116 protein-coding genes (2 of these 116 only partly in view) are annotated in these 111,922 nt (G+C 63.3%); 66 read left to right on the top strand and 50 right to left on the bottom strand.

Annotation, left to right across the window (positions count from 1 at the left end; all coding sequences use genetic code 11):
* The 25 genes from nuoK to N5B55_RS09640 all read left to right on the top strand — a co-directional run.
* Positions 1-33, top strand: partial view of an NADH-quinone oxidoreductase subunit NuoK gene (gene nuoK / locus N5B55_RS09760; protein WP_004630788.1) — the final stretch only. 279 nt of this gene lie to the left of the window's left edge; 33 of the gene's 312 nt are visible here — the last part of the coding sequence; its start codon lies beyond the left edge, outside the window; the stop codon is at positions 31-33.
* Between the two features lie 30 nt (positions 34-63).
* The gene (gene nuoL, locus N5B55_RS09755) at positions 64-2,124 is read left to right on the top strand and encodes an NADH-quinone oxidoreductase subunit L (protein WP_304538034.1); all 2,061 of its coding nucleotides are present in this window, start codon (positions 64-66) and stop codon (positions 2,122-2,124) included.
* Positions 2,125-2,136: 12 nt separating this feature from the next.
* A complete protein-coding gene (locus N5B55_RS09750; RefSeq protein WP_004630785.1) occupies positions 2,137-3,603 on the top strand; it encodes an NADH-quinone oxidoreductase subunit M in 1,467 nt (488 codons plus the stop codon).
* A 16-nt stretch (positions 3,604-3,619) separates the two neighbouring features.
* Complete coding sequence (gene nuoN / locus N5B55_RS09745) at positions 3,620-5,095, top strand: NADH-quinone oxidoreductase subunit NuoN (RefSeq protein ID WP_009241055.1); 1,476 nt, start codon at positions 3,620-3,622, stop codon at positions 5,093-5,095.
* A 13-nt stretch (positions 5,096-5,108) separates the two neighbouring features.
* A complete protein-coding gene (locus N5B55_RS09740) occupies positions 5,109-5,423 on the top strand; it encodes a DUF2818 family protein (RefSeq protein WP_304538033.1) in 315 nt (104 codons plus the stop codon).
* Between the two features lie 44 nt (positions 5,424-5,467).
* Entirely contained in the window at positions 5,468-6,079 is a 612-nt protein-coding gene (locus N5B55_RS09735; RefSeq protein WP_009241053.1) for an NUDIX domain-containing protein, read from the top strand.
* 137 nt (positions 6,080-6,216) lie between these two features.
* Positions 6,217-6,678: a DUF1178 family protein gene (locus N5B55_RS09730; protein WP_304538032.1), complete on the top strand. Its 462-nt coding sequence runs from the start codon at positions 6,217-6,219 to the stop codon at positions 6,676-6,678.
* An 84-nt stretch (positions 6,679-6,762) separates the two neighbouring features.
* A complete protein-coding gene (locus N5B55_RS09725) occupies positions 6,763-7,959 on the top strand; it encodes an acyl-CoA dehydrogenase family protein (protein ID WP_065858855.1) in 1,197 nt (398 codons plus the stop codon).
* A 35-nt stretch (positions 7,960-7,994) separates the two neighbouring features.
* Positions 7,995-9,125: an acyl-CoA dehydrogenase family protein gene (locus tag N5B55_RS09720; RefSeq protein WP_012762298.1), complete on the top strand. Its 1,131-nt coding sequence runs from the start codon at positions 7,995-7,997 to the stop codon at positions 9,123-9,125.
* A 56-nt stretch (positions 9,126-9,181) separates the two neighbouring features.
* Positions 9,182-9,667 (top strand): MaoC family dehydratase, encoded by a 486-nt coding sequence (locus N5B55_RS09715; protein ID WP_065858851.1) that lies wholly within the window; start codon positions 9,182-9,184, stop codon positions 9,665-9,667.
* Between the two features lie 37 nt (positions 9,668-9,704).
* Positions 9,705-10,184: a MaoC family dehydratase gene (locus N5B55_RS09710; RefSeq protein WP_065858849.1), complete on the top strand. Its 480-nt coding sequence runs from the start codon at positions 9,705-9,707 to the stop codon at positions 10,182-10,184.
* 264 nt (positions 10,185-10,448) lie between these two features.
* A complete protein-coding gene (gene urtA, locus N5B55_RS09705) occupies positions 10,449-11,705 on the top strand; it encodes an urea ABC transporter substrate-binding protein (protein ID WP_065858847.1) in 1,257 nt (418 codons plus the stop codon).
* Positions 11,706-11,805: 100 nt separating this feature from the next.
* Positions 11,806-13,437: an urea ABC transporter permease subunit UrtB gene (gene urtB / locus N5B55_RS09700; protein WP_304538031.1), complete on the top strand. Its 1,632-nt coding sequence runs from the start codon at positions 11,806-11,808 to the stop codon at positions 13,435-13,437.
* A 1-nt stretch (position 13,438) separates the two neighbouring features.
* A complete protein-coding gene (gene urtC / locus N5B55_RS09695) occupies positions 13,439-14,608 on the top strand; it encodes an urea ABC transporter permease subunit UrtC (protein WP_304538030.1) in 1,170 nt (389 codons plus the stop codon).
* Positions 14,605-15,456 carry an urea ABC transporter ATP-binding protein UrtD gene (gene urtD, locus N5B55_RS09690; RefSeq protein ID WP_012762292.1) on the top strand — a complete coding sequence of 284 codons (852 nt, stop codon included), beginning with the start codon at positions 14,605-14,607 and terminating at the stop codon, positions 15,454-15,456. The genes urtC and urtD overlap by 4 nt, the downstream gene beginning before the upstream one ends.
* 1 nt (position 15,457) lies before the next feature.
* Positions 15,458-16,150 carry an urea ABC transporter ATP-binding subunit UrtE gene (urtE, locus tag N5B55_RS09685; protein ID WP_304538029.1) on the top strand — a complete coding sequence of 231 codons (693 nt, stop codon included), beginning with the start codon at positions 15,458-15,460 and terminating at the stop codon, positions 16,148-16,150.
* 90 nt (positions 16,151-16,240) lie between these two features.
* Positions 16,241-17,128 carry an urease accessory protein UreD gene (locus tag N5B55_RS09680; protein WP_304538028.1) on the top strand — a complete coding sequence of 296 codons (888 nt, stop codon included), beginning with the start codon at positions 16,241-16,243 and terminating at the stop codon, positions 17,126-17,128.
* A gap of 79 nt (positions 17,129-17,207) precedes the next feature.
* Positions 17,208-17,510, top strand: a complete 303-nt coding sequence (locus tag N5B55_RS09675) for an urease subunit gamma (RefSeq protein ID WP_304538027.1) — start codon at positions 17,208-17,210, stop codon at positions 17,508-17,510.
* Between the two features lie 42 nt (positions 17,511-17,552).
* Positions 17,553-18,170, top strand: coding sequence for a HupE/UreJ family protein (locus N5B55_RS09670; RefSeq protein WP_304538026.1), 618 nt, complete (start codon positions 17,553-17,555; stop codon positions 18,168-18,170).
* A gap of 11 nt (positions 18,171-18,181) precedes the next feature.
* Positions 18,182-18,487 (top strand): urease subunit beta, encoded by a 306-nt coding sequence (locus tag N5B55_RS09665; RefSeq protein ID WP_004630755.1) that lies wholly within the window; start codon positions 18,182-18,184, stop codon positions 18,485-18,487.
* Between the two features lie 22 nt (positions 18,488-18,509).
* Positions 18,510-20,228 carry an urease subunit alpha gene (ureC, locus tag N5B55_RS09660; protein WP_304538025.1) on the top strand — a complete coding sequence of 573 codons (1,719 nt, stop codon included), beginning with the start codon at positions 18,510-18,512 and terminating at the stop codon, positions 20,226-20,228.
* Between the two features lie 673 nt (positions 20,229-20,901).
* On the top strand, positions 20,902-21,546 hold the full coding sequence (gene ureE, locus N5B55_RS09655; RefSeq protein WP_304538024.1) for an urease accessory protein UreE: 645 nt from the start codon (positions 20,902-20,904) through the stop codon (positions 21,544-21,546).
* Positions 21,539-22,228, top strand: coding sequence for an urease accessory protein UreF (locus tag N5B55_RS09650; RefSeq protein ID WP_304539781.1), 690 nt, complete (start codon positions 21,539-21,541; stop codon positions 22,226-22,228). Before ureE ends, N5B55_RS09650 begins: the two co-directional genes overlap by 8 nt.
* Positions 22,229-22,239: 11 nt before the next feature.
* Complete coding sequence (gene ureG, locus N5B55_RS09645) at positions 22,240-22,866, top strand: urease accessory protein UreG (protein WP_304538023.1); 627 nt, start codon at positions 22,240-22,242, stop codon at positions 22,864-22,866.
* 66 nt (positions 22,867-22,932) lie between these two features.
* Positions 22,933-23,262, top strand: a complete 330-nt coding sequence (locus tag N5B55_RS09640) for a hypothetical protein (RefSeq protein WP_304538022.1) — start codon at positions 22,933-22,935, stop codon at positions 23,260-23,262.
* A gap of 72 nt (positions 23,263-23,334) precedes the next feature.
* Here N5B55_RS09640 and N5B55_RS09635 read toward each other — a convergent pair whose 3' ends face one another.
* From N5B55_RS09635 to N5B55_RS09620, 4 genes are all read right to left on the bottom strand, one after another.
* Positions 23,335-23,994: a methyltransferase family protein gene (locus N5B55_RS09635; RefSeq protein ID WP_304538021.1), complete on the bottom strand. Its 660-nt coding sequence runs from the start codon at positions 23,992-23,994 to the stop codon at positions 23,335-23,337.
* Positions 23,995-24,122: 128 nt separating this feature from the next.
* Positions 24,123-24,815, bottom strand: a complete 693-nt coding sequence (locus N5B55_RS09630) for a glutathione S-transferase N-terminal domain-containing protein (protein WP_012762282.1) — start codon at positions 24,813-24,815, stop codon at positions 24,123-24,125.
* Positions 24,816-24,984: 169 nt separating this feature from the next.
* A complete protein-coding gene (locus N5B55_RS09625; RefSeq protein ID WP_065858826.1) occupies positions 24,985-26,244 on the bottom strand; it encodes an acyl-CoA dehydrogenase family protein in 1,260 nt (419 codons plus the stop codon).
* A gap of 81 nt (positions 26,245-26,325) precedes the next feature.
* Positions 26,326-26,763, bottom strand: coding sequence for a PaaI family thioesterase (locus N5B55_RS09620; protein ID WP_304539780.1), 438 nt, complete (start codon positions 26,761-26,763; stop codon positions 26,326-26,328).
* A 93-nt stretch (positions 26,764-26,856) separates the two neighbouring features.
* Here N5B55_RS09620 and N5B55_RS09615 point away from each other — a divergent pair, with 93 nt between their 5' ends.
* Positions 26,857-27,801: a LysR family transcriptional regulator gene (locus N5B55_RS09615; protein WP_065858822.1), complete on the top strand. Its 945-nt coding sequence runs from the start codon at positions 26,857-26,859 to the stop codon at positions 27,799-27,801.
* 140 nt (positions 27,802-27,941) lie between these two features.
* Positions 27,942-28,970, top strand: coding sequence for a transporter (locus N5B55_RS09610; protein ID WP_304538020.1), 1,029 nt, complete (start codon positions 27,942-27,944; stop codon positions 28,968-28,970).
* A gap of 6 nt (positions 28,971-28,976) precedes the next feature.
* On the opposite strand, the gene N5B55_RS09605 is transcribed toward N5B55_RS09610, so the two are convergent.
* Complete coding sequence (locus N5B55_RS09605; RefSeq protein ID WP_304538019.1) at positions 28,977-29,990, bottom strand: LysR family transcriptional regulator; 1,014 nt, start codon at positions 29,988-29,990, stop codon at positions 28,977-28,979.
* Between the two features lie 124 nt (positions 29,991-30,114).
* Here N5B55_RS09605 and N5B55_RS09600 point away from each other — a divergent pair, with 124 nt between their 5' ends.
* Complete coding sequence (locus tag N5B55_RS09600) at positions 30,115-30,819, top strand: SDR family oxidoreductase (protein ID WP_304538018.1); 705 nt, start codon at positions 30,115-30,117, stop codon at positions 30,817-30,819.
* On the top strand, positions 30,816-31,217 hold the full coding sequence (locus tag N5B55_RS09595; protein WP_154207104.1) for a glyoxalase: 402 nt from the start codon (positions 30,816-30,818) through the stop codon (positions 31,215-31,217). The genes N5B55_RS09600 and N5B55_RS09595 overlap by 4 nt, the downstream gene beginning before the upstream one ends.
* Before the next feature lie 13 nt (positions 31,218-31,230).
* On the opposite strand, the gene N5B55_RS09590 is transcribed toward N5B55_RS09595, so the two are convergent.
* Genes N5B55_RS09590 through N5B55_RS09575 form a run of 4 tightly spaced genes read right to left on the bottom strand, consistent with a single transcriptional unit; the run spans position 31,231 to position 35,503 of the window.
* Positions 31,231-32,319 (bottom strand): phosphotransferase, encoded by a 1,089-nt coding sequence (locus N5B55_RS09590; protein WP_012762275.1) that lies wholly within the window; start codon positions 32,317-32,319, stop codon positions 31,231-31,233.
* Between the two features lie 38 nt (positions 32,320-32,357).
* Entirely contained in the window at positions 32,358-33,092 is a 735-nt protein-coding gene (locus N5B55_RS09585; RefSeq protein WP_304538017.1) for a histidine phosphatase family protein, read from the bottom strand.
* 12 nt (positions 33,093-33,104) lie between these two features.
* The gene (locus N5B55_RS09580) at positions 33,105-33,884 is read right to left on the bottom strand and encodes an oxepin-CoA hydrolase, alternative type (protein WP_024972502.1); all 780 of its coding nucleotides are present in this window, start codon (positions 33,882-33,884) and stop codon (positions 33,105-33,107) included.
* A gap of 47 nt (positions 33,885-33,931) precedes the next feature.
* Positions 33,932-35,503 (bottom strand): 3-hydroxyacyl-CoA dehydrogenase, encoded by a 1,572-nt coding sequence (locus N5B55_RS09575; protein WP_304538016.1) that lies wholly within the window; start codon positions 35,501-35,503, stop codon positions 33,932-33,934.
* A 46-nt stretch (positions 35,504-35,549) separates the two neighbouring features.
* Here N5B55_RS09575 and N5B55_RS09570 point away from each other — a divergent pair, with 46 nt between their 5' ends.
* Complete coding sequence (locus N5B55_RS09570) at positions 35,550-36,203, top strand: glutathione S-transferase (RefSeq protein ID WP_154207099.1); 654 nt, start codon at positions 35,550-35,552, stop codon at positions 36,201-36,203.
* Positions 36,204-36,223: 20 nt separating this feature from the next.
* Here the strand turns inward: N5B55_RS09570 and N5B55_RS09565 are convergent, their stop codons facing one another.
* On the bottom strand, positions 36,224-37,396 hold the full coding sequence (locus N5B55_RS09565) for a pyridoxal phosphate-dependent aminotransferase (protein ID WP_304538015.1): 1,173 nt from the start codon (positions 37,394-37,396) through the stop codon (positions 36,224-36,226).
* Between the two features lie 12 nt (positions 37,397-37,408).
* On the bottom strand, positions 37,409-37,933 hold the full coding sequence (locus N5B55_RS09560) for a putative toxin-antitoxin system toxin component, PIN family (RefSeq protein ID WP_304538014.1): 525 nt from the start codon (positions 37,931-37,933) through the stop codon (positions 37,409-37,411).
* A gap of 37 nt (positions 37,934-37,970) precedes the next feature.
* Here N5B55_RS09560 and yaaA point away from each other — a divergent pair, with 37 nt between their 5' ends.
* Together yaaA and N5B55_RS09550 are read left to right on the top strand one after the other, a co-directional pair.
* On the top strand, positions 37,971-38,744 hold the full coding sequence (gene yaaA / locus N5B55_RS09555) for a peroxide stress protein YaaA (RefSeq protein WP_304538013.1): 774 nt from the start codon (positions 37,971-37,973) through the stop codon (positions 38,742-38,744).
* Between the two features lie 14 nt (positions 38,745-38,758).
* A complete protein-coding gene (locus tag N5B55_RS09550) occupies positions 38,759-39,904 on the top strand; it encodes a M14 family metallopeptidase (protein WP_304538012.1) in 1,146 nt (381 codons plus the stop codon).
* A gap of 40 nt (positions 39,905-39,944) precedes the next feature.
* Here the strand turns inward: N5B55_RS09550 and N5B55_RS09545 are convergent, their stop codons facing one another.
* The 10 genes from N5B55_RS09545 to N5B55_RS09500 all read right to left on the bottom strand — a co-directional run bounded on the left by N5B55_RS09545 (position 39,945) and on the right by N5B55_RS09500 (position 51,531).
* Positions 39,945-40,781, bottom strand: a complete 837-nt coding sequence (locus N5B55_RS09545; RefSeq protein WP_304538011.1) for a BspC domain-containing protein — start codon at positions 40,779-40,781, stop codon at positions 39,945-39,947.
* A gap of 158 nt (positions 40,782-40,939) precedes the next feature.
* Complete coding sequence (locus tag N5B55_RS09540; protein WP_304538010.1) at positions 40,940-42,538, bottom strand: ABC transporter substrate-binding protein; 1,599 nt, start codon at positions 42,536-42,538, stop codon at positions 40,940-40,942.
* Between the two features lie 162 nt (positions 42,539-42,700).
* Complete coding sequence (locus tag N5B55_RS09535) at positions 42,701-43,912, bottom strand: DUF2863 family protein (RefSeq protein WP_304538009.1); 1,212 nt, start codon at positions 43,910-43,912, stop codon at positions 42,701-42,703.
* Between the two features lie 97 nt (positions 43,913-44,009).
* Positions 44,010-44,291: a hypothetical protein gene (locus N5B55_RS09530; protein WP_065858798.1), complete on the bottom strand. Its 282-nt coding sequence runs from the start codon at positions 44,289-44,291 to the stop codon at positions 44,010-44,012.
* 211 nt (positions 44,292-44,502) lie between these two features.
* Positions 44,503-47,208, bottom strand: coding sequence for an aconitate hydratase AcnA (gene acnA, locus N5B55_RS09525; protein WP_178960367.1), 2,706 nt, complete (start codon positions 47,206-47,208; stop codon positions 44,503-44,505).
* Positions 47,209-47,285: 77 nt separating this feature from the next.
* Complete coding sequence (locus N5B55_RS09520) at positions 47,286-47,684, bottom strand: 2-methylcitrate dehydratase (protein ID WP_154207090.1); 399 nt, start codon at positions 47,682-47,684, stop codon at positions 47,286-47,288.
* A gap of 35 nt (positions 47,685-47,719) precedes the next feature.
* Entirely contained in the window at positions 47,720-48,262 is a 543-nt protein-coding gene (locus tag N5B55_RS09515; RefSeq protein ID WP_304538008.1) for a hypothetical protein, read from the bottom strand.
* A gap of 263 nt (positions 48,263-48,525) precedes the next feature.
* The gene (gene prpB / locus N5B55_RS09510; protein WP_304538007.1) at positions 48,526-49,422 is read right to left on the bottom strand and encodes a methylisocitrate lyase; all 897 of its coding nucleotides are present in this window, start codon (positions 49,420-49,422) and stop codon (positions 48,526-48,528) included.
* Between the two features lie 23 nt (positions 49,423-49,445).
* Positions 49,446-50,426 carry an HpcH/HpaI aldolase/citrate lyase family protein gene (locus tag N5B55_RS09505; RefSeq protein WP_178960364.1) on the bottom strand — a complete coding sequence of 327 codons (981 nt, stop codon included), beginning with the start codon at positions 50,424-50,426 and terminating at the stop codon, positions 49,446-49,448.
* A gap of 118 nt (positions 50,427-50,544) precedes the next feature.
* Complete coding sequence (locus N5B55_RS09500; protein WP_304538006.1) at positions 50,545-51,531, bottom strand: malate dehydrogenase; 987 nt, start codon at positions 51,529-51,531, stop codon at positions 50,545-50,547.
* A gap of 385 nt (positions 51,532-51,916) precedes the next feature.
* Here N5B55_RS09500 and N5B55_RS09495 point away from each other — a divergent pair, with 385 nt between their 5' ends.
* The 22 genes from N5B55_RS09495 (at position 51,917) to purF (ending at position 76,149) form a co-directional block, all read left to right on the top strand.
* A complete protein-coding gene (locus tag N5B55_RS09495; RefSeq protein WP_369812399.1) occupies positions 51,917-52,693 on the top strand; it encodes a GntR family transcriptional regulator in 777 nt (258 codons plus the stop codon).
* Between the two features lie 271 nt (positions 52,694-52,964).
* Positions 52,965-53,375 carry a succinate dehydrogenase, cytochrome b556 subunit gene (gene sdhC / locus N5B55_RS09490; RefSeq protein WP_065856641.1) on the top strand — a complete coding sequence of 137 codons (411 nt, stop codon included), beginning with the start codon at positions 52,965-52,967 and terminating at the stop codon, positions 53,373-53,375.
* Between the two features lie 10 nt (positions 53,376-53,385).
* Positions 53,386-53,751: a succinate dehydrogenase, hydrophobic membrane anchor protein gene (sdhD, locus tag N5B55_RS09485; protein WP_012762259.1), complete on the top strand. Its 366-nt coding sequence runs from the start codon at positions 53,386-53,388 to the stop codon at positions 53,749-53,751.
* Positions 53,752-53,754: 3 nt separating this feature from the next.
* Positions 53,755-55,533 (top strand): succinate dehydrogenase flavoprotein subunit, encoded by a 1,779-nt coding sequence (gene sdhA / locus N5B55_RS09480; RefSeq protein ID WP_065856639.1) that lies wholly within the window; start codon positions 53,755-53,757, stop codon positions 55,531-55,533.
* A gap of 22 nt (positions 55,534-55,555) precedes the next feature.
* Complete coding sequence (locus N5B55_RS09475; protein WP_009241007.1) at positions 55,556-56,257, top strand: succinate dehydrogenase iron-sulfur subunit; 702 nt, start codon at positions 55,556-55,558, stop codon at positions 56,255-56,257.
* A gap of 71 nt (positions 56,258-56,328) precedes the next feature.
* Positions 56,329-56,616: an FAD assembly factor SdhE gene (locus N5B55_RS09470; RefSeq protein ID WP_009241006.1), complete on the top strand. Its 288-nt coding sequence runs from the start codon at positions 56,329-56,331 to the stop codon at positions 56,614-56,616.
* A 122-nt stretch (positions 56,617-56,738) separates the two neighbouring features.
* Positions 56,739-58,040 (top strand): citrate synthase, encoded by a 1,302-nt coding sequence (gene gltA, locus N5B55_RS09465; RefSeq protein ID WP_065856637.1) that lies wholly within the window; start codon positions 56,739-56,741, stop codon positions 58,038-58,040.
* Positions 58,041-58,264: 224 nt separating this feature from the next.
* On the top strand, positions 58,265-59,674 hold the full coding sequence (gene leuC, locus N5B55_RS09460; protein ID WP_304538005.1) for a 3-isopropylmalate dehydratase large subunit: 1,410 nt from the start codon (positions 58,265-58,267) through the stop codon (positions 59,672-59,674).
* 23 nt (positions 59,675-59,697) lie between these two features.
* A complete protein-coding gene (gene leuD, locus N5B55_RS09455) occupies positions 59,698-60,348 on the top strand; it encodes a 3-isopropylmalate dehydratase small subunit (RefSeq protein WP_065856633.1) in 651 nt (216 codons plus the stop codon).
* A gap of 29 nt (positions 60,349-60,377) precedes the next feature.
* Complete coding sequence (gene leuB, locus N5B55_RS09450; protein WP_304538004.1) at positions 60,378-61,448, top strand: 3-isopropylmalate dehydrogenase; 1,071 nt, start codon at positions 60,378-60,380, stop codon at positions 61,446-61,448.
* A gap of 338 nt (positions 61,449-61,786) precedes the next feature.
* Complete coding sequence (asd, locus tag N5B55_RS09445; protein ID WP_154207085.1) at positions 61,787-62,890, top strand: aspartate-semialdehyde dehydrogenase; 1,104 nt, start codon at positions 61,787-61,789, stop codon at positions 62,888-62,890.
* A gap of 386 nt (positions 62,891-63,276) precedes the next feature.
* Positions 63,277-66,189, top strand: a complete 2,913-nt coding sequence (tapV, locus tag N5B55_RS09440; RefSeq protein WP_304538003.1) for a FimV/HubP family polar landmark-like protein TapV — start codon at positions 63,277-63,279, stop codon at positions 66,187-66,189.
* A gap of 83 nt (positions 66,190-66,272) precedes the next feature.
* Complete coding sequence (gene truA, locus N5B55_RS09435) at positions 66,273-67,097, top strand: tRNA pseudouridine(38-40) synthase TruA (RefSeq protein WP_304538002.1); 825 nt, start codon at positions 66,273-66,275, stop codon at positions 67,095-67,097.
* Between the two features lie 14 nt (positions 67,098-67,111).
* Positions 67,112-67,813 (top strand): phosphoribosylanthranilate isomerase, encoded by a 702-nt coding sequence (locus N5B55_RS09430; protein WP_154207204.1) that lies wholly within the window; start codon positions 67,112-67,114, stop codon positions 67,811-67,813.
* Between the two features lie 94 nt (positions 67,814-67,907).
* Positions 67,908-69,101, top strand: coding sequence for a tryptophan synthase subunit beta (trpB, locus tag N5B55_RS09425; protein ID WP_154207083.1), 1,194 nt, complete (start codon positions 67,908-67,910; stop codon positions 69,099-69,101).
* Between the two features lie 16 nt (positions 69,102-69,117).
* Positions 69,118-69,939: a DNA-methyltransferase gene (locus N5B55_RS09420; protein WP_178960359.1), complete on the top strand. Its 822-nt coding sequence runs from the start codon at positions 69,118-69,120 to the stop codon at positions 69,937-69,939.
* Between the two features lie 14 nt (positions 69,940-69,953).
* Complete coding sequence (trpA, locus tag N5B55_RS09415; protein ID WP_065856622.1) at positions 69,954-70,751, top strand: tryptophan synthase subunit alpha; 798 nt, start codon at positions 69,954-69,956, stop codon at positions 70,749-70,751.
* 30 nt (positions 70,752-70,781) lie between these two features.
* The gene (accD, locus tag N5B55_RS09410) at positions 70,782-71,654 is read left to right on the top strand and encodes an acetyl-CoA carboxylase, carboxyltransferase subunit beta (RefSeq protein ID WP_065856620.1); all 873 of its coding nucleotides are present in this window, start codon (positions 70,782-70,784) and stop codon (positions 71,652-71,654) included.
* Positions 71,655-71,747: 93 nt separating this feature from the next.
* Complete coding sequence (gene folC, locus N5B55_RS09405) at positions 71,748-73,046, top strand: bifunctional tetrahydrofolate synthase/dihydrofolate synthase (RefSeq protein ID WP_304538001.1); 1,299 nt, start codon at positions 71,748-71,750, stop codon at positions 73,044-73,046.
* 14 nt (positions 73,047-73,060) lie between these two features.
* Positions 73,061-73,927 (top strand): SPOR domain-containing protein, encoded by an 867-nt coding sequence (locus N5B55_RS09400; RefSeq protein WP_304538000.1) that lies wholly within the window; start codon positions 73,061-73,063, stop codon positions 73,925-73,927.
* Positions 73,928-74,017: 90 nt separating this feature from the next.
* Positions 74,018-74,515, top strand: a complete 498-nt coding sequence (locus tag N5B55_RS09395) for a CvpA family protein (RefSeq protein WP_012762249.1) — start codon at positions 74,018-74,020, stop codon at positions 74,513-74,515.
* Between the two features lie 98 nt (positions 74,516-74,613).
* Positions 74,614-76,149 carry an amidophosphoribosyltransferase gene (gene purF / locus N5B55_RS09390; protein ID WP_012762248.1) on the top strand — a complete coding sequence of 512 codons (1,536 nt, stop codon included), beginning with the start codon at positions 74,614-74,616 and terminating at the stop codon, positions 76,147-76,149.
* A 69-nt stretch (positions 76,150-76,218) separates the two neighbouring features.
* Here the strand turns inward: purF and N5B55_RS09385 are convergent, their stop codons facing one another.
* The 4 genes from N5B55_RS09385 to N5B55_RS09370 all read right to left on the bottom strand — a co-directional run bounded on the left by N5B55_RS09385 (position 76,219) and on the right by N5B55_RS09370 (position 78,917).
* Positions 76,219-77,040 carry an ABC transporter permease gene (locus N5B55_RS09385; RefSeq protein WP_009240992.1) on the bottom strand — a complete coding sequence of 274 codons (822 nt, stop codon included), beginning with the start codon at positions 77,038-77,040 and terminating at the stop codon, positions 76,219-76,221.
* A gap of 12 nt (positions 77,041-77,052) precedes the next feature.
* Positions 77,053-78,015: a nodulation factor ABC transporter ATP-binding protein NodI gene (nodI, locus tag N5B55_RS09380; RefSeq protein ID WP_304537999.1), complete on the bottom strand. Its 963-nt coding sequence runs from the start codon at positions 78,013-78,015 to the stop codon at positions 77,053-77,055.
* Between the two features lie 151 nt (positions 78,016-78,166).
* Positions 78,167-78,367 (bottom strand): glycine zipper 2TM domain-containing protein, encoded by a 201-nt coding sequence (locus N5B55_RS09375; protein WP_004634401.1) that lies wholly within the window; start codon positions 78,365-78,367, stop codon positions 78,167-78,169.
* A 139-nt stretch (positions 78,368-78,506) separates the two neighbouring features.
* Positions 78,507-78,917, bottom strand: a complete 411-nt coding sequence (locus N5B55_RS09370; RefSeq protein WP_009240990.1) for a PRC-barrel domain-containing protein — start codon at positions 78,915-78,917, stop codon at positions 78,507-78,509.
* Between the two features lie 190 nt (positions 78,918-79,107).
* Here N5B55_RS09370 and N5B55_RS09365 point away from each other — a divergent pair, with 190 nt between their 5' ends.
* The 5 genes from N5B55_RS09365 (at position 79,108) to N5B55_RS09345 (ending at position 81,855) form a co-directional block, all read left to right on the top strand.
* Positions 79,108-79,617, top strand: a complete 510-nt coding sequence (locus N5B55_RS09365) for a phasin family protein (RefSeq protein ID WP_304537998.1) — start codon at positions 79,108-79,110, stop codon at positions 79,615-79,617.
* A 261-nt stretch (positions 79,618-79,878) separates the two neighbouring features.
* Entirely contained in the window at positions 79,879-80,118 is a 240-nt protein-coding gene (locus tag N5B55_RS09360) for a hypothetical protein (RefSeq protein ID WP_065856609.1), read from the top strand.
* A 149-nt stretch (positions 80,119-80,267) separates the two neighbouring features.
* A complete protein-coding gene (locus tag N5B55_RS09355) occupies positions 80,268-80,603 on the top strand; it encodes a hypothetical protein (protein WP_304537997.1) in 336 nt (111 codons plus the stop codon).
* 243 nt (positions 80,604-80,846) lie between these two features.
* A complete protein-coding gene (locus N5B55_RS09350) occupies positions 80,847-81,134 on the top strand; it encodes a hypothetical protein (RefSeq protein ID WP_304537996.1) in 288 nt (95 codons plus the stop codon).
* Positions 81,135-81,441: 307 nt separating this feature from the next.
* Positions 81,442-81,855 carry a GlcG/HbpS family heme-binding protein gene (locus tag N5B55_RS09345; protein ID WP_009240985.1) on the top strand — a complete coding sequence of 138 codons (414 nt, stop codon included), beginning with the start codon at positions 81,442-81,444 and terminating at the stop codon, positions 81,853-81,855.
* Between the two features lie 194 nt (positions 81,856-82,049).
* Here the strand turns inward: N5B55_RS09345 and hemP are convergent, their stop codons facing one another.
* The 4 genes from hemP to N5B55_RS09325 all read right to left on the bottom strand — a co-directional run bounded on the left by hemP (position 82,050) and on the right by N5B55_RS09325 (position 84,424).
* Complete coding sequence (gene hemP, locus N5B55_RS09340; RefSeq protein WP_009240984.1) at positions 82,050-82,331, bottom strand: hemin uptake protein HemP; 282 nt, start codon at positions 82,329-82,331, stop codon at positions 82,050-82,052.
* A 238-nt stretch (positions 82,332-82,569) separates the two neighbouring features.
* Positions 82,570-82,980, bottom strand: coding sequence for an ExbD/TolR family protein (locus N5B55_RS09335; RefSeq protein ID WP_024975369.1), 411 nt, complete (start codon positions 82,978-82,980; stop codon positions 82,570-82,572).
* Between the two features lie 9 nt (positions 82,981-82,989).
* Positions 82,990-83,718 (bottom strand): MotA/TolQ/ExbB proton channel family protein, encoded by a 729-nt coding sequence (locus tag N5B55_RS09330; protein ID WP_154207075.1) that lies wholly within the window; start codon positions 83,716-83,718, stop codon positions 82,990-82,992.
* 49 nt (positions 83,719-83,767) lie between these two features.
* The gene (locus tag N5B55_RS09325) at positions 83,768-84,424 is read right to left on the bottom strand and encodes an energy transducer TonB (protein WP_304537995.1); all 657 of its coding nucleotides are present in this window, start codon (positions 84,422-84,424) and stop codon (positions 83,768-83,770) included.
* Positions 84,425-84,938: 514 nt separating this feature from the next.
* Here N5B55_RS09325 and N5B55_RS09320 point away from each other — a divergent pair.
* Entirely contained in the window at positions 84,939-87,257 is a 2,319-nt protein-coding gene (locus N5B55_RS09320; RefSeq protein ID WP_304537994.1) for an AAA family ATPase, read from the top strand.
* A gap of 82 nt (positions 87,258-87,339) precedes the next feature.
* Here the strand turns inward: N5B55_RS09320 and N5B55_RS09315 are convergent, their stop codons facing one another.
* Positions 87,340-87,681, bottom strand: a complete 342-nt coding sequence (locus tag N5B55_RS09315; protein WP_154207072.1) for a DHCW motif cupin fold protein — start codon at positions 87,679-87,681, stop codon at positions 87,340-87,342.
* Positions 87,682-88,050: 369 nt separating this feature from the next.
* On the opposite strand from N5B55_RS09315, the gene N5B55_RS09310 reads away from it, so the two are divergent.
* Positions 88,051-89,319 (top strand): dicarboxylate/amino acid:cation symporter, encoded by a 1,269-nt coding sequence (locus tag N5B55_RS09310; protein WP_012762231.1) that lies wholly within the window; start codon positions 88,051-88,053, stop codon positions 89,317-89,319.
* Between the two features lie 40 nt (positions 89,320-89,359).
* On the opposite strand, the gene murI is transcribed toward N5B55_RS09310, so the two are convergent.
* From murI to N5B55_RS09290, 4 genes are all read right to left on the bottom strand, one after another.
* Entirely contained in the window at positions 89,360-90,208 is an 849-nt protein-coding gene (murI, locus tag N5B55_RS09305) for a glutamate racemase (RefSeq protein WP_304537993.1), read from the bottom strand.
* 20 nt (positions 90,209-90,228) lie between these two features.
* Positions 90,229-91,764, bottom strand: coding sequence for a fumarate hydratase (locus N5B55_RS09300; protein ID WP_009240968.1), 1,536 nt, complete (start codon positions 91,762-91,764; stop codon positions 90,229-90,231).
* A 189-nt stretch (positions 91,765-91,953) separates the two neighbouring features.
* On the bottom strand, positions 91,954-92,493 hold the full coding sequence (locus N5B55_RS09295; protein WP_009240967.1) for a TIGR00645 family protein: 540 nt from the start codon (positions 92,491-92,493) through the stop codon (positions 91,954-91,956).
* An 88-nt stretch (positions 92,494-92,581) separates the two neighbouring features.
* Positions 92,582-93,541, bottom strand: coding sequence for a DMT family transporter (locus N5B55_RS09290; protein WP_304537992.1), 960 nt, complete (start codon positions 93,539-93,541; stop codon positions 92,582-92,584).
* A gap of 203 nt (positions 93,542-93,744) precedes the next feature.
* Here N5B55_RS09290 and acs point away from each other — a divergent pair, with 203 nt between their 5' ends.
* Together acs and N5B55_RS09280 are read left to right on the top strand one after the other, a co-directional pair.
* Entirely contained in the window at positions 93,745-95,727 is a 1,983-nt protein-coding gene (gene acs / locus N5B55_RS09285; protein ID WP_154207069.1) for an acetate--CoA ligase, read from the top strand.
* Positions 95,728-95,746: 19 nt separating this feature from the next.
* A complete protein-coding gene (locus N5B55_RS09280; protein ID WP_041668197.1) occupies positions 95,747-97,813 on the top strand; it encodes a sodium:solute symporter family protein in 2,067 nt (688 codons plus the stop codon).
* Positions 97,814-97,937: 124 nt separating this feature from the next.
* On the opposite strand, the gene N5B55_RS09275 is transcribed toward N5B55_RS09280, so the two are convergent.
* The 4 genes from N5B55_RS09275 to N5B55_RS09260 all read right to left on the bottom strand — a co-directional run bounded on the left by N5B55_RS09275 (position 97,938) and on the right by N5B55_RS09260 (position 104,242).
* A complete protein-coding gene (locus N5B55_RS09275; RefSeq protein WP_304537991.1) occupies positions 97,938-98,741 on the bottom strand; it encodes a bestrophin-like domain in 804 nt (267 codons plus the stop codon).
* A 4-nt stretch (positions 98,742-98,745) separates the two neighbouring features.
* Entirely contained in the window at positions 98,746-99,762 is a 1,017-nt protein-coding gene (locus tag N5B55_RS09270; protein ID WP_304537990.1) for a hypothetical protein, read from the bottom strand.
* 316 nt (positions 99,763-100,078) lie between these two features.
* Positions 100,079-101,641 carry a methyl-accepting chemotaxis protein gene (locus tag N5B55_RS09265; RefSeq protein ID WP_065856589.1) on the bottom strand — a complete coding sequence of 521 codons (1,563 nt, stop codon included), beginning with the start codon at positions 101,639-101,641 and terminating at the stop codon, positions 100,079-100,081.
* A 522-nt stretch (positions 101,642-102,163) separates the two neighbouring features.
* On the bottom strand, positions 102,164-104,242 hold the full coding sequence (locus tag N5B55_RS09260) for a CocE/NonD family hydrolase (RefSeq protein ID WP_304537989.1): 2,079 nt from the start codon (positions 104,240-104,242) through the stop codon (positions 102,164-102,166).
* A gap of 460 nt (positions 104,243-104,702) precedes the next feature.
* On the opposite strand from N5B55_RS09260, the gene N5B55_RS09255 reads away from it, so the two are divergent.
* Positions 104,703-104,984, top strand: coding sequence for a DUF7696 family protein (locus tag N5B55_RS09255; protein ID WP_178960343.1), 282 nt, complete (start codon positions 104,703-104,705; stop codon positions 104,982-104,984).
* Positions 104,985-105,286: 302 nt separating this feature from the next.
* Here the strand turns inward: N5B55_RS09255 and N5B55_RS09250 are convergent, their stop codons facing one another.
* The 12 genes from N5B55_RS09250 to N5B55_RS09195 all read right to left on the bottom strand — a co-directional run bounded on the left by N5B55_RS09250 (position 105,287) and on the right by N5B55_RS09195 (position 110,938).
* Entirely contained in the window at positions 105,287-105,502 is a 216-nt protein-coding gene (locus N5B55_RS09250) for a helix-turn-helix transcriptional regulator (RefSeq protein ID WP_304537988.1), read from the bottom strand.
* The gene (locus N5B55_RS09245; protein WP_304537987.1) at positions 105,499-108,204 is read right to left on the bottom strand and encodes a toprim domain-containing protein; all 2,706 of its coding nucleotides are present in this window, start codon (positions 108,202-108,204) and stop codon (positions 105,499-105,501) included. The genes N5B55_RS09250 and N5B55_RS09245 overlap by 4 nt, the downstream gene beginning before the upstream one ends.
* An 18-nt stretch (positions 108,205-108,222) precedes the next feature.
* Positions 108,223-108,429 (bottom strand): hypothetical protein, encoded by a 207-nt coding sequence (locus N5B55_RS09240; protein WP_304537986.1) that lies wholly within the window; start codon positions 108,427-108,429, stop codon positions 108,223-108,225.
* Positions 108,430-108,434: 5 nt separating this feature from the next.
* A complete protein-coding gene (locus N5B55_RS09235; RefSeq protein WP_304537985.1) occupies positions 108,435-108,641 on the bottom strand; it encodes a hypothetical protein in 207 nt (68 codons plus the stop codon).
* 20 nt (positions 108,642-108,661) lie between these two features.
* Positions 108,662-108,868, bottom strand: coding sequence for a hypothetical protein (locus tag N5B55_RS09230; protein WP_304537984.1), 207 nt, complete (start codon positions 108,866-108,868; stop codon positions 108,662-108,664).
* Positions 108,861-109,103 (bottom strand): hypothetical protein, encoded by a 243-nt coding sequence (locus tag N5B55_RS09225; protein ID WP_304537983.1) that lies wholly within the window; start codon positions 109,101-109,103, stop codon positions 108,861-108,863. Before N5B55_RS09225 ends, N5B55_RS09230 begins: the two co-directional genes overlap by 8 nt.
* The gene (locus N5B55_RS09220; RefSeq protein ID WP_304537982.1) at positions 109,103-109,339 is read right to left on the bottom strand and encodes a hypothetical protein; all 237 of its coding nucleotides are present in this window, start codon (positions 109,337-109,339) and stop codon (positions 109,103-109,105) included. Before N5B55_RS09220 ends, N5B55_RS09225 begins: the two co-directional genes overlap by 1 nt.
* Positions 109,336-109,500 carry a hypothetical protein gene (locus N5B55_RS09215; protein WP_304537981.1) on the bottom strand — a complete coding sequence of 55 codons (165 nt, stop codon included), beginning with the start codon at positions 109,498-109,500 and terminating at the stop codon, positions 109,336-109,338. Before N5B55_RS09215 ends, N5B55_RS09220 begins: the two co-directional genes overlap by 4 nt.
* Positions 109,501-109,510: 10 nt before the next feature.
* A complete protein-coding gene (locus N5B55_RS09210) occupies positions 109,511-110,056 on the bottom strand; it encodes a BRO-N domain-containing protein (protein WP_304537980.1) in 546 nt (181 codons plus the stop codon).
* 101 nt (positions 110,057-110,157) lie between these two features.
* On the bottom strand, positions 110,158-110,406 hold the full coding sequence (locus tag N5B55_RS09205) for an ogr/Delta-like zinc finger family protein (protein WP_304537979.1): 249 nt from the start codon (positions 110,404-110,406) through the stop codon (positions 110,158-110,160).
* A complete protein-coding gene (locus N5B55_RS09200; RefSeq protein WP_004631579.1) occupies positions 110,403-110,696 on the bottom strand; it encodes a hypothetical protein in 294 nt (97 codons plus the stop codon). The genes N5B55_RS09205 and N5B55_RS09200 overlap by 4 nt, the downstream gene beginning before the upstream one ends.
* Before the next feature lie 2 nt (positions 110,697-110,698).
* A complete protein-coding gene (locus N5B55_RS09195; protein ID WP_004631580.1) occupies positions 110,699-110,938 on the bottom strand; it encodes a hypothetical protein in 240 nt (79 codons plus the stop codon).
* 74 nt (positions 110,939-111,012) lie between these two features.
* On the opposite strand from N5B55_RS09195, the gene N5B55_RS09190 reads away from it, so the two are divergent.
* Complete coding sequence (locus N5B55_RS09190) at positions 111,013-111,456, top strand: helix-turn-helix domain-containing protein (protein WP_304537978.1); 444 nt, start codon at positions 111,013-111,015, stop codon at positions 111,454-111,456.
* Between the two features lie 25 nt (positions 111,457-111,481).
* On the top strand, positions 111,482-111,922 hold the 5' portion of the coding sequence (locus tag N5B55_RS09185) for a hypothetical protein (protein WP_178960332.1). It continues 288 nt past the right edge of the window; only the first 441 of its 729 coding nucleotides appear in the window; its start codon is at positions 111,482-111,484; its stop codon lies beyond the right edge, outside the window.

Below are 111,922 nucleotides of genomic sequence, written 5' to 3'. Positions count from 1 at the left end.
AACGTCGACGATCTGGACAGCCTGAAGGGCTGACCTCCGCATCCCACCTATAAGAAGCGTTCCATGGCTACCACGCTCAATCCCAACCTGCTGCTGGCGATCCCGCTCGCGCCGCTGGCCGGCGCGGCGATCGCCGGGCTGTTCGGCACCAAGTTCTTTGGTGAGAAGATCGGCCGCACGGCATCCCACAGCGTCACCATCCTCGGTGTTGCGATCGCCTTCATTCTGTCTGCGCTGACGCTGTCTGACGTCATCAATGGCGCCGGCTACAACGGCACCGTTTATGAATGGATGACCGTTGGCACGCTCAAGATGGAAGTCGGTTTCCTCATCGATTCGCTGACGGCGATGATGATGTGCGTGGTGACTTTCGTCTCGCTCATGGTGCACATCTACACCATCGGCTACATGGCGGAAGACGACGGCTACAACCGTTTCTTCGCATACATCTCGCTGTTTACGTTCTCGATGTTGATGCTCGTGATGAGCAACAACTTCCTGCAACTGTTCTTCGGCTGGGAAGCCGTGGGCCTGGTGTCGTACCTGCTGATCGGTTTCTGGTTCAAGCGCCCGACGGCCATCTACGCCAACATGAAGGCGTTCCTGGTCAACCGCGTGGGTGACTTTGGTTTCGTTCTCGGCATCGGCCTGTTGCTCGCCTACAGCGGCAGCCTCAGCTATGCCGACGTGTTCGCCGCCCGCGACAACCTGGCCACGATCGGCTTCCCGGGTTCCGATTGGCACATGCTGACGGTCGCCTGTATCTGCCTGTTTATCGGTGCGATGGGTAAATCGGCCCAGTTCCCCCTGCACGTGTGGCTGCCGGACTCGATGGAAGGCCCGACCCCGATTTCTGCACTGATTCACGCGGCCACCATGGTGACCGCCGGTATCTTCATGGTCGCGCGCATGTCGCCGCTGTTCGAGCTGTCGGATACCGCGCTGTCGTTCGTGCTGATTATCGGCGCCATCACGGCGCTGTTCATGGGCTTCCTGGGCATCATCCAGACCGACATCAAGCGTGTGGTCGCGTATTCCACGCTGTCTCAGCTCGGCTACATGACCGTCGCGCTCGGCGCATCGGCGTACCAAGTGGCCGTGTTCCACCTGATGACGCATGCGTTCTTCAAGGCACTGCTGTTCTTGGGTGCAGGCTCGGTCATCATCGGCATGCATCACGATCAGGACATGCGGAACATGGGCGGCCTGCGCAAGTACATGCCGATTACGTGGCTCACTTCGCTGATAGGGTCGCTGGCGCTGATCGGTACGCCGTTCTTCTCGGGCTTCTATTCGAAGGACTCGATCATCGAAGCGGTGCGCGAATCGCACCTGCCGGGCGCCGGCTTTGCCTACTGGGCTGTGCTGGCTGGTGTGTTCGTGACCGCGTTCTACTCGTTCCGCATGTATTTCCTGGTGTTTCACGGTGAAGAACGTTTTGGCAAGGCTCACGCCCACCACGACGATCACCATGAAGAGGAAGAGGGCGATCACGATCACCATCACGGGCTGGCTCCGGGCCAAAAGCCGCACGAGTCGCCGTGGGTGGTGACGGTACCGCTGGTTTTGCTGGCAATTCCGTCGGTCATCATCGGTGCCTGGGCGATTCAGCCGATGCTGTTCGGCGAGTTCTTCAAGCACGGTGTGGTGTTCTCGGAAGTCATCTTCAACAGCGAGAACCATGAAGCGATGAAGGTGCTGGCCGAAGACTTCCACGGTTGGGTCGAGATGGCGCTGCATGGCTTTACGTCTGCACCGTTCATCCTGCTGGTGTCGGGTGTCGTGCTCTCGTGGTTCTTCTATCTGAAACGCCCGGATATTCCGGCGGCGATCGCCAAGCGTTTCTTCGGCGTCTACAAGCTGCTGGATAACAAGTACTACATGGACAAGATCAACGAGATCGTCTTTGCCAATGGTGCGGTCAAGTTTGGCCGTGGCTTGTGGAAGGGCGGCGATCAAGGTGTGATCGACGGTGTTGTCGTCAACGGCAGCGCGCGTCTGGTGGGCTGGTTCGCGACGGTCGTGCGCCTGCTCCAGTCCGGCTTCATCTATGACTATGCGTTCGCGATGATCATCGGCACGGTTGGGCTGCTGACGTATTTCGTGTTCCTGGCAGGCAAATAAGGGATTACAAAAATGGTTCTGTCTTTTGCGATCTGGCTGCCGATCTTCTTCGGCGTGCTGGTGCTGGCCTCGGGCTCAGACCGCAATCCCGGTTATGTCCGCTGGATGTCGCTGATCGGTTCCGTGATCAGCTTCGTGATGACGCTCCCGCTCATCACGCGTTTCGACAAGACGACGGCTGCGATGCAGTTCGTCGAGAAGTCGTCGTGGATCGAGCGCTTCCATATCAGCTACTACCTGGGTGTTGACGGCATCTCGATGTGGTTCGTGGTGCTGACCGCGTTCATCACCGTCATCGTCGTCATTGCCGCTTGGGAGGTGATCACCGAGCGTGTGGCGCAGTACATGGCCGCGTTCCTGATCCTGTCGGGCCTGATGATCGGCGTGTTCGCGTCGCTCGACGGTCTGCTGTTCTACGTGTTCTTCGAAGCCACGCTGATCCCGATGTACATCATCATCGGTGTGTGGGGCGGCCCGAACCGTGTCTATGCAGCATTCAAGTTCTTCCTGTACACGCTGCTGGGTTCGTTGCTGACGCTGGTTGCGCTGTTGTATCTGTATTTCCACAGCGGCACTTTCGAAATCCTGCAGTGGCATCAGGTCAAGCTGTCGATGAACGAGCAGGTCCTGATCTTCCTCGCGTTTTTCATGGCCTTTGCCGTGAAAGTGCCGATGTGGCCGGTGCACACTTGGCTGCCGGACGCCCACGTGGAAGCCCCGACCGGCGGCTCCGTTGTGCTGGCTGCCATCATGCTGAAGCTGGGCGCCTACGGTTTCCTGCGGTTCTCCCTGCCGATCGCGCCGGACGCCAGCCACAGCCTGTCCGCGTTCATCATCGCGATCTCGCTGGTTGCCGTGATCTACATCGGTCTGGTGGCGCTGGTGCAGGCCGACATGAAGAAGCTGGTCGCGTATTCGTCGATCGCGCACATGGGCTTCGTCACGCTGGGTTTCTTCATCTTCAACGAAATCGGCGTTGAGGGCGGTATCGTCCAGATGATCTCGCACGGGTTCATCTCGGGCGCGATGTTCCTGTGCATTGGCGTGCTGTATGACCGCGTGCATTCGCGGCAGATTGCCGATTACGGCGGTGTTGTGAACACCATGCCGAAGTTCGCGGCGCTGTCAGTCTTCTTTGCCATGGCCAACTGCGGCTTGCCGGCGACCTCGGGTTTCGTTGGCGAATTCATGGTGATCCTGGGCTCGGTCAAGTTCAATTTCTGGATTGGTCTGCTGGCCGCCACGGCACTGATTTTTGGCGCAGCGTATTCGCTGTGGATGGTCAAGCGCGTGATCTTCGGTGATGTGACCCATAAGCACGTGGCCGAGTTGAAGGACCTGAACTGCCGTGAGTTCTTCATGCTCGGCGTGCTGGCGATTGCCACCCTGTACATGGGCCTGTATCCGAAGCCTTTCACCGATGTCATGCATGCGTCCGTGGTCAACTTGCTGACCCACGTGGCTCAGTCGAAGCTGTAAGCAGCGAGAAGAAACTATGCAATCGTCCTCCTCTATTGCGGCTTTTGCCCCAATCGTTTTTCTCGCGCTGGGCATTGGTGCCGTCAACTGGATTGACCTGGCGCGCGGCCAGAAGCGAAGCAGCGTGGCCTATCCGGTTTCGTTGGTGATTACGCTGGTGCTGGCGGTGTGGTTCGGCTTGAATGCTGGGAACGGTGAAACGCACTACGTGTTCGGCAACATGGCCGTGATCGACCCGATGGCCAACGTGCTGGCGTCGTTCTGTGCGCTGACGCTGTTTGCCACGCTGGTCTATACGCGCCGCTATCTGGCCGACCGCGACATGTACGCGGGCGAGTTCTACATGTTCGCCCTGTTCACACTGGGCGGCCAGGTGGTGATGATCACCGGCAACAACTTCCTCGTGCTCTATCTGGGCCTGGAACTGTTGTCGCTGGCGTCGTACACGCTGGTAGCGCTGCGCCGCCGTTCGAACGTGTCGTCCGAATCGGCCATGAAGTATTTCATCCTCGGCGCACTGGCATCGGGCCTATTGCTGTACGGCATGTCGATGCTGTACGGCGCGACCGGCTCGCTGGAACTAGGCAAGGTGTTTGACGCCATCAAGAACGGCGAGATCAACAAGACGATCCTCGTGTTTGGCGTGGTGTTCATCGTCGCGGGTCTGGGCTTCAAGCTTGGTGTGGCACCGTTCCACATGTGGGTGCCCGATGTGTACCAAGGCTCGCCGACGGCCGTGACGCTGCTGATTGCCGGTGCGCCGAAGGTGGCCGCCTTTGCGATGACGCTTCGTATTCTGGTCGAAGGCCTGCTGCCCCTGGCATTCGATTGGCAGAACATGCTGATCGTGTTGGCTGTCGTGTCGCTGGCCATCGGCAATATCACCGGCGTGGTGCAAACCAACTTCAAGCGTCTGCTGGGCTATTCGACGGTTTCCCACATGGGCTTTCTGCTGCTGGGTCTGGTATCGGGCGTCAGCTCCGGCAAGCCGGATTTGACAGCTCAGGCCTACAGTGCGTCGATGTTCTATGCCATCACCTACGTGCTGACCGCACTGGGCGCGTTCGGCATCATCCTGCTGCTGTCGCGTAAAGGCTACGAGGCGGAAGACATCGCCGACCTGAAAGGCCTGTCGAAGAAAAGCCCGTGGTTTGCGCTGCTGATGCTGTTCATCATGATGTCGCTGGCGGGCCTGCCGCCGACGGTTGGTTTCTACGCGAAGCTGTCGGTCTTGGGGGCAGTGGTCGATGCTGGCATGTCCTGGCTGGCCGTCGTTGCCGTGCTCTTCTCGCTGGTGGGTGCGTTCTACTACCTGCGCGTGATCAAGGTCATGTACTTCGATGTGCCCGCTGACGAAGGCCCGGTGGAGGCCACCTTCGGTCTGCGCTCGCTGCTGTCGGTCAATGGCTTGCTGGTGCTGCTTCTCGGTATCTTCCCGGCCGGTCTCATGGCCGTGTGCTATCAGGCGATCCGCCTGACACTGGCTTCGTAACACGCCCGGCTTCATGAGCACATCGACGGGCGGTCTGTTTGTCATCGTGTTGGCACTGATCTGTGCCAACCTGCCGTTCGTCAACCAACGCGTGCTGGCACTTGTGCCGACACGCTGGCCGCGCAAGCCGTTCTGGCTGCGCGGCGCCGAGCTGATTGCCATGTATGTCGTGGTTGGGCTGATTGGCTTCGGTATCGAATCGAGCCAGGGGAATGCGTTTGTGCAAGGCTGGCAGTTTTATGCGATCACCGCTTGCCTGATGCTGGTGTTTGCGTTTCCTGGCTTTACGTGGCAATACCTGGTTCGCCATCATCGCGATTCCCGTTAATTCCCGCCGGGCAGGTTCCCGCTGTCTCGGCATGAGAGAGCGCCATGTCCGATCACACTCCGCTGAACGACCCCCCCCATACCACACAGGAACCGGACGCCGGTCTGCGCGAGACGCAGGTTGCATCTGCGTTGATGCACCAGGGTAAATTCCTCACGCTCAAGCAGGACATCGTGCGGCTGCCGGACGGCCGCAACGCCAGCCGCGAATATCTGGTTCATCCGGGCGCGGTGATGATGATTCCGCTGTTCGACGATGGCACTGTGCTGATGGAGCGCCAGTTTCGCTACCCAGTCGACAGGGTGATGATTGAATTCCCCGCCGGCAAGCTCGATCCGCAGGAAGGGGCGCTCGCGTGCGGCAAGCGCGAGCTGCGCGAGGAAACCGGCTACACGGCCGAGCGCTGGGACTACCTCACCCGCATTCATCCGGTCATTTCATATTCCACCGAGTTCATCGACATTTATCTCGCACGCGATCTCAAGCAAGGGGAGGCGATGCTGGATGAAGGCGAATTCCTCGAGACCTTTATCACGTCCGCCGGTCAACTCATCGATTGGGTGCGCGATGGCAAAATTTCGGACGTGAAGACCATCATCGGCACGTTCTGGCTCGAGAAGATCCTGTCGGGCGCCTGGACGCCAGGTGCAGCCTAAGCCGCTTGCCCTCGTCGATCGACTGCGTGTTTCGCGTGTTGCCGTTACCATAGCGAACGGTCGTGCGAAAAAATTAGCACGACCGTTCACAAATTTTTGAATCAGGGATACACTCATTCCCATGCGCTGGACCGATCATGAAAGTGCTGGACCTCCGCTGTGCCAATGACCATCGCTTCGAAGGCTGGTTCGGCTCCGATGCCGACCTGCAATCGCAGCAAGAACGCGGGCTGTTGACGTGCCCTGTCTGCGGTCACAACGAGGTTGAGCGCTTGCCGAGTGCGCCGCGCCTGAATCTGTCTTCGTCACGAGCGGACGCTGCCCAGAAGGGCGCTGCCGCCCAGACGGCCGGCGGAGATGGCGGTGCATCCGCAACTCTGCAACAGCTCTACCTGAAAGCCGTGCGCCACGTCCTTGCCAATACCGAAGACGTGGGCAAGCGGTTTGCAGAAGAGGCGCGCCGCATGCACTACAAGGAGGCGCCGGAGCGGGGTATTCGCGGGACGACCTCTCGGGAGGAGGCGCAGGAGCTGGCGGAGGAGGGCATCGACGTGATGCCGCTGTTGGTGCCTGACGTGCTCAAGCAGCCCGTGCACTAGCTGCCCCGATTCAGGTCCGCGCCGGTCCGACAGAACGTTCTCCGCCGATTTGCCACGGTGGGGAGCCAACCACAGGAGACAGGCATGGATCTGAACTACTCGGCGGCCGATGATGCGTTCCGCCAGGAAGTCCGCGGCTGGCTGGAAGCCAATCTGCCCAAGGACATCCAAGACAAGGTGTTGAACCACCGCCGCCTGAACCGCGACGATTTCGTTCGCTGGCACAAGGCACTCGCAGCCAAGGGTTGGTCGGTGCCGCACTGGCCGGTCGAGTGGGGCGGCACCGGTTGGTCCCCCATCCAAAAACACATCTGGGACGAAGAGTGCGCGCAGGTCGGCGCGCCTGGCGTGCTGCCGTTTGGCGTCAGCATGGTCGCGCCCGTGATCATGAAGTACGGCAACGAAGCGCAAAAGCGCTATTTCCTGCCGCGCATCGTCGATTGCACCGATTGGTGGTGCCAGGGCTATTCCGAACCGGGTTCCGGTTCCGATCTGGCCTCGGTGAAGACACGCGCCGTGCGCGAAGGCGACCACTACATCGTCAACGGCCAGAAGACCTGGACGACATTGGGCCAACACGCCGACATGATCTTTTGCCTGGTCCGCACGGATCCGGACGCGAAGAAGCAAGAGGGGATCTCGTTCCTGCTGATCGACATGAAGACGCCGGGCATCACCGTGCGCCCGATCATCATGCTGGACGAAGAGCACGAGGTGAACGAGGTCTTCTTCGACAACGTCAAGGTGCCGGTTCAAAACCTGATCGGTGAAGAGAACCGCGGCTGGACGTACGCCAAATATCTGCTCGGCCACGAGCGCACGGGTATTGCGCGTGTGGGCAATTCGAAGCGCGAACTGGCGTTTCTCAAGCGCGTCGCTCTGCAACACCAGAAGAACGGCAAGCCGCTGCTGCAGGACCCGGTGTTCGGCGCCAAGGTGGCCTCGCTGGAGATCGAACTGCTGGCGCTCGAGATGACGGTGCTGCGCGTGGTGTCGAGCGAGAACGCCGGCAAGGGTCCGGGGCCTGAGGCATCGCTGCTCAAGATCAAGGGCACGCAGATCCAGCAGATGCTGACCGAGCTGATGGTCGAGGCCGTGGGGCCGTACGCCCAGCCGTTCGACCCGAGCTACCTGGAAGGCGAGACCTTGCAGGCCGTGACGGGCGACAACGATGCCGCGCCGCTGGCACCGTACTACTTCAACTATCGCAAGACTTCGATCTACGGCGGGTCGAACGAGATCCAGCGCAACATCATCTCGCAGATGATCCTTGGCGTCTGAGCAAAACGGCGACAGAACACATAGCGGAGACAAACATGGATTTCTCGTTCACCGACGAACAGAAGCAACTGGCCGATGCAGTGCGCCGCTTCATCGACAAGGACTACGGTTTTGAGGCGCGCAAGAAGGTGGTGTACTCGCCTGAAGGGGTGTCCCAGGCCCATTGGGATGCGCTGGCCGAACTGGGTCTGACTGCGCTGCCCGTGCCCGAAGCACAAGGCGGTTTCGACGGCCGTGCGATGGACCTGCTGGTGGTCATGCAGGAACTGGGTCGAGGCCTGGTCGTCGAGCCGTATCAGGCGACCGTGCTGGGCGCCCAGGCGTTGAAGCTCGCAGGTGGCCAAGACGCGCTGTTGGAAGAGGTCGCGGGTGGTGCTCTAAAGCTGGCTATCGCCTTCAGCGAGCGCCAATCGCGCTACGAACTGTTCAATGTCACCACGCGCGCTGCGCAGCAGGGCAGCGGATGGACACTCACCGGCGAGAAGGCCGTTGTGGTGCATGGCGCGCAGGCAGACAAGCTCATCGTCTCGGCGCGCACCGGTGGCGAGGCGCGTGATACGTCGGGCCTGTCGCTCTTCGTGGTCGACCGCGATGCCGCTGGTGTGACGGTCAAGGATTACCGCACGATCGACAACCTGCACGCTGCAGACATCCGCTTCGACAACGCGCCGGCAACGCTGCTGGGCAAGGCCGGTGAAGCGTGGGAGGCCATCGACGCCGTCGCCGATCTCGGCTGCGTGCTGTTGTGCGCTGAAGCGATCGGCCTCATCGATGCGCTGAACGCCGCAACGCTTGAGTACACCAAGACCCGCCAGCAGTTTGGCGTGCCCATCGCACGCTTCCAGGCATTGCAGCATCGCATGGTCGATATGTTCATCCATGGCGAACAAGCCCGTTCGATTACGTATCTGGCAGCGGCGCACTTTGAGGATGGCGATGTGGAGGCACGCCGCCGCTATGTGTCTGCGGCCAAGGCGCGTGTTGGCCAGGCAGCACGTGACGTTGGCCAGGAAGCTGTGCAACTGCACGGCGGCATGGGCGTGACGAACGAGCTGCCCGCCGCGCACATGTTCAAGCGGCTGACGATGATCAACACGACGCTGGGTGACGTGGATCATCACCTGGCACGCTTCGCATCGCTGCCTGGATTCCAGCAGGCGGCGTAACGGCAAACCTGAACGCCCCGCATTCGTGCGGGGCGTTGTCATTTGGAGGAGACGACATGGCGGAGAACGAAAGCGCAGAAGCAACACGATCGTACGAGTTCTACTTCGATGATTTTGAAGTCGGTCGCACGCTGCAGATGGGCACGTACACGGTCACCGAAGAAGAGATCCTGACCTTTGCACGGCAGTACGATCCGCAACCGTTCCACATCGACGCGGAAGCCGCGAAGCACAGCATCTACGGCGGCATCATCTCGAGCGGCTGGATGACGTGCTCGATCATGATGCGGCTGATGGTGACCGGCTTCCTCGGCAAGGCGGCGAGCATGGGCTCCCCGGGTGTGGATGAAATCCGGTGGATGAAGCCGGTGTATCCCGGAGACACGCTGTCGGTGTCGAGCACGTGCATGGAAGTGCGTCCGTCGCAGTCGAAGCCGGACCGTGGCGTGGCGGTCAACCGTTGGGAAGCGCGCAACCAGCGCGGCGAACTAGTCTGTACGGTCACGGGCATGGGCTTGTTTGGCCGGCGCCCGAAGGCTTGATTACACGTCATCGCATCACAACAAGGAGACAACGCAGATGCGCATCATCGAATCGCTCGACGAACTGAAAGGTTTGATCGGCCAGGAAGTTGCGGTGAGTGACTGGACCGAGATCACGCAGCAGCAGGTGAACCTCTTTGCCGAGGCCACGGGCGATCACCAGTGGATTCATGTGGATGTGGAGCGCGCCAAGCGCGAGTCGCCGTTTGGCGCACCGGTGGCGCACGGCTTTCTGACGCTGTCGCTGCTGCCGATGCTGATGGCGAACGCGATCAACATGTCGGACGTGAAAATGGGCGTGAACTATGGCCTGAACAAAGTCCGCTTTACAGCGCCCGTGCCGGTGGGCAGCCGTGTGCGTGCCCGCGTGACGCTGGTGGCAATGGAAGCGCTCCCACCACTGCCCAATGCACCGACGCTGACGGGCGCGCAGATGACCTGGGCCGTGACCATCGAACGTGAAGGGCAGGACCGCCCCGTCTGCGTGGCCGAATCGATTTCGCGCCGCTATTCCTGAGTCGCGTCTTTCGCAAGCTCACCGGGCCGGCGCAATGCCGGCCTTTCTCTTTGCGTCGGTTTGCCCTTGCGCTCCGCTTGTTTTGTGCTTGTATTCGCGCGCCCCAAGCAGGCGCATTCAAAACAATAAATGCGCTGACTTGGCGCTGCATTGGCACCGTTTTGGCGCGAATTTCCCTTCGAATGAGCCAAATGTGATGGCACGGTAGTTGCACTTTTAGGGCCCGGGAGTCGTTCTCGCCACCAATAAACCCAAGGAGCCGCAATGAAACGTCGTGAGCTGTTGAAGCTGTCTGCCGTCGCCGCCGCAACGCTGTTGTCCGTGTCGAGCCTCGCGTTTGCTCAGGCAAAAGAACCGATCAAGGTCGGCGTCCTGCATTCGCTGTCGGGTACGATGGCCATCTCCGAGACGTCGCTGAAAGACGTCGCGCTGATGACGATCGACGAGATCAACAAGAGTGGTGGCGTGCTGGGCCGCAAGCTGGAGCCGGTGGTGGTGGACCCGGCATCGAACTGGCCGCTGTTTGCCGAGAAGGCGCGTGGGCTGCTGACGCAGGACAAGGTGGCTGTGACGTTCGGCTGCTGGACGTCGGTGTCGCGCAAGTCGGTGCTGCCGGTGTATGAAGAGCTGAACGGCCTGCTGTTCTACCCGGTGCAGTACGAAGGCGAAGAGATGTCGAAGAACGTCTTCTACACCGGCGCGGCACCCAACCAGCAGGCCATTCCGGCCGTGGAATACCTGATGAGCAAGGAAGGCGGCGGCGCCAAGCGCTTCTTCCTCCTCGGTACCGATTACGTCTACCCGCGCACGACCAACAAGATCCTGCGTGCCTTCCTGCACAGCAAGGGCGTGAAGGACAGCGACATCGAAGAGGTCTATACGCCGTTCGGCCACTCCGACTATCAGACCATCGTTGCCAACATCAAGAAGTTCGCGCAGGGCGGCAAGACGGCCGTCGTGTCGACCATCAACGGCGACTCCAACGTGCCGTTCTACAAGGAACTCGGCAACGCCGGCCTGAAGGCCAAGGACGTGCCGGTGGTGGCCTTCTCGGTGGGTGAAGAAGAACTGCGCGGCATCGACACCAAGCCTCTGGTAGGCCATCTGGCCGCATGGAACTACTTCATGTCGGTCAAGAACCCGGTCAACGACGACTTCAAGAAGAAGTGGGCTGCCTGGGTCAAGGCCAATAACCTGCCGGGCGGCGACAAGCGCGTCACCAACGACCCGATGGAAGCCACCTACGTCGGCATCATGATGTGGAAGCAGGCTGTCGAGAAGGCCGGCTCCACCGACGTGGACAAGGTCCGCAAGGCGATGTACGGCCAGCAGTTCAAGGCACCGTCGGGCTTCACGCTGGTGATGAACAACAACCATCACCTGAGCAAGCCCGTGATGATTGGCGAGGTGCGCGGCGACGGCCAGTTCAACGTCGTGTGGAAGACGCCGACGGTGATCCGCGCCAAGCCGTGGAGCCCGTACATCCCGGGCAACGAGGGCAAGCCTGACGAAGTGAAGTAATCAGGCGGACCGGCGGCGCATACAGCGCGGCCGGTCCTTTGAACGACGCTGCACGACGTGGCGGACGGCCCCAACACCTGCCGCCACGCATCGGATTGCCATGATGCGCTTGTCCCGCTGGTTGTTTCATTCTCTTGCCGCACTGCTGTGCGCTTTCTGTCTGGCTGCGACGCCCCAAGACCTTGCGTGGGCCGCCGGACAACCCCTGACCCAGGCCGATCTCAAGCCGCTGGCCGAAGACGACTTCGATGCCAAGGTCAAGGCGCTCAACGCGCTGACCGCTGCGCCCGCCGAACAAGCCGGGCCGATCCTGCAAGCTCTGCAAAATGACGCGCTGTTCTTCGCGCCCGCCGCCGGCATGGTGCGTCAGGACGGCGAGAAGTACCTGGACGCGATCACTGGGCAACCCGTCACCGTCAAGGCCGACGATCTGCAGTCCCTCACACTGAACAATGCCCTGCGTGCGCAAGTGGACAGCGCGGCGAGTGGCTTCGTGCTGCAATCGCCCGATCGTGCCGTGCGCGCGCAGGCCGTCGATACGTTGCTTGCGCATCCCGAGACGGCGTCGCGCCCCATTGTCGACGCGGCGCGCAAGCATGAAACCGATCCGGAGTTGCGCAGCAAGCTGCATGTACTGTGGGCCAATCTCGCGCTCGACGACGGCACGCATGCCGAGAAGCTCGAAGCGCTCAAGCTGCTTGCGGGCGATACCAACCCGCAGACGCGCCAGCGCATCGCCCCGTTGCTTGCCAAGGACAGCGGCGCCGACGATGAACTGCGCGCCGCGGCCCAACAGGCGCTCGACGGCCTGGCCGCGCAGCAACGCAAGGCCGAGCTGGTCGGCAACCTGTTTGCGGGGCTGAGCCTCGGCTCGGTGCTGCTGCTGGCGGCGCTCGGGCTGGCCATCACCTACGGGCTCATCGGCGTCATCAACATGGCGCACGGCGAGTTCCTGATGATCGGCGCGTATGCCACCTACGTGGTGCAAACGATCTTCCGCAATCACTTCCCCAGCGCATTCGACTGGTATTTGCCCGCCGCGCTGCCTGCCGCGTTCCTGGCGGCGGCCATCGTCGGTTTTGCGCTGGAACGGCTGGTGCTGCGGCACCTGTATGGCCGTCCGCTGGAAACGCTGCTCGCCACGTTCGGGATCAGCCTGCTGCTGATGCAGGCCGTGCGTTCGATCTTCGGTGCGCAGAACGTGGAGGTGGCGAACCCGAGCTGGATGAGCGGCGGCATCGCGTTGTACCCGGGCCTCGTGCTGCCGTACAACCGGCTCGTCATCCTGCTGTTTGCACTGGCCGTGGTGGCGATCGCCTGGGCGGTGCTCAACCGAACGCGCCTGGGCCTGTTCGTGCGCGCCACCACGCAGAACCGCACGATGGCTGCCTGCGTTGGCGTGCGCACGTGGAAGGTCGACAGCTACGCGTTTGCATTCGGTGCCGGTATTGCCGGCCTGGGCGGCTGCGCACTCTCGCAGATCGGCAACGTCGGGCCGGATCTCGGCCAGAGCTACATCATCGATTCGTTCATGGCCGTGGTGCTGGGCGGGGTGGGGCAGTTGGCCGGCACGATCATCGGCGCGTTCGGCCTGGGGCTCATCAACAAGTTCATCGAGCCGTTCTATGGCGCGGTGCTGGCGAAGATCATCGTGCTGGTGCTGATCGTGCTGTTCATCCAGAAGCGTCCGCAGGGCCTGTTCGCCCTCAAGGGCCGCAGCGCCGAGGCCTGATATGACGACGACCAAGTTCTCTCTCGATATTCCGGCGCGCATGCCGCTGCTGTCGCGGCGCGGGTGGTCTGCGCTGGTGCTCGTATCGCTCATCGTGTGCATTGGCGCGCCGGTGTGCGCGCTGCTTGTGCCGGAGGGCAGCCCGCTGCATCTGTCGGCGTATGCGCTCACGCTCGTCGGCAAGATCATGTGCTATGCGCTGGCGGCGCTGGCGCTCGATCTGGTGTGGGGCTATTGCGGCATCCTGAGCCTCGGCCACGGGCTGTTCTTCGCGCTGGGCGGTTACGGCATGGGCATGTACCTGATGCGCTCCATCGGTCGCGAAGGCGTGTACAAGAGCGACCTGCCGGACTTCATGGTCTTCCTCGACTGGAAGGAGCTGCCCTGGTTCTGGCACGGCACCGAGCACTTTGCCTGGGCCATGCTGCTAGTGATTCTGGTGCCCGGCGTGCTGGCGTGGCTGTTCGGCTTCTTCGCCTTCCGCTCACGCGTCAAGGGCGTGTACCTGTCGATCATCACGCAGGCCATGACGTACGCGGCCATGCTGCTGTTCTTCCGTAACGAGACGGGCTTTGGCGGCAACAACGGCTTTACCGATTTCAAGCGCATCCTCGGCTTCCCGATCCCGGCGCTGCCTACGCGCACCGTGCTCTTCGTGGCGACGTTCGTGGCGCTCGTGCTGGCGTTCATCGCCTGCCGCGCCATCGTCACGTCCAAGTTCGGCCGCGTGGTTACCGCCATTCGCGATGCCGAAGCGCGCGTGATGTTCTCCGGCTACAACCCGCTCGGCTACAAGCTGTTCGTGTGGACGTTCTCGGCCGTGCTGTGCGGTATTGCGGGTGCGCTCTACGTGCCGCAGGTTGGCATCATCAACCCAGGCGAGATGTCGCCGGGCAACTCCATCGAGATGGCGGTGTGGGTGGCCGTGGGCGGGCGCGGTACGTTGATCGGCCCGATCATCGGCGCGTTCCTCGTCAACGGGGCCAAGACGTTGCTGACCGCATGGGTGCCGGAATACTGGCTGTTCGTGCTCGGGGCGATCTTCGTACTGGTGACGCTGTATCTGCCGAACGGTGTGCTGGGCCTGATGAGCAAGCTGCGCATGAAAAAGCGGGCGCCCGCGCAAGCCAAGGCGCATGAAGCCGCGACCGTCACCGGAGATCACGCATGAGCACGTTCACTGCACTCCCTGACCGCGCGGAGACCGGCACCGCCACCGGCATGGGCCATCTGGTCGAGCCGGACACGATCGACGTCTCGCACGGCGCCATCCTGTATCTCGAAGACGTGACGGTGCGCTTTGGCGGCTTTCGCGCACTGAACGCGCTCACGCTGTCGATCGACCACGGCGAGCTGCGCTGCATCATCGGCCCCAACGGCGCGGGCAAGACCACGATGATGGACGTGATTACCGGCAAGACCGGGCCGCGCAATGCAGACGTGACCGGCCGCGTCTTCCTTGGCCAGACCATCGACCTGCTGCGCCTGACCGAGCCGCGCATCGCGCAGATCGGCATCGGCCGCAAGTTCCAGAAGCCGACCGTGTTCGAGCAGCACACCGTGTGGGAAAACCTGGAACTGGCGATGAAGGCCGACAAGCGCTGGTGGGTCTCGCTGCGCGCGCGCCTGCTGAACGACGGCCGCCAGCGCATCGAAGAAACGCTCGGTCGTATCCATCTGGAAGCGGAGGCCTATCGGCCCGCCGGGCTGCTGTCACACGGGCAAAAGCAGCGGCTGGAGATCGGCATGCTGCTGATGCAGCAACCGCAACTGCTGCTGCTCGACGAACCGGTCGCCGGCATGACGGATGAGGAGACGATGCAGCTCGCAACGTTGCTCAACGGCCTGCGTGGCACGTGCTCGATCATGGTCGTCGAGCACGACATGGAGTTCGTCGCCGCGCTGGCAGGGGCAGAAGGGCGCGTGACCGTGCTGGCTGAAGGCAGTGTCCTCGCCGAAGGCACGCTCGATGCCGTCAAGCGCGATGAGCGTGTGATCGAATCCTATTTGGGGCGCTGATATGTTGCAGGTCCAGAAACTGAACCAGTTCTACGGCGGCAGCCACATCCTGCGCAACGTCAGCTTTGACGTCCCCACGGGCAAGCTCACCACGCTGCTTGGCCGTAACGGCGTGGGCAAGACGACGCTGCTCAAATGCCTGATGGGCGTGGTGCCCACCGCCAGCGGCTTGATCGATTGGGAAGGCCGCACCATCCAGAAGCTGCCCGCGTACGAGCGTGTCTCTCAGGGGCTCGCCTATGTGCCACAGGGGCGCGAGATCTTCCCCCGTCTGACGGTGGAAGAAAACCTGCTGATTGGTGCGGCCGCCAAGCGGGCGCCGTCCAAGGTGCCCGATTCCATCTACGAGCTGTTTCCAGTGCTCAAGGAGATGAAGGGCCGGCGCGGTGGCGACCTGTCCGGCGGCCAGCAGCAGCAACTTGCCATCGGCCGCGCGCTGATGAGTGAACCGCGCCTGCTGATCCTGGACGAGCCGACCGAAGGCATCCAGCCGTCGATCATCCAGGAGATCGGCCGCACGCTGCGCCGCCTCGTCGATGAGTTCGGCATGTCGGTCCTGCTGGTGGAGCAGTACTACGACTTTGCCCGCAGCATTGCCGACCGCTACGTCGTCATGAGCCGCGGCGAGGTCATCGCCCAGGGCGACGCCGCCAATATGGAAACCGATGGCGTGCGCGATCTTGTGGCCGTTTGATGGCCCGGCGTTCCGGGGAAAAAGTCGAATGCCAAATCCGTGGCATCTGGCTATGATGAGGAAATTCCTAGCCGTCGTGCTGCTCTCCTGATGCGCCATCCCGATTTTCCTGTCCCGCCGCAGGCCGATTCGTTCGCGTCCTGGGAAGCCTCGCTGCGCCTGGCGTTTGCACGGCGCGGGGAGCGCACCGTGCTGGCCACGTGCCGGCACCAAGGGCCGCTGCGGGTGCAGAAGGCGTTGTATCCGGAAGGCGAGCGCGTCTGCCATGCCGTCATGCTGCATCCGCCCGCAGGCATTGCCGGTGGCGATGTGCTCGATATCGACATCGAACTCGGTGCCGACGCGCATGCGGTCCTGACCACGCCCGGCGCCACCAAGTGGTACAAGTCGCTCGGCCGCACGGCCACGCAGCGCGTTGCCATCCGGGCGGAGGCAGGCGCGCGGCTCGACTGGCTCCCGCAAGAGAACATCGTCTTCAACCAGGCCTGCCCGATCATCGACCTGAGGCTGGACCTGGCACCGGGCGCCACCGCAATCGGCTGGGACACCACCATGCTCGGCCGCCACGCCGCCGGTGAATCGTGGGCCGAAGGCCGCATCGCCATGCGCACCGCCTTGCGCTGCAACGGTCAGCCGCTGTGGATTGAATCGGCGGCGTTCGACGCGCAATCGCCCGTGCTGAATGCGACGACGGGCATGGCCGGCTTCCACGTGGTCGGCACGCTGTGGGCCGTGGGCGAAGGCGCCACCGAAGCACTCGCCGAATCGATGGCCGAGCACCTGCCGTACAACTTCGACCTGCGCGCGGGCGTCACGTGTCTCACGCAAGATGCGCCTGGCCTGCCAAACGTTTTGTTGCTGCGCGTGCTTGCACGCCGGCCCGAAGATGCGCGCGCGTTGCTGTCACAGACGTGGCTTGCGCTGCGCGAGCCGATGCATGGCGTGGTAGGCCGTCCGCTGCGCCTCTGGTCTACATGACGGCCACACGATGGCGACCTGACCTCGAATCGCCCGATCTGCACTGAACTGAATTGACCCTCACCGAAGAGAGCCCCACGTGGAACTGACCCCGCGCGAAAAAGACAAGTTGCTGGTCTTCACCGCCGCCTTGCTGGCCGAGCGCCGCAAGGGCCGCGGCCTCAAGCTCAACTACCCGGAAGCCGTCGCCTTCATCAGCGCCGCCATCATGGAAGGCGCGCGCGACGGCAAGACGGTCGCCGACCTCATGCACTACGGCACCACGCTCCTCACGCGCAATGATGTGATGGACGGCGTGGCCGAGATGATTCCCGACATCCAGGTCGAAGCCACGTTTCCCGATGGCACGAAGCTCGTCACCGTCCACCACCCGATTGTTTGAAGTTTTGAAGTCCGCACGCCACTCACTACTACGAGTCCTGCCATGACGCCTACCCTGTCTCGCTTCGTCCGGCCCGCTGCGGCCATTGCGCTCACGTTTGCCGCCTCCATCGCGTTTGCCCACCCCGGCCACCCTGGCCATACCGCCGAGGGCAGCCTGCTCGCCGGGTTCCTGCATCCGCTCACCGGTGCAGACCATTTGCTGGCGATGGTGGCCGTGGGCGTGTGGAGCGCACTGGCCTTCCGCTCGGTGCGCGATGCGCTGTGGGCGCCCATCGCCTTTGTCGCGTTGATGATCCTGGGCGCGCTGCTCGGCGCCGGCGGGGTGGCGGTGCCGATGGCCGAGCCGATGATCGCCGCATCGCTGCTGGTGTTCGGCCTGCTGATTGCCGCACGCGCCCAGCTGCCGACGTGGGGCGGTGCGCTGCTGTGCGGCGCGTTCGCGCTGTTCCACGGCTATGCGCACGGCACGGAATTCCCCGCAGGGGCGCAGACCATGTTCCCGTATTTCGTCGGCGGCTTTGCCGTGGCGACGGCGCTGCTGCACACCGCCGGTATCGGCGGGGGCTTTGCGCTGAAGCCGCGTCTGGCATGGCTGGCGCGTCTGTCGGGTGTGGGCGTGGCGCTGTATGGTGCCGGCCTGCTCGCGGCAGCTGTGTGAAGGGGCGCGACATGATCCCCGGTGAACTGCTGCCGCAAGACGGCGATCTGGAACTCAATGCAGGCCGCCCCACGGTGACGGTCACGGTGGCAAACACGGGCGATCGCCCGGTGCAGATCGGCTCGCATTATCACTTCTATGAAGTGAACGACGCGCTGCGCTTTGACCGCGAAGCTGCGCGCGGCTTTCGGCTGAACATCGCCGCCGGCACGGCCGTGCGCTTCGAGCCGGGGCAGGAGCGCACGGTCGAGCTCGTGGCGCTGGCCGGTGACCGCGTGGTCTACGGCTTTGCCGGCCGAGTGATGGGCAAGCTGTGAAGTCGACCCAGAAGGAACGGACATGACACTCAACATCACCCGCCGCGCCTATGCGGAAATGTTCGGCCCCACGACGGGCGACCGCCTGCGTCTGGCCGACACCGACCTCATCGTCGAAGTTGAACGCGACTTCACCATCTACGGCGAGGAAGTGAAATTCGGCGGCGGCAAGGTCATCCGCGACGGCATGGGACAGAGCCAGCGCGAATCGAAAGACTGCGCTGACACCGTCATCACCAACGCGCTGATCATCGACCACTGGGGCATCGTCAAGGCTGACATCGGCCTGAAGCACGGCCGCATCTCGGCGATCGGCAAGGCGGGCAATCCGGACATCCAGCCGAGCGTGACGATCGTCATCGGCCCCGGCACCGAGATCATCGCGGGCGAGGGCATGATCGTCACCGCCGGCGGTGTCGATACGCACATCCACTTCATCTGCCCGCAGCAGATCGACGAAGCGCTGAACAGCGGCGTGACGACGATGATCGGCGGCGGCACTGGCCCCGCCACCGGTACCTACGCCACCACCTGCACGCCGGGCCCGTGGTACATGCAGCGCATGCTGCAGTCGGCCGACGCATACCCGATGAACATCGGCTTTCTGGGCAAGGGCAATGGCAGCCTGCCGGGCGCGCTGCGCGAGCAGATCGACGCGGGTGCCATCGGCCTGAAGCTGCACGAGGACTGGGGCTCCACGCCCGCCGCCATCGATTGCTGCCTGGGCGTGGCGGACGACACCGACACGCAGGTCGCCATCCATACCGATACGTTGAACGAGTCGGGCTTCGTTGAAGCGACCGTCGCCGCGTTCAAGGGGCGCACGATCCACACGTATCACACGGAAGGCGCGGGCGGCGGACACGCACCCGACATCATCCGCGTGTGCGGCGAATCGAACGTGCTGCCATCGTCCACCAACCCGACGCGGCCCTTCACCGTCAACACGCTGGACGAGCATCTGGACATGCTGATGGTGTGCCATCACCTCGATGCGTCCATCGCCGAAGACATTGCCTTTGCCGAGAGCCGCATCCGCCGCGAGACCATCGCCGCCGAAGACATCCTGCATGACCTGGGTGCGTTCTCGATGATCTCCAGCGACTCGCAGGCGATGGGCCGCGTGGGCGAAGTCGTGCTGCGCACTTGGCAGACCGCGCACAAGATGAAGGTGCAGCGCGGCAAGCTCGCTGGCGACCCGAACGACTCGCGCGGCGGACACGACAACTTCCGCGTGAAACGCTACGTGGCCAAGTACACGATCAACCCCGCGCTCACACACGGCATTGCGCACGAAGTCGGCTCGGTTGAAGTCGGCAAGTGGGCAGACCTCGTGCTGTGGAAGCCAGCGTTCTTTGGCGTGAAGCCGAGCCTGATCTTGAAGGGCGGGATGATTGCCTCTGCGGCGATGGGCGATGCGAATGCGTCGATTCCGACACCGCAGCCGGTTCACTATCGGCCGATGTTTGGGGCGGCGGGTGGGGCGCTGGGGCGGACGTCGTTGAGCTTTTTGTCGCAGTCTGCGGCCGCTGCTGGGGTGGCGGAGCAGTATGGGCTGGCTAAGACCACCGCGGTGGTCAAAGGCACGCGTACCGTGACCAAGGCGCACATGATCCATAACGACTGGCAGCCGGATATTTCTGTGGATCCGGAGACGTATCAGGTGGTGGCGGATGGGACTGTGTTGACTTGCGAGCCGGCGGAGGTGTTGCCTATGGCGCAGAGGTATTTTTTGTTTTGAGTTTTTTTGGGGTTGGGGCTTGGTGGTTCATCCCTTGTTTCATCCCCTGCCGGGGCTGACCTACTTTTCTTTGTCTTGCCAAAGAAAAGTAGGCAAAAGAAAGGCGCGCCCGAGATGGCGACTTCCCCTTGAATTTATGTAACCGGGCGGGGAAGGAGGCAAACTCGCTTCGCTCAGACAGGCCTCCTTCCTTTATCCGCCCGCTTACAGAAATTCAAGGCGCCATCTAGGGCAGGAACGTCAACGGCCACACCGGCGGGGAACTGAGGTGAGTGCCAGGACTCGATGAGTGCGAGTGCGAGTGCGAGTGCGAGTGCGAGTGCGAGTGCGAGTGCGAGTGCGAGTGCGAGTGCGAGTGCGTGCAAGTGCAAGTGCGTGCGATGGGTCCAAACGTACAACGGAGTAGCGCACGGACAGAAGATTGTGTGCTTTACCCCTGCCCTAGATGGCACCTTGAATTTTCGTAAGCGGGCGGAAACAAGACGGGAAACTGTTTGAGCGAAGCGAGTTTTTCCCGTCTCCGTCCGGTTACGAAAATTCAAGGGATGGGTCGCCATCTCGGGCGCGCCTTTCTTTGCTTACTTTCTTTGGCAAGACAAAGAAAGTGAGTCGCCCCCGGCAGGGGGTGAAACCACGGATGGCCCGCCCGCAAAATCATGAACGAATACTGACCATGCTCTCCATCAACAAACACCTCCCCGCGCCGCACGGCCTGGCCCCCGTGCTGGTCAAGCGCGCACCCAACCTGGTACTCCCATTCCTGGAGCGCAGCCGCAGCCGCCTGCGCGCCACCCTCGACGATGGCCGTGACGTGGCCGTCGTGCTGCCGCGCGGCACCGTCATGCGCGGCGGTGATGTGCTGGTCGCTGAAGACGGCACGCTGGTTGAAGTACAGGCCGCACCGGAGCACGTCCTGCGTGTGACGAGCGCCAACCGCCTCGCCTTGATGCGTGCTGCCTACCACCTCGGCAATCGCCACACACCCGTGCAGGTCAGCGCAGATGCGCTGCAGCTCGAAGCCGATCCAGTGCTCGAAGACATGCTCGTACGCCTGGGCGTGACCGTCGCGCATGTAGAGGCGCCGTTCGAGCCGGAGGCGGGCGCCTATGGCGGCGGCCATCGTCACGGCCACGATGCGACGTTCGAAGAGGACTACGCGGCCGCGCAGGCGCTGTATCACGAGCACCACGGGCACGATCATGGTCACAGTCACGCGCATGACCACGACCATGGTCACTCGCATAGCCACGATCACGATCACGACCACGGCCATGTCCACGGGCCCGGCTGCGGCCATCACCACCATCACCATGACTAACGCGGCGCAGCTCACCGCCTTGCTGCATCTCGCGTCCCCGGCGCTGCCGGTGGGCGCGTTCAGCTATTCGCAAGGGCTGGAAGCGGCGGTGGACGTCCGGCACGTGGCCGATGAGGCGTCGGCTGCGGCGTGGATTGCCGAGGGCCTCGACGTGCTGGCCGCCTGCGAGGCACCGCTGTGGCTGCTGCAGTTTGCCGACTGGCAGGCGGGCCGCTTCGATGCCGTGGCCGAGCGCGATGCGTGGTTTCTCGCCACCCGCGAGACGCGCGAGCTGCGGCTCGAAACGTCTCAGATGGGCTGGTCGCTCAATCGCCTTATCCAGCAGATGGAATGGGGCGATGCCTCACTGCGCAGCGCATTGGCTGCGCGTGCTTCCGTGACGTTTCCAACGGCCTTTGCCGCCGCCGCTGCCGCGCTGAATGTCGACCCGCGCGATGGGGTGACGGCGTACTGCTTTGCCTGGGTCGAAAACCAGATGGCGGCGGCGGTGAAGGCCGTTCCGCTCGGGCAGGCTGCGGGGCAGCGCATTCTCTTCGGTCTGCACGCTGGCGTGGCCCATGCGGTGGAAGAGGCGACGCGTCGTGCGGCATCTCATCCGCCCGAACTGTCTACGTTTTCACCGGGGCTGGGCGTGTTGTCCGCCCGGCATGAAACGCAATATTCACGACTCTTTCGATCCTGAACCTGATCATCATGCGAACCAAGAAACTTCCAGCCCTGCGCGTTGGCGTGGGTGGCCCGGTGGGCTCCGGCAAGACCACGCTGCTCGAAATGCTCTGCAAGGCCATGCGCGAGCGCTACGACCTCGTGGCGATCACCAACGACATCTACACGAAGGAAGATCAGCGGCTGCTGACCATCTCCGGCGCACTGCCAGCCGAACGGATCATGGGTGTCGAAACGGGCGGCTGCCCGCACACGGCCATCCGTGAAGATGCGTCGATCAACCTCGAAGCGGTGGATCGCATGCTCTCGAAGTTTCCGGATGCGGATGTGGTCTTTATCGAGTCGGGCGGTGACAACCTCGCAGCGACGTTCAGCCCCGAGCTGTCGGACCTGACCATCTACGTGATCGACGTGGCGGGCGGGGAGAAGATCCCGCGCAAGGGCGGCCCCGGCATCACCAAGTCGGACCTGCTGATCATCAACAAGACGGACCTGGCGCCGTACGTTGGCGCGTCGCTGGAGGTGATGGAAAGCGACACCTGCAAGATGCGCGGCGATCGGCCGTTCGTGATGTGCAACCTGCGGGCGCAGGGTGGGGTGGATGAAGTGATCCGTTTTATTGAGAAACAGGGGATGCTGACGGCGGCTGCCTGAAACTGCGGCACTTGTGGGTGTCGCGCTCAGTCAAAAGCACTCACGCATGCGTTGCGGAGGTGGGTGATGAAGGCGTTGCATTCTGTAGCCGTGATGACGTGGGTCTTGAGCGCGGCGGCCTGTACGCCGACCATCGACGGGCCTTACTACACGATGGATGTGCGGCTGGCCAATGGGAAACCTGTGCGGTGTGCGGTGAATCAACCGGTGCGCTTGCCGGTGCCGCCGCCGGAGCCATTGACGGTGCGGGAGCGTAACGAGGCCGAAGTATTGGCGACACAACCGCTGCGGATGCAGACGGGGCCCCGGTCGCCGTATCCGACCGTCTACACCGCCCCGGACGTGCAGTGCTTTGCGTTGCCCCGGTCTGGCGATCAGGTGTCTTCTGTCATGTAGCGTCGGAGCGTCCGCGCCACATGGGCGCATGCAATCGCGCGACAACGATCGCCAGCATGATGATGAACGGCATCAATAGAGGCCGGGAATGAGGCGCCACGTCCGGGCGCGGTAGGCGTCGTACTCCGCGCCGAACTGCGAGTGCAGGAGGGCTTCTTCTGCACGCATGCGCGCCACCAATGGTGGAATCAGCAAGAGCGTCAGCACCACACCGGCCAGTGCCCGGAACGTCAGTCCCCAACCCAGCGTGCCGATCAGCAACCCCAGGTAGCTCGGGTTGCGCACGTATTGGTAGATACCGCCGGTCACAAGCGTATGGCCGGGCTGGATCGCGACCAGTCCGCTGAATCGATTGCCCAGCACATACACCGGCCACACACGCAACGCGCCGCCTGCGGCGTAGAGCACGACACCCAGCCAACGTACGGCATCGCCATCGATGCACCAGAGGTTGAGCCGGTCTGTGTACGCCGGCAGCCATGCACTGGCGAAGCCGATCACGCCAAACACCGGCAGCACCCAGCGGTTGGATCGATCCTCACGTTCTCCGGGGCTGAGGTTGCCGCCAGCGAGCAAGGCGGCGATGGCCAGCAATACCGTGATCACCACAAGTACGACGCGTGCGGGATGGGCCAGGAATGCGCCCACGCCACCCGAACCGAGCGCGGCAAGTCCGAGATAAACCGCGATGGACACCGCAGCCGCGAGGCCCATTTTGAGTGAGGCTGCCATAGCGTTTGTGTGGGATCGCGTGAATGGAGTGGAGCCAGTGTAGGCCGCTCGCCCGCGCCCCGCATTGACGACTTTCAAAAAAAACAGGCCGCATCTCGCAGCCTGTCTTTCGATGCGAAGACGCGGAATCAGCGCCGCGCGTACTGCGTCGCGCCGAAAAGGATTTCCTTCGCCTTGTCGTCCTGCACAGCCGGCCGCTCCTTGGCCAGCACCTTTACCGCGCGCTGCACGGCGGGCCGTTCTTCAATGGCTTCGAACCAGCGCTGCAGCTTCGGGAAATCCGACAGCTCGATTCCCTGATTCTTCCAGCTGCGCAGCCAGGGCCACGTCGCCATATCGGCGATGGAATAGTCCGCACCACCGAGGAATTTCGATTCGCCCAGGCGCTTGTCGATCACGCCGTACAGACGCTTGGCCTCGTTCGTATAACGGTTGACTGCGTACTCGATCTTCTCAGGCGCGTAGATGCGGAAGTGGTGCGCCTGGCCGAGCATCGGGCCGACGCCGCCCATCTGGAACATCAGCCACTGCAGCACTTCGTATTTACCGCGCACGTCGTCGGGCAGGAACTTGCCGGTCTTGCCTGCGAGGTACAGCAGGATCGCGCCCGATTCGAAGAGCGAGATCGGTTTGCCGTCGGGGCCATCCTGATCGACGATGGCTGGGATCTTGTTGTTGGGGCTGATCTTGAGGAAGTCGGGCTTGAACTGGTCGCCGGCGCCGATGTTGATGCCGTGAACGCGGTAAGGCAGCTCGCATTCTTCCAGCATGATGTGCACTTTGTGCCCGTTGGGCGTGGCCCAGCTATAGACGTCGATCATCGAGTTGGCTCCTTGGCTTCTGGCCGGGAAGAGAGGTGCGGGCCACCAGCAGCCCGCAAAGTGTTCCATTCCAGCACAGAACGCAAAAGCGCGCAGACGCCGGGCAGAGGGCAAAAAAATCCCCGCTCAAGGCGGGGTTAAGGAGTGAACGGTACAGCCGTGCGTCAGGTCAGGCGCCGCGTGTGACCGGCATGTCGACCACGTCTTTCAGGTGCAGATGCTTGGCCAGTTCCAGCTTGGCGATGGCCGCGCGGTGCACTTCGTCCGGGCCATCGGCCAGGCGCAGCGTGCGTTGGTGCGCATAGGCCGACGCCAGCGGGAAATCCCCCGACACGCCGCCGCCGCCGTGTGCCTGGATCGCCCAGTCGACGATCTGGCAGGCGATGTTCGGGGCCACGACCTTGATCATCGCGATTTCGGCCTTGGCGACCTTGTTGCCGACGGTGTCCATCATGTACGCGGCCTTGAGCGTCAGCAGACGGGCCTGCTCGATCATGCAGCGCGCTTCGGCAATGCGTTCGTGCCAGACGCTGTGCTGTGCGATGGCCTTGCCGAATGCGATGCGCGACGACAGACGCTTGCACATCAGCTCCAACGCGCGCTCGGCCACGCCGATGCTGCGCATGCAGTGGTGGATACGGCCCGGGCCCAGGCGGCCTTGAGCGATCTCGAAACCGCGGCCTTCACCCAGGAGGATGTTGCCCACCGGCACGCGCACATCTTTCAGGTCGACTTCCATGTGGCCGTGCGGCGCATCGTCGTAACCGAACACCGACAGCGGGCGCATGACGGTGATACCCGGCGCGTTGGCCGGCACTACGATCATCGATTGCTGCTCGTGGCGGCCCGCATCCGGGTTGGTCTTGCCCATGACGATGTAGACGGCGCAGCGCGGGTCGCCGGCGCCCGACGACCACCACTTGCGGCCGTTGATGACGTATTCGTCGCCTTGGCGTTCGATGCGGCATTCGATGTTGGTGGCGTCCGACGAGGCCACGGCCGGCTCGGTCATCAGGAAGGCCGAGCGGATCTCGCCGCGCAGCAGCGGTTCGAGCCAGCGGTCTTTCAGTTCTTCGGACGCGTAGCGCTCCAGCGTTTCCATGTTGCCGGTGTCGGGCGCGGAGCAGTTGAACACTTCCGGCGCCCAGGGCACGCGGCCCATGATTTCGCACAGCGGCGCGTATTCGAGGTTCGACAGCCCTTCGGGTGCGCGCGGCGAACGCGGCAGGAACAGGTTCCACAGCCCGGCCTTGCGTGCCAGCGGCTTGAGTTCTTCGATCACCTTGGTCGGGATCCACGCGTTGCCGGCACGGCGGTTGGCCTCGATTTCTTCGTGGAAGCGGAGCTCGTTCGGATAGATGTGCTGGTCAAAGAATTCAAGCAGGCGTGCCTGCATGTCCTTGACCTTGGGCGTGTAATCGAAATTCATGGTGTCTCCTCAGTACATCGAACAAGCGCCTTGAACGGGCAACCCTCAACTCAGTTCAGACCAGACGCGCTCGGCCATGCGTCAAATACGCCCGCCGAGCACGGCAAACACGGCACTCGCGCGCGCAATCAACCGGTCGCCGCGATGGAAGAGGGCCTGCGCAAAGGCCAGCTTGCTGCCGGTGCGCAACCCTTTCGGGGTGATCTCAATCCAGTCGCCTTCTCCGGCAGAGGCGATGAAATCCACCGTCAGGCTGGCAGTCGACATGGCCAGCGCGCCGCCGGTGCCTTCGCCGGGTTCGGCCAAGCAATAACCGAGCGCTGCATCGGCCAGCGATGCCACCACGCCGCCATGCAGAATGCCGCGCCGATTCAGGTGGTGATGCTGTACATGAAAACCCATCACCATCGACGCGCCCATTCCCTTGGCATACACCGGCCCCAGCATCGTCAGGAAAGGGCTCGGCTTGTTCAGCAGAAGAAAGCCTGGGGGAACGGCGAGATCGGGGGATGTGGTCATGGCGCGTGGCGCAACTCCCAAATGGTGTCCGCAGAATAAGCCTTCGCCTACAATAAGAGAAATGAATTTCGTAGATTGCGGTCCATCAATTTCATGCATATATCGCGCGTCGACCTGAACCTGTTCGTCGTCTTCGACGCCATTTACACGGAAGGCGGGATCACGGCGGCCGCTCGCACGCTCAACTTGACGCAACCGGCGGTAAGCCACGCGCTCGGGCGTCTGCGCGAGTTGTTTGATGATCCATTGTTCGAGCGGCGCGGGCAGGGCATGGTGCCGACGCCTCTGGCGCGCACGCTCATCGCCGAGGTGCGCTCCGCGCTGCAGGGCTTCGAGCGCACGTTGCGCGAGGGCACGCGGTTCGACCCGGCCACGAGTGAGCGCCGCTTCACGTTGTCGATGCGCGATGCGCTGGAAGCCACGCTGCTGCCGCCGCTCATGGCCGCCATTGCCAAGGAGGCACCGCGCATCGACGTGACGACCGTGCGCGGAGACCGCCGGCAGCTCGAAACCGAGCTGCTGGCCGGCACCATCGATGCGGCGGCGGACATTCTGCTGCCGGCATCTCCGGCCATCCGGCACGCGCCCTTACTGACCGACCCGATGGTGGTGCTGGCGCGCCCCGGCCATCCCATTGCAAATGAACCCCTGACGCTGGAGCGCTACCTCGCATGCGAACACGTGCACGTATCGTCCCGACGCCGCGGGGCGGGGCTGGAGGATGTGGAGCTGCGCCGCCTCGGGCACGAGCGGCGCGTACGGCTGCGTTGTCAGCATTACCCGGCAGCCTGCCGCGTAGTGAGCTGTACCGACCTGCTTGCGACGTTGCCGATCCGCTACGCGCGCATCGCCAACGAGCCGTATGGCAACGTGATGTTGCCGCTGCCGTTCAACGTGCAGCCGCTTGAGCTGTACCTGTACTGGCACACGAACAGCGACCAGGATGCCGCCAGCCGCTGGCTGCGCGACCACGTGTTCGCAGCGATGGCAGAGGTGGCCCTGGACGACACCGTGGCGGCATTCGCAGACGGGCGTTGACGAACGCCGGGGCGGACGCAATCATCGGGGCTGCGCAGCGCAGATGGCGTAACCACGCCGGTTTATGACAGATTGATGGCATTTGCTATTCGACTGTCCGGCGGCCGCGCTTCCCGGCAAACTGTCTTCCCTTCTGATGTATGACTGCGACTGCGTCCGCGATCAGCTTCCAATCCGACAATACCGGCTTCATCTGCGGTTTTCGTTTCGAACCGGGCAAGCCGGGCGTTGCGCTGGATTCGTCCGAGATCGCGGATGCCCTCCAGCATGTGGAAGGCGAGGGTGCCCAGGACGCCTTCATCTGGCTGCATTTCAACCTATCGCGGGCGGGGTGCCTGCGCTGGCTGCAAAGCCATCTCGAGCTGCCGGAGCCTTTCCTCGAGTTGCTGGGCGAGGAGGCCCATTCCACGCGCATCGAGCAGCAGGACGGCGCGCTCGTCGCCGTCTTCAATGACGTGATCTTCGATTTCGAGCGCACGCCCACGCAGGTGGCAACGCAGTGGGTCTACGCACACCGGCGCCTGCTGGTGACGTTGCGCCGCAAGCCATTGCATTCGGTCGACCGGTTGCGCGAGTGCGTTCGCAGCGGTGAGACGTTCCGCTCGCCAGCCGATCTGCTGGGCCATTTGATGTGCGATCAGGCTGACCTGATGACGCAGATCGTCCGCACGACGGGCATCGATATCGACCGCATCGAAGACCGTTTTCTTGCGTCGAAGATCACGTCAGGGCGCCAGGAGCTTGCGGGGACGCGCCGCGTGCTGGTGCGGCTTCAGCGCATGCTGGCACCCGAGCCCGGTTCGGTCTTTCGCTTGCTGGCGCGACCGCCGGCGTGGCTGCATCCGGAAGATGTGCAGCAATTGCGCGAGTCCACCGAGGAGTTTTCCGTCGTGCTGCGCGACATGAGCGGCCTGATCGAACGCATCAAGCTGCTGCAGGAAGAGGTGATCGCGCGTCTGGACGAGCAGAACAACCGGACGCTGTTCACGCTGACGCTGGTAACCGTGCTGGCATTGCCCATCAATATCGTCGCAGGGCTCTTCGGCATGAACGTGGGTGGCGTGCCGCTGGCCGACAACCACCACGGCTTCTGGCTGATGGTGGGGCTGGTGGCGGCGTTTACCGTGATCGTTGCGTGGTGGGTGGTCCGCCGCCGCAACAACCAGTAAGCACACCTACGTGTTCGCGGCGACGGCCGGCTTGGTTTTTGTCGCCTTGGTCGCCTTGGCCTCCCGGGGTGCCCTGACCGGTTTTTGCGATGCCGCTGCCGCCTGTGCGGACGGGAACGGGTAACGCGCGCTGAACTCCGCAAAGCGGGCGGCGAGAAAATCCGCACACGCCGTCAGTCGCGCCGGTCGATGGCGACGCGCAAGGGCGACAAGCTGCAGCGGCGTGGGCGCATGGCTCCATGCCGGCAATGCCACCTCCAGACGGCCGGCGCACACGTCTTGCGCGACATCCAACCATGATTTGAATGCCAGGCCACGCCCGGCGACGGCCCAGTCGCGCACCACGGCGCCGTCGTCGCATTGGAAACCGCCGCGCACGTCGATCGGGGCGGGGCCGCTGGCGTGCGTGAGTTGCCAGCGCGTGACGGGCTCGCCGTTGCGCAGGAGGATCAGGCAGCGATGGTCGGCGAGGTCGCTCGGGTGTGCGGGCCGGCCATGCTGCCGGAAGTACGACGGCGCGCCCACGATCACGCGCGGATGCGACGCCAACGGCCGCCGCACCAGCGCCGAATCCTGCAGATTCCCATAGCGCAGCGCGAAGTCGAGGTCTTCGCGCATCAGGTCGGCCAGCCGGTCGCCCAGCACCAGCGTGATCCGCACGCCGGGGTGCTCATCGCAGAACGCGTCGAGCCAAGGGCGCAGGATGTGCCGGCCCAGATCTGATGTGGCGGCAATGCGGATGGGGCCGGACAGCTCCGTGCGATCCTGCCCCAGGCTTTCCGCGCCTTCGTCCAGGGCTTCCAGCGCCTGTCTGGCATAGCCTAGATAGCGCTGACCGGCTTCGGTGGGGCGCATGCTGCGCGTGGTGCGCTCAAACAGGCGGGCGCCGAGTTCGGTCTCCACGCGCTTGAGCGCCGCGCTGGCGGTGGCGGGCAGCCAGCCGAGCTGGCGCGCGGCGGCGGAAAGGTTGCCGGCGTCAGCAATGCGCACGAGCAGGCGGAGGTCGTCGAGGGCGATCATTGTCAAAGCGGATTTGGAGAATCATCAAAGCATAGCTGGATTATCTTGCTTTTGTTTGATGAAACAATGGCCCCAATCGATTGACGGTTTTTTCTTCTACTTCTCACAGCAAAGGAGCATTGGCATGACTTCGAAGACCTTGCAGGACCAGTCGGTGGTGGTGTTGGGCGGTACGACCGGTATTGGGCAGGGCGTGGCCCGCGCGGCGGCAGCGGAAGGGGCCCGCGTGACGGTGCTGGGCCGCTCGGCCAAGGCGGATGATGGCATCCGGGGCATTGCCGTCGATGCAAACGACACGGCGTCGCTGGCCGCCGCGCTGGCGCAGGCTGCGGGCGCTGGAAAGATCGACCACCTTGTCATCACCATCGGCTCGCGCACGAGCCCGCCGCCGTTTGCCTCGCTGCAACGTGCCGACCTCGAGCAGGCCTTTGGCACCAAGTTGTTTGCCGCACTGATGGCGGTGCAGGCTGCGTTGCCGTATCTGGCGGACAACGCATCGATTACGCTCACCTCGGGCCTGCTCTCGCGCAAGGCGACGGCAACCGGTTTGCTGCGTGGCTCGATCAATGCTGCAGTGGAAGCCGCCGCCAAGAACCTGGCGAAGGAACTCGCACCGCGCCGCGTCAACGTGATCAGCCCGGGCGTGGTCGATACGGACGTGTGGGGCGCCCCGGCCGATCGACAAGCCATGCTCGCGCGCATCGGCAGCGGCTTGCCAGTCGGTCGTGTCGGCACGCCGGATGATCTGGCCCAGGGCTACCTGCTGGCCATGACCAACGGCTTCATGACCGGCGCAATCATCGACATTGAAGGAGGCGGTTTGCTATGACGACTGACAGCGATTGGACCTTCGACCATGTGAACTTTCACGTGGCAGGAGATGCACCCATCCTGAAATTTTTCGCCGATGTGCTCGGCTGGAAACCGGGCCCGCGCCCGGCGTTTCCGTTTCCCGGCACGTGGCTGTATCAAAACGACGATGCGCTCGTCCACCTCGTGACGCAGGAGGGGGATACGCCGGAACTGCTGTTTTCGCACATCGCATTCCGCACCCGGAAAGATGCGGCCGACGTGCTGGCCGCTGTGCGGGAGAGCAGCATGCCGCACCAGGTCAGAAAACACCCCGCGCGGCCTGCTGCACAGATCTTCGTGCAGTTGCCGGGCGGGGTGGTGCTGGAGCTGGAGGCGCCAATGTCGGGTCCGCTGGAAGCGGCGCGCGAGTACTAGTAAAGCCGCGGCGTCAGGCTCCGGCCTGCTGCGCGTACTTCCAGCCCAGTTCGGCCATCGGGCGGGCGCGCTTGCCGGCCTCCATCGCCTGCGCCGACGATGCCGTGCCATCCACCACGCGCTTCATGATCCCCTGCAGGATGCCGGCAATGCGGAACATGTTGTAGGCGAGGTAGAAGTTCCAGTCGCCCGTGATGCGGCGGCCGGTGCGTTCCTCGTATTGGCGGATGTACTCGGCTTCGGTGGGAATGCCGAGTGCCGCGAAGTCGAGTCCTGCCACGCCGCGGAATTGGCCCGGCTCGATGTGCCAGCTCATGCAGTGGTAGCTGAAGTCAGCCAGCGGATGGCCCAGCGTCGACAGTTCCCAATCCAGGATGGCCAGCACGCGCGGCTCGGTCGGGTGGAAGATCAGGTTGTCGAGCCGGTAGTCGCCGTGAACGATGCTGGTGATTTCCTCGGCTTCCTGCGGCACGTGCTTGGGCAGCCATTCGATCAGGTTGTCCATGGCCGGAATCGACTCGGTTTCCGACAGCTTGTATTGCTTGCTCCAGCGCTCGATCTGACGCGCGAAATAGTTGCCGGGTTTGCCGTAGTCGGCCAGGCCGATGGCGGCGTAGTCCACAGTGTGCAACGCAGAGATGACGCGGTTCATCTCGTCATAGATCGCGCTGCGCTCGGCAGGCGCCATGCCGGGCAGGGCCTGATCCCACAGCACGCGGCCCTGTACGAACTCCATGATGTAGAAGGCGCGGCCGATCACGGCTTCGTCTTCGCACAGCGCATACATCTTGGCGACGGGGACGTCGGTCTTGGCGAGCGCATCCATCACCCGATATTCGCGTTCGATCGCGTGCGCGGACGGCAGCAGCTTCGCCTTCGGGCCGGGCTTGGCGCGCATCACGTACGTGCGCGACGGCGTGATCAGCTTGAACGTCGGGTTCGACTGGCCGCCCTTGAACTGTTCAACCGTGAGCGGGCCGGCAAAGCCGTCCACATGTTCGCGCATCCACGCTTCCAGCGCGCCGATGTCGAACTTCTGCTGTTCTGCCACGGGGCGCGTGCCCTCGAAGGCCGAGAAATCCTGCTGGTCCGTTTGTGCCATGGGTGTGTCTCCGAATCTTGTTGTGTGTCGAGGAAAGTTCAGGTCGGTTGCCGATGGCGAAGGTATTGCTGCAGCAGCACCTCCATCGTCGTCAGTCGTGAGCCGACATGCGTTGGCGAAGGCGCCGAAAAATTGCTCATGCGCAGCACCCAGTCGGTCGGGGCTTGGCCGACATCGAGCACGTTGATACAGCCGGCGGTCTGCGCGAGGCTGCCGAAGAACACGCGCTCGCCCCCGGTGATGGCGTGCGAGAGGATCGCGCGGTTGGTGCCGCCATGCAGCACCAGCAGCACGGTGTCCCAGTCCGTTTGCGCGCGCAGGCGGGCGATGGCTGGAATAACACGGTCAAGAAATTCACCGATGCTTTCTCCGTTGAGAAAACGCCGGTCTTCGGACACCGTGCCCTCAAACGCGCCGATGAAAGCCTGCGCGAGTTCGTGCTCGGGAATTTCCGCCAGCTTGCCGCCGCGGATTTCCTGCAGCTCGGGCCAGTGTTCAAGCGCGATGCCGCGTTCCTGCATCGCGGGCATCTCGGCCAGCACGCGCTGCGCGGTTTCCACCGTGCGCGGCAGGCCGCTGACGATCACGCGGTCGAAGACGATGCCCTCGGCCGCAAAGATCTTGCCGGCAGCGGTGGTTTGGCTGCGGCCGAGTTCGTTGAGCGGGACGGCCTCGGGCGAGGGAACAGGGCGGCCGGTTTCGTCAAAGTACGTCACGGCGCCATGACGCATCAGATAGACGCGCCGGCGCTGGGGTGTCGGGAAGGGAACCATGCGGGCCGGAAATCAGCGGTATTGAGGTTTGCGCTTTTGCAGGAACGCCGAGATGCCTTCGTTGCCGTCGGCGTGGTGCAGCGCTTCGACAAAGCTGTGCTGCTCGGCCTTGAGGTGGTCGTGCAGCGAGGCGTCTTCGGCGTGGGCGATCAGGCCCTTGATGCGGCCCACTGCGTGCGGCGATTGCGCAGCGAGTTTTTCCGCCAGTGCCAGCGCCTGGTCCAGCGCCTCGCCGGGTTTGACGACCTCATTGATGAGGCCGAAGTGCGCGAGCCGCTCCGCGCTGACAGGCTTGCCGAGCATGATGATTTCGCTCGCCAGCGGGCGCGGCAGGAAGCGCGCGATGTGCCACGAGCCCCCGCCGTCCGGCGTCAGCGCGACGTTCACATACGCCATCACGAACTTCGCGTCCGACGCGGCAATCGCAAAGTCGCAAGCCAGTACCAACGAGAAACCGGCGCCTGCCGCTGGGCCCTCCACTGCGGCAATTACGGGCTTGGGAAACGTGCGGATTGTCTCGATCCAGTGGTTGAGCGCGTCGATGCCTTCTTCTTGAACGCTGCGCGGCTTGCTACGGTTTTCCAGCAGGCGGTTCAGATTGCCGCCCGCACAGAAGGCGTTGCCGTCGCCCGTGAAGATGACGGCACGGATCTCGTTGTCAGTGACGGCACGGTCGAGCGCTTCCATCGACGCGGTGTACATCACCGGGTCCAGCGCGTTGCGCGCGTCAGGGTTGGACAGCGTCAGCACCAGCGTCGAGCCGATGCGTTTGGAGAGCAATTGCGCGGTCATGGCGGCCTCGTCAGGGTAAGCGGCAATCAGGCATCAGGCATCAGGCATCAGGCGTCAGGCGTGAGCAGCGACATGCCCAGACGGGCACGGCGCAGCAGCCACGGGCTCGGGCGATAGCGCGGGTCGCCATAGAGCGCGTAGAGGTTCTGCAGGATTTCCAGGATGGCGTTCGTGCCCAGCGTATCGCCGAGTGCCAGCGGCCCTTTGGGATAACCGAGTCCCAGCGTGACGGCGAGGTCGATGTCGGTGGGCGTGGCAATGCGCTGCTGTGCGATATCGCACGCGATGTTGACGATGCACGCGACGATGCGCTGCGCGACAAAGCCACCCGAATCGCGGATCACCGTGACCGGCACGCCGTCGGACGCGAACAAGCTGTGTGCGGCATCGCGGTAGGCTGCATCGGTGGCGGGTGTGGTCATCAGCGTGCGGCGCTTGGTGGCGGCAAACGGATAGAGCGTGTCGAGCGCCACGGTGCGGCGTGCGTCGAGCCCCTCGGCGGCCACGCAGGCGGTGGCATCCAGCCCGCGCGGCGTGACGATGACCAATGCGTCGGCGGACGGTTTGGAACCGGCTTCGGGCGTGATGCCCAGATCGAGCAACAGGCGCTGCGCTGCGGCGTGGCCGGCGTCATGCGCGCGGCTGATCCACACCGAAGACGGGCGCGCAGACGGGGCGGGCGCTTCGGCGGGGACTTGCTTCTGTCCATCCGGATAACGATAGAAACCTTCGCCCGTCTTGCGGCCCAGAATGCCGCCGGCAAAGCGAACCGCTGTGATCTGCGACGGACGATAGCGCGGTTCGTCGTAGAACTGGCGGTAGACCGATTCCATCACCGGGTGCGAAACGTCCAGCCCTGTGAGGTCCATCAACTCGAACGGCCCCATGCGGAAGCCGGCCTGCTCGCGCATGATGGCGTCGATGTCCGCATAGGCCGCCACACTTTCCTGCGCCACGCGCAGCCCTTCGGTATTCATGCCGCGCCCGGCGTGGTTGACGATGAAGCCTGGCATGTCGATGCAGCGCACGGCGGTGTGCCCCATGCGCTTGGCCAGTGCGGCCAGCGCGTCACCGGTTGCGGACGCGCTGCGCAGGCCGTCGATGACTTCGACCACCTTCATCAGCGGCACCGGGTTGAAAAAGTGAAAGCCCGCGACGCGTTCGGGGTGCTTGCATGTCGCGGCAATCGCCGTGATCGACAGTGATGATGTATTCGACGCCAGGATGGCATCCGCGCGAACGATGTCTTCGAGCTGACGGAAGAGGTCGCGCTTGACGTCGAGCTTTTCGACGATGGCCTCGACCACGAGATCGCAGTCGGCCAGATCGGTGAGCGCGCCCGCAGGAACGAGCCGCGCGACGGTGGCGTCGGCTTCCTCCGCCGTCATCTTGCCCTTGGCGGCCAGCTTGGCGAGCGTATCGGCCAGTGCAGTGCGCGCCGCTTCCACGGCTTGCGGATTGGCGTCGAACAGTTTGACGCGCAAACCTGCCTGGGCCGCGATCTGTGCAATGCCGCGCCCCATGGCGCCGGTGCCCACAATCCCGATAGTCTGCATATGAAATCCGCTGCGATCGAAAGAAGTCTGGCTAAAATAGCACGAGCGTGCGATTTCTGGCATCCGCACCGACCATAACGAACGGCCAAATTACCAAGGAGACGGTTTGATGCTGACGCTTTACGGCTTTTCTGCGAGCAACTACTACAACAAAGTCAAGCTCGCCCTGCTGGAAAAGGGACTCCCTTTTGAGGAATCACTGCGCTGGCCGGACCAGACCGACGGCGAAATCTCGCCGCTGCACAAGGTGCCGTATCTGAAGGATGGCGATCTCGGCATGTGCGAATCGCAGGTCATTGTCGACTATCTGGAGGCGCGTTATCCGGAGCATCCGCTGGTTCCGGCCGATCCGTTCCAGGCGGCCAAGGTGCGAGAGGTGGTGACGTTCCTGGAGCTGCACCTGGAGTTGGTGGCGCGCCAGTTGTTTCCCGAGGCGTTCTTCGGCGGCAAGATCAGCGACAACCTGAAGGTCAAGGTGCGCGAACAACTGCAGAAGAACATCCCGGCGGCGGCCAAGCTGTTCAAGTTCTCGCCTTATGTCGCGGGCGACACGTTCACCATTGCGGATTGCGCGGCCATCGTGCATTTCCCCCTGGTCAGCCAGGCTACCAAGATCATCTACGGTGAAGACCTGCTGGCGCAGGTCGAGGGCGTCAAGCCTTACCTGGCCAAAATGGCCGAGAACCCCAACGTGCAGAAAGTGCGGGCAGACAGCAAGGCCAATCTGGAGCAGATGCTGGCGCACTACGCCAGCAAGCGCTGATCCGCCTCGGCCTGAAGGTCTTACACCTTCGACAAGCGCTCCAGCGCAACCTGGAGCGTTTCGTCTTTCTTGGCGAAGCAGAAGCGCACCACGCCCGATTCGTGCGGCTGCGAATAGAACGCCGATACGGGGATCGCCGCCACGCCGATCTCGCTCGTCAGCCACTTGGCGAACTCGGCCTCGGGCAGATCGGAGATGGCGCTGTAATCCACGCACTGGAAGTACGTCCCCTGGCAGGGCAGCAGCTTGAAGCGCGTGTTCTCCAGCCCGGCGCGGAAGAGGTCGCGCTTGCGTTGGTAGAACGCCGGCAACTCCAGATACGGACGCGGATCCGCCATGTAGGTCGCCAGGCCGTGCTGCACCGGCGTGTTGACGGTGAACACGTTGAACTGGTGCACCTTGCGGAATTCCGCCATGAGCGCGACGGGGGCGGCCACGTAGCCGACCTTCCAGCCCGTCACGTGATACGTCTTGCCGAAGCTCGACACCACGAAAGCGCGACGCGCCAGCTCGGGAATGCGCGCCACCGAGGCATGCGGCACGCCGTCGTACACCATGTGCTCGTACACCTCATCGGAGAGCAGCAGCACGTTGGTCGGCGCCAGGATCTCGGCGAGCTTGCGCATGTCGTCCGCATGCCAGACCGTGCCGGTCGGGTTGTGCGGCGTGTTGAGCATGATCAGGCGCGTGCGCGGCGTGATGGCCGCGGCCAGCGTGTCGAACGGGATGCGAAAGTCCGGCGCGTTCAGCGTGATCGGCACGACTTTGCCGCCCGCCAGTTCAATCGACGGAATGTAGCTGTCGTACGTCGGCTCGAACACGATGACTTCGTCGCCCGGATGCACGCAGCACAGCACGGTCGTCAGCAGCGCCTGCGTGGCGCCGGCGGTGATGGTGATCTCGCGGTCGGCATCGTAAGCGTGGCCGTACAGATTGGCGACCTTGGCGGCGATGGCCTGGCGCAGGGCAGGCACGCCCGTCATCGGCGGGTACTGGTTCAGGCCGGCGCGCATGGCGTCGGACACCGCATCGACGATGCGCGGGTCGCAATCGAAATCAGGAAAGCCCTGGCCCAGGTTGACGGCCTGCTTTTCCACGGCCAGCGCGGACATCACGGTAAAGATGGTGGTGCCGACATTCGGCAGGCGCGACGGCGGCGGGGCGATGGGTGCGAGCGATTCAACAGTGGTCATGACAAGACGGCTTCAAGCTTGATTCGGGATGGCAGCAAGGGGCGTGTTTTCCAACTGGACCAGCGCGACGAACTGCTTGGGCGGCAGCACCGCCACGTCGCAATACTTAGCCATGCGGCGCTTGAGCTTGAGCACGGCGCGGTCCTTGGAAACGAGATAGGCAACGTCGGCGGCATCGGCGAGGGCGAGAAATTTCTGGTCGTCGCGATCCTTGCAGCGCGGGACGAACGCTTCGCCTTGCACGCGGGCCGCATGTTCAGGATCGGCGACGGATCGGGTCACGCGATCGACCCACGCGAGTGCGGCCTGCGCGTCGACGGCGTAGCGGGCGAATTGCGGATAGCCGAGCACGCGGCGCAGTTCTTCGCGGCAGGCGGGGCTGATGATGGCGTCCAGCCGGCCGGCTTCCAGCGCAGCGCGGATGGGGCGCGCAACCGCATCGTCGAAGATCAGGATGTCGACCCAGATGTTGGAGTCCAGCACCACGCGCGGGGTCGGAGCCTGGGTGGAGTGGGCGAGGGCGGCAGCGTCTGCCATTCGATACAATTCCAGACTTGTGAACCGCGATTCTGACATGATCATCGTCCTCTCGCCGGCCAAGTCGCTCGACTACGACACGCCGCCGCGCACCAAGACCCACACGCTGCCCGATTTCATCGAGCGCTCCGCAGAACTCATTGACGTGCTTCGCAAGCTGTCGCCGGCCCAGATCGGCACGCTTATGCACATTTCCGACCCGTTGGCGGCGCTCAATGCCACGCGCTATGCCGATTGGTCGCCCGAATTCACGGCCGAAAACAGCAAGCAGGCCGCACTGGCCTTCGACGGCGATGTCTACGGCGGGCTCGATGCCAACTCGCTGGCGGTGGACGATCTGCAGTTCGCGCAGAAGCATCTGCGGATTCTGTCGGGGCTTTACGGCGTGCTGCGCCCGCTCGACTGGATGCAGCCGTATCGCCTCGAAATGGGCACGCGCCTGGTCAATCCGCGCGGCAAGGATTTGTACGCCTTCTGGGGCGATGACGTGACGCTTGCGCTTAACAAGCTCTTCAAGCAGGACGACGACCCCGTGCTCGTCAATCTCGCGTCGGAAGAGTATTTCAAGGTGGTGCGGCCCAAGGTGCTCAAGGCCCGCATCGTCACGCCGGTGTTTGAGGACTGGAAGAACGGCCAGTACAAGATCATTTCGTTCTATGCGAAGCGTGCGCGCGGTCTGATGGCGCGCTATGCGATCGAGCACCGCATCACCGATCCGCGCAAGCTGAAGGCGTTCGATGTCGACGGCTATGCTTTTGTCGCTGCCGATTCCGACGACGAGCGCTGGATCTTCCGCCGCAAGCTCACCTGATGACAGGATCCGACATGACAGCCACGCAACCGCACATCTCCAGCGCGTTCGACAGCGGCGCCATCGAAATCGTCGATGCCGCCCGCGCCGATGCCATCCGCCTGCGCATTCGCCGCGATTCGCACGCCGACTTCACGCAATGGTTTCACTTCCGCCTGCAAGGGGTGCTGGGCCAGGCCTGCACGCTTGCGCTGGAAAACGCCGGCGAATGCACCTATGCCTCCGGCTGGAAGGACTACCGTGCCGTCGCCTCGTACGACCGCGAGCATTGGTTCCGCGTGCCGACCCGCTATGACGGCAAGACGTTGACGATCGAGGTGACGCCCGAGCACGACAGCATCTGGTTTGCCTATTTCGAGCCGTATTCGGACGAGCGACACCTCTCGCTCGTGGCCGCTGCGCAAACGAGGCCAGGTGTGCGCACCCAGCGCTTGGGGCAAACGGTGCAGGGCCGCGACATGACGAGCATCACCGTCGGCGAACCCGGTCCCGGCAAGAAAAACGTGTGGATCATCGCGCGCCAGCATCCGGGCGAGACGATGGCCGAGTGGTTCGTTGAAGGGCTGCTCGCACGTCTGACGCGTCAGGGGGTCTGGAGTGGCGATCCCGTCGGTCGCGTGCTTGCCGAGCGCGCCGTCTTTCATATCGTGCCGAACATGAACCCGGACGGCTCCTTGCTGGGCAACCTGCGCACCAACGCGGCCGGTGCCAACCTGAACCGCGAATGGATGGAACCCGATGCGCAGCGCAGCCCCGAGGTGCTGGCGGTGCGTCAGGCGATCGAGCAAACCGGCGTCGACCTGTTTTTCGACATCCACGGCGACGAGGCGCTGCCTTATGTGTTCGTGGCGGGCAGCGAAATGCTGCCGGGCTTTACCGATGCACAGCGTGCCGACCAGGACCGCTTTGTCGCGGCGTTCCTGCGTGCGTCCCCCGATTTCCAGACGCGATACGGCTACGAGGCCAGCAAGTACAACGAAGACGCGCTGAAGCTCGCCTCCAAGTACATCGGCCACACGTATGGCTGTCTGTCGTTGACGCTGGAAATGCCGTTCAAGGACAACGCCGACCTGCCCGACGCACGCGTGGGCTGGGACGGCGCCCGCAGCGCCGCATTGGGTGCGGCCATGCTGCAGGCGATCCTGGAGTATCTCGGCTGAAAATAAGCGTCGCGCCGCCTGTGTCGGCGGCGCGTTGCGCTTAGTTCGAGGACGACTTCTTCGTCGTCTTTTTGGCCGTCGATTTGGCGGTGGATTTGCTTGCCGCGGTCGACTTGGTCTTGGCCGTGCCGCTACCCTTGGCAGACTTGGCCGTCGCTTTTGTCGAGGCCTTACCCTTGGCTGTGCTCTTCCCGCGCGCCGCCGCACTGGTCGTGCAGCGATGGCCGCGGCGGCAATGCGTGCGCGCTGTCGACGACGCGGGCGCAGCGGCCGGCGCGGCGAACGGCTGGCCATTGGCGTCGAGCAGCTCATACGCCAGCATCATCCCTTCGTCGTACCCGCAGCGCACCCGCACGGGTTCCCACTGGTCATTGCCCGTACCGCGCTTGTGCACGGCGGCATTGAAAGTGATCACGCTCGACACCTTGATGGCGCCTTGCTTGCTGGACGAGAAGCGCGAGTCCCACGGCTCGACCTTGGCCTGGTCGTTGGAAAGCGCACCGGTAGGAAGGCGGAACTGATCGAAATTGGTCGAGCGCGGAATGATCCAGCTCGCATGCGCGGCGCAGTCGGCCACGTCGGGGCGGGCACCTTCCGATTGAATCAGGCGGTCACGGGTTTGTGCGCGGTACTCGGACAGGCTCATTTTGTCCTTGGACGGCAGGTTGACCGTGGTGGTGCCGCTGCTGTCGGTCGAACCGAAGACGATGGGCGGCGTGGTGGCGGCGGGCTGGATAACCGGCTTGGCTTGAGCGGCCGGGGTGCTCGGCGTGGCGTTGGTGGCCTGGCCCGACGGGTTGGTCGGTTCAGTCTGCAAGTTGGAGCAGGCGGCCAGCAAAGCGACGACGCCGAGACAGAGTAGTTTGGGTCGCAACATCACGAGTGTTACAGGGTGTCGGCGTGGAAATCGCCATGATAGAGGAAAGCTCGGGTCGAAAGTTCCTGCTAGTTACCCCAATGCGTCCCCAATGCGGCACATCAGGCGAATTTGCTGTAACAGCGCGTTACGGCACGGTGTTGGTTACCAACTGGCCATCACTGCTTGGTGAACAACCACGCGAGCGACCATTCGTCGGTGCGCGCCTCGTAGCGAATGCCCTTGCGCATGGCCCACGTGGCGAGCTGGTGATGGGACGGGATGATCGCGTAGTCGGTCTGGGCAAAGCGCGCCGCGGTCTTGGCGGCCTGCTCGTGTGCCTGTTCGCTCGAGACCGTTGAGAGCGACGTCTGTACCAGTTTGTCCAGCTCCGGATTGCTGTAGCGGCCCCAGTTCCACGAGCCATAACCGGTTTGCGCGTTGGGCGTGCCGAGAATGCTGCGCAGCGCCACGTCCGCCGCCACCGAGCCCCAGCCGAGCATCATGAACGAGAATTCGCCCTGACGCGCGCGCGAGAAGTACGCTGCCACCGGCAAGGTTTCCACCTTCGTTTGTATGCCGATGCGCGTGAGCAGCTGGGCGGTGGTCTGCGCGACCTGCGCATCGTTCAGATACCGGTTGTTGGTTGCGTGCAGCGTGAGCCCGAACCCGTCCGGGTAACCGGCCTCGGCAAGAAGTTTCTTGGCGCGTGCCGGGTCATATGCGATCGGCTTGCCGCCCGGGTGCCCGAAGATCTGCGGCGACACGATGCTCGATGCCACGACGCCCTGGCCCTCCAGCACGCGGCTGACGATGGCATCGCGGTTGATGGCCAGCGCGATGGCCTCACGCACGCGATGGTCCTTGAGTGGGTTCTTGGCCAGCGGTTTGCCGGATTTGTCGGTCACGAACGGCGACGTATCGCGACTCTGGTCCATCTGCCAGAAAATCGTGCGCCACGACACCTGCTGTTCGAGGTGGAATTTGGGGTCTTGCTTGATGCGCGGCACGTCCGCAGCCGGTACGGCCTCGACGACATCCACATCGCCCGAGAGCAGCGCGGCTGTACGCGCGGCATTGTCCGTGATGATCTTGAAGGTCACCTTGTCCCACTGCGGCACGCGGCCCCAATAGTGCGGGTTCTTCTTCAGCACGATTTCCTGCCCGCGCGTGAAGTGGTCGAACAGGAACGGGCCCGTACCGATCATGGCGCGGCCCGCATCAAAGTCCGCCTGCGAGGCGTCTGCCACCTTCTTCGGAATGATGGGCAGGCTGTTCAGATCGTTGGGAATGCTTGCGTAATTCGGTGTCGACAATTTCAGGCGCACCGTGAGCGGATCGACGATCTGTACTTCGGTAATCGACTTGGTATAGCTCGTGAACGGGCCCGGGCTGTTCGTCAGGCGTGCCGGGCGCTCGATCGATGCCTTCACGTCTTCGCCGGTGAACGGCGTGCCGTCGCTCCACTTCACGTTGGGGCGGAGCTTGATCTCCCAGGTGTTAGCGTCGACGGGCTTCCAAGACGTGGCCAAGCCAGGCGTGTAGCGGCCGTTCTTGTCGAGAAAGACAAGCGACTCGAAGATGTGCAGCGCCATGGCGTTGTTGGGGCCGGCGTTGTTCCACTGCGGGTCCATCGACGTGACGTCGGCGGACAGGCCGATGCGCAAGTCGTCGGCCTGCGCCGCGAACGGCATCGCGGCGGCCGCAGCCAATGCGCCTGCGGCGAAACTGCGAATCAAGGCGCGGATGGGAACACACAAGAGGGGACGTGTTGTCATCGAGAGGCTCCTGGGGTTCGGGCGGTGATGCCATGTGGCGGAAGATCGTCATTGTGCCGCAGCCCGCATTGGCGTGTGCGACGCAAACCGAGAATCAATATGAACGATGGCGGAGCAATAAAAAAGCCACCCGAGGGTGGCTCTGATTGCGTGCGCCGCCGATCAGTGGAACAGCGGCTGCTGGGTCGGTGCGTCTTCCGGCATTTCTGCGTGGACGATTTCGGCCGAGCGGTCTGCATAGAGCGGGGCTCCGCAGTCTTCGCAATACTCGGGCTCGAAGAGCTGACCGTGGCGGAAGATATCTTCGATGCCGCAGGCGCGCAGCTCATCGCAGATCTGCTCAAGTGGGCTGCCCGGTTCGCCTTCCGCAGTGACATCCGTGGCTCCGCCATCGCGGCCGTACACGGGCCAGACGATGCCGTAGATCAGGTCTTTCTCGCCGCGCACCGTGAAGGCCACGCGGTATTCCTCGATCTGCTCTTCGCCGAATGCGCCGATGATGGCGCCGAAGCGGTTGGCGGGCATGTCGAGCGCGCCCTGCAAGTAATTGACGGCAGCACGCACGGTCAACGGGCGGATCTGCTTGTCGGACTCGCGGCAGGACAGGAAGAAGGCGTCGGGCAGCAGCAGGTCGAACTCGCAGCCCGGCATCAGCGCGGAGATGGTCGGCGTGACCTGCTCGCGCCATTGCTCCAGGCAGGCGGAACGCTCGGCGTGATGCTCCTTGGAGTCTTCCTGCCAGCGAAACAGCGCCTGACCGTGCTGGGCCACGACGATCGCTACCAGGTAGCGAGGATCGGCCAGGATCGGTGCCGTCTCGGGCATGTCACGCAATTCGACCTTTGCCGGCTGCCCGGCCAGCGCATAGGCGGCCAGCTTGTGCGTGAGCGCAAAGGTGTCGGAATGGGTGCGCGGCAACTGGTCGATGCTGTACAGGTACGGCGCGAGTGCCACGCGGGCGTTGGAAGCCATCACGTGGGCCTGCAGGTGTACCTGGAGCGTTTGCGCCATCTCGGGCTTGATGGTGCCCGACGGGATCATGTAACGCGTGTGTGCCAGGATGGGCGCTGCGATCAGCAGCGCGTCATATTCGACGCCGCCCGAGCTGAGGATGGCCGATTCAGCCAGTGTCTCGGCCTGTTCGGCCAGCACGTCGGAGGCTTCCTCGTTGTGCTTGAAAAGATGATCTAGCGCGGCGTCGAGCGCGGTCTGGCTGCCGTTCTTGAGCAGCCGGGAAAGACGTTCGGACAGCCTTTGTTCCCAATAGACGTCTTCGATGCGACTGCCCGACGCGTCCAGCGCCAGCGCATCGGCCACCAGCCGTTCTGCATCGGGGGAAAGACGTTGGGGAGCCTTGGAGCGGAATCCTGCCATGCTGTGCCGTACCGTTCGTTGGATGAATGAAGGGGCGTTATTTTACCCTTGTACGCTGCCGCGCGACGCTTCTGACGAAACCCGTAGCGCGAAAACGTTAAGGCTTGACCGCAGGTGCCGGTGCTGACGCTGCGATGCTGCTCGCGGCTGCGGGGACGGAAGCCACTGCGGGTTCGGGTGCGGCCGGTGCGCTGGCCGGTGCGGCACGCGTCTCGGTGGCGGGCTCAGAAGCAGCCAACGGCGGAGGCGGAGGAACGGGCGCAGCCGCCGCAGCGGACGCGGTTTGGGCTGGGGCCTGGGCGTCGGTCTGCGGGGCCTTGAACAGGATGTAGAACACGGCGGCCGCCACGACGATGAAGGCAAGTACCACTTGGGCCATGGGTGCGGAACTCCAGCAATGAAACGATCAGGCGAGGGCGGGCGACAATGTCGCCGCTAAGGGGGCGAGCACATCACGCGGCCGATGCGGCACACTGTATCAAAGCCTGCGCATCGATTGGGGCATCGTCACCTTGTTTGATTCGGCAGGCAATAAAAAACCGGCTCCGAAGAGCCGGTTTCCGTTCTGCAGCAGCGCAGTGGCGTGAAGCTTAAGCCGCCAGCAGCTGACGCAGCACGAACGGCAGGATCCCGCCGTGCTTGTAGTAGTCAACTTCGATCGGCGTGTCGATGCGCAGCAGCACTTGTGCACGCGTGGTCTCGCCGTTGGCGCGGTGGATGACCAGGGTGACGTCCTGTTGCGGCTTGATTTCGCCGTCCAGGCCCTCGATGTCGAAGGTTTCGTCTCCCACGATGCCCAGCGACTGCGCCGAGTCGCTGCCCTTGAACTGCAGCGGCAACACGCCCATGCCAACCAGGTTCGAGCGGTGAATACGCTCGAAGCTGCGTGCGATCACAGCCTTCACGCCCAGCAGCTGCGTGCCCTTGGCGGCCCAGTCGCGCGAGCTGCCCGTGCCGTACTCTTCGCCACCGAACACGACCGTCGGCGTGCCTTCGGCGATGTACTTCATGGCGGCGTCGTAAATCGACATTTGTTCGCCGCTCGGCTGGAACAGCGTTTCGCCGCCTTCCACGCGCGAACCGTCGGCCTTGGCGGGGATCATCAGGTTCTTGATACGCACGTTGGCGAACGTGCCGCGCATCATCACCTCATGGTTGCCGCGGCGCGAGCCGTAGCTGTTGAAGTCGGCCTTCAGCACGCCATTGGCCAGCAGGTATTTGCCGGCCGGCGACGTTTCCTTGATCGAACCGGCCGGGGAGATATGGTCGGTCGTCACGGAATCGCCGAAGACGCCCAGTGCGCGGGCGCCCTTGACCGATGCCGAGGCAACAGCCGGCGTCATGCCAAAACCTTCGAAGAACGGCGGCTCGGCGATGTACGTGGACTTCGGCCAGTCGTAGACCTGACCCTTCGTGCCCTTGACGTTGGCCCACAGCTTGGACGGCTTCTTGACCTGTTCGTAGTTCGTGCGGAACGTGTCGGCGTTCATTGCGAACTTCATCAGCTTGGCGATTTCGTCCGAGGTCGGCCAAATGTCGCCCAGGTAGACGTCCTTGCCCTTCTTGCCCTTGCCGACCGGTTCGGTCATGAGGTCGCGCGTCACGTTGCCGGCGATCGCGTAGGCGACGACCAGCGGGGGCGAAGCCAGGAAGTTGGCGCGGATGTTCGGGTGGATACGCGCTTCAAAGTTGCGGTTGCCCGACAGCACGGCGGCAGCAACGATGTCGTTCTTCACGATAGCTTCGTTCAATTCCGGCGTCAGATCGCCGGCATTGCCGATACAGGTCGTGCAGCCGTAGGCCGTCACGCCAAAGCCCAGCTTTTCCAGGTACGGCAGCAGGCCGGCGGCTTCCAGATACTTCGTCACCACACGGCTCCCCGGGGCGAGCGAGGTCTTGATGTGCGGTGCCACTTCCAAGCCGGCTTCGACGGCCTTTTTGGCGAGCAGGCCGGCTGCCAGCAGCACGCTCGGGTTGGACGTGTTCGTGCACGAAGTGATGGCCGCGATCAGCACGTCGCCGCTCTTCACGTTCACGCCGTTGGCGGTCGTGAAGGTCTTGTCGAGGTCTTCGGCGCTCTTGTTGAAGCCGTTCTCCGCAACGGGCTTCGAGAACAGCGACGAGAACGTCGATTTCACGTTGCCGATTTCGATGCGGTCTTGCGGGCGCTTCGGGCCGGCCAGCGACGGCGCCACCGTGCCGAGATCCAGCGTCAGCGTCTTGGTGTAGTCGATTTCGCCAGCCTTCGGCACGCCGAACAGCTTCTGCGCCTTGAAGTAGCTTTCGAACGCAGCGATTTCCTCTTTCGTGCGGCCCGTGCCCTTGAAGTAATCGATGGTCTTGTCGTCGACCGGGAAGAAGCCCATCGTGGCGCCGTATTCCGGTGCCATGTTGCCGATGGTCGCGCGGTCCGGCAGAGACAGGCTGGCCGTGCCTTCGCCGAAGAATTCGACGAACTTGCCGACGACCTTTTCCTTGCGCAGCATTTCCGTGATCGTGAGCACCAGGTCGGTTGCCGTGCAGCCTTCGCGGAGGCGGCCCTTCAGCTCCACGCCTACGACGTCCGGCGTCAGGAAATACACCGGCTGGCCCAGCATGCCGGCTTCTGCCTCGATGCCGCCCACGCCCCAGCCCACCACGCCAATCCCGTTGATCATGGTGGTGTGGCTGTCGGTGCCGACCAGCGTATCCGGGTAGTACACGCCGTCCTTCTTATGGACGCCGCGTGCCAGGTACTCCAGGTTGACCTGGTGGACGATGCCGAAGCCCGGCTGCACCACGCCAAACGTGTCGAATGCCTGCATGCCCCACTTCATGAACTGGTAGCGCTCGTTGTTGCGCGAGAACTCCAGTTGCATGTTCAGGTCCAGCGCCTTCTTCTCGCGGAAGTGGTCAATCTGCACCGAGTGGTCCACCACCAGGTCGACCGGCACGAGCGGCTCGATCTTCTTGGGGTTCTTGCCCATGCGCTCGGCCACGTTGCGCATGGCGGCCAGGTCGGCCAGCAGCGGCACGCCGGTAAAGTCCTGCAGCACCACGCGGGCCACCACGAACGGGATTTCGTCAACGCGCTCGGCGTTCGGCTTCCAGTTGGCCAATTGTTGGACGTGCTCTTCGGTCACCTTCTTGCCGTCGCAGTTGCGCAGCACGGACTCCAGCACGATGCGGATCGACACCGGCAGGCGCTCGATCGCCACGCCCAGCTCCTTGCCCAGTTGCGGCAGGGAGTAGAACTTGCCGGTCTGGCCGCCGTTGACCTTAAATTCCTTGAGTGTTTTTTTCAGATTGTGGGGCATGGCATGACTCCAAGGCTTGAGGATTGCGCGGGGTACCAGGGTGCCCCGTGCGGATACATCAAATCGACAAAATCAAATCACATACAAACCGGCAAACGCGTCGACCGGCAAGGCTTCTGACCGGGCGGATACTGCGCCACAACTCCGCTGAACGTCTTGCCGCCGTTGATGCGGGCGGGGATGCCATCGGCAATCGGACGTTTCTTGGCGTCGTGGTCAATCGTGGTGAAAGGCTTGTCGTCCGCGCAGGCAATTTTCATACGCAGCGCAGTGCTGCGCGTGCCGCGGACGACGGTGTCTTGGTGCGCCTCGATGGCCTGACCGGCGACCAGGGCGGTACCGAGCGCCATCGTTCCAATTGGCTCGATGGCCCCGGATGCTGTGGGCCCAGGGCGCCCCGCGCCTCCGGGCAAGGTCACGTCGTCGACGATGACCTTGTCTGGATTCATGCGGATGTTCGCAACCGTTGCGGACATGGGCGGCTCCCGTGGGCCTCTTGCGCGATGGCGGGTTACTGCTGGGCCGGTTGGGCCGTGCCCGGCGCCGGGGCCGGCGCGGGAGCCGGGCTGTCCGGGGTCATCAGCGGCAGGCCGGCCGGCGCGCGCAGGGCGCCGGCTTGCGTCGGGGCCGGTGCGCCGGCAGCCATTTCAGCGGTTTGGCACTCATCAGCCAGGCGGTGGCCTTCGTTGCGATCAAACAGCATGGCCTTCGCCGGGATCACGACCAGGTCGAAGCCGGTCTTCTGGTCGAAGTAGCGGTCGGCGCCGGTGCGGGTCAGTTGGCGCGGCAGGTCGTAGTTCTTGCCCTTCCAGTGCAGCTTGATGATCTGGTCGCGCGTCATGTCACCTGCAATGTAGAGCTCGTTGCCAAGTTCGCACTTCCATTGCACGCCTTCAGGCTTGGCGGCTGCAACAGGCTCTGCCTTCTTGGTGACCTTCTTCTTGGCCGGAGCCTTTTTGGCGGCCGGCTTTGCGGGCGCGGTCTGGGCGGCTGCATATTGCGATGCAGCCAGCGAAAGAACGCCGGCACAGGCGCCCACGATGAATTTGTTCATAGGGTTTCCTTCGGTAATTCGGTAAGACAGAGTAGGGAGGCGGCAGCCAGGTCGCGGTTGCCACGGCATTTCGCACACCGGCCGGTATTTTGACCGATTTGGACGCCGTGCCCAACGTTCTGTTACATGCAAGACCGACATCTCCGTCAAACGGCGGTATCGGCTTGGCATCAGCATCGATCTTGGGACCGTTCCCGCGCAACTCGCCCCGCAGTGTTTGTCTTCCGTTCTCCTTGCTTGCGTTGGTCGGGAGGCTGGCCGGCTTACCCGCGGTTCTGTGCGAACAGCGCGTCCAGCTTGGCTTCGTAGTCGTGGTAACCGATGCTGTCGTAGAGTTCCATGCGCGTCTGCATGGTGTCGACGACGTTCTGTTGCGTGCCGTCGCGGCGAATGGCTGCGTACACGTTCTCCGCAGCCTTGTTCATCGCCCGGAATGCCGACAGCGGATACAGGATCATCGACACGCCCGCGGAGGCCAGCTCATCGCGCGTGAACAGCGGCGTCTGGCCAAATTCGGTGATGTTCGCCAGCACCGGCACCTTCACCGCGTCGACGAACTTGCGGTACATCGAGAGTTCCGTCATTGCTTCCGGGAAGATCGCGTCCGCGCCGGCTTCCACGCAGGCCACGGCCCGTTCCAGGGCGCGGTCGAACCCTTCGACGGCCAGCGCATCGGTGCGGGCCATGATGACAAAGTTGGCGTCGGTGCGAGCATCGACGGCCGCTTTGATCCGGTCGACCATCTCTTCCTTCGAGACGATCTCCTTGTTGGGTCGATGGCCGCAGCGCTTGGCGCCGACTTGGTCTTCGATATGCATGGCCGCGGCGCCAAACTTGATGAGCGACTTGGTCGTGCGCGCTACGTTGAATGCGGAAGCGCCGAAACCCGTGTCGACATCGACCAGCAGCGGTACATCGCATACATCGGTGATGCGGCGGACGTCCGTCAAAACGTCGTCCAGGCCCGATATGCCGAGATCCGGCAATCCGAGCGAGCCCGCTGCCACGCCGCCGCCCGAAAGATAGATCGCGCGATAGCCGGCGCGCTTGGCCAGCAGCGCGTGGTTGGCGTTGATGGTGCCAACCACCTGCAGCGGAGATTCTTCAACCAGCGCCTGGCGGAAGCATGCCCCTGCGCTGGCTTGGGTGTGTGCAGTCATGGCGATTCTCCTGTCTGTGCCCGTCACGCGAAGAAGCGCGCAACCGCGTCGGGCGGCATCTCCACGCCGGTGGTGTGCGCCCGTTGCAGCACGGCCCACCAGTAGCGATAGCTCGCGCGGTCATGCAGCCGCCCTTCGTGCTGGATCGGTCCCCACGCGGTGTCTTGCGCAGATGCAAGAATGGCGCTCGCGTGTGTCACTTCTTCGTGCGATGGGCGGAAAGCCGAAACGATCGGCGCAATCTGGTCCGGATGGATGCTCCACTTGCGCAGATAGCCGAACTCGTTGCGCGCGCGAGTGGCATCGGCGCCGGCGCGGTCCGGGTGTTTGATGTCGGTGCTGACGTTGTGCGACGGCACCTTGCCGTGCGCGTGGCACGCGGCGGAAATATCGGCAAGCGCGCGGCGGATCAGCGGATGCTCGAACTGCTCAGGCGAGCCCATCGCCGCGCCGGGAATCGCGCCGTTGTGTGCCGAAACGAAATCCATCAGGCCGAAACTCAGGCATTCCACCTGCACCAGCGAGGCGATATCGAACACCTGCGCCAGGGCACCATGTGTTTCGATCAAGACGTGGATCGGCAGGTGCCGCGCAATGCCCGCTGCCTTGGCGGCCTGGTTGATGCGATCGGTCACGCGTGCCACTTCCACCACGTCGCGCACCTTGGGCACCGTGACGTAGGCGAGGCGGCGGCCGGCAAGGCCTACGAGGATATCGACGTCTTGCGTCCACGCATCGTGGTTCGGATCGTGGATACGCACGCCAACGCGGTTGAAGCGGTTGTCGTCGCTGTTGATGAGCGCGGCGGCAAGTTCGGCGTGTGCGCGCTCCTGGCCGATGGCGGCGCCGTCTTCGCAGTCGAACGTGATGTCGAAGACGGGGCCAAGGGTTTGTTGCAGGGCGAGCGACTTGCGCATCAGTTTTTCTGCGCCCGCGTAGTGGTCGCAGACCGGCAGTTGAGCCGGAAGGGCATCGTCCTGGAACAAAACCTCGGTGGGGTGCACGGAGTGGTATCGGTTGTGCGGCGCCTATAGCGCCTGCGTCTTGTTCGAAATCCAGGTGTGAAAAAACCGGAGGGTTCGCTGCCGATCCGCTCCGGTTTCTTCCTTCAGATCATGCGGATTACAGCAGGTGCTGCACGCCTGCACGCTCGGCTTCCAGCTCGTCGAGCGTGATCTTGATCTTGCCTTGGCTGTACTCGTCGATTTCCAGGCCTTCGACAATCTTGTACTTGCCGTTCTCCGTGGTGACCGGGAAACCGAACATCACGTCCTTCGGAATGCCGTATTCGCCGTTCGACGGGATACCCATCGTGATGATCTTACCGTTGCTGCCCAGTACCCAGTCACGCACGTGGTCGATGGCGGCGTTGGCAGCCGAAGCAGCCGACGACAGGCCGCGCGCTTCGATGATGGCGGCGCCGCGCTTGCCAACCGTCGGCAGGAACACGTCGTTGTTCCACACCGGGTCGTTGATCATGTCCTTGACGCTCTTGCCCTCGATCGTGGCGTAGCGGTAATCGGCGTACATCGTCGGGCTGTGGTTGCCCCACACGAACAGCTTTTCGATGGACGACACCGGCTTGCCGGTCTTGGCTGCGATTTGCGACAGGGCACGGTTGTGGTCCAGGCGCAGCATGGCGGTGAAGTTCTCGCGCGGCAGATCCGGCGCCGACTTCATGGCAATGTAGGCGTTGGTGTTGGCAGGGTTGCCGACCACCAACACCTTGACGTTGCGCGAGGCCACGGCGTTCAGCGCCTTGCCTTGTGCCGTGAAGATCTGGGCGTTGGCCGACAGCAGGTCTGCACGCTCCATGCCCGGGCCACGGGGGCGCGCGCCCACCAGCAGGGCCACGTCGACGTCCTTGAAGGCGGTCATCGGGTCGGAATGCGCTTCCATGCCGGCCAGCAGCGGGAATGCGCAGTCTTCGATCTCCATCATCACACCCTTGAGCGCCTTTTGGGCCTTCTCATCGGGGATTTCCAGCAGTTGCAGGATGACGGGCTGATCCTTGCCCAGCATTTCGCCGGCGGCGATGCGGAACAGCAGGGCGTAACCGATCTGTCCAGCAGCGCCGGTCACTGCGACGCGCATGGGTGCTTTTGCCATGAGAACTCTCCAAACGGTAGTGAAAGCGGATCGCACTGCGCGCGGCGGGCATCCCGGCAGGATGTCAATGCAGCCTCGCAGGCATTGCCGGCAACGGTCGGCGCCTCGTGGGCGGTCGGCTCAGAATCGGCAAGAGCCTCGCAGTTTACTGCGTCCGCATGACGATGTGGAAACACACTTGCGATTGACCTTGAGGGCGTCGTTGCGTGTGTGTGGGCCGTCGCCCGGAACAGGCGCGAGTGTAGGTCCGGCTTTGCCCAGAAGTCAATTAATCTTCTGTCTTATATAAGACATAAGACATTCTATAAACGGGCTGGACGCGTTTGTCGCTTTTGTGGTGAAATCGGCAGTTATGTCGAGCACACCCAGTCCTCTGTCAGCTGCGATGCCGCCCCCAGGCGGCGAGGGCGGCGCATCGCCTGCATCTGCTGGCGGCGCGGGGGGCTCTCCCACGTTCAGTCCGCTGTATCAGCAGATCAAGACGCTGATCCTGCAAAGCCTGCAAGCCGGCGAATGGAAGCCCGGCGAAATGATCCCCAGTGAGATGGAGTTGGCGGCTCGCTACAAGGTCAGCCAGGGGACGGTGCGCAAGGCGATCGACGAGCTGGCGGCCGAAAACCTGGTCGCGCGGCGCCAGGGAAAGGGCACCTTCGTCACCACGCACTACGAAGAAGGCGTGCAATTCCGTTTCTTGCGTCTGATGCCGGAGCAGGGTGAGCAGCATTACCCGAGCAGTCGTGTGCTGGAGTGCAAGCGCATGCGTGCGCCGGCCGAGATTGCCCGTTTGCTTGAACTGAAGGCCGGCGACAGCGTCGTGCAGATCCGCCGCATCCTCTTCTTTTCGGGTGAGCCGACCGTGCTGGAAGAGATTTGGCTGCCCGGGGCAAGCTTCAAGGGCTTGACCGCGGAAAAGCTGACAGAGTGGAAGGGGCCGATGTACGCGTTCTTCGAGGCGGAATTCGGTGTGCGCATGTTGCGCGCCACGGAGCGCATCCGTGCGGTGGCAGCGGATGCCGCCACGGCTGAGTTGCTGTCGGTGGCGACCGCCTCGCCGCTCCTCTCGGTGGAGCGCGTGTCGCATACGTTCGGCGACAAGCCGGTGGAAATACGCCGTGGTCTGTACGTCACGACGCGGCATTACTACCAGAACGAGCTGAGTTGACAGTGCGTCCTCGGGCTCGATTCGTGCGGCTGGCAGCCAACTCAATGGCGTTTCACTTTGTGAGTCTCGCAACGGTGCATTGCGCGTCATGAAGTCAGAGTAGATAGGACAATCTGCCCCGTACTACGCCACTGGCAGGTGAGGGCAGGAAGCACAAAAGTGGAGCGTCCCGCATGGAATTAATGGTGCGCTGCGCAACAAAAGCGCGCTAGAATCTCGCGGATTTGTGCAAAGCTGTTTTGTTTGTTGATTAGCCAATTGGGGTCTGACCATGGCAGAAGCCATCAAGAAAGCCAGGCCGGTATTCAGGAACATCGGTTTGGGCGACATTGCCCGCTACCGCTTGCCCTGGGCCGGTAAGGTGTCCATCCTGCACCGTGCCAGCGGTGCGCTGATGTTCCTTCTTCTTCCGTTCGTGCTGTACTTGTTTGAGCAAAGTCTCACGTCGGAAATCAGTTTCGCCAAGTTCACGGCGCTTCTGTCCAACGGCTTCGCCAAGGTCGTCGTCCTCGCGCTCATTTGGGCTTATCTGCACCATTTCTGCGCTGGCATCCGTTACCTGATCCTCGATCTGCATATCGGTATCGACAAGACCTCGGCTTCCAAGTCAGCTGTGAGCGTGCTCATCGTCAGCCTGCTGCTGACGGTGGTGTTTGGCGCCAAGCTGTTCGGCCTGTTCTGAGGGGTTCCTGATGGCAAACAACAATATCGGTCCCAAGCGCCTCGTCGTCGGCGCGCACTACGGTCTGAAGGACTTCCTGGCGCAGCGTGTCACCGCCGTGATCATGGCGGTCTACACCATCGTGTTGCTGGCTGCATTCCTGCTCTCGAAAGACACGTCGTACCAAAGCTGGGCTGGGCTGTTCTCCAACCAGTGGATGAAGATGCTGACGTTCCTGGCGTTCGTGTCGCTCACCTATCACGCCTGGATTGGTGTCCGTGATATCTGGATGGACTACGTGAAGCCCGTGGCAGTGCGTTTGACGCTGCAAGTGTTGACGATTCTGTGGCTCGTCGGTTGTGCGGGCTACGCAGCTCAGATTCTCTGGAGGGTTTAAGACATGGTCGCAGTCAAGACTGGGCTGCCGCGCCGCAAATTCGACGTCGTGATCGTCGGTGCGGGCGGTTCGGGCATGCGCGCATCGCTGCAGCTGGCAGAAGCCGGCCTCTCCGTGGCCGTGCTGTCCAAGGTTTTCCCCACCCGCTCGCACACTGTTGCAGCGCAGGGTGGGATCGGTGCTTCGTTGGGCAACATGAGCGAAGACAACTGGCACTATCACTTTTACGACACCGTCAAGGGCTCCGACTGGCTTGGCGACCAGGACGCGATCGAGTTCATGTGCCGCCAGGCGCCGAACGTGGTCTACGAACTGGAACACTTCGGCATGCCGTTCGACCGCAACGCTGACGGCACCATCTACCAGCGTCCGTTCGGCGGCCATACGTCGAACTACGGTGAAAAGCCCGTGCAGCGTGCCTGCGCCGCAGCTGACCGAACTGGCCATGCGCTGCTGCACACGCTGTATCAGCGTAACGTGCGGGCCAAGACCCACTTCTTCGTCGAATGGATGGCGCTGGATCTGATCCGCGACCAAGAAGGCGATGTGCTGGGCGTGACCGCGCTCGAAATGGAAACCGGCGAGGTCTACATCCTCGAAGCCAAGACGACGCTGTTCGCCACGGGCGGTGCGGGTCGGATCTACGCAGCGTCCACCAACGCCTTCATCAACACCGGTGACGGCCTGGGCATGGCAGCGCGCGCAGGGGTGCCGCTGGAAGACATGGAGTTCTGGCAGTTCCACCCGACCGGCGTGGCCGGCGCGGGCGTGCTGATTACGGAAGGCGTGCGCGGCGAGGGCGGCATCCTGCGTAACAAGGACGGCGAGCGCTTCATGGAGCGCTATGCCCCGACGCTGAAGGATCTGGCGCCGCGTGACTTCGTGTCGCGCTCGATGGACCAGGAAATCAAGGAAGGCCGCGGCTGCGGCCCGAACGGCGACTACGTGCTGCTTGACCTGACGCACGTCGGCGCCGAGACCATCATGAAGCGCCTGCCGTCGATCCGCGAGATCGGCCTGAAGTTCGCCAACGTCGACGCCATCAAGGAGCCGATTCCTGTGGTGCCGACCATCCACTACCAGATGGGTGGCATTCCGACGAACTATCACGGTCAGGTCGTGGTGCCGAAGAATGGCAACCCGAACGAGGTCATCAACGGCTTCTACGCGATCGGCGAATGCTCGTGCGTGTCCGTGCACGGCGCGAACCGCCTGGGCACGAACTCGCTGCTCGACCTGGTGGTGTTCGGCCGTTCGGCGGGCAACCACATCATTGCCCAGAACCTGAAGAACCGCGAGCACAAGCCGTTGCCGGCCGACGCTGCCGACCGCGCGCTGTCGCGCCTGGCCAAGCTCGATTCGTCCAGCTCGGGCGAATACGCGCAGGACGTTGCCAACGACATCCGTCGCAACATGCAGTCGCACGCTGGCGTGTTCCGTACGCAGAAGTTGATGGATGAAGGCGTCGAGCGCATCCTGGAAGTGGCCGAGCGCGCTGGCAACATCCACCTGAAGGACAAGTCCAAGGTGTTCAACACCGCGCGCGTCGAAGCGCTGGAAGTGGCCAACCTGGTGGAAGTGGCGAAGGCGACGATGGTGTCGGCTGCCGCCCGCAAGGAATCGCGCGGCGCACACGCCCACAGCGACTTCCCGAACCGCGACGATGAAAACTGGATGAAGCACTCGCTGTGGTATTCCGAAGGCAATCGCCTCGACTACAAGCCTGTGCAGTTGAAGCCGCTGTCGGTGGAAACAGTGCCGCCCAAGGCGCGTACGTTCTAACGGATAAGAAGGACCCACAAAAATGAAGCGTATTTTTGAAGTCTATCGCTACGATCCGGACAAGGACGCAGCGCCCCGCATGCAGACCTACGAGGTTGAACTCGACGGTCACGAGCGCATGCTGCTCGATGCGCTGGTCAAGCTGAAGAAGCTCGACGAGTCGATCGCGTTCCGCCGTTCTTGCCGCGAAGGCGTGTGCGGCTCCGACGCGATGAACATCAACGGCAAGAATGGTCTGGCGTGCCTGACCAACATGCGTGAGCTGCCCGAGAAGATCGTGCTGCGCCCGCTGCCGGGGCTGCCGGTGGTGCGCGACCTGATCGTCGACATGACGCAGTTCTTCAACCAGTACCACTCGATCAAGCCGTACCTGATCAACGACGAGCCGCCGCCCGAGAAAGAGCGCCTGCAGTCGCCCGAAGAGCGTGAAGAACTCGACGGCCTGTACGAGTGCATTCTGTGCGCGAGCTGCTCGACGTCGTGCCCGTCGTTCTGGTGGAACCCGGACAAGTTCGTCGGCCCGGCTGGTCTGCTGCAGGCGTATCGTTTCATCGCCGACAGCCGCGACCAGGCGACGAGCGAACGGCTTGACAACCTGGAAGATCCGTACCGCCTGTTCCGTTGCCACACCATCATGAACTGCGTCGATGTGTGCCCGAAGGGTCTCAACCCGACTAAGGCCATCGGCAAGATCAAGGAATTGATGGTGCGTCGCGCCGTGTAAGGCGCGAGTCAGCGCATTTTGGCATTGTGTGTCGCCGGGGCGGTTTCTCCGGCGACACATTTCTAGGAAGTATGGTTGCTGTGAACACTCCGACGTTCTCCCATCAGTCCGATCCGCACAAGCGTGCCCGTTTGCGCTGGCGTGCCCGACGCGGTCTGCTTGAGAACGACATCATCGTCGAGCGCTTCTTCAACCGCTACGAGACGGAACTGTCGGACGACGACGTTGCCGCACTCTCGCAGTTGTTCGAGCTACCCGACAACGACCTGATGGATCTCCTGCTTGCACGCAAGGAGCCGGAGGGCGAACTCGACGTGCCCCACATTCAGCACGTCCTGACCTTGCTGCGCTCGGTCTGAACCGGCGCGCGAGAGGTTGCCGCAAGACGAATCGGTCCAGCCGCCCCCGGCCGGCGCCCCTTGATCCGTCTGGCGGGAGTCTCCCGACTTCATTTTTATAAACAGCAGAGAAGGAAACCGACATGACGCCGTCCGAAGTGAAAGCCACCCTATCGTTTTCCGATGGCTCGCCCAGCGTCGAGCTGCCGATCTATAAGGGCACGGTCGGCCCGGACGTGATCGACATTCGCAAGCTGTACGGTCAGACGGGCAAGTTCACGTACGACCCCGGCTTCATGTCGACTGCGTCGTGCAATTCCAAGATTACCTACATCGATGGGGACAAGGGTGAGCTGCTGTACCGCGGCTACGCCATCGACGACCTGGCCAGCAAGTGCGATTTCATGGAAATCTGCTATTTGCTGTTGAAGGGCGAACTGCCCAACGCCAAGCAGAAGGAAGAGTTCAACCATGTGGTGACGAATCACACCATGGTTCACGAGCAGATGCAGTTCTTCCTGCGCGGTTTCCGTCGTGACGCCCACCCGATGGCCGTGCTGACGGGTTTGGTTGGTGCCATGAGCGCGTTCTATCCGGATGCCGCCAACATCAATGATCCGCGCGAGCGCGAAATCTCGCAGATTCGCCTGATTGCCAAGCTGCCGACGCTGGTGGCCATGGCCTACAAGTACAACATCGGCCAGCCGCTCATCTACCCGCAGAACAACCTGTCGTATACGGGCAACTTCATGCGCATGATGTTTGCCACGCCGTGCGAAGACTACAAGGTGAACCCGGTGCTGGAGAAGGCACTGGACCGCATCTTCATCCTGCACGCAGACCACGAACAGAACGCCTCCACGTCGACGGTGCGTCTGGCGGGCTCGTCTGGCACCAACCCGATCGCAGCCATCGCTGCCGGTATCGCCTGCCTGTGGGGCCCGGCGCACGGTGGTGCGAACGAGGCGGCTCTGAACATGCTGGAAGAAATCGGTACTGTGGACAAGGTTCCCGAGTTCATCAAGCAGGTGAAGGACAAGAACAGCGGCGTGCGCCTGATGGGCTTTGGCCACCGCGTGTACAAGAACTACGACCCGCGCGCGAAGCTGATGCGCGAAACCTGCCATGAAGTGCTGAATGAGCTGGGCCTGCACAACGACCCGCTGTTCAAGCTCGCGATGGAGCTGGAGAAGATTGCCCTGGAAGACGAGTACTTCGTCAGCCGCAAGCTGTATCCGAACGTCGACTTCTATTCGGGTATCGTTCAGCGCGCCCTGGGCATCCCGACCTCGATGTTCACCTGCATCTTCGCGCTGGCACGCTCGGTGGGCTGGATCTCGCAATGGGAAGAGATGATCACCGATCCGGAATACAAGATCGGCCGTCCGCGCCAGCTGTTCAACGGCGCAGCGACCCGCGAAGTGCCGCCGATCGACAAGCGCTAAGTCAGGCTGTTCGTTTTACAGAAACCCCGCTCGGGAAACCAGGCGGGGTTTTTTCTTGCATGCACCTGTGCCGGTGTCGGAAAGGCCTTCGCGAAATGGCGAAACCCCCTTTCGTCAGTCACGTCCGGTGTCAGATGCACCGGGTGGCATAATCGATCACTCCCCACGAAACTGCTCGCGCAACGGCCCTGATTTCAGATGGCGCGTTGTGCACGGATCGCATCATGGCCAAGACGCTCTACGACAAACTTTGGGACGATCACGTCGTTCATACCGAAGATGACGGCACAACCGTTCTCTACATCGATCGTCAACTGCTGCACGAAGTGACCAGCCCGCAGGCATTTGAGGGCCTGAAGCTGGCGCAGCGTCCGGTGTGGCGCATCAGCGCCAACCTGGCCGTGTCGGACCACAACGTGCCGACCACCGATCGCTCGCACGGCATCGCGGACCCGGTTTCCAAACTGCAGGTCGATACGCTCGACGCCAACTGCGACAGCTACGGCATCACGCAATTCAAGATGAACGACAAGCGTCAGGGCATCGTGCACGTGATCGGGCCGGAGCAGGGCGCAACGCTGCCGGGCATGACGGTGGTCTGTGGTGATTCGCACACCAGCACGCATGGCGCGTTCGGCGCGCTCGCCCACGGCATCGGCACCTCGGAAGTCGAGCACGTGCTGGCCACGCAAACGCTGCTCGCCAAGAAGAGCAAGAACATGCTGGTGAAGGTGGAAGGTACGCTGCCTCGCGGCTGCACGGCCAAGGACATCGTGCTCGCCATCATCGGAAAGATCGGTACAGCTGGCGGCACGGGCTACGCCATGGAGTTCGGCGGTTCGGCCATCCGCGCACTGTCGATGGAAGGCCGCATGACGGTGTGCAACATGGCGATCGAGGCAGGCGCCCGCGCAGGCATGGTCGCCGTGGACGATGTCACGCTGGAGTACATCAAGGGCCGCCCGTTCGCGCCGCAAGGCGTGGAGTGGGAGCAGGCCGTCGCTTACTGGCGCACGCTGCATTCTGACGAGGGCGCGCACTTTGATCAGGTGGTCGAGCTGCGCGCTGAAGAGATTCGCCCGCAGGTGAGCTGGGGTACGTCGCCGGAAATGGTGGTCAGCATTGAAGACCGCGTGCCGGACCCCGACAAAGAAAAGGACCCGAACAAGCGCAATGCCATGGAGCGCGCGCTCGAATACATGGGTCTGCAGCCGAACGTTGCCATCAGCGACATCAACATTGACAAGGTGTTCATCGGCTCCTGCACCAACAGCCGCATCGAAGACATGCGCGCCGCGGCGTGGGTCGTGCAGAAGCTGGGCAAGCGCATTGCGTCGAACGTGAAGCTGGCGATGGTCGTGCCGGGCTCGGGCCTTGTGAAGGAGCAGGCCGAGCGCGAAGGGCTCGACAAGATTTTCAAGTCGGCGGGCTTTGAGTGGCGCGAGCCGGGTTGCTCGATGTGTCTCGCAATGAACGCGGACCGTCTCGAGCCCGGCGAGCGCTGCGCGTCCACGTCCAACCGCAACTTCGAAGGCCGTCAGGGCGCGGGTGGCCGCACCCACCTGGTGAGCCCGGCGATGGCCGCTGCGGCCGCGCTCGAAGGCCACTTCGTCGACGTGCGCAAGCTCGCTTGAGCGGCAGGATAGAGAGAGCAATCATGGAACAATTCACCATCCACACAGGCCTCGTGGCGCCGCTCGACCGCGAGAACGTCGACACTGACGCCATCATCCCGAAGCAATTCCTCAAGTCGATCAAGCGCACCGGCTTCGGCCCAAACCTGTTCGACGAATGGCGCTACAAGGACGTCGGCGAGCCTGGCCAGGACAACAGCAAGCGACCGCTGAACCCGGATTTCGTGCTGAATCAGCCGCGTTACCAGGGCGCATCGGTGTTGCTCGCCCGCAAGAATTTCGGCTGCGGCAGCTCGCGAGAGCACGCACCGTGGGCGCTGCAGCAATATGGCTTCCGCGCCATCATCGCGCCCAGCTTTGCCGACATCTTCTTCAACAACTGCTTCAAGAACGGCCTGCTGCCGATCGTGCTGACGGAGTCGCAGGTCGACCATCTGTTCAACGAGACGCAAGCGTTTACGGGCTACCAGCTGACCGTCGATCTGGACAAGCAGGTCGTCGTCACGCCGGGCGGGACGGCTTATCCGTTCGACATCACGGCGTTCCGCAAATACTGCCTGCTCAACGGCTTCGACGATATCGGCCTGACCTTGCGCTACGCCGACCAGATCAAGGCTTACGAAGCGCAGCGCCTGGCCAGAATGCCGTGGCTCGCGCACAAGCTCGTCGGCTGAGCAGACACCAGAACAACAAGGACAACCACATGACCAAGATTGCAGTGTTGCCGGGTGACGGCATTGGCAAGGAAATCGTCGCCGAGGCCGTGAAGGTCCTCAAAGTGCTGGGCGAGCCATTCGAGATGGAATTTGCCCCGGTGGGCGGCGCCGGCTACGAGGCCAAGGGCCAGCCGCTGCCGGCAGACACCCTCAAGCTCGCCAAGGAAGCCGATGCGATCCTGTTCGGCGCCGTGGGCGACTGGAAGTACGACACGCTGGCGCGCGAACTGCGTCCGGAGCAGGCCATTCTGGGTTTGCGCAAGCACCTGCAACTGTTCGCCAACTTCCGTCCGGCGATCTGCTACCCCGAGTTAACCGGCGCATCGAGCCTCAAGCCGGAAATCGTCGCCGGTCTGGACATCCTGATCGTGCGTGAGTTGAACGGCGACATTTACTTCGGCCAACCGCGCGGTGTGCGCGCGGCGCCCGACGGTTTGTTCGCCGGCGCGCGCGAAGGTTTCGACACCATGCGCTACGCCGAGCCGGAAATCCGCCGCATCGCGCACGTCGCCTTCCAGGCTGCCGCCAAGCGCGGCAAGAAGCTGTGCAGCGTCGACAAGGCCAACGTCCTCGAGACTTTCCAGTTCTGGAAAGACATCGTTACCGACGTCCACAAGGAGTATCCGGAAGTCGAGCTGTCGCACATGTACGTGGACAACGCGGCCATGCAGCTCGTGAAGGCGCCGAAGAACTTCGACGTAATCGTCACCGGCAACATGTTCGGCGACATCCTGTCGGACGAGGCCGCCATGCTGACGGGCTCGATCGGCATGCTGCCCTCGGCGTCGCTCGACGCGAACAACAAAGGCCTGTATGAGCCGTCGCACGGCTCCGCGCCGGACATCGCCGGCAAGGGGATCGCCAACCCGCTGGCGACGATCCTGTCGGCGGCAATGATGCTGCGCTACTCGCTGAACAAGGCCGAGCAGGCCGATCGCATCGAAAACGCGGTCAAGAAGGTGCTCGCCCAGGGCTATCGCACGGGCGACATCCTGACGCCGGGTTGCAAGCAGGTCGGCACGGTGGAGATGGGCGACGCGGTGGTCGCTGCACTGTAACGAAACGGGCGTTGCGGTGCCGTCACATCCGGTGCCGCAATCGTCGTTTTTTCGGTGGACACATGCTGCAGTGCATTGTGTACCCGCCAAATCGTGTATATTTTTGCAGATGATCTCGATCGCGCTCCCCGTCCTCGTACTGGGCATTCTGGGCACCCTGGCTATCGCCGCCAAGGGTACCGCCGCGCGCGCTCGCATGACGCCTGTCGAGATTCGCACGACCACGAAAATCATTACCAAAAAAACGATCTCGTAGATCGTCCGTCGTGCCCGTTCGCCTTCCCCGCGCGGTCACGCCGGGCGACCGAGGCGGGGAAAATCACTAGAGGTTCACAATCATGAAGGTAGGTCTCGTCGGTTGGCGCGGGATGGTCGGCAGCGTGCTGATGCAACGCATGCAGGAAGAAAAGGATTTCGACCTCATCGACACCGTGTTTTTCAGCACCAGCAACGCCGGCGGCAAGGCGCCCGCATTCGCCAAGACGGATGCGCCCCTGGCCGACGCCAACGACATCGAAGCACTGAAGGCCTGCGACACGATCATCACGTGCCAGGGCGGTGACTACACGACCGAAGTCTTCCCGAAGCTGCGCGCTGCCGGCTGGAACGGCTACTGGATCGACGCCGCCTCGACGCTGCGCATGGAAGACGATGCCGTGATCGTGCTGGACCCGGTCAACCTGTCGCTCATCAAGAACGCGGTGGCGGCTGGCACCAAGAACTTCATCGGCGGCAACTGCACCAACTCCATCCTGCTAATGGGCGTGGGTGGCCTGTTCCGCGAAGGTCTGGTCGAATGGGTCAGCTCGATGACTTACCAGGCAGCTTCGGGCGGTGGTGCGAACCACATGCGTGAACTGCTCAAGGGCATGGGCGTAATTCACGGCGCCGTGGCTGACGAGCTGGCCAACCCGGCGTCCGCCATCCTGGACATCGATCGCAAGGTTGCCAAGACCATCCGCGAAGATGTGCCGACCGAATTCTTCCCGGCGCCGCTCGCGGGTGGCCTGATCCCGTGGATCGACAAGCAGCTCGATAACGGTCAGTCGAAGGAAGAGTGGAAGGGCCAGGCCGAGGTCAACAAGATTCTGGGCACGGCGCAGACGATTCCGGTCGACGGCCTGTGCGTGCGGATTGGTGCGATGCGCTGCCATAGCCTGGGCCTGACGCTCAAGCTCAAGCGCGACCTGCCGCTGGACGAAATCGAGCAGATCATCCGCTCCGGCAACCCGTGGGTGAAGTGGGTCCCGAACGATCGCAGCATCACCGAGAAGGAACTGACGCCGGCATCCATCACGGGTGGCCTGGAAATCGGTGTGGGTCGCGTGCGCAAGCTCAACATGGGGCCGGAGTATGTAAGCGCCTTCGTGATCGGCGATCAGCTTCTGTGGGGTGCCGCTGAGCCGTTGCGCCGCACGCTCCGTATCCTGCTGGACAAGTGATCAAAGCTTTGCTTTCGTTATCGGGCCGCGTATCCGACGTTGTCGTTGCGGCCTGACAACAGAAAGTGTGCTTTTTCAACCAACGCCGCGCGGCCTGCGCGGCGTTGTGCCATCTGGATGCCCACGGCTTGTAACGTTGGTACACAATAGCGGCCGGAACGCCGTCCGCCCATTCGTGGGGTGGACGGGGCACGGGGAAGGGTTAGCGCCAGATGAAGCACGCGCATTCCGGGGGGTACGTCGGGTGCTTCAGAATCTCGCCAATTGTGTCGTTTCATAAGAATTGACGGCGGTTCTTATCCAGCATTTCACGTTTTGGGTGAACTTGCTGCGCTAACTCGTTGATGTTAAGTTCGTTTGCACATTAAAAGATAACGGAGTCGAAGGTGAGGGTGAGCCAATACCGCCGGAGAGAATCGTCCCATCGCAGTCCTCGCTGGTCGGCCGTCGCGTTTGCCGCGGCGAGCCTGCTGCTGATTCAGCCCGCTGCGCAAGCGGCCGGTTTCGGCGCGCTGCATGTGCGTTCCAGCCTCGGCCAGCCGCTGCAGGCCGAAATCGATCTGACCGGCGTGACGCCCGAAGAGGCACAAAACCTGGTCGCCAAGCTGGCTGCGCCGGATGCCTATTCGCGTGCCGGACTGACCTACAACCCGATCGTCTCCTCGCTGCGTGCCTCGCTGGAACGCCAGTCGAACGGCAATTACGTGGTGCGTCTGCGCTCGACACAGCCCGTCGCAGAGCCGTTCGTTGATGTTCTGGTCGACTTGAACTGGGCAAGCGGCCACGTTTCGCGGGCTTATACGTTCCTGCTGGACCCGGTGGGCTCCAGCAATACCGCACAGAATTTTGCGCCGACGCCGGTGGTGCAGGCCACGACGCCAGGCGCCGCCGAATCGGCGCCGGCTGCCTCGGCCGCTCAACCGCAAGCCGCGGCCCCGGCTGCCGCCGCACCGGTTCCGGCACGTCAGCCGCGTGCTGCCCGTCAGGCGGCACGTCCGCAGCAAGCAGCTCCTGCTGCCGCTGCGCCCGATGCTACGCCCGGCGGTTCGTATACGGTGCAGCGTGGCGATAGCCTGTACGACGTGGCATCGACGGCCGCGCAAGGTCAGGACGCCGTTTCGCTCGACCAGATGCTCCTGGCGCTGTATCGCAACAACCCCAACGCTTTCATTGGCGGCAACATCAACCGGCTGCGTACCGGCTCGGTGCTGAAGGTGCCGTCGCAGGCAGAGGCGCAGAAAACGCCGGCGCGTGAGGCGCGCCGCGAAGTGATTGCGCAGACGTCCGGTTTTGCCGGCTATCGCAACCGCCTCGCAACGGCGGCTGAAGCCAACGCAGCGACGGATACGGACTCCGCTCGCCAGCAAAGCGGCAGCGTGTCGGCCCGCGTGCAGGATCAGGCTACCCCGGCCGCAAGCGGCCGCGACGAGCTGCGCCTGTCCAAGGCGGACCGTGCCGGCAAGGCTGGCGCGTCAGCCGCCCGTGACGAGGAGCTCGTTGCCAAGGAGCGCGCGCTCAAGGAAATGGAATCGCGCGTCGCGCAGTTGGAGAAAAACCTCTCCGACATGCAACGCCTGGTTGAATTGAAGAACGCTGAACTGGCCAAGGCCGCCAGCGCTGCCAAGCCGGCCGCTGGTGCTGCACCGTCGACCGCGGCTCCGGCCGTTGCGGCGGCCAATGCGCCTGCGCCCGTAGCAGCGTCTACGGCTGCCCCGGCCCCGGCTGCCGCTGCGTCGGCGGAAACTGCCGCGGCTGCTCCGGCTTCGTCTGCGACGGCTGCTGCGGCGGCTTCGGCACCGGAGGCCGCATCGGCGCCCGTGGCTGCAGCCTCGGCATCGCAAGCGGCTGCCAGCGCACCGGTGGCTGCGGCATCGGCTCCCGCTGCCGCGCCGAAGAAGGCGCCGGTGGTTGTGGCCCCGCCGCCTCCGATCCAAGAGGAATCGTTCTTCTCGACGCTGCTGGGCAACCCGATGGCCTTGGGCTTGGGCGGCTTGGTGGTGGCCTTGCTGGGTGGTCTGGTGGTGTATCGCCGTCGCCAGCAGAAGCCCGAGCAGGCACATGGCTTCCAGGACAGCCTGCTGTCGCAGGAAAGCACCGTCATGGCGGGTGCCAACTCGCTGTTTGGCGCGGCCGGCGGCCAAAGTGTCGACACCTCGCAGCACAGCGTGTTCGGTGCGGATTTCCGTATTGGCGGCGGCAACGAGAGCAATGAAGTCGACCCGATTGCTGAGGCCGATGTCTACATCGCCTACGGCCGCGATGTGCAAGCCGAAGAAATCCTGCGCGAGGCACTGGAGCAGCATCCGGAGCGCCAAGCCATTCGCCTGAAGTTGATGGAAATTTACGCCAATCGTCAGGATGCCCACGGCTTCCAGACCATTGCTGAAGAGATGCTGGCGCAAGTTGGCGCGGCCTCGCCGGAATGGGCAGAGGCTGCCGCGATGGGCCGCAAGTTCGATCCGGCCAACCCGCTGTATCTGACGGTGCAGGGTGACGGAAGCCATCCGGGTGCCGAAGCGCATGCAGAGCCCAGCCACGCAGGTGCCGCAGTTGCAGGCGCCGCCGCCCTGGCAGGTGTGGGCGCCGCAGTGGCCGCCGAAGGCTTCAGCCCCACCGTGACGGGGCAGACTACGCGTCGCGGTGACGACTGGACCACGCTGTCTCCCGATCTGGATCCGTCCGCGCCGTCGACCAAGGCACCGCAACTGGCCGATTTCGATCTGCCGCTGGAGTCGTTCCCGGCGCCGGCAGCGGGCGAGCCGATCACCGCGCCAGAAGAGGCTTCGGACATCTTCAAGGTGCATGCCGAACCCCAGGCCGATCTGCCGCAATTCAACGCACACGCTGGCGAGCCTTATCAGCCCGTCGCCGCGCCGCCGCTGCATATGGATCTGTCGGACCTGTCGTTGGACCTGAACCCGACGCCGCCCGCCGCAGAAACGGCTGCTCCTGCACCCTCGGGTGCCGCGGAGGAAAGCCTGCCGAGCTGGGCTCAGCCGACCGACCTGTCGCAGGCCCCGATGCATTTCGAATCCCAGCCGCATCACGCAGAGCACGCTGAAGTCGCCAACGACGAACCGCAATCGGCCATCCGTCTGGACACCAACCTGCCGCACACGCTGTCGGGCGAGCATGGCGCCGATGGTGTGCGCGATCTGCAGATCAAGTTCGATCTGGCCAAGGCTTACATCGAGATTGGCGACAAGGAAGGTGCCCGCGAACTGCTGCAGGAAGTGCTGGACCTGGGCGATCCGTCGTTCCACGCCGAGGCGCAAGCCTTGATGCGCCAGATCGGCTGACGCCAAGCGTCTTACGCCATCGACAGCGCCGGCAGGGTGGTATCCTGCCGGCGTTTTTCTTTCCGCACGAGGATTCACACGGCATGACGCGCATCGCGCTTGGCATCCAGTACGACGGTGCCGCGTTTTCGGGTTGGCAATCGCAGCCGCACGGCAATACCGTGCAAGACGCGCTGGAGTCGGCGCTGCGGCAATTTGCCGGCGTGGCGCTGCCGACCACGGTGGCTGGCCGCACCGATGCCGGTGTGCATGCGCTGGGCCAGGTGGTGCATCTGGATACCGATCTCGTGCGCGAGCCGTTTTCGTGGGTGCGCGGCACCAACGCTTTTCTGCCCCCCACGGTGGCCGTGCGATGGGCGCAGGAGATGCCGGAGGGTTTCCACGCGCGCTTCTCCGCGCACCGCCGCACGTATTACTACGCACTCACCTTTGGTCCGACGCGCGCACCGCTGCTCGAAGACAAGGCGGGCTACGTGATGCTTCCGCCAGGCCAATCCCTTGACGTGGAAGCCATGAACGAGGCGGCCCAGGTGCTGATCGGCGAGCACGATTTCTCGTCCTTCCGCGCGGCCGAATGCCAAGCCAAGTCGCCCGTCAAAACGATGTATTCAGTCGAGGTGCGGGGCGAGGGCGAATGGGTGTTCGTGCGCATTCGCGGCAGCGCGTTCCTGCACCACATGGTGCGCAACATCATGGGCTGCCTGGTTGCGATCGGGCGCGGCCGCCAGCCGGCGTCGTGGATGGGCGATGTGCTGGCCGCCCGCAGCCGCGTGGCCGCAGCACCCACGTTCATGCCCGACGGACTGTATCTGGCCGAGGTCGGCTATCCTGACGCTTTCTCGTTGCCGGCGTCTCCGGCATCGTCCAGCCTGTTTCGCGGCGTGTTCGACGAGCACGCCGGCCCGTGAATCCTGCTCCCACCATGCCGTTGCACCGTACCCGTATCAAGCTGTGCGGCCTGACCCACCCGGCCGACGTCGACCACGCTGTCGCACTCGGCGCCGATGCGATCGGGCTGGTGTTCTATCCGCCCAGCCCCCGTTCCGTCACCATCGAGCGGGCGGCAGAACTGGCGCGCCGTGCCGGCCCGTTCGTCACCGTAACAGGTCTGTTTGTCAACGCCAGCGCGGACGACGTGGCGCGCGTGCTCGACCAAGTGCCGCTGACGTTGCTTCAGTTTCATGGTGATGAGCCGGCGGAGCTGTGCGCCGAGATTGCCAGGAAGGTAGGGCTGCCGTGGCTGCGCGCCCTGCGTGTTCAGCCCGGGGCCGATTTGGTAGAATTCGCGGATCGGTTTGCCGCTGCCCAAGGCCTGCTGCTCGACGCATTTGTCGAGGGGTATGGCGGCGGCGGCCACGTCTTTGACTGGACCCTCATTCCTCCGCAATGGCTCCCGCAATCGCCATCCTTGCCAACCACAAGCGCCGCTCCTCGGCTCGTTTTGAGTGGTGGGTTGAGCGCGCAAAACGTCGCTGGCGCGATTGAACGCGTGCGGCCATACGCTGTGGATGTCAGCAGCGGGATCGAGGCTGCACGGGGCGTGAAAGACCACGCCCGGATGACCGCATTTGTGCGTGCGGTGCGCGAGGCCGATGCAGCCCTGGACGCATCGGTTCAGGCCTGAGCCGATCTGGCAGGTTTCTCGCGCCGTACGCCTTCCTGAATATCTCTGCCGACGGTCTCCAACCTGACCTTGGCGGATGCCTCGAGAGATTGCCATGTACAACCTGCCCGACGCCCACGGCCATTTCGGCCCTTACGGCGGTACCTTCGTTGCGGAAACACTGTCCCACGCGCTCGATGAGTTGCGCGCCGCCTACGCGCGCTACCAGCACGATCCCGAATTCATCAAGGAATACGAATACGAACTGAAGCACTTCGTCGGCCGGCCGTCGCCGATCTATCACGCACGCCGTCTGACCGAACACTGTGGCGGCGCGCAGATCTATCTCAAGCGCGAAGACCTGAACCACACCGGCGCGCATAAGGTGAACAACGTGATCGGCCAGGCGCTGCTGGCGCGCCGCATGGGAAAGCCGCGCGTGATTGCCGAAACCGGCGCCGGCCAGCACGGCGTCGCGACCGCCACGATTGCCGCGCGCTACGGCATGGAATGCGTCGTCTACATGGGCAGCGAAGACGTGCGCCGCCAGGCCGCGAACGTCTACCGCATGAAGCTGCTGGGCGCGACCGTAGTACCAGTGGAATCGGGATCGCGCACGCTCAAGGACGCGCTGAACGAAGCGATGCGCGACTGGGTAACCAACGTGGCCGACACGTTCTACATCATCGGCACGGTGGCGGGCCCGCACCCGTATCCGATGATGGTGCGTGACTTCCAGGCCGTGATCGGCGAGGAATGCAAGGTGCAGATGCCAGAGATGACCGGGCGCCAGCCGGACGCCGTGATCGCCTGCGTGGGCGGCGGCTCCAACGCCATGGGCATCTTCTACCCGTACATCGACCATGCCGACGTGAAGCTGATCGGCGTGGAAGCAGCGGGTGAGGGCATCGAGACCGGCCGCCACGCCGCGTCGCTCACGGGCGGCTCGCCGGGCGTGCTGCACGGCAACCGCACCTATCTGCTGCAGGATGAAGACGGCCAGATCATCGAGACGCATTCGATCTCGGCCGGGCTCGATTATCCGGGCGTCGGTCCGGAACACGCCTGGTTGAAGGATGTACAGCGCGCGGAATACGTCGGCATTACCGACAAGGAAGCGCTGCAATCCTTCCATGACCTGTGCCGCATGGAGGGCATCATCCCGGCGCTGGAATCGAGCCATGCGCTGGCGTATGCGTGCAAGCTGGCGCCGACCCTGCCCAAGGACAAGATCCTGCTCGTGAACCTGTCAGGCCGTGGTGACAAGGACATGCATACCGTCGCAGAAGTCTCCGGCATCCAACTCTAACGGCACTGGCACACGCATGACCGAGCGCGCCATCGACGGCATCTTCAACGAGGACTGCATTACCGGGGTCGGGCATCTGGCCGACGGCAGCGTGGACCTCGTCATCGCCGATCCGCCGTACGGGCTGGGCAAGGATTACGGCAACGATTCCGACAAGCTGTCGGGCGATGCCTACCTCGCCTGGTCCGAACGCTGGATCGATGCAGTGCGGCCGAAGCTGGCGCGCAACGGATCGCTCTACCTGTTCTGCACGTGGCAATACGCGCCGGAACTGTTCGTCATGCTCAAGCAGCGCCTCACGATGGTCAACGAGATCATCTGGGACCGCCGCGTGCCGAGTATGGGCGGCAGTACGCGCAAGTTCTCGTCGGTGCACGACAACATCGGCTTTTTTGCCGCTTCACGCGATTACTACTTCGATGTCGACGCCGTGCGCATTCCGTACGACGCCGAAACGAAGAAAGCGCGCAGCCGCAAGCGTTTCGAGGGCAAGAAGTGGCTGGAAGTCGGCTACAACCCGAAGGACGTGTGGAGCGTGTCGCGCCTGCACCGGCAAGACCCGGAGCGCGCCGAGCACCCGACGCAAAAGCCGCTGGAGCTGGTGGAGCGCATGATCCTGGCAAGCTGCCCGCCGGGCGGCCTGGTGCTGGACCCGTTTCTGGGCAGCGGCACCACGGCAGCGGCGTGTGCAAGGCTGGGCCGCCGTTTCGCCGGCTTCGAGATCAACGCCGACTACTGCCGCGTGGCACGCGAGCGCGTGGCCGCCGTACATGCCGCCGCGGCCGCCAACGCCCAACCGACTGAATCGCAGGCGCCTGAGACCATCAAGGTCGCCTGAAACCTGATCCCCCTATGTCCCGCATCGCTCAAACGTTCTCACAATTGTCCGCACAGGGCCGCAAGGGCCTGATTCCGTTCATCACGGCGGGCGACCCGTACCCCGAAATGACGGTCGACCTGATGCACGCGCTGGTCAAGGGCGGCTCCAACGTCATCGAACTGGGCGTGCCGTTTTCCGACCCGATGGCGGACGGCCCCGTTATCCAGCGTGCTTCGGAGCGCGCATTGGCAAAGAAGGTCGGTCTGCGCACGGTGCTGGAGTATGTGCGGGCATTTCGCACCACCAATTCGACCACCCCGGTGGTGCTCATGGGTTACGCCAATCCGATCGAGCGCATGGGCGTTGAAGCCTTTGCCAAGGCTGCATCCGAAGCGGGCGTCGACGGCGTGCTTGTGGTCGACTATCCGCCGGAAGAGTGCGAGGCCTTTGCCAAGACCATGCGCGCCGCCGGCATCGATCCGATCTTCCTGCTGGCGCCCACCTCCACGGAAGCACGCATCGCGCAGATTGCACGCGTGGCGAGCGGCTACATCTATTACGTCTCGCTCAAGGGCGTGACGGGCGCGGCCACCATCGACCTGGACGCGGTGGCTGAGCGCATCCCGCAGATCCGCCAGCACGCGCGGCTGCCGGTGGGCGTCGGTTTCGGCATCCGTGATGCGGCAACTGCACGTGCCATCGGCGGTGTTGCGGATGCGGTGGTCATCGGATCCCGCATTGTGCAACTGCTTGAGGAGGCACCTCGCGAACAAGCGGTACAATACTTGACTGATTTCATCGCGGAGATTCGTCAGGCGCTCGATGCCTGATCTCGGCGACACTGCATTCAAGGAGCACGCATGAGCTGGCTGGACAAACTGCTTCCGCCCAAGATCCAACAGACCGACCCGTCGCAGCGCAAGGGCATTCCCGAAGGCCTGTGGGTCAAATGCCCGGCTTGCGAGTCGGTGCTGTACCGGACCGACGTCGAGGCCAACCTGCACGTCTGCCCGAAGTGCGATCACCATATGCGCATCGGCGCCCGTGCCCGCCTGGACGCACTGCTGGATGCCGAAGGCCGCTATGAGCTGGGCCAGGAGATCGTCCCCGTCGACGCCCTGAAGTTCAAGGACACGAAGAAGTATCCCGACCGCATCAAGGCGGCGATGGACGACACGGGTGAAACCGACGCCATGGTCGTGATGGGCGGTGCCATTCACGCGCTGCCGGTCGTTGTGGCCTGCTTCGAGTTCGAATTCATGGGCGGCTCGATGGGCTCCGTGGTGGGCGAGCGTTTCACGCGCGGCGCACAGACGGCGCTGGAGCAAAAGGTGCCGTTCATCTGCGTGTCGGCCACCGGCGGTGCGCGCATGCAGGAAAGCCTGCTGTCGCTCATGCAGATGGCCAAGACGACGTCGATGATCCAGAAGCTGGCGGAAGCCAAGCTGCCGTTCATCAGCGTGCTGACCGATCCGACGATGGGCGGGGTGTCCGCCAGCTTCGCCTTCATGGGCGACGTGGTGATCGCCGAACCGAAGGCCCTGATCGGCTTTGCCGGGCCCCGCGTGATTGAGCAGACCGTTCGCGAGAAGCTGCCGGAAGGCTTCCAGCGCGCCGAGTTCCTGCTGCAGAAGGGTGCGATCGACATGATTGTCGACCGCCGCAACATGCGCCGCGAGATCGCCGAGCTTCTGGCGCTCCTGCAGAAGCAACCGGCCGACGCGCTGGCCTGATGCTGCACACCTGTTGAACCGAAGCGCGGGCGAGAGTCCGCGCTTCTTGTTTTTGCGCGGCCTGTTTTCCTAATGCCGTGCCACCTATTTCGCATGCCTACATTCAACACGTTGCCCGACTGGCTGATCCACCTGGAAAGCGCTCACCCGGTCGGTATCGACATGGGGTTGGACCGCATCAGTCGCGTCCGCGATGCGCTCGGGCTGGAATTCCAGTCAGTCGTCTTCACGGTGGGCGGCACCAATGGCAAGGGCTCGACCTGCGCGATGCTGGAGGCGATCCTGCTGGCGGCCGGCTACAAGGTGGGTTGCCATACCTCGCCGCACCTGATCGACTTCAACGAGCGCGCACGCGTGAATGGCGAGATTGCCACCGACGCGATGCTGCTGCCGCACTTCGAGGCGGTGGAACGCGCGCGTTGCAGCTTTCCTGAGCCCGTCAGCCTGACGTACTTCGAATTCACCACGCTCGCGATCATGCAACTGTTCGCCAGCGCGGGTCTCGACGCGGTGATCCTGGAAGTCGGCCTGGGCGGCCGGCTGGATGCGGTCAATATTGTCGATACCGATTGCGCCGTCATCACGAGCGTCGATCTCGACCACATGGCTTACCTTGGCGACACCCGCGAAGCGATCGGCTTTGAGAAAGCCGGCATCTTCCGCGCTGGCAAGCCGGCGATCTGCTCTGACCCTGTACCGCCCATCTCCCTGGTCAAACACGCTGAAGCGATTGGCGCGGACCTCTGGCTGATCGGCCGCGATTTCAATTTCCAGGGAGACAAGCAGCAGTGGGGCTTCAGCGGACGCGGGCGCCGTTGGCCGAGCCTGGGCTATCCGGCATTGCGAGGCGCGAACCAGTTGCTGAATGCCTCGGCGGCGTTGGCTGCGCTGGAATCTGTGCGCGATCGGCTGCCGATCTCGGCGCAGGACGTGCGATTGGGGCTGTCGCATGTGGAATTGCCGGGGCGCTTCCAGGTGTTGCCGGGCCGTCCGTCCGTTGTCCTGGACGTGGCGCACAACCCGCACGCGTCGGCAGCGCTGGGCCAGAATCTCGAGAACATGGGCTTCTACCGCTACACCTATGCGGTGTTCGGTGCGATGCAGGACAAGGACATCGCGGGCGTGCTGAGCCACATGCTCGACAAGGTCGATCACTGGTGCCTGACTGACTTGCCCACGACGCGCGCCGCAAGCGCGGCTAACCTGGCGGGGGCGCTGTCCGATGCCGGTTTCCGCGCCGGCAAGGATTCGAGCGTGAGCACATTCAGCGATCCCGCCACAGCCTACCGCAACGCCATGGAGCGGGCGACTGAGGATGATAGAATCGTGGTCTTCGGATCGTTCTACACCGTTGCCGGCGTGCTGGCGGAGCGCAAGCGTCGCGCGCACTAAACCCCGGGGCCCTCATGGGACTGTTTTCCATCTTCTCCTCCCGCAAGAACGCTGAAGGCGAACGCACGCGCGGCGCAGCCGCAGGCAGTGCTGCCGATGTGGCCCGCGATGCGGTGCGTGGTTCGCGCGCATCGGCGAATGCCCGCAGCCGGGCGTCGCGTCGCACCGACGATGACGACGACGGCCTTGACCCCGAACTCCCGCAAAAACAACGTGCTCGCCGCCGCCTGATCGGTGCAGTTGTGCTCGTGGGGGCCGCAGTGATCGTGCTGCCGCTCATCTTCGATGCCAAGCCGCGACCTGTGACCGATGCCGTAGCCGTGCAGATACAGGGTCAGCCGGTTGATCGCGGTGCAAAGCCGTCGACCGATGAACCGAAGGTCGCCAGCCGGCGTTCCGCTCCGCGGACGTCAGGTTCGTCGACAGATCAGGCGCAGGCGCTTGACCAGGGCGAAGAGGTGGTTGCCAGCACGGATGCGCCGGCGGCTCAGGATGCCCCTGCCGCAGCCAAGCCTGCGACGCCTCCTAAGACGGTCGCGAGCGTGACGCCGGTCGCTGAGTCCAAGCCCGCAACGAAACCCGCCACATCGGCCGCTCAGCCCGCCCAGCCCGCCCATCAAGCCGCGGCGCCGAGCACCGATGCCAATGGCGGCAAGTTCATCCTGCTGATCGGTGCCTTTGCCTCCGAAGACCGTGCCCGCAATTGGCTGGGCAAGCTCAAGGGCGAGAAGATCCCTGGTTACATCGAACACAAGAAGGTGCCTGAGAAGGGCGATCTGGCCTTGCTGCGCGCGGGGCCGTTCAACGATCGGGCATCTGCGGAAGCGGCGCAGAAGCGCGCCGAACAGATCGGCCTGACGCCCAAACTCGTGCAGCAATGACGATGCGGTCGAACGTGTACTCAGCGCACCCGTCTGGCTCGCTGATTCATCGTGCCGCAATTCGCCACAGTCAATCCAAGCCGCTGTCCGATGCAACCGACTTTTTTTGACTACGGCGTGCTGTTCATCATCGTCACGTCGGCGCTGATCGGGCTGTTTCGTGGGCTGATTCGCGAGGTGCTGGCGCTGCTGGGGTGGTTGTTTGCGGCTTGGGTGGCATACACGTTTTCTGGCGTGGCGGCCGGCTGGATGCCGGAAACGCTGCCTGGCGGCCCGGTCGCACGCACTATTCTCGGATTCGTCCTACTGTTTATCGTGACGGTGATTGCAACGTCGCTGGTGGGTGCGCTGCTTTCGGCGGTGTTGGCCAGTGCGGGGCTCAAGCCGGCGGATCGCGGCCTGGGGATGGTGTTCGGGTTGGCACGCGGTGGCGTGATCATCCTCGTGCTGATGACGGTGGCCGGCTTTACCAGCCTGCCGGAGCAACCGTTCTGGCGCGATGCGATCACGCGGCCCTATGCGGAGCAGGCAGCACAAGCTGCCAAGCCGTTGTTGCCACCGGATGTCGCAAAGTATGTTCACTATTGATCTGGAGCGTCTGGCCACAAGCTAGGCGATTCGGGAAGCTTCTTCGGCGCCCGCAACGGGTGTGGGCGCCACCAAATACGTTCTCGCTGGAGTTCGACATGTGCGGTATCGTTGGGGTGGTCTCCGCCACGCCCGTCAATCAGCTGATCTATGACAGCCTGTTGCTCCTGCAACACCGGGGGCAGGACGCGGCGGGCATCGCCACCGCATCAGGCAGCACTTTCCACATGCACAAGGCCAACGGCATGGTGCGCGACGTGTTCCGCACGCGCAATATGCGCGGTCTGCCGGGCACGAGCGGCATCGGCCAAGTGCGTTATCCGACCGCGGGTTCTTCCAGCGAGGAAGAGGCTCAACCGTTCTATGTCAATGCGCCCTTTGGCATCGTGCTGGCACACAACGGCAACTTGACGAACTCGGATCAGCTTCGCGAAGAGATGTTCCGACGCGATCGCCGTCACATCAATACGCAGTCCGACTCCGAAGTGCTGCTGAACGTGCTGGCCGACGAGCTGCAACGTGCCAGCAACGATATTCCGCTGAATCGCGATTCGATCTTCACGGCGGTGGAAGGCCTGCACCGCCGCGTGCGCGGTTCGTACGCCATTGCTGCTGAGATCTCGGGCTACGGCGTGCTGGCTGTGCGCGACCCGTTCGGCATCCGCCCGCTTGCACTGGGTAGCCAGGAAACGCCAGAGGGCCGCATCGAATACATGGTTGCTTCGGAATCGGTCGCGCTGGAAGGCATTGGCTTCAAGTTCGAGCGCGATGTGGCGCCCGGCGAAGCCATCTTCATCGACCTAGAAGGTAACCTGCACACCAAGCAATGCGCTGCCAACCCGGTGCTTTCGCCGTGCATTTTTGAATACGTCTATCTGGCCCGTCCGGACTCGCGCATGGATGGTGTGTCGGTGTACGACGCGCGCCTGCGCATGGGCGATTACCTGGCCGAGAAGATCAAGCGCGAGGTGACCGACAGGATCGACGTGGTGATGCCGATTCCGGATTCTTCCCGTCCGGCCGCCATGCAAGTGGCCAACCACCTGGGCGTGCCGTACCGCGAAGGTTTTTTCAAGAACCGATACGTGGGCCGCACCTTCATCATGCCGGGCCAGGCCGTGCGCAAGAAATCCGTGCGCCAGAAGCTCAACGCCATGGCCATCGAGTTCAAGGACAAGAACGTGCTGATCGTCGACGACTCCATCGTGCGTGGCACGACGTCGTCCGAGATCGTGCAGATGGCGCGCGATGCCGGTGCGAAGAAGGTGATCTTCGCTTCAGCTGCGCCGCCGGTGAAGTTCCCGAATGTGTACGGTATCGACATGCCAACGCGCGGAGAACTGGTCGCTTATGGCCGCACGCACGAAGAGATTGCCAAGATCATTGGCGCAGACCAACTCGTGTACCAGGACGTGGAAGACATGAAGCGTGCAGTGCGCGACGTCAATCCGGCGCTGAAGGATTTCGATGCGTCATGCTTTGACGGCAAGTACGTGACCGGTGACATTGACGAGGCGTACCTGGATCGTCTCGAGGCCGCGCGCAACAATTCCGCCAAGGCTGATCGTGAAAACGCGCAGAACGATGATCCGCGCACGCAACTGCACCTGCAGCGCTCCGCCGTGAACGAGTAAATCTCGAACGCAGCAAACGAAAAGCCCGTCATTACGACGGGCTTTTTTGTTGGGCGTTGCTATCGCGCCTTACTTGAGCATGCGACGACGCAGCAGCCAGAGACACAGCAGCAGGGCGCCGACGGCGTACAGGAGCAGCACGCCAAGGTGTAGTGGGATGTTGTCGGGCGTGCGGCCGAGCATCAGCGGGCGGATCAGGTCCACCGCGTGAGGCAGTGGCAGTACGCTCGTCGCCGCGCGCACAGGCGCTGGCAATTGCGACAGCGGGAAGAACACGCCCGAGAGCAGCATCATCGGCGTGATCACCAGCGTCTGGTAGAACATGAAGAAGTCGTAGTTGGGCGCAAGCGCCGTCATGTTCATCGCCAGGCAGGCAAAGGTGAAGCCGGTCAGCACGATGACGGGCAGGGCAAGCAGCGCCTGCGGCATCGATGCATAGCCGAGCGCGCCCGCGACGAGCATGATCGCCAGGCCGGAGAGCACCGACTTGCTGGCCGCCCAGAACAGCTCTCCGAGGACCACGTCGCCCAGGCTCAGAGGCGCGTACAGAATCGCCTCCCACGTACGTTGCACATGCATGCGCGAAAACGCGGAATACATCGCCTCGAAGCTGGCTGACATCATCGTGCTGGACGCCACGGTGCCGGCCGCCAGGAATGCGATATACGACACACCGTCAACGCGCCCGACCAGCAGGCCCAGGCCGAGCCCGAGACCGAACAGGTAGATCATCGGGTCGGCCAGGTTGCCGGCCATCGATGGAATGGCCAGCTTGCGCCACACCATGAAGTTGCGCAGCCAGACGTACTGCCAGTTGCGGAAGTTGAGCGGCAGCAGCGGCTGCGGAAAGGCCTGTTTTTGCGTGGGAGTGAGTGCGGTTTCAGTGGGCATGTGCGGGTTCTCTCAGTCACGCATTTCGCGGCCGGTCAGGCGCAGGAACACATCTTCGAGATTGGCTGGGCGATGCAGATAGCGCAGGCCCGGCATGGTGTGGGTTTCTGCCTGCGCGCGCAGTGCGGCTACCAGCGGCTGTGGATCGCGTGCGTAGCAGAAGAGCGTCTCCCCACTGATTTCCACGCGGTCGGCCAGCGGTGTGAGCAGCGTGCGAAAGGCGTTGAGATCGTCGCCGTAGACTTCAACCACGTCGCAGCCAATTTCGCGCGCGATGAGTTCCTGCGGCTTGCCTTGAGCGATCTTGCGACCGTTGTCGATCACGCAGAGTTCATCGCACAGGCGCTCGGCTTCTTCCATGAAATGCGTGGTCAGCAAGATGGTTTTGCCAGCAGCGAGCAACGAGCGCAGGCGCTCCCAGATCAGGTGCCGCGCTTGCGGGTCGAGGCCTGTGGTGGGCTCGTCCATGACGAGGATGTCGGGATCGTTGATCAGCGCGCGCGCGACCGTCAGCCGCCGCTTCATGCCGCCCGAGAGCGCGCGCACGGGTGCATCGGCTTTCTGTTCGAGCCGCGCAAATTCCAGCAGGGTGGGAATGCGTTCGCGAATGGTCGCCGCTGACAGGCCAAAGTATCGCCCGAAGATGCGCAGGTTTTCCGAGACGGAGAAGTCGGGGTCCAGATTATCGAACTGCGGCACCACGCCCACGCGCATGCGTGCACGGTGCGCGGCTTCGGGGACGGGCTCGTCGCACAGTCGCAGCCTGCCCGCATCGGGCATTGTCATGCCCAGCAGCATGCGTAGCGTGGTGGTCTTGCCGGCCCCGTTGGGGCCGAGCAGGCCAAAGCACTGGCCGCGTCGCACGTGGAAACTGAGGTTGTCGACGACCGTCTGATCACCGTAACGTTTGCGCAGGCCCTCGACGCTCAGGATCGGTGTGGTGCTCACGCCAAAACCCTCTTGCTCGTATCGCACATTGCCTCCGTTGCAAAACGCCGATTATGCGCCGGCATTTGCATATGCGTATGAGGGGAATGTGCGATGGCATGGCGCCGCTCTCAGCCAACAAAAAGGGCCAGGCGTCATCGCCTGGCCCTGCCTGCAGCGCACATGCGGCGCGCGCGATTTATTTCGTCACTGCGTTGCCGACTACACCACCCAGTGCGGCACCGCCCAGCGTAGCGCCTGGACCACCCCAGATGGCCGCCCCGGCGACACCACCTGCGGCTGCGCCCAACGCGGTATTGCGCTGCTTTGGCGTCATGTCCGCGCATCCGCTGACGGATGCCAGTGCGGCCGCCAGAATCAAGGATACGAAGGCACGCATAACGAGCTCCTTTTGTCGTTTGTGTTCCTCTATTGAAGGTCTTGCGCGCCGTTATGTGCAGGTGACGTTGCCTGAAAGGCGTGTCAGCCAATTCCCACAGTTCCGGCGCAGCTTCCGGCAGCAAAGTTCCCGCCGATCATCAGGCCTTGGCGGGCTTCTGCTGGCGCTCGTATTTGAACTCCGGCAGCGCCTTGATGGCATCCTTGGTAGCGCCAGGCAGCACGATCTTGCCCTGGTCGTATTTGAACTGGTTCACAGGGATGGCGACGTCGTGGCGCCCCACGCCAACAAAGCCGCCTGCTCCGACGATCGCAAATGAGACGGCGTTCTCCGGCGTCACGATTAGATCCTGAACACTGCCGACCTTCTCGTTGGCTTCGTTGTAGATGGTCTTGCCCAGCACTTGTTTCTTCACACTCACGCCCTTAATGACCGCGTCCAGTTCGGTCACGGATACACCGAGTGCGGCGTGGCCCGCGACTTGCGAGAAAGCCTGCGGCGCGGCAGCAATGGAAGCGGTAGCGATCAGGGCAGCAGCGAGACGTTTCATCGTGACTCCATGGTCTGGTGAAAGATGCGCTCGACTCTAACGTGCACGTGGCCGCCGGCGCAGGCGAGTGCGTCCGATATGCCTGTAGGACAAACGGGTGATGTCACGGAAATCGGCTCGGCACGCAACTACACTGAAACGCTCGGCTCATTGTGGCCGTAATCATCGACCTCACCAGGGAGCAACCGACATGATGACTTTGGAGCAACTCGGCGTTCTGCAGCGATCACAACTCGAAACCTGGATGGCTGTCACTGACGAAGCGGTCAGCGGCGTCAATCGTCTGATCGGGCTCAATCTGCAGGCCATCAAGGCGGGGCTCGGCGAGACGGAGCACTGCCTGCACGAAGCCGTTGGCGCGCAAGACGCGGGCGAATGGTGGAACGCTCAAGCGCGCTATCTGCAACCCGCTGGGGAACGCGTCTCAGGCTACACGCGCAACTTTGTTGAAATTGGTGTGGAGACGCAAAACGGAATCGCTCGTGCGTTGCAGCGCCATGGTGACGAAGTCCGCCGCCAATGGGGTTTCGTTGCCGAAAATTTTGTGGACGCCGCGCCTCCTGGAGCCGAGGCGGCGGTGAATTTTTTCAAAGCATCTGTCGGCCTTGAAGTGGCAGCGGCCGAGGCGACTGAAGAGGCCGGCGCGAGCCGAATCCTAATGCCAAGTGACGTGGGCGCCCTGGACACCACGACACGCTGAAGCTCCTCTGTCCGGGTGAGACGCGTCGGCGTGTGCCGACAGTCATTTCGGTACAGTCCTACAAAACGGTACGGGCGGAGATCGACATTCCGCCCGTGCGCGCCTCTCTACACTTCCTACATGCCTATCAACCATGTAGGAGGTCATCATGTCCTATCTCGTTGCGTGGCTCTTGGGTGTTCCCGCGCTTGTGTTGCTGGTGATCTGGCTGTTCGTGCATTGACGCGCAGCTTCGCTTACCCCATACAACCCGGAGGACACATGACTTTCCGAGACGACTGCAAAATCGAGGTATCTGCCTATGAACTCTCGCCGCAAGCCTGGCGCGCCGAAGTCGGTATTCTTCGCGTCAGCGATGGCGAGACCCTGTTAGCCCGTACGACGGTGCGCGAATCGGCCAACACGTATCCGAGCGCCGCCAGCGCCCTGGAAGCCGCCCGCGCGTATGCCGAAGCGATGATCGCCTCTGGCGAGCTCGACTGCAGCACCGCGCTGAACTGATGCCGGTGTCCGTATGCTGAGACGGCGTTGCGTTACGTTCTGTTACTAATTCGCCAGCGCCGTATCACCTGTGTTAGCGGCCCTGAATACAATACAGAGACGTATTTCGTGCCGGCTACGGATTTGCCCGGCGCTTCAAGCTGCAGGTGATGAAGATGATTCGACGCAATGTGCTGTGGATTGCAGGTGCTGCCGCACTGTCAGCGCTGGCCGTGCCGCAGATGGCGTCGGCGCACGTGAGCGTCGGCATCGGGTTTGGCGTGCCGGTGGCACCAGTGTATGTTGCCCCCGCACCGGTGTATTACCCGCCGCCGCCGCCGGTTTATTACGCGCCCCCGCCGCCCCCTGCTTATTACGCCCCGGCACCGGTCTATTACGGCCCGCCTGTCTATGGTCCCGCACCGGTGGTGGTGGGCGCAGGCTGGTACCGGTGGGGTCCGCGTTACCGCTGGTACGACGGCCGTCACTGGGGACACTGGCGTTAAGCGCTCGATCTGAAAATGGGCTCCTTCGGGAGCCCATTTTCTTTGCCGGCATGCAGGTTTTGGCACGGTAACTGCGTGGAACAAAACGTCGGATAGGCGCCCCTCCAGCACCGTGACAAAGCGGCGCGGTGCAGAACTGGCATCCCGCCTATCCGGTCGATATGACGTCCGCATGAATCAAGCGGATACGTGTGCCGCAGCGGCGCACGCCATGTTCGCAGTGTCATGACCGAAGGAGTTCCTATGCAAGACACCAAGCAACGCATTGCAAAGCGCACCCTGATTGCAACCGCCGGCGGCCTGGCCTTGGCGCTGGGCGCGGCGGTCGCGCACGCCGGCTCGATCGACCCGTATCAGCCCACCCACAAGGTGAGCCGCGCCGACCCTTATACCGATGGGGCCAAGGTCAATCGTGCCGACCCCTACACCGATGGCGCCAAGATGGGCCGCGCCGACCCCTATACGGACGGGGCAAAGGTGGGCCGTGCCGACCCGTACACCGACGGCGCCTGCAGCGATCGCAAGCAATAAAGGGAGAGCGGCAGAGGCGCTGCCGCATCGCAACATCAAGCCCGGGCGATACCCGGGCTTTTTCTTTGTGCATCTTTCTGACGCGCGCCCCGTGCTAACGTCGGCCCGCAACGGCCCAGAAACGCCGCCGTACGGCGCAAACGGAACGCTCCTCAACCATACTGAAGCGCAGGAATGTATCGACTCTTTTGCGTCATTGGTTCAGGAGCGTGTCGTGGTAGCCGTCGATGGCAATGGCATACTTTTGCCTGATACGGGCTTTGCGCAGCCCTTGCGCCTTTGCATTACAACCACCAAGGAGAACGTCATGAAAACAAAACCGTGCCTGTGCCAGGACGATGTCACCAAGATCCTGGATGCTGCCGAGAAAGAAGCGCGCGCGCACCAATGGAACGTGACGATCGCGGTGGTGGACGATGGCGGGCATCTGATGGGCCTGCGTCGCATGGACGGCTGCGCCACGATCTCGGCGTACATCGCTCCGGAAAAGGCGCGTACGGCAGCGCTGGGCCGCCGCGAGTCGAAAATCTACGAAGACATCATCAACAACGGTCGCATCTCGTTCCTGTCGGCGCCGCATCTGCAGGGCATGCTCGAAGGCGGTGTGCCGGTGATGGTGGAAGGCGCGTGTGCCGGTGCAGTGGGCGTGTCAGGCGTGAAATCGACCGAGGACGTCGTGATCGCCAAGGCGGGCATTGCCGCGCTGCACGTGATCTGCTGATCTGCAGTCACGCAAGACGAACCAACAGAGAGAAGGGCGCGGCAGCAGTCGCGCCCTTTTTCTTTGGGCGCGCACGATGCGGGCAAAGAACGGCGTGGCTGGCGTTCGTCCGGCAGTGCGAAATGACGACGGCTGGCTACGGCCGAATGTCTCCTGAGAGAGACGTCCCCACAAAAGCCGTGCGTGCTGCGGTGTTACTTGGTCAGGATCAACTTGCCGAAGCGCGTCACGCGGAGCGTGTAGACCGCGCCGTTGTGACGGATCGCCACCGCGTTCTGGCCGGCAAAGAGTTGTTCGGAAGTCATCATTCGCGTGTCCCCGATGGCGGTGGGAATGTCGCGAACAGCTTCGGATGCAGTCGATGCGGTAGACGTTGCGGACGCGGCATTCAGATCAGCGGGGCGCTTGCGGGCCACGATGACGTGGCGACGGCGGCTCACGGTACGTCCTGCGTCTTGGTGTTCGGAAGCGTTCATGGCGATGTCCTGGCGGGCGGAAACATGGGCTGAGACGTGGGCTGGCAAAAGGATGCCAGCGAATCCGAAATAGATTAAATGAGAATAGTTATCATTACAAGTGCAGGCTGACGATGTGCTGAGCCCGGCCGGAAAAACAAAACCGGGCGCGAGGCCCGGTCGTGTAGAAGTGCTGCGATAGCCGTGCCGCCGCCCGCGTTCCGCGAGAACGGAGGTCGAGCAACGTGGTGATGCCGTCTTAGTGCTGCGGCTCCGTTACAAAGCCGATGCGCGAGAGGCCGCCGCGCTGGATGGACGCCATCACTTGCGCCACGCGCTCGTAGCGAACATTGCGGTCTGCGCGCAGGTGCATTTCCGGCTGCGGCTGTTGCTGCGCGGCTTGAGCGATGTCGGCCTGCAGCGTCGCCTCGTCCACGGGCTGGTTGTTCCAGAACACCTGGCCGTCTGCGTTGATCTCGACGTTCACGCTTTGAGGCTTGGCGTCGTCGGGCTTGTTGGACGCGCGCGGCAGGTCGATCTTTACCGCGTGGTTGATCACCGGAATGGTGATGATGAAGATGATCAGCAGCACCAGCATGACGTCGACCAGCGGCGTCATGTTGATCTCGCTCATCACCTCGTCGTCGCTGTCGAAAGATCCGAAGGACATAGCTGCTCCTTACTGCTGCTTGACCGCAGTGAGGCGCACGCCGGCGTCGTCGCGCGAAGCGCCCGGGCGCAGGCGCGCGCCGGTCACGAAGTAGGCGTGCAGGTCGTGCGCAAAGCGGTTGAGCTTGGCGATGATGGCCTTGTTGCCGCGCGTCAGGGCGTTGTAGCCGAGCACCGCGGGAATGGCCACAGCCAGGCCGAAAGCCGTCATGATGAGCGATTCGCCCACGGGGCCGGCCACCTTGTCGATGGTCGGCACGCCCACTGCGCCGATACCGAGCAGGGCGTGATAGATGCCCCACACCGTGCCGAACAGGCCGACGAACGGCGCGGTCGAGCCCACCGATGCCAGGACGGCCAGCCCCGATTGCATCTGACCCACCGACTCGTCGATGGCGCTCTTGAGCGAGCGCGTGATCCAGTCGGAAATATCCATCACATCATGCAGCTGCGGCTGGCTGGCGCGGTGATGCTGCGCGGCTTCGCGGCCTGTTTGTGCGAGCGTGTGGAACGGGTTGTCCTTGGGCGAGCCAAGCGTCTGCATGGCGTGATCAAAATCGTCCGAATGCCAGAAACGCTTTTCAGCGCCTTGCGCCATCGACTTCAGACGCACGATGTCCCACGCCTTGGTGAAGATGACGATCCACGAGGCGAGCGACATGATGAGCAGCAGAATCGCCGTGGCGCGGGTGACGATGTCGCCTTGTGTCCAGAGGTGGGAAAGACCGAGTTCCTGCATGATGAATATCCTGAATTGAGCGAGAGGCTAAGCGAAAAGCGGAATCGAATTAGTTGTCGAGCTTGAAGACGAACGGCTTGCTGGCCACCACAGGCACGGCGCGGCCGTTCTGCTTGTACGGACTGCACTTGATGGCGCGCGCGGCATCGGCGGCAGCGCGGTCCAGGCGAGGCGAGCCGGACGACGACGTGACCACAACATTGGTGACCTCACCGGCCGTGCCGATGGAAATCTTGACCATGGCGCGGCCTTCCTCGCCCATCTTCTGCGACATGCTGGGATAGACGAGCGGTGGTTCGCTGCACTGGATGTCGTTGATGCCGATGCTGATGGGGCCGGACGGCGCCGGTGCCGGCGCGGGCGCGGGTTCTGGAGCCGGTGCCGGCGGCGTCGGCGGGGTGGCGGGCACCACCGGGGCGGTGTCCGACGGCGGCAATGTAGGCGTCGGCATCGGCGTCGGCTTGGGTTGCGCGACCGGCTTGACGATGTTGACGGGCTTGGGCGCCTCCTGCTTGACCGGCTGCTGCTTCGGCGGCTCCGGTTGCTTGATCGGCTGAGGCGCAGCCGGAATGATGTGCGCCTGGATTTCCAGCGGTTCTTCGACGGTCGGGCGCGGTGCGATCAGGCCCAGCTGAATCAGCATCAGCACGCCCGCGTGCAACAACAGCACGACCACCAGAATCTTGAGAGTACGAGGGTGAATCATCAACGACCGGGAATCGAAAGCAGAAAAAGGGAATGCGATGCGATGGTGGTGGGATGAACAACGAAAGCGGCGCAGCGTCAGCGCTTGCCGAAGACGATCAGTGAAATCCCAATGCTGATGAGCAAACTCAGGAGCAATTCCATGGCGCCTAGCGTTGAAGCCGGCGGGGTCCCCGCCAGCGTGACAGATATTGTAGGCCTGCAACTGCAACAGTGTTGCGACAACCGAGCACGGTTTGCGTTCAGCCTATTGTGTCGATAGGTGAAGTATAAACGATAATGATTCCTATTTGCGAAGAAATTCCCTGTTTGGAGGGGTGGCAATCACGTCCAGACGGCTGATGGCAAAAACCTGCCTGTGCAGGCGGTCGGCCATTTCAGGCGCTGCAGGCTCGCAACTTGCAAAGACACGGGTCGACCCGGGGTACGCTGTGCGCGCAAACGCGCTAGGATGAAAATCATTCAAACACGGTGACCGGCCGGCCAACCGTGAAACGGGGAAGAAGGGGGCGACCATGGATGAAGCCAACCTCAACATGGACGACGCTGACGACGATGGCACGTTCGTCCCCACGGGCGGCAGGCAACCGCAGGCGCTGCTTTCGTCGCTCGATTCCATGTGCGCGCAATTTGCGCTGCGTACGGTCTGTGCGATGGGCCTGCGCTTCAATCTGCGCACCAACATCAACGACATCCTGACCGTTTGCGCGCCGGAGCTGATCTGGCCTGTCACGGTCATCCAGCGGCTGCAGCGCTTCTTGTCTGCACGCTGCGCCGACATGCCGGGCTGGCGCGCTGTCGGCAAGCTCGACCTGCCTACGTTCATGGACCGCCACGGCCAGTGGAGCAGCGCCTTTGATGAAAGCTCGCTGTTCTATTACCTGGACGAATACGTCAAGCATCACGCCAAGGACATGTTCACCGTGTTCGGCGCGTCGTGCGATGCGCTGGGCGAGCGGCTCTCCGGCGAGCGTGTGCTGCTCGTTGGCAACATCGACATGCTCGCCCGCGTGCTCGGGCTGCCGCCGCATGAACGCGCGCTGCTGCTGTTTGCCTCCCTGGTGAAATACAAGCGCGACCTGCGCGCGGTCATGGTCGACTGCAAGGTCGCGCACAGCCAGGAAGCGTTCCAGCTGCTCGCCAGCCTGGCGGGAGCGAGCACGGCGGAAGTCGCGGCGTCATTGCGGCCGGGTTCGCGGCTGGAGACGCTCGGACTCATCGAACCGCCGCTGCCCGAGAACAGCGTCACCGACCTGGGCGATCTGATGCGTATTTCGGACCGCCTCCTGCACGTGCTGCTGGGCGACTACGCCAGCGAGGCGGACATGATGGCCGTCTTCACGCGCCCGGCGCCGCCGACCATGCTGTCTCAGTCCGACTACCCGCATGTGGAAACCGATGCACGCTACCTGACTGCGCTATTGGAGAACGCATCGCAGCAGCGCGCCTCGGGCGTGAACATCCTGCTGTACGGCGCGCCCGGCACCGGCAAGACCGAACTCGCCCGCGTGCTCGCGCGCGATGCCGGCTGCGAGTTGTACGAAGTCGATTGCCTCGACAAGGACGGCAACAGCCTCACGGGCAAAGATCGCTACCGCTCGCTGCAGGTGTCGCAGGCGTTCCTGCGGGGGCGGCCCCGCGCAGTGCTGCTGTTCGACGAGGTGGAAGACGTATTCCCCGGCCCGACGCGTGAGCTGATGAGCCTCTTTGGCCACGAGGAGCCGCGTGGCTCCGTCAACGGCAAGGCGTGGGTGAACCAGACGCTGGAGCAGAACCCCGTGCCGGTGATCTGGGTGTCGAATTCCATCCGGCAGATCGACCCGGCGTACCTGCGACGTTTCCAGTTCCACCTTGAGCTGAAGGTGCCGCCGCCGACGGTGCGCGAGAGCATCATCCGCAAGCATCTGGAAGGGCTGGAGGTGTCGGACGCCTTCATGGCCAAGTTGGCAGCGCGCAAGACGCTCACGCCAGCGCAGATCGATTCTGCCGCGCGCTTCGCGCGCCTGACCCAGCCAGCGATGGAAGAGCCGGCCGAATCGCTGATCGAACGCCAGCTCGACCACGCCGATCAGGCGATGGGCTTGCGACCCGAGGTGCAGGCGCACCGCGTCGTGACCGAATACAAGCTGGACTATCTGAACCTGGAAACGCGGTTTTCCGTCGAGCGCATCATCGAAGCGCTGCGCGCGCGGCGACGCGGCACGTTGTGCTTCTACGGGCCGCCGGGCACGGGCAAAACGGTGCTGGCCGAGCACATCGCGGCGCAGCTCGATATGCCGTTGATGATTCGACGCGCCTCAGATTTGATGAGCAAGTACGTCGGCGAAACCGAGCAGCAGATCGCCGCGATGTTCTCGCGCGCCGAAGAGGAACGCGCACTGCTGCTGCTCGATGAGGCAGACAGCTTCATGCAGAGCCGACAGGGGGCCGTGCGCAATTACGAAGTGTCAGAAGTCAACGAGATGCTGCAGGGCATGGAGCGCTTTGACGGCATCTTCATCTGCACGACCAATTTGTTTGATCGGATCGACGAAGCGGCGCTGCGGCGGTTTGCGTTCAAGATCCGCTTCAAGCCGCTTGTGCGCGCTCAGCGGGAGCAAATGTTCATTGCCGAGGCGCTGGGCGGCAAGGCCGACGCGCTCAAGCCTGTGTGGCGCGAGATGTTGGCGTCGCTGGACATGCTGACGCCTGGGGACTTCGCGGTGGTCAAACAGCAGTCTGTGCTGCTGGGCGAGATGCTTGACCCGGAGTCCTTCCTCGCGCAATTGCGGCAGGAGCATTCCATCAAGCCCGAGTTGCGCGAGCGGCGCTCCATCGGATTCACACCGCGCTAACCATACGCAGCTACGGGCCGCCGCAAGCGGCCCGAGCAGATGCCACCGGATCGATTGGAGCCACGTCGGCGACGGGTGTCGATCAGTCGACGATGAATAGCCGGGCGCCGTTCCGGGTGTATGACTGATGCGCCTCGGCATCGTCACCCACCTGATAGCTCATGCCTGGCGTGAGAGTGAACTTGCGGCCGTCTTCCAGCGTGGTTTCCAGCTCGCCATCCAGGCAGAAGAGGATATGGCCCTTCTTGCACCAGTGATCCGCCAGGTAGCCCGGGGTGTACTCGACCATGCGCACGCGGATGCGATTCGACTCGTCGCCAAAGTAGCGTGTTCGCCAGATCGCCATGCCGGTCTCGCCGGCGTGTTCGGTGGCTTCAACGGTGGACCAATCGGTCGTGCCGAACGCGAAGGGCGCCATTTTCATCGCGGGACTCCGGTGGGTGAGTTGAGTCCAAGATGGTATCAGCCGCCCGCGTGATGCGCGCTCCGCATTCGGTGTGCCGTAAGCGGCGCTTGTTGGTACTCCCCGACGGTATTGCGCGGCGCTCAATAATCCACTCGCCTCGTGGAATTCCGCCGCCCATGCGGCATTGCAGCAGGCAGGCGATGGCGCCATATCAATGTATGCAGAAATTGCATGACGCTATGCAACATCGACATAATGATCGCCATGCGCTTCTCTAATATCGTCGCTTTTTACAAAGCATGACGAACTTGGGCCGGCCCTTGGCCCCATGAGATCTGCGTCTGTCGTGCGCCGTCCCTCCGGCCACGATATCCCTTGGAGAAAGTCTTGAACACCAAACGTCTGACCTCCCACATCGGGCTGGCAATGCTGCTGGGCATTGCCGTCGGGTGGGGCTGCCACGAATACGCCAAGGACGCTGCGGCGGCCAAGGACATCGCTTCGTACTTCAGCATCATCACCGACATCTTCCTGCGCATGATCAAGATGATCATTGCGCCGCTGGTGTTCTCGACGCTGGTGACCGGCCTGGCGAGCATGAGCGGCGGCCGTTCGGTCGGCCGCGTGGGCCTGCGCGCCATGATCTGGTTTGTGTGTGCATCGGCTACGTCGCTGGCGCTGGGCATGCTGCTGGTCAACTTCTTCCAGCCGGGCATGCACATGAACCTGGCGCTCCCGGACGTATCGGCCACGTCGGGCCTGAAGACAGGCGACTTCACGCTCAAGGCGTTCATCACGCACGTGTTCCCGCGCAGCATCGTGGAAGCCATGGCCACCAATGAGATCCTGCAGATCCTGGTGTTCTCGCTGTTCTTCGGCGCCGCGCTGTCGACGATGAAGAACCCGATGGAGAGCGTGATCGGCCGCGGGCTGGAAGAGCTGACCAAGCTGATGTTCCGCATTACCGACTATGTGATGCGCTTCGCGCCGCTGGGCGTATTTGCCGCCATGGCCGCTGCAATCACGGTGGAAGGCGTGGGCGTGCTCGTGACCTACGGCAAGCTGATCGGCGAGTTCTACCTGGGCCTGGCGCTGCTGTGGGCGATCCTGTTCTTTGTCGGCTATGTGCTGCTTGGCCGCTCGCTGGGCCGTCTGCTGGGCCTGATTCGTGAGCCGACCATGCTGGCGTTCGCTACGGCCAGCAGCGAATCGGCTTACCCGAAGACGATGGAAGCGCTGGAAAAATTTGGTGTGCCCAAGCGCGTTGCCAGCTTCGTGCTGCCGTTGGGGTATTCGTTCAACCTGGATGGCTCGATGATGTATCAGGCGTTTGCGGTGCTGTTCATTGCGCAGGCGTACAACATCGAAATGAGCTTCACACAGCAGGTGACGCTGCTGCTGGTGCTGATGCTCACGAGCAAGGGCATGGCGGGCGTTGCACGCGCTTCGCTGGTGGTGGTGGCGGCCACGCTGCCGATGTTCCATCTGCCCGAAGCCGGTCTGCTGCTGATCATCGGGATCGACCAGTTCTTCGACATGGGCCGCACGGCCACCAACGTGATCGGCAACAGCCTGGCCACGGCTGTGGTGGCGAAGTACGAGCCGGCCGATGAAGAAAGCGAGGCCGAAGTCGCCGCGCAGCCGAACCTCGGCTGAGGCCCAAGGTAAAAACGCCACCTACCCAGGTGGCGTTTTTTTATTCAGCTTGCGAAGAGAGGGAGGTCGCTGCAGGGGGGAGCGGCGCATCGCCAATGTCGACGCGCTGCGCCATGGGCGCCTCTCCTAGCAATGCAGCCACCATGGCTTGCAGCGGAAGCACGTCGCCGGTGCTCATGAAGCGCGGCGAAGCAGCCTGGCCCGACGCGTGCAATCCCGCCGCCGTAAGCGTGCGCCCGAGATGACGCGCGACCGCATGGCCGGTGTCGATCAATGTCAGCCGGTCGCCCGCAATCTCGCGGATGGCATCTTCCAGGAATGGGTAGTGCGTGCAGCCGAGCACCAGCGTGTCGGCATGCGCGTCCAGCATGGGCTGCAGATAGGCCCGCAGCAGTTCAAGCACCGCAGGCGAGTGGGTATCGCCGCGCTCGATCAGGGGGACGAGGCCGTAGCCAGGTTGGCTCAGCACCTTGCAATCGCCGGAGGCAGCCGCCAGCAGGCGTGCAAACTTCTCGCTGCGCAGCGTGCTTTCGGTCGCGAGCACGCCGATCACACGGCTCTTCGACGTGGCAACCGCTGGCTTCAAGCCGGGCTCGACGCCAATCACCGGCACCGCGAGCTTTTCCCGCAGCACATGTACAGCCTGCGCCGTGGCAGTGTTGCAGGCGATCACCAACGCCTTGCAGCCTTGGTCGACGAGCCATTCGCACACACGGAGCGTGCGCTCGGCAATGAATTCGGGAGATTTTTCCCCGTACGGGGCATGGCGGGAATCCGCCAGGTAGAGAAGCGATTCAGCCGGCAGTTCGGCGCGAATCGCGCGCAGGACGGAGAGCCCGCCAAGGCCGGAATCAAAGACCCCGACCGGTGCCTGCGCGCGTGTCGTCATATTGAATGTGAATGAACGGATCAGCCCGCTGCGACCGGAATCTTGCCGATCTTCGCTTGCCATTCCGCCGGGCCGGTCTTGTGGACCGACGTGCCCGAGCTGTCCACCGCGACGGTGACAGGCATGTCCTTCACATCGAATTCGTAGATGGCTTCCATGCCCAGGTCTTCGAACGCCAGCACCTTCGAACCGCGGATGGCCTTCGACACCAGGTACGCCGCGCCGCCCACGGCCATCAGGTAAGCCGACTTGTGTTTCTTGATGGACTCGATGGCGACCGGGCCGCGCTCGGCCTTGCCCACCATGGCGATCAGGCCCGTCTGGGCGAGCATCGTCTCGGTGAACTTGTCCATGCGGGTGGCGGTGGTCGGGCCGGCCGGGCCCACGACTTCATCCCGCACCGGGTCAACCGGGCCGACGTAGTAGATCACGCGGTTGGTGAAGTCGATCGGCAGTTTCTCGCCCTTGGCCAGCATGTCTGCAATGCGCTTGTGTGCAGCGTCACGGCCGGTCAGCATCTTGCCGTTGAGCAGCAGCGTCTGGCCCGGCTTCCACGAGGCCACTTCTTCCGGCGTGAGCGTGTTCAGGTCGACGCGCTTCGACGTTTCCGTATTCGGTGCCCACTCGACCTTCGGCCATTGCGACAGGTCCGGCGCTTCCAGCTTGGCAACGCCGCTGCCGTCCAGTGTGAAGTGCGCATGACGTGTGGCGGCGCAGTTCGGGATCATGGCGACCGGCAGGTTGGCGGCGTGCGTCGGGTAGTCCAGGATCTTCACGTCGAGCACGGTGGCCAGGCCGCCCAGGCCTTGCGCGCCAATGCCCAGTGCGTTGACCTTCTCGTACAGCTCGATGCGCAGTTCTTCAGCGCGGTTGCTGGGGCCGCGGGCGATCAGGTCTTGAATGTCGATCGGCTCCATCAGGGCTTCCTTGGCCAGCAGCATGGCCTTTTCAGCCGTGCCGCCAATGCCGATGCCCAGCATGCCCGGCGGGCACCAGCCGGCGCCCATGGTCGGCACGGTCTTGAGCACCCAGTCGACGATCGAGTCCGACGGATTCAGCATCACGAACTTCGACTTGGCCTCCGAGCCGCCGCCCTTGGCTGCGACGATCACGTCCACCGTGTCGCCCGGCACGATCGACATGTTGATCACGGCCGGGGTGTTGTCCTTCGTGTTGGTGCGCTTGCCGGCCGGATCAGCCAGCACGCTTGCGCGCAGCTTGTTGTCGACGTCGTTGTACGCGCGGCGCACGCCTTCGTTGACCATGTCTTCCAGGCTCATCGTGGCGTTGCCGTTTTCGCTTCCCCAGCGCACGTTCATGCCGACCTTCAGGAACACGGTGACGATGCCGGTGTCCTGGCAGATCGGGCGCTTGCCTTCTGCGCACATGCGGCTGTTGGTCAGGATCTGCGCGATGGCATCCTTGGCCGCGGGGCTCTGTTCCTGCTCATAGGCGCGGCCCAGAGCAGTGATGTAGTCCATCGGGTGGTAATAGCTGATGTACTGCAGGGCGTCGGCAACGCTCTGGATGAGGTCTTCTTGACGAATGACGGTCATGGTGGGGGACCAACGTATAGGAATGAAAAGCCGGTGCGGCAGGGCAGTGCTCTGTGGCCTTCACTCCCTGCCTGTGACCTGGACGGCGGGCGCCGCAGGCTCAGAATAGCCCGAGATCATACACCCAATGTCGGGCGCGGATTGTCCGAGCGCGTTCGTCGGAATCGCCGCGCCGACAAGGGCGCAGCGTCAATGTGCGTCGGCAGCCTCGCCGTGCGGATGCGCGTGCGAAACGATGCGGTCCACCCACGCCATCACCAGCGCAGACACCAGGAACGCCACGTGGATCGCTACCTGCCACAGGATCGTGTGCGTGTCTTTCTGGGCCGCGTCGATGAACGTCTTGAGCAGGTGGATCGACGAGATGCTGATCAGCGCCATCGACAGTTTCACCTTCAGCACACCGGCATTGACGTGGTCCAGCCATTCGGGCTCATCTTCATGGCCTTCGATCCCGAGCTTGGACACAAAGATGTCGTACCCGCCGATGATCACCATGATCAGCAGGTTGGAGATCATGACCACGTCGATCAGGCCCAGCACGGCCAGCATGATCTTGGTTTCGTCCATGTCGCCCAGGTGCGAAACCAGGTGCCACACCTCGACGACGAAGAGGTACACATACGCTGCCTGGGCGATGATCAGCCCCATGTAAAGCGGCAGTTGCAGCCAGCGGGAAAAGAAGATGAGGCGCGGAATCGGGCGCAGCGGAGCGATGGGCGACTTCATGGCAAACAGGGGCGGGTGAAAAGCGGGCGATTGTAGCGTCCCAAGTTTGCCGAATCGCTGAGTGAAAGACGGCTGCAGCCGGCCTGCGCTATTCGCGGTCCAGTGACGGATCGAGCGGGTCCAGCGGGTCCGCCACACGGGAGCGGCGCGCCGGATGTCGCGGCCGTGCTGGCCAGCTCGCGACAAGGATGCCTGCCACGACGCACGCCAGCGCGATGCCGTGCGGCCAGCCCGGGGTTTCGCCCAGCGCCACGATGCCATAGGTGGCGGCCGCTATCGGCAGCACCGAAGTGAACACGCCCGCAAGGTGAGCCGGCACGTGCCGAATGCCCTTCATCCACAGCCAGAACGAGAAGATGCTGGCCGACAGCGCATACCAAAGCACCAGGCCCCAGATCGGCAACGGCACGCCCGACAGATCGAACGTGAGCAGCGGCATGAGCCCCAGCGGCAGCATCAGCAGGCCGCCGATCAGGTGCGTGTACGCGCAGATCTCGATAGCGGGCAAGGTTTGCGTCAGCCGCCGCGACAGAATCACGTAGATCGATTCGCATAAGACCGCGCCCATCACCAGCGCATTGCCCAGCAGTGCCTGCGCCGCATCGGCAGGGGCAGCGCCCGAGGATTCGCCCCCGCGGTACGCGTTGAGAATGGCGACGCCGGCCACCGCCAGTACCACCGACGCCAGCGTCCGCCCCGAGGGTTTTTCGCGCAGCACCAGCCATGACAGCAGCGCCACCGCGGCTGGAATCGTACTGGTGATGATGCCCGCAGCCAGCGCCGAGGTCAGCCGCACGCCGTTCAGCATCAGCAACGTAAAACCGAACGTACCGAAGAAGGCTTGGAGGAACAGGTTGGTCCACTCGCCGCGCGTCACGCGGCGCATGCGCGCGGGCTTGTACCACGGCGCCATGCACACGATGGCAATCAGAAAACGCAGCAACGCAAACAGCATCACCGGCATGACGGCGACGATCGATTTACCGAAACCGACGTTGCTGCCGACCAGTGCCATGGCAGCAATCAGGAAAAGGGCGTGGATGGGCACGATGAGAAATCAGTGGAAACCGGCACGGGACACGGCTCTCTGGCCGGCTATGTTGCGCTGCGATGCGTGCCGTAACAGGAAGTGACGCATTATAGTAATGCCCTTCACGTCGGTTTGCGGCGCAGAAATGCGTAAGGCTGGAGTCAGGTCAGCCCCTTAGATTCGCCGCAAAACGACTACAGACATCGCTATCAGGAGACACCATGGCTGGCATTGAATCTGTCCTGCAGGAAACGCGCGTTTTCAACCCGCCCGAATCCTTCGTCAAACAGGCAAACATCGCCGGCATGGATGCGTACCGTGCCCTGTGTGCCGAAGCCGAGAAAGACTACGAGGGCTTCTGGGCGCGCCTTGCCCACGAGCACCTGCTGTGGCACAAGCCCTTCAGCAAGGTGCTGGACGAATCGAACGCACCGTTCTACAAGTGGTTTGAAGACGGCGAACTCAACGCGTCTTACAACTGCCTCGAACGCAACCTTGAAAACGGCAACGCCGACAAGGTCGCCATCATTTTCGAAACCGATGACGGCAACGTCTCGCGCGTCACCTACCGCGAACTCCACGCGCGCGTCTGCCGCTTCGCCAACGGCCTGAAGGCCCTGGGCATCAAGAAGGGCGACCGCGTGGTGATCTACATGCCGATGTCGGTGGAAGGCATCGTCGCCATGCAGGCGTGCGCGCGCATCGGTGCGACGCACTCGGTGGTGTTCGGCGGGTTCTCGGCCAAGTCGCTGCAGGAACGCATCGTCGATGTGGGCGCCGTGGCGCTCATCACCGCAGACGAGCAAATGCGCGGCGGCAAGGCGCTGCCGCTCAAGGCCATCGCCGACGAAGCGCTCGCCATGGAAGGCACGGACGCCGTCAAGCACGTGATCGTCTACCGCCGCACCAACGGCAACGTGAACTGGGTGGAAGGCCGCGACCGCGCGATGGACGAGGTTGAAGCCGGCCAGCCGGACACCTGCGAGGTCACGCCGGTGGGCGCGGAACATCCGCTGTTCATCCTCTACACCTCGGGTTCGACCGGCAAGCCGAAGGGCGTGCAGCACAGCACGGGCGGCTATCTGCTGTGGACGCTGCTCACCATGCAGTGGACGTTCGACCTGAAACCCGACGACATCTTCTGGTGTACCGCAGACATCGGGTGGGTGACGGGCCACAGCTACATCGCGTACGGCCCGCTCGCGGCCGGCGCCACGCAGGTCGTGTTCGAAGGTGTGCCGACGTATCCGAACGCCGGCCGCTTCTGGGACATGATCCAGCGTCACAAGGTCAACACGTTCTACACCGCGCCGACGGCGATCCGCTCGCTGATCAAGGCCGCCGAAGCGGACGAGAAGGTCCACCCCAAGCAGTACGACCTCTCGAGCCTGCGCCTGCTGGGCACCGTGGGCGAGCCGATCAACCCGGAAGCCTGGATGTGGTACCACACGAATATCGGCGGCGGCCGTTGCCCGATCGTCGACACGTTCTGGCAGACCGAGACCGGCGGCCACATGATGACGCCGCTGCCGGGCGCCACGCCGCTGGTGCCGGGCTCGTGCACGCTGCCGCTGCCGGGCATCATGGCCGCCGTTGTCGATGAAACCGGGCACGATGTTCCCAACGGTCAGGGCGGCATCTTGGTGGTCAAGCGTCCGTGGCCGTCGATGATCCGCACAATCTGGGGTGACCCGGAGCGCTTCAAGAAAAGCTACTTCCCGGAAGAGCTGGGCGGCAAGCTCTATCTGGCGGGCGATGGTTCCATCCGCGACAAGGAGACCGGCTACTTCACCATCATGGGCCGCATCGATGACGTGCTGAACGTCTCGGGCCACCGCATGGGCACGATGGAGATTGAATCGGCGCTGGTGGCGAACCCGATCGTGGCCGAGGCTGCCGTGGTGGGCCGCCCCGACGACATGACCGGCGAAGCGATCTGCGCATTCGTGGTGCTCAAGCGCGCGCGCCCCGATGGCGACGAAGCCAAGCAGATCGCCAACGAGTTGCGCAACTGGGTCGGCAAGGAGATCGGGCCGATCGCCAAGCCGAAGGACATCCGCTTTGGCGACAATCTGCCCAAGACGCGCTCGGGCAAGATCATGCGCCGCCTGTTGCGCTCGCTGGCCAAGGGCGAGGACATCACGCAGGACACGTCCACGCTTGAGAACCCAGCCATCCTCGATCAACTGAAGGAAACGCGCTAACCGCCAGCGCTGGTCGCCAATCTTGGCCACCGACTCGCAACAAGACAGCCGCTTCCGCAAGCGGCTGTTTCTGTATTACGGGCTCTATACCGTAGGGCTGCTGCTCTTCATCGTGATGATGGGCGCGATCGAACACGTGCGCGGGCCGGGCGTATGGCTCGGTTATGTGTTCCTGTTCGTCACCATCGCGATCTATGCGTGCATCGGACTGATCTGCCGCACCGCCGATCTGACCGAGTATTACGTAGCAGGGCGCCGCGTCCCCGCATTCTTCAACGGCATGGCCACGGCGGCCGACTGGATGAGCGCCGCCTCGTTCATCGGCCTGGCGGGCATCGTGTTCGCCTCGGGCTATGAGGGCCTCGCTTATGTCATGGGTTGGACGGGCGGCTACTGCCTCGTCGCTTTCCTCCTCGCGCCATATCTGCGCAAGTTCGGTGGTTACACGGTGCCGGATTTCCTAGCCAACCGATACGGCAACGGCGAGCGCGGCGGAAGTTCTGTCGTGCGGGGCATCGCGGTGCTGGGCGCGTCGCTGTGTTCCTTCGTCTACCTCGTCGCGCAGATCCAGGGTGTGGGGCTGGTGGTCACGCGGTTTATCGGCGTCGAGTTTTCGGTGGGCGTGTTCTTCGGGCTGGCGGGCATTCTGGTGTGCTCGTTCCTGGGCGGCATGCGTGCTGTGACGTGGACGCAGGTGGCGCAGTACATCATCATGATCGTGTCCTTTCTGGGCGTGGTGGCGATCATCGGTTGGCATCGGTATCACGATCCGGTGCCGCAGCTTTCTACGGGTCGGCTGCTGGTGCAGATCGAGAAAGAGGAGCGGCGCATTGCGCACGACCCGGCCGAGCAGCACGTGCGTGACCACTTTCTGAATGAGGCCAAGGCGCTGCAGGAGCGCATCTCGCAGTTGCCGCGGTCGTTCGAGCATGCGCGCGAGGCATTGAATGCTCAGCTCAAACTTGCCCGCGAACGCAACGCGCCGCTGCGCGAGATCAAGGCGCTGGAGCGCCAGCGGGAAGAGTTTCCGCCGGATGCGGCCACCGCGTCGATCCTTTGGAACCAGCAGCGCGAAGATGCGCTGGCACGCAGCCGCATGGCGCCACCGTCCACCGAACCATTCCCGTCGGCGTCGCAAAACGAGCGGGGCACCGAGCGACTGAACTTTGTGCTGCTGGTGTTTTGCCTGATGGTTGGCACGGCCAGCCTGCCGCACATCCTCACGCGCTTTCACACCACGCCGTCGGTGCGCGAGACACGCAATTCCGTGAGTTGGACGCTGGTTTTCGTGGCGCTGCTGTATGTGTCGGCGCCGGCGCTGGCGGCGCTCGTCAAACTCGATCTGTTGCAGCACCTCGTCGGCACCCCGTTTGCCGACCTGCCGCAATGGGTCGTGCCTTGGCGCAAGGTCGACCCGCCTGTGTTTGCGCTGCATGACATCAACGGCGACGGCATCGTGCAGTGGGCGGAGGTGATGATGCAGCCGGACATGGTTGTGCTGGCCGCGCCCGAGATTGCCGGGCTGCCGTACGTGTTGTCGGGCCTGATCGCGGCCGGTGCGCTGGCGGCGGCGCTGTCGACTGCGGATGGCCTGCTGCTGACCATCGCCAATGCGCTGTCGCACGATGTGTACTTCCACATGATCGACAACACGGCCAGCCACCAGCGGCGCGTGACGAGCGCCAAAGTTGTGTTGCTGGGCGTGGCTCTGCTGGCTGCCTATGTGACGTCATTGAAGCCGGGCAACATCCTCTTCCTGGTCGGGGCAGCCTTCTCGCTGGCGGCGTCGTGCTTCTTTCCGGTATTGGTGCTGGGCGTGTTCTGGAAGCGCACCAATCGTGCCGGTGCCATCGCCGGCATGCTGACGGGGCTGGCCGTGAGCGTGTACTACATCATCGCCAACTACCCGTTCTTCACGCGCATGACGGGTGTACTCGGCCAGCCCTGGTTTGGTGTCGATCCGATCGCCTCGGGTGCGTTCGGCGTACCGGCGGGGTTTGTTGCGGCGATTGTCGTGAGCCTGCTGACCAAGCCGAACCGGCCGGTGGTCGACAAACTCGTTGGCTACATTCGCGATCCGCTGTAAAAAAGCCGGCTCCCGACGAGCCGGCAAATGGCAGGGCCGAAGCGTGGGAACTCCGACCCCGGGGCTGACCTCTCCCGCCAGCCCTGACAACGCAAGCGGGGCATCGCGGCGAGGCGGCGCGCGCTCAGTCGAGCCCGGGATGCGCCTGCGGCTCGTCGTTCGATAACGTCTGGATGGCGCGCTCAAGCGGCGTCGCACTGACGCTGACTTCCCCGGCAAAGGGCCTGTCCACGGCCAGCACAAAGAAGAACGCGAGGCCGAGCGTGGTCGCCCACACCGCCACCAGCGCCATGTGAAAGCGCGTGGCCGGCAGCGCGTAGAGCAGCAACAACGACAGGCTGCTGGCGATCAGCATCACGCCCCATAGCGTGCCGGGCATGGCGGCTTCCAGGTTCTGCAGGCGTTTCTCCCGGTACTTCACCATCTCGTTGACACGGGCGAGCACTTCGACCAGCAGCACGCGCTCGCGGTCGTCGCGGGGCGTGATGCGGTTGGCCGTAGCGAACATGATGTCGAACGCAGCCTCCGTGTTGGCATCAGGATGCGCGTGCTGCTGCATGCTCGGCCATTCGTCGCGCACAACGTGCTGCAGATAAGTGACCAGCTCGCTGCGCGCGGCGGTGGCGCTCGGGTGCGAGAACGCGGAGAGGTCGCGTGCAAGTTCCGTAGCACACGCAGCTTCCGCGGCCACGATGTCGGTCGCGGCTTGATAGGCACCCCATACCGAGATGGCAGAAAAGGCGACCAGCAGCGAGTTGATGGTTGTGACAGCCGTCATCATGGCGATGGTCATGTTGCGCTGTTCGGCGTCGAGCGTGACCGGGAAAACACGACGGAACAGCACGTAGCCGCCCAATGCAATGAGCAGCGTGGCGAAGACGATGACCGCGCCCATCGCCCATGCGGGGATGTTGTAGAGGAAGAGCATGAGGTCACTCCTTGGAAGGGCCGCCGGCTGAGAGAGACGGCGGCGGGGTGGCCGCCGGGTCGCTGGCGGCGAGCATGGCGCGCGTGAAGTCGGCCAGGCGCTTGCGCATCGCCTCGGGAGAAGCAGTGCCGTCGAACGATTGCTGCAGCTCGATCAGGTTGGCGGCGAGTTCGCTTTGCCACTGCGTGCGCTCGCTGGCGGCGCGGGCCCGATAGGCTTGCATGGCGGCGTCGGTATCGGCGGACCGATCACCGCGCACGAGCGTTTCCAGCGCGTCCACCAGCCGCTGCAGCAGCCGGTGCACCGCCGTGGCAGAGAAGCCCCCCAACATCGCCAGCGCCGGTTTGCCGAAGCTGTGCATGCTGCCCCGGTCGAACACTTGCGCGGGCAGCATCTCCACCAGGATCAATCCGGCAATCACCCCGAGGATCAACCGCGCGCAGTAGGAGGCGTCGTACTTGGGGTCGTAGGTGGACGCGGCCACGTAGCGATGTGCCTGAAACAGCGTGGCAAACGACGCACCCAAGCCCGCGCAGAACAGCAGGAACAGCGTGTTCCACAGCAGGGGCGCGCCGTCCGAATCCAGAAAGCCCCGGTCGATGTTCGCGCTCGACACGTCGGGCGACATGCCCGTGGCAATCACGGCGATCAGGAAGACGATCGCGGCGCTGGTCAGCAGCCGGATCAACGGCACCGGGCCGAGCCACGGGAACGGATGATCGCTGCGATGCTGTGCGTCGAGCAGCGTGACGGCCTGCGGTGTGGCCGGGGCAATGGCTGCCGCAAGTTTGCGGTGGATTGCGGCCAGCGCGTGGTGCGGTGTGGCATGCGCAGACGTTTGACCGTCGATGAGTTCGCCGAGCTGAGCGATGAGTTCCGGCGCAACGGGAAGCCCGTGATGCAGGGCAAAGCGGGCCATGGCTTCGCACTCTTCACGCAGTTGTTCAGCGAGCGGCGGGATGGGTTGTGTCTGCGGTACTGCCCGTGGGCGCAGCGAATGCGCGAGGCGCAGCCGGATCATGCCGGCCTCCGGTCGTCGAGCTGCGTGCACGGCAGGAGGGTGGGAAGCGGGCCGCGTTGCAGGTGTGGGCTTGTGTGTCGCATGGTGGCCTTCGTCGGCAGGGCGGGCCGAACGCGGCCCCAACTTGCCCCGTCGCAGATGAGAGACTGGGCAAGTTCACTTTGCGTCGCGCGTGCGAGCCCGCCAATGCAGCGGAAGTCACGAACGACGGCCTAACGAAAGACACAGGACAGAAAAAAGAAAACGCCCGCGGCCTTTCGGCGGCGGGCTGAAGGACAGATTGGAGATGACGGCTACAACAGTGACAGTGTCCGGATCAGGCGTGTACGGCGTGCGGATCGACGCGGAAGAACGACATTGTGGCGTTCAACTCCTGCCCTTGGTCCTGCAGCGATTGCGATGCGGCGGCGGCTTCTTCCACCAGCGCCGCATTGCGCTGCGTGACTTCATCCATTTGCGAGATCGCCTGGTTGACCTGCTCGATGCCGCGCTTCTGCTCCACCGATGCGGCGGCAATCTCTTCCATGATGTGCGTGACGCGGGCCACAGCTTGCGTGACCTCCGTCATCGTTTCTCCGGCCTCGCCCGCCAGCGTGGAGCCGTCATGGATGCGCTCCACCGACGAGGCGATCAGTTCCTTGATCTCCTTGGCCGCCGTTGACGAACGCTGCGCCAGGCTGCGCACCTCGCTGGCCACCACCGCAAAGCCGCGGCCCTGCTCGCCCGCGCGTGCGGCTTCAACGGCGGCGTTCAACGCGAGGATGTTGGTCTGGAACGCGATGCCTTCGATGATGCCGGTGATGTCGGCAATCTTGCTCGAGCGGTCGCTGATGTCCTGCATGGTCGACACGACCTGGCTGACGACCGTGCTGCCCTTGAGCGCCACTTCCGAGGCAGTAGAGGCGAGCGCGGTGGCGTGCTGGGCGTTTTCCGCGTTCTGCTTCACGGTGGACGTCAGCTCTTCCATGCTGGCCGCGGTCTCCTGCAGCGAAGATGCCTGCGCTTCCGTGCGCTGGCTCAGGTCGGCATTGCCGGCGGCAATCTGTTTGGCGGCGCCCGCGACGCTGCTGCTGCTGTCGCGCACCTTGTCGACGATCTCGGTCAGGCGGCCGTTCATGTCGCGCAGGGCGGAGAGCAGGTGACTCGTCTCGTCCTTGCCGCGCACGTCGATGCGGCTGCTCAGGTCGCCACGTGCAACCGTTCGGGCGACATCCACTGCCGTGCGGATCGGCTGCGTGATCGAACGCGTGATGACCATGCCGGCAATCACCGCCAGCAGCACCGCGCCGATCGACAGGCCGGTCAGCAGATTGCGCTGCGAGACGTACTGCGCCTCATACGCCTGCACGAGCTGCTCCTGACGTTCGTGCGTGTAGGTGGCATACGCGTCGGTGGTCTTGATGAGCGCAGCCAGCAGCGGGCGGCATTCGTTGTCCATCTTCTGGACGGCCTCGTCGCGTTTGCCCGCCAGCGCCAGCCCGACAATGTCGGTTGCCACCGGGCCGTACTGCGCTTCCACGCGGTTGATGTCTTCCACCAGCGTACGGGCGCGGTCGGTGACGTCCTTGGCGCCCGCCAACAGGTCGTTGAGCTGCTTGAGCTTGCTCTTCACATCGTCGTGCGCGCGCAGGACTTCTGCCTTTTCCAGATCCAGGTCTTTTTGCGTTACCACGAGAACCAGGTTGCGCGCGGCAATCGCGCGGCGATCGACCGCCGTGCGCACGTCGTTGGCGACGTCTGCGCGGGCGCTGATGCCGTGCACGTAGCTCGAGAATCCTTCGGTCGACTCGGACAGCGCCCGCAACGACATGCCCGATACCACGACAACAATGGCTGCCAGTACGCCAAAGCCCATGGTGAGCTTGGCCTTGATGGTCATCTGCGAAAGGTTCACAGCGTCCTCCGGTTTGCTGAATGAATTGAGATGGGGTCGCGCACCGGAGCGGCTGGAAAAGGACGGTCGACGACCACGTTTGTTATATGCAAGGTGCTGTACTTAGGAAGGATGCAGGTTATGTCATGGTGTGACCGAGTTATCTTTGTCTGATTTTCCGGTCTCCACGGGGTTATCGGCATTCAAAAGAAAATCCTGAATAACTTTCTCATGCGCGTTTTTACTTAATGCATGTGAGGGGATTGTTTTACCAGCGAAACCTTGTGTGGCAAGGGCTGGCTTATCAGCATTTCGAATCGTGCGATGAATTATGCGGACGGGGCGACGCCAACGTTTTCCTACCGTATTTAGGTTATTTAATGTCAGCTATTCGAGTTTCTCTTCGCATCACTTACGCTCCGTAGTTTTACGTATGTATTTAGCTCGCTAGGTGTTTTGGCGGTAGCCGGTGTGTAAAGAAAACGGCCCACCGAAGTGGGGCCGTGTGATTGCCAGCAGCCGCTTTTGCTACAGCGCGGTGGCGGGCACCACTGGCAGAACCACCTTGGACGGGTGCGCAGCATCGCTATAGATCGTCAGCACGCCGATCAACGAGTTGAGCAGCGTAGGCAGCGGTGGCACGCCCTGCGGCAGGTTGCTTGCGCCCACCGCTACGCGCAGCTTGTGGCCCTTGGCGATGAGAGCACTGGTCGGGAACACCTCAACCGGCACCAGGACGGCCTGGCCCGGCACGAGCGGCTGGACGGAGCCGGGCGTGAACGGATGCCATGGCTGGATCATCAGGCCGTTCATCGTGCGCGATCGGCTCGCGTCCACCGCACGCAGCGAGGCGGTTTGAAGGCCATCGGTGAGCGGCGTGACATTGCCGGCAGCGTCCACGTCGTCAATGCGGACCGAGACGCCGGCGTCCAGCGCGGTGGTCGAGATCCACACATCGGCTTCGATCGGCCCGTTGAGATAGACATCGGCCGGCATGGACGGCGTTTCGAACCTCACGTCGGCGGCTTCGGCAAGCGTGTCGTCCGTCTGGCATGGCAGAGGGATGAAGCCCGTCAGGCCTGCCGTCCATTGCGACAGGCTGATGGAGCACGCGCCATTCAGCGGCTGCTGTGCGACCTTGTTCGACGCTTCCTTGGCGGCCGGCGCGGTGGTCGACAGGCTCTTGTCGCCGCGCAGGAAGAGCTGCTGCGCCTGCACCTGCGGATGCGGCCAGTCCGTGGCGGTGGCGTAGTGGCCGAGGCCGGTCACGTATTGCGTGACATTGGGAAGCGCATCTGCGCCCACGTTCATGCCTTTGACGTACTGGTCGAACCATTGCAACTGAATGTGGTTCAGCGGCGGAACGCCATCGATGGGCAAACCGCTGCCCAACGCGGCCTGCAGATGCGTCCACGGCCCGATCAGCAGCTTGGCCGGCGCCTGTGTCTTGATGCGCTCGTACGTGAGCGGCTCGCTGCGCTGGAAAAGATCGTGCAGGCCGCCCACCACGAAGGTCGGCACCTTGATCTTGCCGTCGTTCTCCAGCGGCGAGCGCGTCGCCCAGAACGCGCCGTCATAGGCCGTGGCGGTGCTGCCCAGCAGCGCTTGCAACATGGTGGGCAACTGGAACGTCGTGACCGCAGACACCAGATGCTGCAGCACGGCCGGCAGACCGATTGTCGGGTCTGTCACGAGCGTCGGATCGGTCAGGCTGAGCACCGACACCAGCCCGAACCACGCCGGGATGAACGTCAGATTGGTCTGCCCGCCCGTGAAGACGATGTCGCGGTAGCCGTCCCCAATCGGCACGATGGGGAAGGCCGCCTTGACTGCCGGATGGTTCTGCGCCGCCGTGATGACCGTCGTGATGCCGAGGTACGACACGCCGTACAGGCCGATGGCGCCGTTGCTCCACGATTGCTGCGTCACCCAGTCGACCACGTGGCCGTAGTCGCTCTGCTCATCGGCGCCAAAGGCGTCCCACGTGCCCTGCGACTGGCCGGTGCCGCGCACATCCACCACTACCGTCGCGTAGCCGTGCTGAACGATGTACGGATCCGCTGCACCCAACGCTGCGCCAATCGATGCTTCGTATTGCGCGTTCCCGCCGTTGTACGAGGTCTGCACGAGCACCGTCGGGAAAGTGCCGGTCGCGGCTTTGCCGGATGCGTCGGCGGGCAGCGTCACGTATGCCGCCAGCTTTGTGCCGTCGGGCATCGTGATGTACTGCGTGGCTTGCTTCGCAAAGCCTGCGTAGAGCGCGGGCGGGTTGTAGTCGGCCCACTTGGCGCCGGCGTTGCTGGTGATGGACGTTCCTGGTTGCGCCGGCGCGGCGCGCGTGCCAAGCGTGGTCCAGTTGGCAGCGGCAGGCTGTGTCGGCTGTGGTGGCTGCGTGGTGGTGTTTGAATCGGCGGGTGTGCTGTTGGCGACAGTCGAACCGTCATCGCCGCCGCAGCCCCCGATTGAAAGCGAAAGCGCCGCGCACAGCAGCGCGACATGAGCATGCGACCGTGTCGCACACGCGGGTTGCCCATCTGCATGGGGTGTCTCCTCTTGAATGCTTTTGTTGTGTGGGGGGGATGGCCGGCGCGCCGAGGGTGGCGGCACGCGGCCGATCGCTTCCGGTTCGGGAGCGAAGCAAGCGAAGAGGCCGGCGCAGAAGAGGGGTGGGTGACACGACCGACCGCGCGCCAGCGGGCTTGGGCGCTCGGATAAAGCACCAAGCATGCCCACCGCTCGTCACCGGCGGATGGCGTTGTACGGCGCTGTGGTAGGTGGGTTGGCGCCCGGAACGCTCCCCGCGTTACGTAACGTTCCACGTAACGAACGGCCCGATGCCGCCGTTTTCAGATGAGAATTCTGCACCCCACCAAGGTAGGGAGGCTGCCCCTCAACCCGCGTCGACAGAGCGTTTCAAACAGATCAAAACGACAATGCATGCATGCACGGAACGCGGATTGGATCGCCCGCGGATATTGGCATGGACGTTGCATAGTCAGGCTGGCACGCCCGGCACAGGGCGCCACGCAGAGATCGCAGAAACTGCATAGACCGCAAGGGGGCCATCATGGATCGCACCATTCAAGACGTCGAGATTGCCGCTGCCATTGATTCGGATCTGCTTCGCCGCCGGGAGCAGTTTGCCGGCCAGCCTTCCGCATGGCGCGTGTGGTCCGAGGCTGCGCACGTTGCCACATTGAATGAACGCGCACGCAACGCGTTTATCGAGCACGTGGCAAACAGCCGCGGTGCCGATATTGCCCTGCGCCTGCTGCTGAAAGCGCAGTCGATTCGCAATCAGGTTACGCAGACGCTGCAGACGAGCGAAACGCCAGCCACGCTGCATTGAGTCTGCCGTGGGGATGCCGAATGCGTAAGACGTGTCGGCGGTGGGACGCTGAAGGCCTTGTTGGGAGACCGGGCCTTTTGTGTTGGAGCGACTGGAGTGTGTCCTGGAAATGAAAATGCCCGCTTGCGCGGGCATTTGTATTTTGGCGGAGAGAGGGACCGCTCAATGCGGCCCGGAAAGCCGCGCCAGATATGGCTCCCCATCTAGGTATTGGTCTCTACCCACAACCCTACCCACAATTTGGCCGGAACCCAAAATTCGGGCCGATTTACCGGGGTAGAGCGGGGGTGTGTCTGCAGCCGTTATATGTGCGCTGCAGCAGCGGTTGAGCTGACTTGCGGCGATGGCCTGCCGGCCCGGGCTGCAAGCCATTTGTTGATGTCCTCCTCCAGCCATGCGCGGCGGTTCCCGCCCAGCGAGAAGGGCTTCGGAAACTCGCCCTTGGCGATCAGGCGGTAGATAGTGGACTTGCCGAGCGAGACTTTGTCGGCGACTTGGTGGATGTTCAGGGCTTTCATGCTGCGGTTCCTGTGTTGCTGTGTTGCTTGGAAGACGGGGACTCAAACACCCAACACTTCACCGTCTCCGGCCGCTTGGGCTGCGTGATGTATTCACGGTTGAAGTGCGCATTGATCGCGCTGTTGACAGCGCGGATGTCGACAAACTTGCGCTGGCGCGAGGTCTTGAGCACGCGCTTGAGGTCCGCGATCGGGGGCAGCTCGATGCGGCGCTCGCCGGCGACCTGTTCCATGTGCTGCAGGTTGATGGCGATGAGGCCGCCGCCGCGTGCGTGGTTGAGGATCGGACGGTCGTCGTCGGCTGACTCGATGTAGTCGTAGACCTCCCAGAACTGCTGCACGTGCTTGTGATCCGCGCTGATGGCCTGTTGGCGCGCTGCGGCCATGCGGCCCAGCTCGTCCAGGGCGGCGGCGTGCTGCTCGTCGGTGAGTGGCAGCACGTGGCGCATGCTGTCGATCATGGCCATGATTTGCGCGTGATTCTTGGCGATGCGCACGGTCTTGATGTCGGGGCGGGCCATCAGGGCCTGCTCGTGAACGCCCACCCGGGCGGCAAAGGTTTCCAGCACTTTCGACTCGGCCATGACGGTGGCCAGCAGGAATGCCGACACATCCTCCACGGGAATGCGCTCCAGCGCTTCGGCTGCAGCGCGCGTGGCTGGCGTCTGTGCTGAGCGGTCGCAGTAGATGTGGACTATCCGCTGCAGCACGGCGTCGCTGGCGCTGACTTCCGCGTTTTGGCTGATGACGATGGCGCCACGGAATGGCGGCTCATAGGTCTCGTTGCCGCCGTTCTTCATGCCGCGTGCGCGGGTGCTGCGGCCGTTGTACGCGGTCTTCAGCTCGTCCCAATCGAAGCCTCGTTGCTTGGCGCCTTCGTCGCCGCGGTCGCCCTCGATGAGCACGACGGGTAGGTTGGCCACCTGGGCGAAGTTCCGGGCCCGGGCTGCCAGCGATGACTTGCTCGGGTCGAAGCCTTCGTAGTCACGCCGGCCGCAGAGCTTCCATAGAAACTCAATGAGCGTGGTTTTGCCGGCGCCGGGTTCGCCCACCAGCTCCAGGAAGGGGTAGCTCTTGTGCTCCTGGCGGATCTGTTCTGCGAACAGGCTGCCGAACCAGAACGCCAGCGCGGCCAGGCCCTTTGCGCCGAAGGCCTGCCACAGCAGCGGCAGCCAGGTCGTCTGCATGCCCTGCACGTCGGTGGACAGCGACAGCGTTGCGGCCTGGCTGATCGTCTTGATGGAGAGCTTGCCGATGTCGAAGAAGTCTTCGTCGTTGAGCTGGTACAGCTTGCCGTCTTTCACGGCCACATCGCCATAGACATAGGTGCCGTATTCCTTGGTGTAGCCAACAAAGTCGATGGTTTGCACCGTTGGAATGTGGGCGAGCTGCTTCTCCAGGTACTCGTCGAGCTGCTGGCCGGTGCCGGTGTACATGGCGCCGGGTGCCACGCCCAGCAGGCGCTTCTTGAACTCGCTGCTGCTGGCGATTTGCGCGCTGGTGAAGGTCGCTTTGATGGGCTGGCCATCGTGCGGGAAGGCGACGCGGAAGTAGTACCAGGACTCATCCGTCTGCGGGCTGGCCTGGTAGTAAAGCGCCGTTGGCAAGCAGTTGGCGATGGGCTGCACGATGCAGGCGCGTTGCAGGGCGTGATCGCGCACCTCGTCTTCGGCCATGTCTTCGTGCACCTCGCGCACGGTGGTGCTTTCGCGCTGGAAGGCGTCGAGGTCGAGCTTGAACGAGTACAAGCGGTTGCGGTGCTCGAATGGGAACTTCGCATCACCTGTGCGGCGGTACATCAAACGAGCCTTGTCCGATGGCGTGGCGGCGGTGAAGAGGTCGCCCAGGTAGCGATATTCGTCCAGGTCCCGCTTGGACAGCCGGTCGCGCACATGCAGCTCGTTCCAGTCGAGCTTCGTCTTGCCGGCCTGCTTGGGCAGCGCGGCCGATGCTGACCAGCCATCGTCGCGGGCGCGCTCGATGTGCTTGAGCGCATAGCGGCGGCCGGCAGGGTCGTTGTCCAGCGCGAACACCAGGTGCGGGCGCCGGTGGCCGCCGGCGGCGCATTGCTCTGCCAGCGCCGCCAGTGCGGCGGTCGGGTAGTGCGAGCAGGAGAACGTGGCAACGGCGGCCACGTCGTGATGCATCAGGGCGATGGCATCAAAGATGCCTTCCACCAGCCACAGCTCCTTTGGCTGGGCCGGCAGGGTGGGCGGCTGCCACCAGGTGCCCGCGTACGAGCCGCTGAACGTGGCTTTGCGGTCGCCAAAGCGCTCGGGCTGGTCGATGATGCGTTCCCAATACCGGCCTTCGCTCAAGGGGAAGCGGACGGTGGCGCTGCCGATCTTCAGATCGTGGCTGTAATAACTCTCTTGCGTGTACCAGCCGGCGACGCGCGCCAGGTCAAAGCCGCGTGCGTCGCGCATGTAGGCATCGGCTGCAGCGTGGGGCGCTTCGGCCGTTTTGACGTAGCGGTCGCTCCAGGACGCGAAAAGATCGGGGTACAGCTCTTTGGCGTGGTACTCGGCCGCGCAGTTGTTCAGCCGGTTGCAGCGGACGACCCAGGGCGCGTCTGCAAAGGCCCACAGCGAGCGTTTGCCGCAGGAGGGGCATGTGCCGTTCTCCAGCTTGTTCGATCGTTCCTTGAAGCCGTAGTCGTGCACCAGGCGCGACGCAATGGCGGAGGAGAGGTCGAGGTTCATTGCGATCAGGGATGTGGGTCAGAACTCGGTTGTCAGCGCGCCGGAAGGCGTGATGAGCATCACGTCGACCGGAACGTCGTAGCAACTCATGCACTCTTGGGCTCCGGCGAAAGTCGACGCATATTCCTCAATGCGCTGGAACAAGGTGCCGGGGTTGGAGACGACAGCAAAGCGTGCGGCTGGCGGATGTGACTGGCGCCTTTGGCGCAGGATGTTTGCGCTCATGGTGCTTACTTCCGTTTCCGGATCAGGATGCGAGGCTTTTGTCCATCGGCGTACAAGATCACGCCGACCAGAAAGGCCAGCGGCCCGGTGAACCCGTTCATAAGAACGAGCGGCAGATCGGTGGACTCGAGGTGGTACTTGCGCGTCCACCAGTAGATGAATGACGCTGCGCCAGAGGCAAACCAGAGTGCAGCCAGAATGAGTAGAGTCATGTTCCTTCTTGTGGTGAACGTCAGTCGTCAACGTCGCCGGCGGCGCGGCGTTTGAGGTCGACGGTGGCGCGGATGGCGCGGCGCCGCTCGCGCACCGTTGCCATCGCCTTGGCTGCGGCGACGACAGCGGCACGCAGCGGCGGCGGCATGGCGTCGTAAGGGGTGGTCAGGCGCAGGAAGCGGTGCATCCGGCGCACGTCCACATCGGTGACGACAGGCTCAGGCATGGCGGGCGCTCCTGCAGAGGAAGCCGAGCCACACGCCGCGCCCGTAGCAGACGGCAAAGAACACCGACGCGGTGAACATGCCGGCCTCGCCAGTCACGTGCGTGAGGTACAGCCATGCCGGCTGGCCGAGCAGGCCGACCAGCGCGCCCCAGCGCTGCGTGTTGGCGCTGTAGTTGAGCAGCGCCACGGAAACGAAGGCCGTGACCAGCATCCAGAGATTGACGAGGGCGAGCATTACGCGGCCTCCACCAAAACGCCGTAGGCCAACAGGCCCGTGGCAACGACACCGCCGCCTATGCACACCACGGCCACCCACAGCAGCACGCGTACAACGCCGTTAAAGCGCTTCGGCGGTGCGGTGTAGCCGTTGACGGTCGGGTCGTTCTTGCTGCGCCAGGCGAAGAGCAGGCCCACGGCAGCGGCCTGCACGGCGAGCGTGGCGAACATGGCAACGAGCTGCAGGACGTTCATGCGGGCCTCCCGACCAGGCGGGCCGAGCCGGCGCGTGCGGCCAGGCCGAGCGCTTCAGCCGTGCGCATCACGGTCATGAGTGCATCCGTGCTGGATGCGGCGATGGTGTGGAACGACAGACGGCGGCCGCCGGCGGCAACGCGGACGAGGTAGGTTTTCATGCCGGCCCCCTCAAGCAATGCCCTGCAGGCTGTTCTGGCGCGCGATCGGCGCGAGTACGCCGATGGGCTGCGTTTGCATGCCCAGCAGGCGGGAGACGTGCTGCAGGTTGGCGTACAGCTCGACCGCGAGCGAAGCGGTGCGGGCGTTGGCAAGCTCCTTGGCCAAAGTGCCGCGATAGCGCAGCGCTGCCAGCCGCTGCGGTACGGTCATGCGGCCGGTCTCTTGTGGCACAAGGCGGCCTTCCAGCACGTCGAGCACCCAGCGGCGGAACGCCTTGGCGCGCTCGGTGCGCGCCAGCATGCCGAGCAGGTAGCAGCCGCGCGGGCTGAAGATGCGCACTTGCTGGCGGCCGCCGGCGGTGTCGAGGTCGACGATTTGGGTCATGTCGTCGGTGAACTCCTCGGCGTTCGTTTCGTACACCTTATGAATGGAGATGCGGCCTTTTTCGTAGCCCAAGGCGTCCCCGATCTGGGGACCCCTTAGCCACGGCGTATTGCGGATATCGACCACATCGAAGTCGACGTCTTCAAAGGTCAAGACAGCGTTGTTTTGCATACGGGCCTCAAAAAAATGGGCAAAAAAAGCCCCCCGCATCCCGGACGGGGAGCGTGCCAAAACGGATGCGAGGGGAAGGGGGTAACTGGAGCCGCTGGCGCCTATTCGGGCAGCAGGCTCAATTGGCCGTTGCCGTTGGGCAGCACACGCGTGCGGCCAACGGGCAGGTAGGCCAGCGGGTTGGGGTTGATGCTGGGCGCGATGGTGCTGATGATCGACAAGATGGCCTTGCCGGTATAAGCGCAGTGCTCTTCAGGGCAGCGCACATAGAGCTCACGGGAGGTGAGCGAAACAGCGCGGCTCGTGCGGATGTGCAGGCGGGTGCCGCAGTGCGGGCAGAGGTGTTTCATTTCCCACCCCCTTGCGGCCGGCCGCACTCGCCGTGGCCCTGGCGTGCGCACTCGCAAAACATGCCGACCTCGCCCAGCGTGGCCACGGCGTCCATGTATTTGCGCGTGACCAGCACGTAGCCGCACACGCCAACCAGCGTATCCAGCTTGTCGATCAGCACGCCTTGCTCGCCGCTCAGGAAGCGGCTCATGGCGCCTTTGTCCCAGCCCATGGTCTGCTGCACGTCTTGGCGGGTGGGGCCAGAGAGCTTGCGACGCAGGGCGTGTTCTATTCGGTGTTGGGTGTGCATGATCAATCCTCGACAACGGAAGTTGCGTGCCGTTGCGGCACGGCTTGCATAAGCTTGTTGGGGCTCGGCTGGGCCAGCGCGCTGAGGATGAGCACGCGGCCCATGTTGCCGAGCGACCGGCCTTCAGTGGCGGCGCGCGCTTTGAACTTCAGAAGTTCCTCGGGCCGAAGGCGGATATAGACGGGCTTGTCAGTTACGACGCCAATTGGCGCGCGACGTTTCGCGACATTTCCACGGGGCATGGTCGATATACTCGTGAAAGAAAATCTTGCATAACCGATTATATGAACCGATCGGTTTAATTGGAATAAAGATAATGGAGCGTTCGGTAAATTTTGGTGAACGCCTGGCCGAAGAGCGTCGGCGCCAAGGGCTGAATCAAACCGACTTTGCGGCGCTGGGCGGAGTTACGGTGAAGACGCAGGTGCTCTACGAAAAGTCGGAGCGCGTGCCCGACGCCAACTATCTCGCCGCCGTGGCGCGCCACGGTGTCGACGTTCTCTATGTGCTCACAGGGGAGCATGTGCCGTCGCTGCTGTCAGCGGAGGAGGGCGTCGTCCTAGCCGGTTATCGAGAACTTGATGCGCGTGGGCGCGCAGGCGTGCTTGCGTTGATTGGTGGGCTTTCTGCCGCTGGGACGGATGAGCAGCCGGTGAAGGCCGGAAAGCGGTCTCAGGTAATTGTCGGTGGGTCTAACAATGTGCAGCTAGGGGCTCTGGCTGCCCAGGTCGGTTCGCTGGAAAAAGCAAAAAAGAGTTAGATAAATAATCTGCGTAGAGGGGCGAATGGAGTTTGATAAAAAGATTCCGATTGCGACGGCAGTGTTGGCGTACTGTTGGTTCGTGGCGCTATGTTATCTCCTAGCATATTGGAATTCGTTCGGAATTGATGCATTTCAGTACGTCGGTCTGTTAGATGTAATAAAACTCCCGTTGCGGACTTTGGTACTCTTGATCGGAGCGGTCTCTATTGCAACTCTTCTCTTTTGGGTGGAAGTGCTGAGTGATCCAAATGGCGTGGAAAAAGATGAGCCCAATGAGGCTGTTAATCGTGTGGTGACAAAGTTCGGTAAGTACAGCTTTCTGTATTTTATGACTGTTGTGGCGATCTTTAGTCTTTTGGGAAGCTGGCCGGCTCGGTGGCTTGTCGCCGTCTTTCTTTTGTTGCCGCTGGTTGGGATCTTGGTTAATACATTCAAAATTCCGAAGGCGCTACCAAATTCAACT

The sequence above is a fragment of the Ralstonia pickettii genome, assembly GCF_030582395.1.
Taxonomy (GTDB): domain Bacteria; phylum Pseudomonadota; class Gammaproteobacteria; order Burkholderiales; family Burkholderiaceae; genus Ralstonia; species Ralstonia pickettii_D.
This window is presented reverse-complemented; position numbering and strand designations above follow the sequence as displayed.

What these genes read in the sequence shown, in the direction of transcription:
- nuoL (WP_304538034.1), top strand. Translation starts at nt 64, where the DNA reads ATGGCTACCACGCTCAATCCCAACCTGCTGCTGGCGATCCCGCTCGCG.
- N5B55_RS09750 (WP_004630785.1), top strand. Translation starts at nt 2,137, where the DNA reads ATGGTTCTGTCTTTTGCGATCTGGCTGCCGATCTTCTTCGGCGTGCTG.
- nuoN (WP_009241055.1), top strand. Translation starts at nt 3,620, where the DNA reads ATGCAATCGTCCTCCTCTATTGCGGCTTTTGCCCCAATCGTTTTTCTC.
- N5B55_RS09740 (WP_304538033.1), top strand. Translation starts at nt 5,109, where the DNA reads ATGAGCACATCGACGGGCGGTCTGTTTGTCATCGTGTTGGCACTGATC.
- N5B55_RS09735 (WP_009241053.1), top strand. Translation starts at nt 5,468, where the DNA reads ATGTCCGATCACACTCCGCTGAACGACCCCCCCCATACCACACAGGAA.
- N5B55_RS09730 (WP_304538032.1), top strand. Translation starts at nt 6,217, where the DNA reads ATGAAAGTGCTGGACCTCCGCTGTGCCAATGACCATCGCTTCGAAGGC.
- N5B55_RS09725 (WP_065858855.1), top strand. Translation starts at nt 6,763, where the DNA reads ATGGATCTGAACTACTCGGCGGCCGATGATGCGTTCCGCCAGGAAGTC.
- N5B55_RS09720 (WP_012762298.1), top strand. Translation starts at nt 7,995, where the DNA reads ATGGATTTCTCGTTCACCGACGAACAGAAGCAACTGGCCGATGCAGTG.
- N5B55_RS09715 (WP_065858851.1), top strand. Translation starts at nt 9,182, where the DNA reads ATGGCGGAGAACGAAAGCGCAGAAGCAACACGATCGTACGAGTTCTAC.
- N5B55_RS09710 (WP_065858849.1), top strand. Translation starts at nt 9,705, where the DNA reads ATGCGCATCATCGAATCGCTCGACGAACTGAAAGGTTTGATCGGCCAG.
- urtA (WP_065858847.1), top strand. Translation starts at nt 10,449, where the DNA reads ATGAAACGTCGTGAGCTGTTGAAGCTGTCTGCCGTCGCCGCCGCAACG.
- urtB (WP_304538031.1), top strand. Translation starts at nt 11,806, where the DNA reads ATGATGCGCTTGTCCCGCTGGTTGTTTCATTCTCTTGCCGCACTGCTG.
- urtC (WP_304538030.1), top strand. Translation starts at nt 13,439, where the DNA reads ATGACGACGACCAAGTTCTCTCTCGATATTCCGGCGCGCATGCCGCTG.
- urtD (WP_012762292.1), top strand. Translation starts at nt 14,605, where the DNA reads ATGAGCACGTTCACTGCACTCCCTGACCGCGCGGAGACCGGCACCGCC.
- urtE (WP_304538029.1), top strand. Translation starts at nt 15,458, where the DNA reads ATGTTGCAGGTCCAGAAACTGAACCAGTTCTACGGCGGCAGCCACATC.
- N5B55_RS09680 (WP_304538028.1), top strand. Translation starts at nt 16,241, where the DNA reads ATGCGCCATCCCGATTTTCCTGTCCCGCCGCAGGCCGATTCGTTCGCG.
- N5B55_RS09670 (WP_304538026.1), top strand. Translation starts at nt 17,553, where the DNA reads ATGACGCCTACCCTGTCTCGCTTCGTCCGGCCCGCTGCGGCCATTGCG.
- N5B55_RS09665 (WP_004630755.1), top strand. Translation starts at nt 18,182, where the DNA reads ATGATCCCCGGTGAACTGCTGCCGCAAGACGGCGATCTGGAACTCAAT.
- ureC (WP_304538025.1), top strand. Translation starts at nt 18,510, where the DNA reads ATGACACTCAACATCACCCGCCGCGCCTATGCGGAAATGTTCGGCCCC.
- ureE (WP_304538024.1), top strand. Translation starts at nt 20,902, where the DNA reads ATGCTCTCCATCAACAAACACCTCCCCGCGCCGCACGGCCTGGCCCCC.
- N5B55_RS09650 (WP_304539781.1), top strand. Translation starts at nt 21,539, where the DNA reads ATGACTAACGCGGCGCAGCTCACCGCCTTGCTGCATCTCGCGTCCCCG.
- ureG (WP_304538023.1), top strand. Translation starts at nt 22,240, where the DNA reads ATGCGAACCAAGAAACTTCCAGCCCTGCGCGTTGGCGTGGGTGGCCCG.
- N5B55_RS09640 (WP_304538022.1), top strand. Translation starts at nt 22,933, where the DNA reads ATGAAGGCGTTGCATTCTGTAGCCGTGATGACGTGGGTCTTGAGCGCG.
- N5B55_RS09635 (WP_304538021.1), bottom strand. Translation starts at nt 23,994, where the DNA reads ATGGCAGCCTCACTCAAAATGGGCCTCGCGGCTGCGGTGTCCATCGCG.
- N5B55_RS09630 (WP_012762282.1), bottom strand. Translation starts at nt 24,815, where the DNA reads ATGATCGACGTCTATAGCTGGGCCACGCCCAACGGGCACAAAGTGCAC.
- N5B55_RS09625 (WP_065858826.1), bottom strand. Translation starts at nt 26,244, where the DNA reads ATGAATTTCGATTACACGCCCAAGGTCAAGGACATGCAGGCACGCCTG.
- N5B55_RS09620 (WP_304539780.1), bottom strand. Translation starts at nt 26,763, where the DNA reads ATGACCACATCCCCCGATCTCGCCGTTCCCCCAGGCTTTCTTCTGCTG.
- N5B55_RS09615 (WP_065858822.1), top strand. Translation starts at nt 26,857, where the DNA reads ATGCATATATCGCGCGTCGACCTGAACCTGTTCGTCGTCTTCGACGCC.
- N5B55_RS09610 (WP_304538020.1), top strand. Translation starts at nt 27,942, where the DNA reads ATGACTGCGACTGCGTCCGCGATCAGCTTCCAATCCGACAATACCGGC.
- N5B55_RS09605 (WP_304538019.1), bottom strand. Translation starts at nt 29,990, where the DNA reads ATGATCGCCCTCGACGACCTCCGCCTGCTCGTGCGCATTGCTGACGCC.
- N5B55_RS09600 (WP_304538018.1), top strand. Translation starts at nt 30,115, where the DNA reads ATGACTTCGAAGACCTTGCAGGACCAGTCGGTGGTGGTGTTGGGCGGT.
- N5B55_RS09595 (WP_154207104.1), top strand. Translation starts at nt 30,816, where the DNA reads ATGACGACTGACAGCGATTGGACCTTCGACCATGTGAACTTTCACGTG.
- N5B55_RS09590 (WP_012762275.1), bottom strand. Translation starts at nt 32,319, where the DNA reads ATGGCACAAACGGACCAGCAGGATTTCTCGGCCTTCGAGGGCACGCGC.
- N5B55_RS09585 (WP_304538017.1), bottom strand. Translation starts at nt 33,092, where the DNA reads ATGGTTCCCTTCCCGACACCCCAGCGCCGGCGCGTCTATCTGATGCGT.
- N5B55_RS09580 (WP_024972502.1), bottom strand. Translation starts at nt 33,884, where the DNA reads ATGACCGCGCAATTGCTCTCCAAACGCATCGGCTCGACGCTGGTGCTG.
- N5B55_RS09575 (WP_304538016.1), bottom strand. Translation starts at nt 35,503, where the DNA reads ATGCCAGAAATCGCACGCTCGTGCTATTTTAGCCAGACTTCTTTCGAT.
- N5B55_RS09570 (WP_154207099.1), top strand. Translation starts at nt 35,550, where the DNA reads ATGCTGACGCTTTACGGCTTTTCTGCGAGCAACTACTACAACAAAGTC.
- N5B55_RS09565 (WP_304538015.1), bottom strand. Translation starts at nt 37,396, where the DNA reads ATGACCACTGTTGAATCGCTCGCACCCATCGCCCCGCCGCCGTCGCGC.
- N5B55_RS09560 (WP_304538014.1), bottom strand. Translation starts at nt 37,933, where the DNA reads ATGGCAGACGCTGCCGCCCTCGCCCACTCCACCCAGGCTCCGACCCCG.
- yaaA (WP_304538013.1), top strand. Translation starts at nt 37,971, where the DNA reads ATGATCATCGTCCTCTCGCCGGCCAAGTCGCTCGACTACGACACGCCG.
- N5B55_RS09550 (WP_304538012.1), top strand. Translation starts at nt 38,759, where the DNA reads ATGACAGCCACGCAACCGCACATCTCCAGCGCGTTCGACAGCGGCGCC.
- N5B55_RS09545 (WP_304538011.1), bottom strand. Translation starts at nt 40,781, where the DNA reads ATGTTGCGACCCAAACTACTCTGTCTCGGCGTCGTCGCTTTGCTGGCC.
- N5B55_RS09540 (WP_304538010.1), bottom strand. Translation starts at nt 42,538, where the DNA reads ATGACAACACGTCCCCTCTTGTGTGTTCCCATCCGCGCCTTGATTCGC.
- N5B55_RS09535 (WP_304538009.1), bottom strand. Translation starts at nt 43,912, where the DNA reads ATGGCAGGATTCCGCTCCAAGGCTCCCCAACGTCTTTCCCCCGATGCA.
- N5B55_RS09530 (WP_065858798.1), bottom strand. Translation starts at nt 44,291, where the DNA reads ATGGCCCAAGTGGTACTTGCCTTCATCGTCGTGGCGGCCGCCGTGTTC.
- acnA (WP_178960367.1), bottom strand. Translation starts at nt 47,208, where the DNA reads ATGCCCCACAATCTGAAAAAAACACTCAAGGAATTTAAGGTCAACGGC.
- N5B55_RS09520 (WP_154207090.1), bottom strand. Translation starts at nt 47,684, where the DNA reads ATGTCCGCAACGGTTGCGAACATCCGCATGAATCCAGACAAGGTCATC.
- N5B55_RS09515 (WP_304538008.1), bottom strand. Translation starts at nt 48,262, where the DNA reads ATGAACAAATTCATCGTGGGCGCCTGTGCCGGCGTTCTTTCGCTGGCT.
- prpB (WP_304538007.1), bottom strand. Translation starts at nt 49,422, where the DNA reads ATGACTGCACACACCCAAGCCAGCGCAGGGGCATGCTTCCGCCAGGCG.
- N5B55_RS09500 (WP_304538006.1), bottom strand. Translation starts at nt 51,531, where the DNA reads ATGGCAAAAGCACCCATGCGCGTCGCAGTGACCGGCGCTGCTGGACAG.
- N5B55_RS09495 (WP_369812399.1), top strand. Translation starts at nt 51,917, where the DNA reads ATGCCGCCCCCAGGCGGCGAGGGCGGCGCATCGCCTGCATCTGCTGGC.
- sdhC (WP_065856641.1), top strand. Translation starts at nt 52,965, where the DNA reads ATGGCAGAAGCCATCAAGAAAGCCAGGCCGGTATTCAGGAACATCGGT.
- sdhD (WP_012762259.1), top strand. Translation starts at nt 53,386, where the DNA reads ATGGCAAACAACAATATCGGTCCCAAGCGCCTCGTCGTCGGCGCGCAC.
- sdhA (WP_065856639.1), top strand. Translation starts at nt 53,755, where the DNA reads ATGGTCGCAGTCAAGACTGGGCTGCCGCGCCGCAAATTCGACGTCGTG.
- N5B55_RS09475 (WP_009241007.1), top strand. Translation starts at nt 55,556, where the DNA reads ATGAAGCGTATTTTTGAAGTCTATCGCTACGATCCGGACAAGGACGCA.
- N5B55_RS09470 (WP_009241006.1), top strand. Translation starts at nt 56,329, where the DNA reads ATGGTTGCTGTGAACACTCCGACGTTCTCCCATCAGTCCGATCCGCAC.
- gltA (WP_065856637.1), top strand. Translation starts at nt 56,739, where the DNA reads ATGACGCCGTCCGAAGTGAAAGCCACCCTATCGTTTTCCGATGGCTCG.
- leuC (WP_304538005.1), top strand. Translation starts at nt 58,265, where the DNA reads ATGGCCAAGACGCTCTACGACAAACTTTGGGACGATCACGTCGTTCAT.
- leuD (WP_065856633.1), top strand. Translation starts at nt 59,698, where the DNA reads ATGGAACAATTCACCATCCACACAGGCCTCGTGGCGCCGCTCGACCGC.
- leuB (WP_304538004.1), top strand. Translation starts at nt 60,378, where the DNA reads ATGACCAAGATTGCAGTGTTGCCGGGTGACGGCATTGGCAAGGAAATC.
- asd (WP_154207085.1), top strand. Translation starts at nt 61,787, where the DNA reads ATGAAGGTAGGTCTCGTCGGTTGGCGCGGGATGGTCGGCAGCGTGCTG.
- truA (WP_304538002.1), top strand. Translation starts at nt 66,273, where the DNA reads ATGACGCGCATCGCGCTTGGCATCCAGTACGACGGTGCCGCGTTTTCG.
- N5B55_RS09430 (WP_154207204.1), top strand. Translation starts at nt 67,112, where the DNA reads ATGCCGTTGCACCGTACCCGTATCAAGCTGTGCGGCCTGACCCACCCG.
- trpB (WP_154207083.1), top strand. Translation starts at nt 67,908, where the DNA reads ATGTACAACCTGCCCGACGCCCACGGCCATTTCGGCCCTTACGGCGGT.
- N5B55_RS09420 (WP_178960359.1), top strand. Translation starts at nt 69,118, where the DNA reads ATGACCGAGCGCGCCATCGACGGCATCTTCAACGAGGACTGCATTACC.
- trpA (WP_065856622.1), top strand. Translation starts at nt 69,954, where the DNA reads ATGTCCCGCATCGCTCAAACGTTCTCACAATTGTCCGCACAGGGCCGC.
- accD (WP_065856620.1), top strand. Translation starts at nt 70,782, where the DNA reads ATGAGCTGGCTGGACAAACTGCTTCCGCCCAAGATCCAACAGACCGAC.
- folC (WP_304538001.1), top strand. Translation starts at nt 71,748, where the DNA reads ATGCCTACATTCAACACGTTGCCCGACTGGCTGATCCACCTGGAAAGC.
- N5B55_RS09400 (WP_304538000.1), top strand. Translation starts at nt 73,061, where the DNA reads ATGGGACTGTTTTCCATCTTCTCCTCCCGCAAGAACGCTGAAGGCGAA.
- N5B55_RS09395 (WP_012762249.1), top strand. Translation starts at nt 74,018, where the DNA reads ATGCAACCGACTTTTTTTGACTACGGCGTGCTGTTCATCATCGTCACG.
- purF (WP_012762248.1), top strand. Translation starts at nt 74,614, where the DNA reads ATGTGCGGTATCGTTGGGGTGGTCTCCGCCACGCCCGTCAATCAGCTG.
- N5B55_RS09385 (WP_009240992.1), bottom strand. Translation starts at nt 77,040, where the DNA reads ATGCCCACTGAAACCGCACTCACTCCCACGCAAAAACAGGCCTTTCCG.
- N5B55_RS09375 (WP_004634401.1), bottom strand. Translation starts at nt 78,367, where the DNA reads ATGCGTGCCTTCGTATCCTTGATTCTGGCGGCCGCACTGGCATCCGTC.
- N5B55_RS09370 (WP_009240990.1), bottom strand. Translation starts at nt 78,917, where the DNA reads ATGAAACGTCTCGCTGCTGCCCTGATCGCTACCGCTTCCATTGCTGCC.
- N5B55_RS09365 (WP_304537998.1), top strand. Translation starts at nt 79,108, where the DNA reads ATGATGACTTTGGAGCAACTCGGCGTTCTGCAGCGATCACAACTCGAA.
- N5B55_RS09360 (WP_065856609.1), top strand. Translation starts at nt 79,879, where the DNA reads ATGACTTTCCGAGACGACTGCAAAATCGAGGTATCTGCCTATGAACTC.
- N5B55_RS09355 (WP_304537997.1), top strand. Translation starts at nt 80,268, where the DNA reads ATGAAGATGATTCGACGCAATGTGCTGTGGATTGCAGGTGCTGCCGCA.
- N5B55_RS09350 (WP_304537996.1), top strand. Translation starts at nt 80,847, where the DNA reads ATGCAAGACACCAAGCAACGCATTGCAAAGCGCACCCTGATTGCAACC.
- N5B55_RS09345 (WP_009240985.1), top strand. Translation starts at nt 81,442, where the DNA reads ATGAAAACAAAACCGTGCCTGTGCCAGGACGATGTCACCAAGATCCTG.
- hemP (WP_009240984.1), bottom strand. Translation starts at nt 82,331, where the DNA reads ATGAACGCTTCCGAACACCAAGACGCAGGACGTACCGTGAGCCGCCGT.
- N5B55_RS09335 (WP_024975369.1), bottom strand. Translation starts at nt 82,980, where the DNA reads ATGTCCTTCGGATCTTTCGACAGCGACGACGAGGTGATGAGCGAGATC.
- N5B55_RS09330 (WP_154207075.1), bottom strand. Translation starts at nt 83,718, where the DNA reads ATGCAGGAACTCGGTCTTTCCCACCTCTGGACACAAGGCGACATCGTC.
- N5B55_RS09325 (WP_304537995.1), bottom strand. Translation starts at nt 84,424, where the DNA reads ATGATTCACCCTCGTACTCTCAAGATTCTGGTGGTCGTGCTGTTGTTG.
- N5B55_RS09320 (WP_304537994.1), top strand. Translation starts at nt 84,939, where the DNA reads ATGGATGAAGCCAACCTCAACATGGACGACGCTGACGACGATGGCACG.
- N5B55_RS09315 (WP_154207072.1), bottom strand. Translation starts at nt 87,681, where the DNA reads ATGAAAATGGCGCCCTTCGCGTTCGGCACGACCGATTGGTCCACCGTT.
- murI (WP_304537993.1), bottom strand. Translation starts at nt 90,208, where the DNA reads ATGACGACACGCGCGCAGGCACCGGTCGGGGTCTTTGATTCCGGCCTT.
- N5B55_RS09300 (WP_009240968.1), bottom strand. Translation starts at nt 91,764, where the DNA reads ATGACCGTCATTCGTCAAGAAGACCTCATCCAGAGCGTTGCCGACGCC.
- N5B55_RS09295 (WP_009240967.1), bottom strand. Translation starts at nt 92,493, where the DNA reads ATGAAGTCGCCCATCGCTCCGCTGCGCCCGATTCCGCGCCTCATCTTC.
- acs (WP_154207069.1), top strand. Translation starts at nt 93,745, where the DNA reads ATGGCTGGCATTGAATCTGTCCTGCAGGAAACGCGCGTTTTCAACCCG.
- N5B55_RS09275 (WP_304537991.1), bottom strand. Translation starts at nt 98,741, where the DNA reads ATGCTCTTCCTCTACAACATCCCCGCATGGGCGATGGGCGCGGTCATC.
- N5B55_RS09270 (WP_304537990.1), bottom strand. Translation starts at nt 99,762, where the DNA reads ATGATCCGGCTGCGCCTCGCGCATTCGCTGCGCCCACGGGCAGTACCG.
- N5B55_RS09265 (WP_065856589.1), bottom strand. Translation starts at nt 101,641, where the DNA reads ATGACCATCAAGGCCAAGCTCACCATGGGCTTTGGCGTACTGGCAGCC.
- N5B55_RS09255 (WP_178960343.1), top strand. Translation starts at nt 104,703, where the DNA reads ATGGATCGCACCATTCAAGACGTCGAGATTGCCGCTGCCATTGATTCG.
- N5B55_RS09250 (WP_304537988.1), bottom strand. Translation starts at nt 105,502, where the DNA reads ATGAAAGCCCTGAACATCCACCAAGTCGCCGACAAAGTCTCGCTCGGC.
- N5B55_RS09245 (WP_304537987.1), bottom strand. Translation starts at nt 108,204, where the DNA reads ATGAACCTCGACCTCTCCTCCGCCATTGCGTCGCGCCTGGTGCACGAC.
- N5B55_RS09240 (WP_304537986.1), bottom strand. Translation starts at nt 108,429, where the DNA reads ATGAGCGCAAACATCCTGCGCCAAAGGCGCCAGTCACATCCGCCAGCC.
- N5B55_RS09235 (WP_304537985.1), bottom strand. Translation starts at nt 108,641, where the DNA reads ATGACTCTACTCATTCTGGCTGCACTCTGGTTTGCCTCTGGCGCAGCG.
- N5B55_RS09230 (WP_304537984.1), bottom strand. Translation starts at nt 108,868, where the DNA reads ATGCCTGAGCCTGTCGTCACCGATGTGGACGTGCGCCGGATGCACCGC.
- N5B55_RS09225 (WP_304537983.1), bottom strand. Translation starts at nt 109,103, where the DNA reads ATGCTCGCCCTCGTCAATCTCTGGATGCTGGTCACGGCCTTCGTTTCC.
- N5B55_RS09220 (WP_304537982.1), bottom strand. Translation starts at nt 109,339, where the DNA reads ATGAACGTCCTGCAGCTCGTTGCCATGTTCGCCACGCTCGCCGTGCAG.
- N5B55_RS09215 (WP_304537981.1), bottom strand. Translation starts at nt 109,500, where the DNA reads ATGAAAACCTACCTCGTCCGCGTTGCCGCCGGCGGCCGCCGTCTGTCG.
- N5B55_RS09210 (WP_304537980.1), bottom strand. Translation starts at nt 110,056, where the DNA reads ATGCAAAACAACGCTGTCTTGACCTTTGAAGACGTCGACTTCGATGTG.
- N5B55_RS09205 (WP_304537979.1), bottom strand. Translation starts at nt 110,406, where the DNA reads ATGAAACACCTCTGCCCGCACTGCGGCACCCGCCTGCACATCCGCACG.
- N5B55_RS09200 (WP_004631579.1), bottom strand. Translation starts at nt 110,696, where the DNA reads ATGCACACCCAACACCGAATAGAACACGCCCTGCGTCGCAAGCTCTCT.
- N5B55_RS09195 (WP_004631580.1), bottom strand. Translation starts at nt 110,938, where the DNA reads ATGCCCCGTGGAAATGTCGCGAAACGTCGCGCGCCAATTGGCGTCGTA.
- N5B55_RS09190 (WP_304537978.1), top strand. Translation starts at nt 111,013, where the DNA reads ATGGAGCGTTCGGTAAATTTTGGTGAACGCCTGGCCGAAGAGCGTCGG.